The 115,343-nt window shown below is 44.8% G+C and carries 87 protein-coding genes and 5 tRNA genes (2 of these 92 running past the window's edge); 65 read left to right on the top strand and 27 right to left on the bottom strand.

Annotated features, from left to right (window positions below; genetic code table 11):
- The 13 genes from KG118_RS08055 to rplT form a co-directional block, all read left to right on the top strand.
- A protein-coding gene (locus KG118_RS08055; protein ID WP_117712610.1) for an SLC13 family permease crosses the window boundary here: on the top strand, positions 1-1,463 show its 3' portion. Its footprint begins 91 nt before the window's first position; 1,463 of the gene's 1,554 nt are visible here — the last part of the coding sequence; the start codon falls outside the window, past its left edge; the stop codon is at positions 1,461-1,463.
- A gap of 7 nt (positions 1,464-1,470) precedes the next feature.
- Positions 1,471-2,079, top strand: coding sequence for an adenylyl-sulfate kinase (cysC, locus tag KG118_RS08050; RefSeq protein ID WP_117712608.1), 609 nt, complete (start codon positions 1,471-1,473; stop codon positions 2,077-2,079).
- Positions 2,080-2,085: 6 nt separating this feature from the next.
- Positions 2,086-2,997 carry a sulfate adenylyltransferase subunit CysD gene (gene cysD / locus KG118_RS08045; RefSeq protein ID WP_117712606.1) on the top strand — a complete coding sequence of 304 codons (912 nt, stop codon included), beginning with the start codon at positions 2,086-2,088 and terminating at the stop codon, positions 2,995-2,997.
- 32 nt (positions 2,998-3,029) lie between these two features.
- Positions 3,030-4,490 carry a sulfate adenylyltransferase subunit CysN gene (cysN, locus tag KG118_RS08040; protein WP_117712605.1) on the top strand — a complete coding sequence of 487 codons (1,461 nt, stop codon included), beginning with the start codon at positions 3,030-3,032 and terminating at the stop codon, positions 4,488-4,490.
- 51 nt (positions 4,491-4,541) lie between these two features.
- A complete protein-coding gene (locus KG118_RS08035; protein ID WP_117712603.1) occupies positions 4,542-5,648 on the top strand; it encodes a sulfotransferase family protein in 1,107 nt (368 codons plus the stop codon).
- A 22-nt stretch (positions 5,649-5,670) separates the two neighbouring features.
- Positions 5,671-6,636 (top strand): PCMD domain-containing protein, encoded by a 966-nt coding sequence (locus tag KG118_RS08030; RefSeq protein ID WP_117712601.1) that lies wholly within the window; start codon positions 5,671-5,673, stop codon positions 6,634-6,636.
- Positions 6,637-6,807: 171 nt separating this feature from the next.
- Complete coding sequence (gene ruvX, locus KG118_RS08025) at positions 6,808-7,233, top strand: Holliday junction resolvase RuvX (protein ID WP_117712599.1); 426 nt, start codon at positions 6,808-6,810, stop codon at positions 7,231-7,233.
- A 44-nt stretch (positions 7,234-7,277) separates the two neighbouring features.
- Positions 7,278-7,832 carry a peptide deformylase gene (def, locus tag KG118_RS08020; RefSeq protein WP_117712597.1) on the top strand — a complete coding sequence of 185 codons (555 nt, stop codon included), beginning with the start codon at positions 7,278-7,280 and terminating at the stop codon, positions 7,830-7,832.
- Between the two features lie 117 nt (positions 7,833-7,949).
- Complete coding sequence (locus KG118_RS08015; protein WP_117712595.1) at positions 7,950-9,995, top strand: tetratricopeptide repeat protein; 2,046 nt, start codon at positions 7,950-7,952, stop codon at positions 9,993-9,995.
- A 79-nt stretch (positions 9,996-10,074) separates the two neighbouring features.
- Positions 10,075-12,015 (top strand): threonine--tRNA ligase, encoded by a 1,941-nt coding sequence (gene thrS, locus KG118_RS08010; protein WP_117712593.1) that lies wholly within the window; start codon positions 10,075-10,077, stop codon positions 12,013-12,015.
- Between the two features lie 119 nt (positions 12,016-12,134).
- Complete coding sequence (gene infC, locus KG118_RS08005) at positions 12,135-12,740, top strand: translation initiation factor IF-3 (RefSeq protein WP_117712707.1); 606 nt, start codon at positions 12,135-12,137, stop codon at positions 12,738-12,740.
- 65 nt (positions 12,741-12,805) lie between these two features.
- Complete coding sequence (gene rpmI, locus KG118_RS08000) at positions 12,806-13,003, top strand: 50S ribosomal protein L35 (protein ID WP_117712591.1); 198 nt, start codon at positions 12,806-12,808, stop codon at positions 13,001-13,003.
- Positions 13,004-13,104: 101 nt separating this feature from the next.
- Complete coding sequence (rplT, locus tag KG118_RS07995) at positions 13,105-13,455, top strand: 50S ribosomal protein L20 (RefSeq protein WP_004289896.1); 351 nt, start codon at positions 13,105-13,107, stop codon at positions 13,453-13,455.
- Between the two features lie 738 nt (positions 13,456-14,193).
- Here rplT and KG118_RS07990 read toward each other — a convergent pair.
- From KG118_RS07990 to KG118_RS07970, 5 genes are all read right to left on the bottom strand, one after another.
- On the bottom strand, positions 14,194-15,501 hold the full coding sequence (locus KG118_RS07990; protein ID WP_117712589.1) for a phenylacetate--CoA ligase family protein: 1,308 nt from the start codon (positions 15,499-15,501) through the stop codon (positions 14,194-14,196).
- Between the two features lie 18 nt (positions 15,502-15,519).
- On the bottom strand, positions 15,520-16,101 hold the full coding sequence (locus KG118_RS07985; RefSeq protein ID WP_117712587.1) for an indolepyruvate oxidoreductase subunit beta: 582 nt from the start codon (positions 16,099-16,101) through the stop codon (positions 15,520-15,522).
- Between the two features lie 4 nt (positions 16,102-16,105).
- Positions 16,106-17,698, bottom strand: a complete 1,593-nt coding sequence (locus KG118_RS07980; protein WP_117712585.1) for a thiamine pyrophosphate-dependent enzyme — start codon at positions 17,696-17,698, stop codon at positions 16,106-16,108.
- Positions 17,699-17,775: 77 nt separating this feature from the next.
- Positions 17,776-18,816, bottom strand: coding sequence for an endolytic transglycosylase MltG (gene mltG, locus KG118_RS07975; RefSeq protein WP_117712583.1), 1,041 nt, complete (start codon positions 18,814-18,816; stop codon positions 17,776-17,778).
- Positions 18,817-18,908: 92 nt separating this feature from the next.
- A tRNA-Thr gene (locus KG118_RS07970) sits at positions 18,909-18,981 on the bottom strand.
- 315 nt (positions 18,982-19,296) lie between these two features.
- On the opposite strand from KG118_RS07970, the gene KG118_RS07965 reads away from it, so the two are divergent.
- The 3 genes from KG118_RS07965 to KG118_RS07955 are packed head-to-tail and all read left to right on the top strand — an operon-like array spanning position 19,297 to position 23,309.
- Positions 19,297-21,864: a polysaccharide biosynthesis/export family protein gene (locus tag KG118_RS07965; protein ID WP_199598809.1), complete on the top strand. Its 2,568-nt coding sequence runs from the start codon at positions 19,297-19,299 to the stop codon at positions 21,862-21,864.
- 9 nt (positions 21,865-21,873) lie between these two features.
- Positions 21,874-22,989, top strand: a complete 1,116-nt coding sequence (locus KG118_RS07960; protein ID WP_117712579.1) for a Wzz/FepE/Etk N-terminal domain-containing protein — start codon at positions 21,874-21,876, stop codon at positions 22,987-22,989.
- Positions 22,986-23,309: a UpxY family transcription antiterminator gene (locus KG118_RS07955; protein WP_369834718.1), complete on the top strand. Its 324-nt coding sequence runs from the start codon at positions 22,986-22,988 to the stop codon at positions 23,307-23,309. Before KG118_RS07960 ends, KG118_RS07955 begins: the two co-directional genes overlap by 4 nt.
- 97 nt (positions 23,310-23,406) lie before the next feature.
- On the opposite strand, the gene KG118_RS07950 is transcribed toward KG118_RS07955, so the two are convergent.
- Positions 23,407-24,615: an ROK family transcriptional regulator gene (locus tag KG118_RS07950; protein ID WP_117712575.1), complete on the bottom strand. Its 1,209-nt coding sequence runs from the start codon at positions 24,613-24,615 to the stop codon at positions 23,407-23,409.
- A 147-nt stretch (positions 24,616-24,762) separates the two neighbouring features.
- Between KG118_RS07950 and KG118_RS07945 the strand changes: the two genes are divergently transcribed.
- From KG118_RS07945 to KG118_RS07890, 12 genes are all read left to right on the top strand, one after another.
- Positions 24,763-25,209, top strand: coding sequence for a YhcH/YjgK/YiaL family protein (locus tag KG118_RS07945; RefSeq protein WP_117712573.1), 447 nt, complete (start codon positions 24,763-24,765; stop codon positions 25,207-25,209).
- Between the two features lie 135 nt (positions 25,210-25,344).
- On the top strand, positions 25,345-26,580 hold the full coding sequence (locus KG118_RS07940; protein ID WP_117712706.1) for an MFS transporter: 1,236 nt from the start codon (positions 25,345-25,347) through the stop codon (positions 26,578-26,580).
- 38 nt (positions 26,581-26,618) lie between these two features.
- Entirely contained in the window at positions 26,619-27,536 is a 918-nt protein-coding gene (locus KG118_RS07935) for a dihydrodipicolinate synthase family protein (protein ID WP_117712705.1), read from the top strand.
- A gap of 27 nt (positions 27,537-27,563) precedes the next feature.
- Positions 27,564-28,739 carry an AGE family epimerase/isomerase gene (locus tag KG118_RS07930; protein WP_117712571.1) on the top strand — a complete coding sequence of 392 codons (1,176 nt, stop codon included), beginning with the start codon at positions 27,564-27,566 and terminating at the stop codon, positions 28,737-28,739.
- Between the two features lie 40 nt (positions 28,740-28,779).
- Positions 28,780-31,797: a SusC/RagA family TonB-linked outer membrane protein gene (locus KG118_RS07925; RefSeq protein ID WP_117712569.1), complete on the top strand. Its 3,018-nt coding sequence runs from the start codon at positions 28,780-28,782 to the stop codon at positions 31,795-31,797.
- Between the two features lie 11 nt (positions 31,798-31,808).
- Entirely contained in the window at positions 31,809-33,491 is a 1,683-nt protein-coding gene (locus KG118_RS07920) for a RagB/SusD family nutrient uptake outer membrane protein (RefSeq protein ID WP_117712567.1), read from the top strand.
- A 56-nt stretch (positions 33,492-33,547) separates the two neighbouring features.
- The gene (locus KG118_RS07915; RefSeq protein WP_117712565.1) at positions 33,548-35,239 is read left to right on the top strand and encodes a hypothetical protein; all 1,692 of its coding nucleotides are present in this window, start codon (positions 33,548-33,550) and stop codon (positions 35,237-35,239) included.
- Between the two features lie 143 nt (positions 35,240-35,382).
- Positions 35,383-37,905 (top strand): hypothetical protein, encoded by a 2,523-nt coding sequence (locus tag KG118_RS07910; RefSeq protein ID WP_117712563.1) that lies wholly within the window; start codon positions 35,383-35,385, stop codon positions 37,903-37,905.
- Between the two features lie 49 nt (positions 37,906-37,954).
- Positions 37,955-38,884: a hypothetical protein gene (locus KG118_RS07905; protein WP_117712561.1), complete on the top strand. Its 930-nt coding sequence runs from the start codon at positions 37,955-37,957 to the stop codon at positions 38,882-38,884.
- A gap of 11 nt (positions 38,885-38,895) precedes the next feature.
- Positions 38,896-40,566, top strand: coding sequence for a hypothetical protein (locus KG118_RS07900; protein WP_117712559.1), 1,671 nt, complete (start codon positions 38,896-38,898; stop codon positions 40,564-40,566).
- A 131-nt stretch (positions 40,567-40,697) separates the two neighbouring features.
- Positions 40,698-42,236 carry a hypothetical protein gene (locus KG118_RS07895; RefSeq protein ID WP_117712557.1) on the top strand — a complete coding sequence of 513 codons (1,539 nt, stop codon included), beginning with the start codon at positions 40,698-40,700 and terminating at the stop codon, positions 42,234-42,236.
- Between the two features lie 368 nt (positions 42,237-42,604).
- On the top strand, positions 42,605-43,396 hold the full coding sequence (locus tag KG118_RS07890; RefSeq protein ID WP_117712555.1) for a carboxylesterase family protein: 792 nt from the start codon (positions 42,605-42,607) through the stop codon (positions 43,394-43,396).
- 64 nt (positions 43,397-43,460) lie between these two features.
- Here the strand turns inward: KG118_RS07890 and dnaJ are convergent, their stop codons facing one another.
- A complete protein-coding gene (gene dnaJ, locus KG118_RS07885) occupies positions 43,461-44,642 on the bottom strand; it encodes a molecular chaperone DnaJ (RefSeq protein WP_009120667.1) in 1,182 nt (393 codons plus the stop codon).
- Between the two features lie 13 nt (positions 44,643-44,655).
- Complete coding sequence (locus tag KG118_RS07880) at positions 44,656-45,273, bottom strand: nucleotide exchange factor GrpE (RefSeq protein ID WP_117712704.1); 618 nt, start codon at positions 45,271-45,273, stop codon at positions 44,656-44,658.
- Positions 45,274-46,143: 870 nt separating this feature from the next.
- Here KG118_RS07880 and KG118_RS07875 point away from each other — a divergent pair.
- Positions 46,144-47,760 (top strand): ABC-F family ATP-binding cassette domain-containing protein, encoded by a 1,617-nt coding sequence (locus KG118_RS07875; RefSeq protein WP_117712553.1) that lies wholly within the window; start codon positions 46,144-46,146, stop codon positions 47,758-47,760.
- Positions 47,761-47,763: 3 nt separating this feature from the next.
- Here the strand turns inward: KG118_RS07875 and KG118_RS07870 are convergent, their stop codons facing one another.
- Positions 47,764-48,618, bottom strand: a complete 855-nt coding sequence (locus tag KG118_RS07870; protein ID WP_117712551.1) for a CPBP family intramembrane glutamic endopeptidase — start codon at positions 48,616-48,618, stop codon at positions 47,764-47,766.
- 123 nt (positions 48,619-48,741) lie between these two features.
- Here KG118_RS07870 and KG118_RS07865 point away from each other — a divergent pair, with 123 nt between their 5' ends.
- Positions 48,742-49,788, top strand: a complete 1,047-nt coding sequence (locus tag KG118_RS07865) for a leucine-rich repeat domain-containing protein (protein WP_117712549.1) — start codon at positions 48,742-48,744, stop codon at positions 49,786-49,788.
- Positions 49,789-49,927: 139 nt separating this feature from the next.
- Here KG118_RS07865 and KG118_RS07860 read toward each other — a convergent pair whose 3' ends face one another.
- The gene (locus KG118_RS07860) at positions 49,928-52,063 is read right to left on the bottom strand and encodes a Tex family protein (protein WP_117712547.1); all 2,136 of its coding nucleotides are present in this window, start codon (positions 52,061-52,063) and stop codon (positions 49,928-49,930) included.
- A gap of 107 nt (positions 52,064-52,170) precedes the next feature.
- On the opposite strand from KG118_RS07860, the gene KG118_RS07855 reads away from it, so the two are divergent.
- From KG118_RS07855 to KG118_RS07830, 6 genes are all read left to right on the top strand, one after another.
- The gene (locus KG118_RS07855) at positions 52,171-54,084 is read left to right on the top strand and encodes a sensor histidine kinase (RefSeq protein ID WP_117712545.1); all 1,914 of its coding nucleotides are present in this window, start codon (positions 52,171-52,173) and stop codon (positions 54,082-54,084) included.
- A gap of 12 nt (positions 54,085-54,096) precedes the next feature.
- A complete protein-coding gene (locus tag KG118_RS07850) occupies positions 54,097-55,842 on the top strand; it encodes a bifunctional metallophosphatase/5'-nucleotidase (protein ID WP_117712543.1) in 1,746 nt (581 codons plus the stop codon).
- Between the two features lie 45 nt (positions 55,843-55,887).
- The gene (locus tag KG118_RS07845) at positions 55,888-56,229 is read left to right on the top strand and encodes a hypothetical protein (RefSeq protein WP_118323996.1); all 342 of its coding nucleotides are present in this window, start codon (positions 55,888-55,890) and stop codon (positions 56,227-56,229) included.
- A gap of 311 nt (positions 56,230-56,540) precedes the next feature.
- On the top strand, positions 56,541-58,838 hold the full coding sequence (locus tag KG118_RS07840; RefSeq protein WP_117711996.1) for a TonB-dependent receptor: 2,298 nt from the start codon (positions 56,541-56,543) through the stop codon (positions 58,836-58,838).
- 71 nt (positions 58,839-58,909) lie between these two features.
- A complete protein-coding gene (locus KG118_RS07835) occupies positions 58,910-59,788 on the top strand; it encodes a helix-turn-helix domain-containing protein (RefSeq protein ID WP_117711994.1) in 879 nt (292 codons plus the stop codon).
- Positions 59,789-59,806: 18 nt separating this feature from the next.
- On the top strand, positions 59,807-60,568 hold the full coding sequence (locus tag KG118_RS07830) for a creatininase family protein (RefSeq protein ID WP_117711993.1): 762 nt from the start codon (positions 59,807-59,809) through the stop codon (positions 60,566-60,568).
- A gap of 29 nt (positions 60,569-60,597) precedes the next feature.
- Here the strand turns inward: KG118_RS07830 and KG118_RS07825 are convergent, their stop codons facing one another.
- The 3 genes from KG118_RS07825 to KG118_RS07815 all read right to left on the bottom strand — a co-directional run bounded on the left by KG118_RS07825 (position 60,598) and on the right by KG118_RS07815 (position 62,443).
- Positions 60,598-61,008, bottom strand: coding sequence for a DUF4878 domain-containing protein (locus tag KG118_RS07825; protein WP_117711991.1), 411 nt, complete (start codon positions 61,006-61,008; stop codon positions 60,598-60,600).
- Between the two features lie 32 nt (positions 61,009-61,040).
- Entirely contained in the window at positions 61,041-61,670 is a 630-nt protein-coding gene (locus KG118_RS07820; protein WP_117711989.1) for a YiiX/YebB-like N1pC/P60 family cysteine hydrolase, read from the bottom strand.
- A 188-nt stretch (positions 61,671-61,858) separates the two neighbouring features.
- Positions 61,859-62,443, bottom strand: a complete 585-nt coding sequence (locus tag KG118_RS07815; RefSeq protein WP_117711988.1) for a Crp/Fnr family transcriptional regulator — start codon at positions 62,441-62,443, stop codon at positions 61,859-61,861.
- 132 nt (positions 62,444-62,575) lie between these two features.
- On the opposite strand from KG118_RS07815, the gene KG118_RS07810 reads away from it, so the two are divergent.
- The 4 genes from KG118_RS07810 (at position 62,576) to KG118_RS07795 (ending at position 64,407) form a co-directional block, all read left to right on the top strand.
- The gene (locus KG118_RS07810) at positions 62,576-63,916 is read left to right on the top strand and encodes an MATE family efflux transporter (RefSeq protein ID WP_117711986.1); all 1,341 of its coding nucleotides are present in this window, start codon (positions 62,576-62,578) and stop codon (positions 63,914-63,916) included.
- A 177-nt stretch (positions 63,917-64,093) separates the two neighbouring features.
- Positions 64,094-64,180 (top strand) — tRNA-Ser (locus tag KG118_RS07805).
- Between the two features lie 57 nt (positions 64,181-64,237).
- A tRNA-Glu gene (locus KG118_RS07800) sits at positions 64,238-64,309 on the top strand.
- Between the two features lie 25 nt (positions 64,310-64,334).
- Positions 64,335-64,407 (top strand) — tRNA-Lys (locus tag KG118_RS07795).
- 142 nt (positions 64,408-64,549) lie between these two features.
- Here KG118_RS07795 and KG118_RS07790 read toward each other — a convergent pair.
- Positions 64,550-64,622: transfer RNA gene (locus tag KG118_RS07790), tRNA-Lys, on the bottom strand.
- Positions 64,623-64,785: 163 nt separating this feature from the next.
- On the opposite strand from KG118_RS07790, the gene ettA reads away from it, so the two are divergent.
- The 5 genes from ettA (at position 64,786) to KG118_RS07765 (ending at position 75,124) form a co-directional block, all read left to right on the top strand.
- Entirely contained in the window at positions 64,786-66,483 is a 1,698-nt protein-coding gene (ettA, locus tag KG118_RS07785) for an energy-dependent translational throttle protein EttA (protein ID WP_117711984.1), read from the top strand.
- A gap of 224 nt (positions 66,484-66,707) precedes the next feature.
- On the top strand, positions 66,708-69,431 hold the full coding sequence (locus KG118_RS07780) for a TonB-dependent receptor (RefSeq protein ID WP_213388400.1): 2,724 nt from the start codon (positions 66,708-66,710) through the stop codon (positions 69,429-69,431).
- A 19-nt stretch (positions 69,432-69,450) separates the two neighbouring features.
- A complete protein-coding gene (locus KG118_RS07775; protein WP_117711981.1) occupies positions 69,451-70,803 on the top strand; it encodes a hypothetical protein in 1,353 nt (450 codons plus the stop codon).
- 278 nt (positions 70,804-71,081) lie between these two features.
- Positions 71,082-71,276 carry a hypothetical protein gene (locus KG118_RS07770; protein ID WP_117711979.1) on the top strand — a complete coding sequence of 65 codons (195 nt, stop codon included), beginning with the start codon at positions 71,082-71,084 and terminating at the stop codon, positions 71,274-71,276.
- 470 nt (positions 71,277-71,746) lie between these two features.
- Complete coding sequence (locus KG118_RS07765) at positions 71,747-75,124, top strand: TonB-dependent receptor (protein ID WP_117711976.1); 3,378 nt, start codon at positions 71,747-71,749, stop codon at positions 75,122-75,124.
- A gap of 94 nt (positions 75,125-75,218) precedes the next feature.
- Here KG118_RS07765 and KG118_RS07760 read toward each other — a convergent pair whose 3' ends face one another.
- The 5 genes from KG118_RS07760 to KG118_RS07740 form a co-directional block, all read right to left on the bottom strand.
- The gene (locus tag KG118_RS07760) at positions 75,219-76,331 is read right to left on the bottom strand and encodes an endonuclease/exonuclease/phosphatase family protein (RefSeq protein WP_213388398.1); all 1,113 of its coding nucleotides are present in this window, start codon (positions 76,329-76,331) and stop codon (positions 75,219-75,221) included.
- Positions 76,332-76,355: 24 nt separating this feature from the next.
- Positions 76,356-77,312, bottom strand: a complete 957-nt coding sequence (locus KG118_RS07755) for a D-2-hydroxyacid dehydrogenase (protein WP_117711971.1) — start codon at positions 77,310-77,312, stop codon at positions 76,356-76,358.
- Positions 77,313-77,344: 32 nt separating this feature from the next.
- A complete protein-coding gene (locus KG118_RS07750) occupies positions 77,345-78,610 on the bottom strand; it encodes a replication-associated recombination protein A (RefSeq protein ID WP_117711969.1) in 1,266 nt (421 codons plus the stop codon).
- A gap of 30 nt (positions 78,611-78,640) precedes the next feature.
- Complete coding sequence (locus tag KG118_RS07745; protein WP_117712026.1) at positions 78,641-81,226, bottom strand: DUF5686 and carboxypeptidase-like regulatory domain-containing protein; 2,586 nt, start codon at positions 81,224-81,226, stop codon at positions 78,641-78,643.
- Between the two features lie 300 nt (positions 81,227-81,526).
- Positions 81,527-82,621: a UDP-N-acetyl glucosamine 2-epimerase gene (locus tag KG118_RS07740; protein WP_117711966.1), complete on the bottom strand. Its 1,095-nt coding sequence runs from the start codon at positions 82,619-82,621 to the stop codon at positions 81,527-81,529.
- Positions 82,622-82,702: 81 nt separating this feature from the next.
- On the opposite strand from KG118_RS07740, the gene KG118_RS07735 reads away from it, so the two are divergent.
- The 3 genes from KG118_RS07735 to KG118_RS07725 all read left to right on the top strand — a co-directional run bounded on the left by KG118_RS07735 (position 82,703) and on the right by KG118_RS07725 (position 86,134).
- Complete coding sequence (locus KG118_RS07735; RefSeq protein ID WP_117711964.1) at positions 82,703-83,332, top strand: trimeric intracellular cation channel family protein; 630 nt, start codon at positions 82,703-82,705, stop codon at positions 83,330-83,332.
- 351 nt (positions 83,333-83,683) lie between these two features.
- Complete coding sequence (locus KG118_RS07730) at positions 83,684-84,187, top strand: RNA polymerase sigma factor (protein ID WP_005653557.1); 504 nt, start codon at positions 83,684-83,686, stop codon at positions 84,185-84,187.
- A gap of 171 nt (positions 84,188-84,358) precedes the next feature.
- Entirely contained in the window at positions 84,359-86,134 is a 1,776-nt protein-coding gene (locus tag KG118_RS07725) for an oxaloacetate decarboxylase (RefSeq protein ID WP_117711961.1), read from the top strand.
- A gap of 83 nt (positions 86,135-86,217) precedes the next feature.
- On the opposite strand, the gene KG118_RS07720 is transcribed toward KG118_RS07725, so the two are convergent.
- The 3 genes from KG118_RS07720 to KG118_RS07710 all read right to left on the bottom strand — a co-directional run bounded on the left by KG118_RS07720 (position 86,218) and on the right by KG118_RS07710 (position 91,422).
- On the bottom strand, positions 86,218-88,911 hold the full coding sequence (locus KG118_RS07720; protein ID WP_117711958.1) for a hybrid sensor histidine kinase/response regulator: 2,694 nt from the start codon (positions 88,909-88,911) through the stop codon (positions 86,218-86,220).
- A gap of 12 nt (positions 88,912-88,923) precedes the next feature.
- A complete protein-coding gene (locus KG118_RS07715; RefSeq protein WP_117711956.1) occupies positions 88,924-90,114 on the bottom strand; it encodes a glycosyltransferase family 2 protein in 1,191 nt (396 codons plus the stop codon).
- Between the two features lie 105 nt (positions 90,115-90,219).
- Entirely contained in the window at positions 90,220-91,422 is a 1,203-nt protein-coding gene (locus KG118_RS07710; RefSeq protein ID WP_117711954.1) for a BamA/TamA family outer membrane protein, read from the bottom strand.
- A 188-nt stretch (positions 91,423-91,610) separates the two neighbouring features.
- Here KG118_RS07710 and KG118_RS07705 point away from each other — a divergent pair, with 188 nt between their 5' ends.
- The 14 genes from KG118_RS07705 (at position 91,611) to KG118_RS07640 (ending at position 107,391) form a co-directional block, all read left to right on the top strand.
- Positions 91,611-93,011, top strand: coding sequence for a C1 family peptidase (locus KG118_RS07705; RefSeq protein ID WP_117711951.1), 1,401 nt, complete (start codon positions 91,611-91,613; stop codon positions 93,009-93,011).
- Positions 93,012-93,154: 143 nt separating this feature from the next.
- Positions 93,155-94,504, top strand: coding sequence for a Na(+)-translocating NADH-quinone reductase subunit A (locus tag KG118_RS07700; protein WP_117711950.1), 1,350 nt, complete (start codon positions 93,155-93,157; stop codon positions 94,502-94,504).
- 121 nt (positions 94,505-94,625) lie between these two features.
- Positions 94,626-95,798 (top strand): NADH:ubiquinone reductase (Na(+)-transporting) subunit B, encoded by a 1,173-nt coding sequence (locus KG118_RS07695; protein WP_117711948.1) that lies wholly within the window; start codon positions 94,626-94,628, stop codon positions 95,796-95,798.
- A 16-nt stretch (positions 95,799-95,814) separates the two neighbouring features.
- The gene (locus tag KG118_RS07690) at positions 95,815-96,504 is read left to right on the top strand and encodes a Na(+)-translocating NADH-quinone reductase subunit C (protein WP_117711946.1); all 690 of its coding nucleotides are present in this window, start codon (positions 95,815-95,817) and stop codon (positions 96,502-96,504) included.
- Between the two features lie 4 nt (positions 96,505-96,508).
- Entirely contained in the window at positions 96,509-97,144 is a 636-nt protein-coding gene (locus KG118_RS07685) for an NADH:ubiquinone reductase (Na(+)-transporting) subunit D (RefSeq protein ID WP_117711945.1), read from the top strand.
- A 101-nt stretch (positions 97,145-97,245) separates the two neighbouring features.
- Positions 97,246-97,872 (top strand): NADH:ubiquinone reductase (Na(+)-transporting) subunit E, encoded by a 627-nt coding sequence (gene nqrE, locus KG118_RS07680; RefSeq protein ID WP_117711943.1) that lies wholly within the window; start codon positions 97,246-97,248, stop codon positions 97,870-97,872.
- A 17-nt stretch (positions 97,873-97,889) separates the two neighbouring features.
- Positions 97,890-99,164, top strand: a complete 1,275-nt coding sequence (gene nqrF, locus KG118_RS07675; RefSeq protein WP_117711942.1) for an NADH:ubiquinone reductase (Na(+)-transporting) subunit F — start codon at positions 97,890-97,892, stop codon at positions 99,162-99,164.
- A 221-nt stretch (positions 99,165-99,385) separates the two neighbouring features.
- Positions 99,386-100,732: a DEAD/DEAH box helicase gene (locus tag KG118_RS07670; RefSeq protein WP_117711940.1), complete on the top strand. Its 1,347-nt coding sequence runs from the start codon at positions 99,386-99,388 to the stop codon at positions 100,730-100,732.
- Positions 100,733-101,059: 327 nt separating this feature from the next.
- A complete protein-coding gene (gene serC, locus KG118_RS07665; RefSeq protein WP_117711938.1) occupies positions 101,060-102,127 on the top strand; it encodes a 3-phosphoserine/phosphohydroxythreonine transaminase in 1,068 nt (355 codons plus the stop codon).
- A gap of 116 nt (positions 102,128-102,243) precedes the next feature.
- On the top strand, positions 102,244-103,164 hold the full coding sequence (locus tag KG118_RS07660) for an NAD(P)-dependent oxidoreductase (RefSeq protein WP_117711935.1): 921 nt from the start codon (positions 102,244-102,246) through the stop codon (positions 103,162-103,164).
- A gap of 27 nt (positions 103,165-103,191) precedes the next feature.
- The gene (locus tag KG118_RS07655; RefSeq protein ID WP_117711933.1) at positions 103,192-104,439 is read left to right on the top strand and encodes a DUF1015 domain-containing protein; all 1,248 of its coding nucleotides are present in this window, start codon (positions 103,192-103,194) and stop codon (positions 104,437-104,439) included.
- Between the two features lie 172 nt (positions 104,440-104,611).
- A complete protein-coding gene (locus tag KG118_RS07650; RefSeq protein ID WP_117711932.1) occupies positions 104,612-105,016 on the top strand; it encodes an FKBP-type peptidyl-prolyl cis-trans isomerase in 405 nt (134 codons plus the stop codon).
- Positions 105,017-105,033: 17 nt separating this feature from the next.
- The gene (locus tag KG118_RS07645) at positions 105,034-106,365 is read left to right on the top strand and encodes an MATE family efflux transporter (RefSeq protein WP_117711930.1); all 1,332 of its coding nucleotides are present in this window, start codon (positions 105,034-105,036) and stop codon (positions 106,363-106,365) included.
- A gap of 120 nt (positions 106,366-106,485) precedes the next feature.
- Positions 106,486-107,391 carry a DMT family transporter gene (locus KG118_RS07640; RefSeq protein WP_117711928.1) on the top strand — a complete coding sequence of 302 codons (906 nt, stop codon included), beginning with the start codon at positions 106,486-106,488 and terminating at the stop codon, positions 107,389-107,391.
- A 7-nt stretch (positions 107,392-107,398) separates the two neighbouring features.
- On the opposite strand, the gene KG118_RS07635 is transcribed toward KG118_RS07640, so the two are convergent.
- Positions 107,399-108,529 carry a glycerate kinase family protein gene (locus KG118_RS07635; RefSeq protein WP_117712024.1) on the bottom strand — a complete coding sequence of 377 codons (1,131 nt, stop codon included), beginning with the start codon at positions 108,527-108,529 and terminating at the stop codon, positions 107,399-107,401.
- Positions 108,530-108,658: 129 nt separating this feature from the next.
- On the opposite strand from KG118_RS07635, the gene KG118_RS07630 reads away from it, so the two are divergent.
- Genes KG118_RS07630 through KG118_RS07620 form a run of 3 tightly spaced genes read left to right on the top strand, consistent with a single transcriptional unit; the run spans position 108,659 to position 111,012 of the window.
- Positions 108,659-109,261: an IMPACT family protein gene (locus KG118_RS07630; protein WP_117711926.1), complete on the top strand. Its 603-nt coding sequence runs from the start codon at positions 108,659-108,661 to the stop codon at positions 109,259-109,261.
- 20 nt (positions 109,262-109,281) lie between these two features.
- Positions 109,282-110,409: an HpaII family restriction endonuclease gene (locus KG118_RS07625; protein WP_117711924.1), complete on the top strand. Its 1,128-nt coding sequence runs from the start codon at positions 109,282-109,284 to the stop codon at positions 110,407-110,409.
- A 33-nt stretch (positions 110,410-110,442) separates the two neighbouring features.
- A complete protein-coding gene (locus KG118_RS07620; protein WP_117711922.1) occupies positions 110,443-111,012 on the top strand; it encodes a nitroreductase family protein in 570 nt (189 codons plus the stop codon).
- Between the two features lie 39 nt (positions 111,013-111,051).
- Here the strand turns inward: KG118_RS07620 and gcvP are convergent, their stop codons facing one another.
- The 4 genes in view from gcvP to KG118_RS07600 are tightly spaced (at most 38 nt apart) and all read right to left on the bottom strand, a layout consistent with a single transcriptional unit that may run on beyond the window.
- On the bottom strand, positions 111,052-113,901 hold the full coding sequence (gene gcvP, locus KG118_RS07615) for an aminomethyl-transferring glycine dehydrogenase (RefSeq protein WP_117711920.1): 2,850 nt from the start codon (positions 113,899-113,901) through the stop codon (positions 111,052-111,054).
- A gap of 22 nt (positions 113,902-113,923) precedes the next feature.
- Positions 113,924-114,562 (bottom strand): MBL fold metallo-hydrolase, encoded by a 639-nt coding sequence (locus tag KG118_RS07610; protein ID WP_117711918.1) that lies wholly within the window; start codon positions 114,560-114,562, stop codon positions 113,924-113,926.
- 31 nt (positions 114,563-114,593) lie between these two features.
- Positions 114,594-115,214 carry a 16S rRNA (guanine(527)-N(7))-methyltransferase RsmG gene (gene rsmG / locus KG118_RS07605; protein WP_117711917.1) on the bottom strand — a complete coding sequence of 207 codons (621 nt, stop codon included), beginning with the start codon at positions 115,212-115,214 and terminating at the stop codon, positions 114,594-114,596.
- A gap of 38 nt (positions 115,215-115,252) precedes the next feature.
- Positions 115,253-115,343, bottom strand: partial view of a DUF3298 and DUF4163 domain-containing protein gene (locus tag KG118_RS07600; RefSeq protein ID WP_117711915.1) — the end only. The gene runs 767 nt beyond the window's last position; only the last 91 of its 858 coding nucleotides appear in the window; the start codon falls outside the window, past its right edge — the gene reads right to left on this strand; it ends in the stop codon at positions 115,253-115,255.

Genomic DNA, 115,343 nt, shown 5'->3' with positions numbered 1-115,343 from the left:
TCTCGGTTGTGGTGTTATTCCTTTGCGTAGGAATCCTGACACCCAAAGAAATGCTGGAAGGATTCAGTAACAAGGGGATGATTACGGTAGCGATGCTGTTTTTGGTCAGTGAAGGTATTCGCCAGTCCGGTGCATTGGGGCAACTCATCAAGAAGCTCCTCCCACAAGGTAAAACTACTGTTTTCAAGGCGCAGCTCAGAATGTTGCCGACAATTTCCTTTATCTCCGCTTTTCTGAATAATACTCCTGTTGTTGTAATTTTCGCTCCGATTATAAAGCGTTGGGCGGAGTCGGTAAAGCTTCCGGCTACGAAGTTCCTGATTCCTCTTTCGTATGTAACGATTCTGGGCGGTATCTGTACTTTGATTGGTACTTCCACAAACTTGGTGGTGCATGGCATGATACTGGATGCCGGTTATGAAGGATTTACCATGTTTGAACTTGGTAAAGTGGGGATTTTTATTGCGATAACAGGTATTATCTATTTGTTTCTGTTTTCTTCCAAGCTGCTGCCGGATGTCCGTAAGGATGCTGTGAAGCCCGATGACGAGCCGGAAGAACACAGTGACCTGCATAGGGTGGAGGCTGTATTGGGCGCTCGTTTTCCGGGAATCAACAAGAAACTGAAGGACTTCAACTTTAAACGTCATTACGGTGCAGAGGTTATAGAAATAAAGCGTAACGGTCAGAGTTATGCGCAGGGCTTGGAGAATGAATATTTCCGGGAAGGCGATACGGTGGTTGTTATGGCGGACGACTCTTTTGTACAGACGTGGGGGGAATCTTCCGTCTTTGTGATGCTTGCCAATGGCAAGGATACTGAACCTGTTGCGAGCAAGGGTAAGCGTTGGTTTGCACTTGCTTTACTGATTCTGATGATTACCGGAGCTACGGTAGGCGAATTACCGGCTGTGAAGGAAGCTTTTCCGGATATCAAGCTGGATATGTTTTTCTTTGTGTCTGTTACGACTATTATAATGGCATGGACAAAAATCTTCCCGGCCCGTAAATATACCAAATATATATCATGGGATATATTGATAACGATTGCCTGTGCTTTTGCTATCAGTAAGGCGATGGTAAATTCGGGTGTGGCGGATGCCGTGGCTAAGTACATCATTGGTCTGACAGAACATTACGGGCCTCAAGTGTTGCTGGCTGCCGTCTTCATTATTACGAACCTCTTTACCGAATTGATAACGAATAATGCCGCTGCTGCGCTTGCTTTTCCGTTGGCGCTTTCCATTTCGTCACAGTTGGGAGTAAGTCCGATGCCTTTCTTTGTGGTTATCTGTATGGCTGCCTCGGCAAGTTTCTCGACGCCTATCGGTTATCAGACCAACTTGATAGTACAGGGTATCGGTAACTATAAGTTCACGGATTTTGTTCGTATCGGACTTCCGCTGAATATTATCACTTTCTTGATTTCTATATTTCTTATTCCCTTAATTTGGCCATTTTGATTGAATTATGATAGAAAATAACAACAATATTTATCCAATCTTCGACCGTATGCTGGCACGCGAGGACAAGGAAGAACTCCTGAAGCAGCGTAGTGTGATGATTTGGTTTACCGGGCTGAGCGGTTCGGGCAAGAGTACGATAGCTATCGCTTTGGAGCGTGAGTTGCATAAGCGCGGATTGCTCTGCCGTATTTTGGATGGCGACAATATCCGTAGCGGCATCAATAATAATTTGGGATTTACGGAAGCGGACCGAATAGAGAATATCCGCCGTATAGCCGAGGTGTCCAAGCTGTTTGTAGATACGGGCATTGTAACGATTGCGGCTTTTATCAGTCCCAGCAATGACATCCGCGAAATGGCGGCGAATATTATCGGAAAGGATGATTTTCTGGAAGTGTACGTCAGTACACCCATTGAGGAGTGTGAACGCAGGGATGTAAAAGGCTTGTACGCAAAGGCGCGCCGTGGAGAGATTAAGAACTTCACCGGCATTTCCGCACCTTTCGAGGCTCCTGCTCATCCGGCATTGGTACTGGACACATCCGCATTGAGTTTGGAAGAATCCGTCAATAAGCTACTGGAATTAATTTTACCGAGAATTCAGAAGAAATAATATATAATGAAAGAAGAATATAAACTGAGCCATTTGAAAGAACTCGAAGCAGAGTCTATTCATATTATCCGCGAAGTGGCTGCGGAATTTGAGAATCCGGTGATGCTGTATAGTATCGGTAAGGACTCATCGGTGATGGTACGTCTGGCCGAAAAGGCTTTTGCTCCGGGTAAAGTCCCTTTCCCGTTGATGCATATCGACTCTAAGTGGAAGTTCAAGGAAATGATTCAATTCCGTGACGAGTATGCCAAGAAGTATGGTTGGAACCTGATTGTAGAGAGCAACATGGAAGCTTTCGAAGCAGGTGTGGGACCTTTTACACATGGCAGTAAGGTGCATACCGACTTGATGAAAACGCAAGCTCTGTTGCATGCACTGGATAAGTACAAATTCGATGCGGCTTTCGGCGGCGCCCGTCGTGACGAGGAGAAGTCGCGTGCGAAAGAACGTATTTTCTCTTTCCGCGATAAATTCCATCAATGGGATCCGAAGAACCAGCGTCCTGAATTGTGGGACATCTATAATGCACGTGTCCATAAGGGAGAGAGTATCCGTGTGTTCCCGTTGAGCAACTGGACGGAACTGGATATCTGGCAATATATTCGTCTGGAGAATATTCCTATCGTCCCCTTGTACTTTGCGAAGGAGCGTCCTTGCGTGGAGATTGACGGTAACCTGATTATGGCTGATGATGAACGCCTGCCGGAACAATACCGTGAAAAGATTGAGATGCGTATGGTACGTTTCCGTACGTTGGGCTGCTGGCCGCTGACGGGAGCTGTGGAAAGCAGCGCCGACACAATCGAAAAGATTGTGGAAGAGATGATGACCACCACCAAGAGTGAGCGTACTACCCGCGTTATCGACTTCGACCAAGAAGCAAGCATGGAGCAGAAGAAGCGTGAGGGATATTTCTAAGAAACTAAGAATTAAAAATTGAGAATTAAGAAATGAATGATTCAAGACTTGATATAAAGGCTTTCCTTGATAAAGACGAACAGAAAGATTTGCTTCGTTTCCTTACTGCCGGTTCGGTGGATGACGGAAAGTCCACGCTTATCGGACGTCTGTTGTTCGATAGTAAGAAATTGTACGAAGACCAGTTGGATGCGTTGGAGCGTGACAGCAAGCGTATGGGTAATGCCGGTGACCACATAGACTACGCCTTGTTGCTGGACGGCTTGAAGGCGGAACGGGAGCAGGGTATCACTATCGACGTGGCATACCGCTATTTCTCCACCAATAATCGTAAGTTTATCATTGCCGACACTCCGGGACACGAACAATATACGCGCAACATGATTACCGGCGGTTCTACCGCCAACTTGGCGATTATTCTGGTAGATGCCCGCATGGGTGTCATTACGCAGACACGCCGCCATACTTTCCTTGTGTCCTTGCTGGGTATCAAGCACGTGGTGCTTGCCGTAAATAAAATGGACTTGGTGGATTTCTCCGAAGAACGCTTCAATGAGATTGTAGGCGAATACAAGAAGTTTATCGCTCCGCTGGGCATTCCCGATGTGACTTGCATTCCGCTTTCTGCGCTTGACGGCGACAATGTAGTGGAGAAATCAGACCGTACGCCTTGGTACAACGGTACTTCTTTGCTCGATTTCCTTGAAACCGTACACATCGATAATGACCATAACTTGAATGATTTCCGCTTCCCGGTGCAGTATGTACTGCGCCCCAACCTTGACTTCCGCGGCTTCTGCGGCAAGGTGGCTTCGGGTATTATCCGCAAGGGAGATGAGGTGATGGCATTGCCTTCCGGAAAGAAGTCGCACATCAAGAGCATCGTGACTTACGAGGGAGAATTGGATTATGCTTTCCCGCCGCAGTCCGTTACGCTGACGCTGGAAGACGAGATTGACGTTTCGCGCGGAGAAATGCTGGTGCATCCCGACAATCTTCCGATGATGGAGCGTAATTTTGAGGCTATGGTGGTATGGATGGACGAGGAGCCGATGGACGTAAACAAATCTTTCTTCATCAAGCAAACTACCAATTTGAGCCGCACGCGTATTGACAACATCAAGTATAAAGTGGATGTCAATACGATGGAGAAACTCTCCCTCGAAAACGGCCAACTGACGAAAGAAACCCTGCCGATGCAGTTGAACCAAATTGCCCGCGTAGTGCTTACTACCGCCAAAGAGCTGTTCTTTGACCCTTACCAAACCAACAAAGCCACCGGCTCTTTCATCCTGATAGACCCGATAACCAACAATACCAGCGCCGTAGGTATGATTATCGACCGTGTGGAAGATAAGGATATGCATATTTCCGAGGAACTTCCCGTGCTTGACCTTCCGAAGTTGGGAATTGCCCCCGAACACTATGAAGCCATAGAGAAAGCTGCCAAGGAACTGGAACGTCAGGGAATAGCAGTGATAATTAAGAAGTAGTGTGAATCAGGATGTAAGAAAACATAAAAAAGAACTTTTAACCGAATAAGAATGGGTTTATTAGAATTCAACAAACTGCCGATAAATACGCTTGTCGGTGCAGACTGGAAAACATTCAATTCCATCACAAAGGGACGCGAAATAGATGCCGCATACAAAGGCAAATACCGATTGACGAAAGCCGTTTGCCGCCTGCTTTCCACGTTGGCTCCCTTGCAGGACAAACGCTACGAGAAGCTGTTGGCAGACAAACCGCTGGAACACGATCCCGTATTTATCCTCGGCCACTGGCGCAGCGGAACAACTTTCGTGCATAATGTGTTCTCTTGTGACAAGCATTTCGGCTATAACACAACTTATCAGACCGTGTTCCCGCATCTGATGATGTGGGGACAGCCTTTCTTCAAGAAGAATATGAGTTGGCTGATGCCCGACAAGCGCCCTACGGACAATATGGAGCTGGCTGTAGACTTGCCGCAGGAAGAGGAATTTGCATTGGCAAACATGATGCCTTATACTTATTACAACTTCTGGTTTCTGCCTAAGTATCAGCAGGAGTATGCCGACAAGTATCTGTTGTTTGATGACATAAGCGAGGCGGAGTTGAAGGTGTTTGAGGAAACGTTTACCAAGCTCATCAAGATTTCCTTATGGAATACGCATGGCACGCAGTTCCTCAGCAAGAACCCGCCGCACACCGGACGTGTGAAAGAATTGGTAAAGATGTTCCCCAATGCCAAGTTCATCTACCTGATGCGTAATCCTTACACGGTATTTGAAAGTACGCGCAGCTTCTTTACGAATACCATCCAGCCGTTGAAGTTGCAGGATATTACTCCGGCGGAGTTGGAACAGAATATCTTGTCTATCTACGCCAAACTTTATCATAAGTATGAGGCGGACAAGGCAAGTATCCCGGCAGGTAATCTGATTGAAGTGAAGTTCGAGGACTTTGAAGCCGATGCAATGGGAATGACGGAACACATCTACGATGCGCTGTCCATACCCGGTTTTGCGGATGCACGCGCTGCTATCGAACAGTATGTGGGCGGTAAGAAAGGTTATAAGAAGAATAAATATAAATATGACGACCGTACGGTGCAACTGGTTCAGGATAACTGGGACTTTGCACTGAAACAGTGGAATTATGAACTTTAATTGATTGTAGGAGAATAAAGAAATGATTCGTAAAAAACTTCGTGTGTTGAGTTTGCTGTCCGTAATGCTATGTAGCGTAGCAGTATCGGCGCAGCATAAAGTCGAGATGATTCCTTTCGGAAATATGGATCAATGGATTGACCGCCAGATTAAAGAATCGGGAATTATCGGCGGCGACACCAAAAATGTATTTGCCATTGGCCCCACGGCCACTATTCGCGAGAATAAGGCTTATAAGAATATGGGAGGCTCCCCTTGGGCTACCTCTAATGTAATGGCACGTGTGGCGGGCATCACCAAGACCAATACCTCGGTATTTCCGGAGAAGCGCGGCGATGGCTTTTGTGCCCGTATGGACACCCGTATGGAGAGCGTAAAGGTGCTGGGCATAGTGGATATAACGGTACTGGCTGCCGGTTCCATCTTCCTCGGCGATGTGCACGAGCCTATCAAAGGAACGAAGAACCCGCAGAAGATGTTGAACTCCGGTATTCCGTTTACGAAGAAACCCATTGCCGTCCAGTTTGACTACAAGGTGAAGATGTCCGACCGCGAGAAGCGTATCCGTGCCACAGGTTTCAGCAAGATAACCGACGTAGAGGGGAAAGACTTCCCCGAAATGAACCTCTTTTTGCAGAAACGCTGGGAGGACAAGGACGGTAATATCTACGCCAAGCGCGTGGGTACGGTAGTGGTGCGCTACTACACTACGACGGATGACTGGCGCAATAATGCCACCTATTCCATTATGTACGGCGATATAACGGGCAATCCCGAATACAAAGCGCATATGATGCGTCTGCAAGTGCAGGAACGTTATGCCGTGAACAGCAAAGGCGAGAGCGTGCCCATCAAAGAGGTGGCATGGGGAACGGAAGATGATGTCCCCACCCATATCCAGTTGCAGTTTACGTCCAGCCACGGCGGGGCGTACGTCGGTTCTCCGGGCAACTCGTTCTATGTGGATAATGTGAAATTGGTATATTGATTTCGTTCCTATACCGGCTTAAGTAAGTCATAAGAATTAATTTACTGATAATTTTGCCTATGGTGTAAAACTTGTTTGATGTACATCAAATGAGATTTTCACCATAGGCAAAATCTTTTTTGATACGTATGAAAAAGAGTTCAAATATAAATCGTAATTTTGTAGCCCATTATGAGTAGAATAATAGCTATTGATTACGGTAAAAAACGTACGGGTATAGCCGTCAGCGACACGTTGCAAATGATTGCCAACGGACTTACCACCGTGCCCACTCACGAATTGCTCGCTTTTATCATGGACTATGTGGCAAAAGAACCCGTAGAGCGGATTCTCGTGGGACTGCCGAAGCAGATGAATAACGAGGCTTCCGAAAACATGAAACGGATCGAACCGTTTGTGCGTTCCCTGCAAAAGAAGTTGCCCGATATGCCGATAGAGTACGTGGACGAGCGTTTCACTTCGGTTTTGGCGCACCGCACCATGCTGGAAGCCGGCCTGAAGAAGAAAGACAGGCAGAACAAGGCGCTGGTGGACGAAATCAGTGCCACTATTATCCTGCAAACTTATTTGGAGAACAGACGTTTCTCCGCTTTATGACGAACAAGAAAATAATTCATAATTGATAATTCATAATTAAAGAAATGATTTTACCTGTTTATGTATACGGGCAACCCGTATTGAGAAAAGTGGCAGAGGATATTACCCCTGATTATCCGAACTTGAAAGAACTGATTCAGAATATGTTCGAAACAATGGACCATGCCGACGGCGTGGGACTGGCAGCTCCGCAAATCGGTTTGCCGATTCGTGTGGTGGTTGTGGATTTGGATGTGCTGTCGGAAGATTATCCCGAGTACAAGGGTTTCCGCAAGGCATATATCAATGCGCATATTCTGGAAGTATCGGGTGAAGAGGTGTCAATGGAAGAGGGTTGCCTGAGCCTGCCCGGCATCCACGAATCTGTGAAAAGAGGCAATAAAATACGCGTGAAGTATCTGGATGAAGACTTGGTGGAACACGACGAGGTGGTGGAAGGCTATCTGGCACGTGTAATGCAGCACGAGTTCGACCATCTGGACGGCAAGATGTTCATCGACCATATCTCACCCCTGCGCAAGCAGATGATAAAGGGAAAGCTGAATGCCATGCTGAAAGGTAAGGCGCACTGTACTTATAAGGTGAAAACCATCAAATAAGCAAACCATATAATAAGGTATAAAAGGCTCAAAAAATATAAAAAGTCTTCCGTATATCCTGATATGTAAATGAATAAACGCTACTTTTGTTTTGTTTACAAGCATTTATAGGACAAGATGATTAAAAAGATATTGCTGGCAATTTTGTTATTGCCCACGTTGTTATATGCGCAAATCAATACGGAACGGGTGATGACTATTGCCCGGAACGCATTGTATTTCGAAGACTACGTGCTTTCCATCCAATACTTCAATCAGGTAATCAATGCGAAGCCTTATCTATATGAGCCTTATTTCTTCCGTGCACTGGCAAAAATCAACCTGGATGATTTTCAGGGAGCGGAAGCGGATTGCGATTTGGCTATCCAGCGCAATCCTTTTGTTGTAGGCGCGTATCAGATAAGAGGTTTGGCGCGTATCCGCCAAGATAAGTTCGACGGCGCGATAGAGGATTACAGGACAGCTTTGAAGTACGACCCGGAGAATGTGGTGCTGTGGCATAACCTTTCCCTTTGCCATATGCAGAAGGAGGACTTCGACTCTGCCAAAGATGATTTGGGGCAGTTGCTTTCCATAGCTCCCCGCTATACGCGTGCGTACCTGATGCGTGGTGAAGTCAATCTCAAACAGAATGATACGATACAGGCTCTGAAGGACTTTGATAAGGCCATCGATATGGACCGCTATGACCCCGACGGCTGGGCTGCGCGTGCCATTGTCCGTCTCCAGCAATCTGACTACAAGAAAGCTGAAAGTGACTTGGACCAAGCTATACATCTGAGCGCACGCAATTCGGGCAACTACATTAACCGCGCTTTGGCACGCTTCCATCAGAACAATTTGAGAGGTGCGATGAGCGACTATGACTTGGCGCTGGACATAGACCCCAACAACTTTCTCGGACACTATAACCGCGGTTTGCTGCGTGCACAGGTAGGCGATGACAACCGTGCGATAGAAGACTTTGACTTTGTGCTGAAGATGGAACCGGACAATATGATGGCGGCCTTCAACCGCGGTTTGCTGCGTGCACAGACGGGCGATTACCGCGGCGCTATCAGCGATTACTCCAAAGTGATAGACGAATATCCCAATTTTATGGCGGGTTATTATCATCGTGCCGAGGCCCGCAAGAAGATTGGCGACCGCAAGGGGGCTGAACAGGATGAGTTCAAAGTCATGAAGATGCAGCTTGACAAGCGCAACGGGGTGACAACCGGCGGCAACGATAAGGATGTGGCGGATAATACGGACGGTAATTCCGGACAGGATAACGGCAAGACCCGTAAGAAGTCCGACAAGAATATGGAGAACTACCGCAAGATTGTGATTGCAGATGATTCGGAAGCCGACCAGCGTTACAAGAGCGACTATCGCGGACGTGTGCAAGACCGCAACGTGACTATCAAGCTCGAACCTATGTATGCGCTGACCTATTATGAAAAGCTGAGTGATGTGAAGCGAATTGTGCATTATCATAAATATATTGATGATCTGAATCACTCGAAGGCGTTCCCCAAACCGTTGCGCATCACCAATATGGAGTCTCCGCTGACGGAAGAGCAGGTACGTTTCCACTTTGCATTAATAGATGCCCACACATCGGACATCGTGGCGGATGACAAGAATGCCAAGAAACGCTTTATGCGCGGGCTGGATTTCTATCTGGTGCAGGACTTTGCAAGTTCCATAGACGACTTTACGCAGAGTATCCTGCTGGATGATACCTTCTTCCCCGCATACTTTATGCGTGCTCTGGTGCGCTACAAGCAATTGGAATACAAGAAAGCGGAAGCGGGCATGAGCGAAGGAGCGATTTCCGGTACGCAGGAAGCGAAGAAGACGGAAGTAACGGCTATGGATTACGACATTGTGAAAAATGACTTGGACCATGTCATCCAATTGGCTCCCGATTTTGTGTACGGCTATTATAACCGCGGTAACGTGTTGTCCATGCTGAAAGACTATCGTGCGGCATTGGCAGATTATGATAAAGCTGTCAAACTGAATCCCGACTTTGCCGAAGCCTATTTCAATCGCGGTCTGACGCACATCTTCCTGGGCAATAACAGGCAGGGTATTTCGGATTTGAGCAAGGCGGGTGAGCTGGGTATTGTCTCGGCTTACAACATCATCAAACGATTTACGAATACGCAGCAATAACATTTTTTTGCTAAAAAATAGAATATCAATAAAGAATTAGCTATTTTTGCGTTCTAAAAATTGAACTATACATAACATTATGATAAAGATAACATTTCCAGACGGCTCCGTTCGCGAATACAACGAGGGAGTAACAGGACTGCAAATAGCAGAAAGCATTAGCTCACGCTTGGCACAGGATGTGCTGGCTTGTGGCGTAAACGGAGAAATTTATGATTTGGGGCGTCCCATCAATGAAGACGCTGAAGTGGTTCTCTATAAATGGGAGGACGAACAAGGTAAGCATGCCTTCTGGCATACCAGTGCCCACTTGCTGGCGGAAGCTCTGCAAGAACTGTATCCGGGCATTCAGTTCGGTATCGGTCCGGCTATCGAGAATGGTTTCTACTATGATGTAGATCCGGGAGAAGCTACCATCAAGGAAGCCGACCTGCCCGCTATCGAAAAGAAAATGGCCGAACTGGTTGCCAAGAAAGAAGCTGTTGTCAGAGAGAGCATCTCAAAGACAGATGCTTTGAAGATGTTCGGCGACCGTGGCGAGACTTATAAATGTGAGCTTATTTCAGAACTAGAAGACGGTCACATCACTACCTATACGCAAGGCGCGTTTACCGACCTCTGCCGTGGTCCTCACTTGATGACTACCGCACCTATCAAGGCCATCAAGCTGACTTCCGTTGCCGGCGCATACTGGCGCGGACAGGAAGACCGCAAAATGATGACCCGCATCTACGGTATCACTTTCCCGAAGAAGAAAATGCTGGATGAATATCTTGTATTGCTGGAAGAGGCCAAGAAACGCGACCACCGTAAAATCGGTAAGGAAATGGACTTGTTCATGTTCTCCGATACGGTAGGTAAGGGGCTGCCGATGTGGTTGCCGAAGGGCGCTGCATTGCGTATCCGCCTGCAGGAATTCTTGCGCCGCATTCAGGCTCGTTACGACTATCAGGAAGTAATGTGTCCGCCCATCGGCAACAAATTGCTGTATATCACATCCGGGCACTATGCCAAATACGGTAAGGACTCATTCCAGCCTATCCATACACCGGAAGAAGGTGAAGAGTACTTCCTCAAGCCGATGAACTGTCCTCATCACTGTATGATTTACAAGAACTCGCCCCGTTCTTATAAGGACCTGCCTTTGCGTCTGGCCGAGTTCGGTACGGTTTGCCGTTACGAACAGAGCGGCGAGCTTCACGGACTGACTCGTGTACGCAGCTTTACGCAAGACGATGCGCATATCTTCTGCCGTCCCGACCAGGTGAAGGATGAGTTTCTGCGTGTAATGGATATCATCTCAATCGTATTCCAGTCTATGCACTTCGAGAACTTTGAAGCGCAAATCTCCTTGCGCGACAAGGTGAACCGCGAAAAGTATATCGGCAGCGATGAAAACTGGGAAAAGGCAGAACAGGCTATTATCGAGGCTTGCGAAGAAAAGGGGTTGAAAGCTAAGGTGGAATATGGTGAAGCCGCTTTCTACGGTCCCAAACTGGACTTTATGGTGAAAGATGCTATCGGCCGCCGTTGGCAGTTGGGTACTATCCAAGTGGATTATAACCTGCCCGAACGCTTCCAGCTGGAATATACGGGAGCTGACAACCAGAAGCACCGTCCGGTAATGATTCACCGTGCTCCGTTCGGTTCTATGGAACGTTTCGTTGCCGTACTCATCGAGCATACCGCCGGTAAATTCCCGTTGTGGCTGACACCCGACCAGGTAGCCATCCTACCTATCAGCGAGAAATTCAATGACTACGCTCAGGAAGTGAAAGACTATCTGAAGAGATACGATGTTCGCGCCATTGTGGATGAACGTAACGAAAAAATAGGACGTAAGATTCGCGATAACGAAATGAAACGTATTCCGTATATGCTGGTTGTAGGCGAAAAAGAGGCTGAAAACAGAGAAGTTTCTGTCCGCAAACAAGGCGAAGGCGACCAAGGAACCATGAAATTTGAAGAATTTGCTAAAAAAGTGAACGAAGAAGTTCAAAATATGATAAATAAATGGTAACTTTGCGCCCAATTGTAAAAGCATAGCATACATACGATGTTCTAAAGACAGCTTTTACTTAACAAAAAAATAATTTGGTAGTAATAAACAAGAAACAAACTGGAAGTAAACGTTATTTAATGAAGAATGACAGCTTAAAAGGGCAACATCGGATTAATGAGCAAATCCGTGCCAAAGAAGTCCGCATTGTGGGCGATGAAGTGGAACCTAAAGTATATCCGATAGCTCAGGCTTTGAAGATAGCCGAGGAAATGGAAGTGGATCTCGTAGAGATTTCTCCCAATGCACAACCCCCTGTTTGTCGTATTATTGATTACTCTAAATTTCTTTATCAGTTAAAGAAGCGTCAGAAGGAACAAAAGGCGAAGCAGGTAAAAGTGAATGTGAAGGAAATACGTTTCGGTCCTCAGACAGATGACCATGACTATAACTTCAAACTGAAACATGCCAAAGGATTTTTGGAAGATGGCGACAAGGTAAAGGCATACGTGTTCTTCAAAGGTCGTTCTATCTTATTCAAAGAACAAGGCGAAGTTTTGTTGCTGCGTTTTGCCAATGATTTGGAAGACTATGCGAAGGTAGATCAGATGCCGATTCTGGAAGGAAAGAGAATGACTATTCAGCTTTCACCGAAGAAGGGCGCCGCTCCCAAGAAGCCTGCCGCACCGAAACCCGCAGAGGCTCCGAAAGATGCAGCTCCGGCTGAAGAACAAAGCGAAGACTAAAGAAATGAGCAACGCCGCAGGTATAGTGCGTTGCCATATAATTAAATAATTAAAAAATAAGTAAGATGCCAAAGATGAAGACTAACTCCGGTTCTAAAAAGAGATTTACTCTTACCGGAACAGGTAAAATCAAAAGAAAGCACGCTTTTCACAGTCACATTCTGACTAAGAAAACCAAGAAGCAAAAGAGAAATCTGTGTTACTCTACACTTGTCAGCCCGACAGATGCGAGCCAGGTTAAGGAACTCTTAGCTATGAAGTAATCAAAAGCGTACGAAGTATTATTAAAGTTATTAACCGGATGCATTAGCTTTAAGTCCGCTGCGTGAAGCACCGGCGCTAACATTCAAAAACAAGTAAAACTATGCCAAGATCAGTAAATCATGTTGCTTCTAAAGCAAGAAGAAAGAAAATTTTGAAATTGACCAGAGGTTACTTTGGTGCAAGAAAGAACGTATGGACCGTTGCCAAGAATACTTGGGAAAAAGGTTTGACTTATGCGTTCCGTGACCGTAAGAATAAGAAAAGAAACTTCCGCGCTTTGTGGATTCAACGTATCAACGCTGCTGCACGTCTGGAAGGTATGTCTTATTCTAAACTGATGGGAGCTCTGCACAAAGCTGGTATTGAAATTAACCGTAAAGTTTTGGCTGATTTAGCAATGAATCACCCGGAAGCTTTCAAGGCTATTGTTGCTAAAGCAAAAGCTGCATAAGCTGAGGTAAAGAATAAACCTGCAAAGTGCTGATTACAAATACGTAATCGGCACTTTTTGTTTTTAGTAAGCTCGGTGAAGTGTGAAAACATGAGGTGCAGACAAACAAATTTCTTGTTTTTCTTGTTTCTTTCGTATAATCTTACTACCTTTGAAGTAGAAAAAATAGCCGCATTGATTGGATCGGGAAACTCATCAATTTTAATGAAATACCGAGACAAGCTTCAGTTCTTAATGGCGGGCCACGCCCTTCGGGGTAACTCTTGAGTCGGTGGATTACAAAGAGGACGGGCACTCAAATCATGTCATACGGAGTTTCATCACATCATCGGTGCGGCTTTCTATAAAAGGGGAACGGTAATCTTGGTTGACTACCGTTCCTCTTTCTTTTATTCTTTTCCCTTTCTTCTCCTTTTCATAGCTTCCTTTCTCCCAGTGCTTTTATAGTCATTACTACGTTCTATATCTTGTTTTGACAGTTGTATAATGGAGCAGAACTATAAGTAAAATCTCGTTTTTCAATTGCGGGCTGTACGGTTTCCATATGCGGGCTCTGCAGCCCGCATATGGAAACCGTACAGCCCGCAGCTGAAAAACGAAGTTTTGCTTCGTGCATAATGATGTTTTGTACGTACTAAAAGGGGAAAATCAATGAGGGAGACGGTTATTGCCGGCACAGCGCAAGTGATTAATCTGCGTTGTAATAACGCGGGGAAATGCTGTGTGCCGGCAAAAATGCTATTTGTTATCTCGCAAGTCTTTTACTCTGACGGCTTTTCCTTCGCTTTGTGGCAAAGAGCCTTTCTTGACAAGCTTTACCTTGGGGGTGACAAGGATTTCATCTTTCAGCTGACGGGAAATAGCCTTACGTACTTTCTCCAGTTCTATATAGTTGTCGGTGGATAAGTCGCTGAGCTCTACTTCCACAATCATTTCATCTTGATTGTTGATGGTTTCCAGGGTAATGAGGTAGTTGCTGCCCAGTTCGGGGAACTGTACCAATACTTTTTCCACTTGCATGGGGAAGATGTTGACACCCTTGATAATGAACATATCATCGCTGCGGCCTTTGATACGGTCGATACGCAGGTGCGTGCGTCCGCATGGGCACTTGCCGGGGAGTATGCGGGTGAGGTCGCGCGTACGGTAGCGTATCAGCGGCATCATTTCGCGGTCAAGGGTAGTCAGCACCAGTTCTCCAATCTCGCCGTCGGGGACAGGTTCTCCGGTTTCGGGATTGATGATTTCGACCAGATAGCAATCTTCCCAAAAGTGCATTCCGTTCTGTTCGGTGCACTCAAAGGCTACACCGGGACCGTTCATCTCGGTCATTCCGAAACTGTTGTAGGCTTTGACGCCCAACATACGTTCAATCTTCTTGCGTTGTTCGTCCGTATGGGGCTCGGCTCCGATGACGAGCGTTTTCAGTGTGGTAGATGCCGGGTCGATACCTTCTTCCTGAAATACTTCCGCTAAACGTATGGCGTAGCTGGGGATGGCATGCAGGGCGGTGGTTTTGAAGTCCATGATGAACTTGATTTGCCGCTTGCTGTTTCCGGCAGCTGCAGGTACGGTCAACGCTCCCAGGCGTTCGGCGCCGTACTGGAAGCCCAATCCGCCGGTAAACATGCCATAGCCGGAGCTGTTTTGGAAAACATCGGTTTTGCGGATACCTACTGTGTACAGGCAGCGTGCCACAAGATTCGCCCAAGAGTCCAAGTCGTGCCGGGAGTGGACGATGACGGTAGGAGTTCCCGTGGTTCCGCTGGAAGAGTGGATGCGTACGCCGTCTTCGTGCATATTGCCTGCCACGAGTCCGAAAGGGTAGTTGGCGCGCATATCCGCTTTGGTGGTGAACGGAATTTTCCGGATGTCTTCTACCGACTGAATACTGTCCGCTGTAATGCCGTGCTCTTGAAATACTTGTTTGTAATAGGGAGAATTTGCTGCAATACTGATTGTTTTTTTAAGCCGCTGAAGTTGCAGTTCACGCAACTTCTCACGCGGCATGGTCTCTATCTCTTCTTCCCAGTATTTGTCATTCATGGTTATTGGAATTTTGATTTACATCAGATTTTCTGCGATTTCCTTGCCGGCGGCCAGGGCTTTGAGATTCAGTTCTACGATGGCTTCGCCTTTGCGTTGGAAAATGTCACGGATGCTGTCCTGTACTTTTTGGTAATCAATGCCGAGGAACGGGATGGTGGCTCCCAGCAGCACGATATTGGCAACGCGGGGAGAGCCGACTTCTTTGGCTACTTCGTTCACGTTCAGCACAATTTTGTGGGGAAGTTTGTCAAGCTCGGCCTTGAGCGCTTCCTCGGCAGGATAGCGGGGGATGTTGATGAAAGGGGCTTCGTTGGTCACCAGCCAGCCTTCGGGACTGAGGTAGGGGAGATAGCGCAACGCTTCCATCGGTTCCAGGGATATGATGAGGTCGCATTTGCCCGTAGGAATGAGGTCGGAGGCGATGGGGCGGTCGCTGATGCGAAGATTGGACTGTACGTCGCCGCCTCGCTGGCTCATTCCGTGCACTTCGGCTTGTTTCATGTATAATCCGCCTTTCAGGGCTGCCTGGCCGATTACGGTGGCGATAGAGAGGATACCTTGTCCACCTACGCCGGAAAGTATAATATCTTTTTTCATGGTTTTACTTGTTTCGTTTCTTACGTGCTAAGGTTTGGATACATTCTCTGCGGGGAATGATGACGGATACGCCGCGGTATTCGATTTCTTCACGGATTACTTGTTTCATTTCCTCGTAGTTCTTCTTCAAAGGAACTACCACCCGGATATGTTCCGGCGCTACGCCGATTCCTGCGCAAATAGCTTCGAGACGGCCTGTTCCGGCTGAATCTTGTCCGCCGGTCATGGCGGTGGTTTCGTTGTCGGAGATTACGATGGTTACGTTGGCATTCTCGTTGACGCAGTCCAGCAAGCCTGTCATGCCGGAATGGGTGAATGTGGAGTCGCCGATAACGGCAACTGCAGGATGTACTCCTGCATCCGAAGCGCCTTTAGCCATTGTAATGGAAGCACCCATGTCTACGCAGGAGTTGATGGCGTTGAAGGGGGCGTTGGCTCCTAAAGTGTAGCAGCCGATGTCGCTGAATACCTTATGGGCGGGATATTCCTCACGCAGCACTTCGGTGAGTACGGTGTACATATCGCGGTGTCCGCAGCCTTCGCACAAGGCGGGCGGGCGCATCTCCACGAGTGACGGAACGGCGAACTCGGCTTTGTTTTCTTTGCCTACGGCACGTGCTACGCTGTCCGGATTCAATTCTCCGTCTTGTGACAGTGTACCGTCCAAACGTCCTTTGACTTTTATGCCGATGCCGAGGTAGCCTTTCAGTTGTTTTTCTACAAAGGGTTGTCCGTCTTCCAGGACGAGTATTTCGTCGCAGGCTTCTACGAGCTGCATCAGTTGCTTCTTGGGGAGCGGGTATTGACCGATTTTTAATACCGGATATTCGCAGCCTTCGGGATAGTTCTCCATGAGGTAGTTGTATCCGATACCGCAAGCTATGACACCGAGCTTTTTGTCGGGACCGTCAATGTACTGGTTGTATGGTGAGTTTTCCGATGCTTTTATGAATTCATCCTGACGTTGCAACAGCTGTTTGTAGCGTTTGCGGGCATTGCCGGGAAGCAGGATGAACTGGCGCGGATCATCGCTGAAGGAAATATCGTTTTGGGGTTGTTGGGCTTTGCGCTCTACGCCGGAACGGGAGTGTGCCAAACGGGTAACCATACGCATCAGCAGAGGTTCGCCGGTTTGTTCGGAAAAGGCAAATCCGTTGTAAACCATATCGTAGGCTTCTTGCTGGTTGCTCGGTTCGTACATCGGGATTAATGCGAAGTCACCATAGAAGCGGCTATCTTGTTCGTTTTGTGATGAATGCATACTGGGGTCATCGGCTGCAATGACGATTGTACCGCCTTTAACGCCGGTAATGGCGGAGTTGATGAAGCAGTCGGCTGCTACGTTCATACCTACATGCTTCATGCACACCAGTGAACGTTTTCCTGCGAACGACATTCCCAAGGCTGCCTCCATAGCGGTCTTTTCGTTGGAACACCAACGGTTGTGGATACCTTTTTCGGCAGTAATCGGTGCCATTTGGATATATTCGGTAATCTCCGTCGAAGGAGTGCCCGGATAGGCATATACACCTGAAAGTCCGGCGTCTAATGCAGCTTGTGCAATGGCTTCATCGCCAAGTAAGAGTTGCTTGCTCATTTTTTATTGTTTAAGTGTTAGTCACGGTTTTAATAATAATCGCAAATATAGCTTTTTGCTTTTATTTTATTATAATATTAATTGAAAATCTTTCTTTCGTTTAAGGCCTTCCAGTATTTTCTTGCATTTCTCATATGCTCGGCATAGTTGGATGCAAAGTTATGAGTACCGGAAAAATCTTCTTTGGCACACATGTAAATGTAGTTGTGCTTGGTATGGTTAAGTACTGCGTCCAGACCTATGGGAGAAGGAATGCGGATGGGACCGGGCGGCAGGCCGAGGTTGCGGTAAGTGTTGTAGGGCGAATCAATTGTGAGGTGTGCATTGGAGATTCGTCGCAGGCCGAAGTCTTGCAGTGCAAACTTTATGGTGGGGTCAGCTTGTAGCGGCATACCGGTATGCAGGCGGTTGATGTACAGACCTGCAACCACGGGTTTCTCCGGGTTGTCGTTGGTTTCTTCCTCAACGATGGAGGCGAGCGTGCATACCTCTTCCGGCGTCATGCCGATGGTTCGGGCTTTATTGAGACGTTCTTGAGTCCAGAACTTTTGATGTTCTTTCTGCATTCGTTTAAAGAAATCGTCCACACTCATGTCCCAATACACCTGATAGGTTTCGGGAATGAAGAGGCAGGCTATCGTCTCTTTGTTGTATCCCAATTTCTGTTGGAACAGCGAATCGTTCATTACTCCGGCTATTTCGGCGGAGTCAATCATCAGCTGTCTTCCTACGCTGCGTGCCAGTTTGTCTAAGGTGCGTACACTTCCTATTGTCAGGTTCATGGGTTCTTGGTATCCTCTGTAGAAGCGGCTGAATACATGATAGACGTTTTCACCGGGACGTATCGCGTAGCGTCCGGTATGGATATTGCGGGGGTACTTGCGCCATTGGGCCATCCATTTGAAGCCGATGAAGCTGTTGGGCTTTCCCAGTGTTTTCACCTTATTATATATGGAATCTGCCGTGTCGTCACGGTCGATGTAGACGTAAGTTGTCTTTTGAGGGTGAAATTGCGGAGCGAACAGGTAATAATACACTGCGCCTGCACCTGCGATGCCTGCGAGCAGAACAAATGCCAATACTCCGAGAAGGATTCTTTTTTTCTTCTTCTTTTCCATATAATCCTGGTTGTTTTTTGAGTCGGGCAAAGTTAGCAAGATTTTGGAAAAAAAAGAAAAAGACCGATATTTAGATATCAGTCTTTTCATTGAGCCGCTAGCCAGACTTGAACTGGCGACCTACGCGTTACGAATGCGTTGCTCTACCAACTGAGCTATAGCGGCCTTTTACTTACGGGGTGCAAAGGTACATCTTTATTTGAATTGGCAAAAAGAATTGCCCGATTTTTTAGAAATATTTGTGGCGTTCAAAAATAACTTATGGTAAAAAGATTGAACTTCAAAAAAATGTCCGGAAAACAAGGTCTTTGCAGTAGGTGATAATAGTGAGGAAGTCCCTGTAGTATTGAGGTAGGGAATTAATTCTTTTTCCGAAACTTCGGAATGAAATAAATGTATATTATGAAAATAAAGTATTACCTTTGCCCCCAATTTAAAAACATAACTAGATTACTAAAGGATTAATCAAAAGTCTTATTTATGCGCAGATTTATACTTTTATGTTTGTTGATGTTCACAGTATCAAGTGTAGTTTTTGCCCAGAGAATGACAGACGAACAAGTCATTCAATACGTGCAGGAGGCTCAACAGGCGGGAAAGACACAACAGCAGATGTCAATTGAGTTGATGAAGAAAGGGGTTACGAAAGAACAAATTCAAAGAATACAGTCAAAGTATTCAGGAAAGACGGATGTAAGTGCCGGAGTGGAGAAGAGTGACTCGCGCTTGCGTACTCCCCAAAAATACGAAAACAAAAACAAGAATATTTCTCAGAATGATTCCGAGCTGAGCAATGCCAACTCTAAGAAGCAAACTATTAAAGGGTTGCGTGCTAAGACCGACAAGAATAAACAGCGCGACGGAGGTGAGATGGAATCCGAATTGGAATTGGATGGTGAAGAACAAACGGACTATTTGGGATATGATAATTTGTTTGCTCCGACCAAGGTGAAAAAAGAGAAAAAAGAGGATCCCACCCAACAAATTTTCGGACATAATATTTTTGATAATGAGTATCTGACATTTGAGCCTAATATAAATGTGGCAACCCCTAATAATTATCGTTTGGGTGCAGGTGATGAAGTTATCATTGATGTTTGGGGGGCTTCTCAAACTACCATCAGAGAGACGATTTCTCCTGAAGGCACTGTGCAGATTGAAAATTTAGGTCCGGTTTATTTGGGTGGAAAGACTGTAAAAGAGGCCAATACTTATCTGAAGAATGAATTTGCCAAAATATATGCAGGTGTTACGGGAGAAACTCCTAATACCCAGATAAAATTGACTTTGGGTGAGATTCGTTCCATTCAGGTGAATGTCATGGGAGAGGTTGTTGTGCCCGGTACCTACACTCTTTCTTCATTCGCGTCCGTTTTCCACGCATTGTATTGGGCAGGGGGAGTAAATAAGATAGGTAGTCTCCGCAGCATAAAAGTTATACGTGACGGAGTGACTGTCGCTGATGTAGATATCTATGATTTTATAATGGAAGGCCGCCTGAAAAATGATATTCGTTTGCAGGATGGTGATGTAATTCTTGTTAATCCTTATCAAACTTTGGTGCAAATCTTGGGCAAGGTAAAGCGTCCTATGTTCTACGAGATGAAACCTACCGAAACGATTGCCACTTTGCTGAGATATGCCGGTAATTTTACAGGTGATGCTTATAAGAAGGCTGTCCGCCTTGTACGTAAGAGTGGTCGCGAGCATCAGATATTCAATGTTGATGAAATGGATTATTCCGTATTCCGCCTTGAGGATGGAGATGTATTGACGGTGGATTCTGTTCTTGACCGTTTTGAAAATCGTGTGGAAGTTCGTGGTGCCGTATATCGTGAAGGGTTGTATCAGTTGAGCGGAGAGGTAAATACTGTGAAGCAGTTGATAAAGAAGGCCGAAGGTATACGGGGTGATGCCTTCTTGAACCGTGCCGTAATCAGCCGTGAATACGAGGACTTGACCCGGGAAATGATTTCAATAGACTTGAAAGGTTTGTTGGAGGGCGTTGTTGCGGATATTCCTTTGCAGAAAAATGATATATTGTTTATCCCCAGTGTTCAAGATTTGAGGGAGGAGACTACGGTAGCCATTCATGGAGAGGTTGCCGATCCCGGAACTTATCTGTATGCGGATAAGATGACGGTGGAGGATTTGATTATACAAGCAGGCGGTTTATTGGAATCTGCAGCTACTACCAGAGTGGAAGTTGCCCGTCGTATGAAAGACCCGAAAAGTACCGCATTCAGCGGCAATGTCGGCCAGAATTTCTCTTTCGACTTGAAAGACGGTTTGTTAGTGGGTGAGGGAGGCGAATCTTTCCATCTTGAGCCGTTCGATGAAGTATACATCCGCAAGAGCCCGGCTTACTATCGTCAGCAGACTGTGACAGTAGCGGGAGAGGTGCTCTTTAGCGGAAACTACGCGTTATCTAAGAAGAATGAACGCTTGAGTGATTTGATTACCAAGGCCGGAGGTATTTCTTCGGATGCATATGCGAAAGGCGCTCGTTTGTTGCGTAAAATGACCGAAGAAGAACTTCGTCGTAAAGAGGATGTGCTGCGTATGGCACAGATGACTTCCGGCGGTGATTCCATTTCTGTAAAGAAGTTAGATTTGTCCGATACTTATTCGGTTGGTATCAACTTGGAAAAGGCTTTGCAAAATCCGGGTTCAGACTATGATATGGTATTGCGTGAGGGAGATATGCTCTTTGTGCCTGAATTTGTAAGTACAGTCAAGATTAGCGGTGCTGTGATGTATCCCAATACAGTTCTTTATAAAGAAGGAGAGGGCTGGAAGTATTATGTGAACCAAGCGGGTGGATTTGGTAATGATGCCAAAAAACGAAGAGCATACGTTGTACATATGAACGGTACGGTGTCTCGTTTGAAGTCGGGTAGTTCAAAATATATTGAGCCGGGATGTGAGATAATTGTTCCGAGCAAAGATCCGAAGAAGAAGATGACTCCTGCCGAAATAATAGGTATGGGTACCTCTGCGGCTTCTTTGGCTACGATGATTGCTACTATGGTTAACCTCTTTAAGTAATTAAGAATTATGAGCGAAGAAAATATACAGAAGATAACACCTCAGCAGCCGGAAGAACAAGAAATAGACTTGATTGAGCTTGCCCAGAAAGTATGGGCCGAGCGTAAACTACTTTTCAAGGCATGTGGTATTGCTGCTCTTATAGGTGTGGTTGTAGCGTTCAGCATTCCCAAAGAATATTCTACGAAGGTGACATTGGCTCCTGAGAGTTCCAGTAAGACAGGTGGTGGAAGCATGGGAGCGTTAGCGGCCATGGCGGGTATTAATATCGGTGGCGCTTCGTCCGGAGAAGATGCCTTATCGCCTGAGTTATATCCTGATATTGTCAAGTCAACGCCCTTTTTGTTGGAATTGTTTGATGTAAAAGTAAAAGACCAAAAAAGCAAGATAGATACTACTTTATATGCTTATTTGGATGAGTACCAGCGTTCATCTTGGATGAGTGCTGTAGTGTCCGCTCCATTTAAGGCTCTGGGATGGACAATGTCGTTGTTCAAAGATAAGCCGGAAAAGCGGGAGGGAAAGACCGATCCTTTTCATTTGACCATGGATGAAGCAAGAGTGGCAGAAGCGTTGAGCAAACGTATTTTGGTCACTATTGATAAAAAGACAGGAGTCACAACGCTGGAGGTTACGATGCAGGATCCTTTGATTTCGGCATCGTTGACAGATACGGTTATGCACTGTTTGCAGAATTACATCACAGACTACCGTACCAATAAAGCCCGCCACGATTTAGCTTTTACCGAAAGACTTTATAAAGAAGCTAAGGCTGATTATGAGGAAGCTCAAAAAAAATATGCTACATTTGCAGATGCTAACCAAAACATCATTCTGTTGAGTTATCGTGCTGAGCAGGAACGCTTGAAGAATGAAGTGGAATTGGCATATTCTGTTTATACGCAGGTTTCCGGCCAATTGCAAATGGCAAGGGCCAAGGTGCAGGAAATCACTCCGGTATATACAGTTGTGCAACCGGCTACAGTACCGTTACGTGCAGCCAAACCGAATAAAATTATGATTCTTATCGGATTTGTATTCTTGGCGGGAGTAGGATGTGTCGGTTGGATACTATTTGTGAAAGATTTAATTAAAGGATGGAGAAAAGCAAACAAAGCAATATGATAGCTAATAATGAAATGAATCGTTGGTACGCTCTGTATACAGCGCCAAGGTCGGAACGTAAACTGATGCAGCGTCTGAATGCTGCAGGTTATACTGCATTTTGTCCTATGCAAGTCGTATTCAAGAAATGGAAAGGACAAACCAAAGAAGTGTTTGTGCCTCTGTTCCCCGGTTGCCTTTTTGTTGAAGAAACAGCTGATGTAGCATCTTTCGCTGCTTCGCAGAATGCTGCTTTGTTGGTAGATTCTAAAGGGGATAACTTATTGGTTAGTGCAGATAAGGCGGAGTTGTCGGCAAAATTTGCTCATTTATTGAAATAGTTATTACTTCATAGATAGCAGAATAAGACTGAGAAAATGCAGGAGGGTGTCTCAATATTCATTTTGAGACACCCTCCTGCATATATAAATATAGATGTCAGCACTCAAACATCCGGCTTCGTGCCAGCATACAAGCACCTATGATTCCTGCTTTGTCTTTCAGTTTGGATAGTGTGATGGTGGAATCCTGATTCACTAAATTCAAGGAATATTTTTTTATCGCTGTTTTTATAGGTTGGGCTATATAATCATCGGTCAACGACAAAGTCCCCCCGATAATTACAAGTTCGGGATTAAAAATGTTGATTAATCCTGCTATTTGTTTACCTAATTTCTGACCGATTTCTTCTACGATTTCAATACATAATAAATCTTCCTTATTTACGGCAGCTATTATTTCATCCAATGTAAGCGGCAGTTCTCTGTTGTCTATTCTACCCGATAAGATAGAACATTCACCATTTTTGATGCGTTCCAGTAAGGTTCTGTATAGTGCAGAGCCGGATGCTTCCGTTTCCAGGCATCCTTTTTTACCACAGTGGCATAGTATTTCATTGTCAAAGACATTTATATGGCCAAATTCTCCGGAGAAGCCGGATTTTCCGGTATATATTTTGCCGTCTATGATGATTCCTATACCAAGTCCCCAACTAAGGTTGACAAAGATGATGTTTTTTTCTCCTTTTACGCATCCTTGCAGGTATTCTCCATAGGTCATCGCCCGGGTGTCGTTATCTATGCAGACCTGATATCCTATTTTCTCGGTGAGGACTTCGGCTAATGGACGCTCGGAGAAATTAAATTGGCTGAAGCTGTAACCCGATTCCGGATTAACACGTCCGGATATGTTAATATTGATATTTAGAATTTTCTCTGTATTGACTTTTGCCTTTTTGATGAAAGAGTTTATTAATTTGCATAACTCTTCCATTGCTTCCGGTGTATTTTCAAGTTTATATGGAATATTCATTTTTAACTCCATCATGTCACCTTTGAAGTTGATTAAACCGATATTGACAGCGAATTTTTTTATGTCAACTCCGATAAAGTACCCTGATTCAGGATTAAGACCATACAAACTGGGGTGTCGTCCTCCACTGGTTTCTAATTTTCCATAATCATTGATATATCCATCTTCGCACATCTCACTGATAAATTTAGTGACGGTAGGTATGCTTAAATCCAATTCTTTGGATAAATCCGTAATGGTGGAACTGCCATTATATATATAATGTGTAATAATCCTCTTTTTTACGAGAGCACTTTTGCTTCCCGACTCTATTTCTTTTAATAGCTGCTGTCTCATACCTTTGCTTATATTGAATTTTTACAAAGATAATAAATTTGCTTTTATATTCGATATTAATAAAATAATTTATTAATAATTCTTTTAAAATTAAATTTGTTTCTATATTTGCCTCCGAGATTATATGTTTAATTAAAAAAATAGAATATGATTGTATCAAATTTGCAGAACAGTGGTAGGATAGAGATGCTTCATCCTCAGTTTAAAACTCTTTTTGACTATGTAAAAACGCATGATTTGCTTCATGCAGAGTTGGGGCGTATTGATATAGACGGTGATAATTTGTTTGTCATGAATATAAATCCTGAATGCGTTGCACAGGATAAGCAGGTGCTTGAAGTGCATCGTGCCTATATTGATGTACATATTTTGTTGCAAGGCGTGGAAAGAATAGGATGGAAAGCGATTGAAGATGTAAAACAGCAAGTTAAGCCTTACGAAGAAGAGGGTGATTGCGCCTTGTATTCAGATTGTTCTACTACGTGGGTTGATTTAAATCCCGGTCAGTTTATGATTGTATATCCGGAAGATCCCCATGCGCCTGTCATTGGGCAGGGGAAGATTCGTAAGCTGATAGCTAAGGTAAAGTTGTGATATACTCTCTTATTAGATATATATCTTTAATTATATCTCATTATTTAATAAAATAATTTATTAAATATTTTGTATATATTAAAATGATTGATATATTTGCAACGAGATAAATAAATATAGCTTTAATTAATGATTATGAAAAACAAAAATCTGTATCCTTGGGTAGTCGTTGCTCTGTTATGGGTGGTTGCTTTGCTCAATTACATGGATCGCCAAATGCTTTCTACTATGCAAGAGGCGATGAAGGTCGATATTGTAGAACTGAATAAGGCGGAGGCGTTTGGTGCGTTAATGGCTATCTTCTTGTGGATTTACGGATTCATGAGTCCTGTTGCCGGTATGATTGCCGACCGTTTTAGCCGTAAGTGGCTGGTTGTAGGTAGTTTGTTTGTGTGGTCTGCCGTTACTTATTTAATGGGATATGCCGATAATTTTCATGAATTGTATTGGTTGCGTGCGGTGATGGGAGTAAGCGAGGCACTCTATATACCTTCCGCTTTATCTCTAATTGCAGACTGGCATCAGGGTAAATCCCGTTCATTGGCTATTGGAGTACATATGACGGGGCTTTATGTGGGGCAGGCTATCGGTGGTTTTGGCGCTACGGTTGCAGCAATGTTTTCATGGCATTCCACTTTTCATTGGTTTGGTATAATAGGTATTGTTTATTCATTGATATTAGTGGTTGCACTTCGTGAAAATCCGGCTCATGCTTCAGTAAAGGAAGTTCCGTTGGAGAGGGGAGAGAAGAAACCATCTTTGTTCAGCGGGCTCAGTATGCTTTTCTCCACTTGGGCGTTTTGGATTATCCTCTTTTATTTTGCAGCTCCGAGCCTTCCGGGGTGGGCTACAAAGAACTGGTTGCCAACGCTGTTTGCCGAGAACTTAGATATTCCGATGTCAGAGGCAGGTCCCATTTCTACCATTACAATTGCCTTTTCATCCTTTATAGGAGTCATTATCGGAGGTATCTTGTCCGATCGTTGGGTCCAGAAAAATATCCGGGGACGTGTCTATACAGGAGCCATCGGATTGGGACTGACTGTGCCGGCGTTGCTGTTGCTGGGATTCGGTCACAGCTTTGTGTCCGTTGTTGGAGCGGGACTGTTATTTGGAGTCGGCTTTGGTATTTTCGATGCCAATAATATGCCTATTCTTTGTCAGTTTGTATCTGCCAAACATCGTGCTACAGCCTATGGAGTAATGAATATGACCGGAGTCTTTGCAGGTGCTGCCGTTACCGAGTTGTTAGGAAAGTGGACAGACGGAGGTAATCTGGGGCAGGGATTTGCCATGCTCAGTGTAATTGTGCTGATTGCTTTGTCATTGCAACTATACTTCCTTCGTCCTAAGACAGATAATGTGGAATAATAACAGATAATATGTATAACAATATAAAGAATATGAATATGGAAAAGATTATCGGATTGATTGATGCGCCTTTTACTCCATTTTATGAAAATGGTGAAGTGAATTATGAGCCCATTGAGGCTTATGCTAAGATGTTACAGAAAAATGGGCTTCAGGGAGTGTTTATTAATGGTTCATCCGGAGAGGGATATATGCTGACGGAAGAAGAGCGGATGAAACTTGCTGAGCGTTGGGTTGCAGTAGCCCCTGCAGGTTTTAAGGTGATTGTCCATGTGGGTAGTTGTTGTGTAAAGGCGAGTCGTATGCTGGCGGAGCACGCTCAAAAAATCGGAGCTTGGGGTATTGGTGCGATGGCTCCTCCTTTTCCTAAAATCGGTCGTATTGAAGAACTGGTGAAGTATATAGAAGAAATTGCTTCCGGCGCTCCGAGCCTTCCTTTCTATTACTATCATATCCCTGCATTCAACGGGGCATTCTTGCCTATGGTTAAGCTATTGGAAGCTGTTGATGGACGCGTGCCCAATTTTGCAGGTATAAAATATACGTTCGAGAGTATGTACGAATACAATCAATGCCGATTGTATAAAGGAGGAAAATACGATATGCTGCATGGTCAGGACGAAACAATACTTCCCTGCCTTGCAATGGGAGGCGCGCAAGGCGGTATTGGCGGTACTACCAATTATAATGGAAAAGAATTGGTTGGTATCATAGATGCCTGGAAAGCCGGTGATTTGGAGTTGGCCCGCGAACGTCAGAACTTCTCTCAGGAGGTGATAAACGTTATCTGTCATTTCCGTGGAAATATAGTGGGAGGCAAGCGTATTATGAAGTTGATAGGTCTTGATTTGGGCAAGAACCGTACTCCTTTCCAGAATATGACGGAGGAAGAAGAGCAACGGATGAAGGCAGAACTTGAAGCTATCCATTTCTTTGAACGTTGCAATAAATTTTAGATTGATAAACTTTAAAAAAGAAAACCTATGAATGTGACGGATTATTTAAATTCGTGGTCTGCATCCTATCGTCAGGATTTCACAGAGAATATCATGCCGTTTTGGATGAAGCATGGGCTCGACCATAAACATGGTGGGGTTTACACTTGCATTGACCGTGACGGAACTTTGATGGACACCACAAAATCAGTATGGTTTCAGGGACGTTTTGGATTTATAGCAGCCTATGCTTACAATAATATGGAGAAAAATCCCGAATGGCTTGCTGCATCCAAGAGCTGTATCGACTTTATAGAAAAATATTGTTTTGATACAGACGGGCATATGTATTTTGAGATTACCGATGACGGTAAGCCCTTGCGTAAGCGCCGCTATGTATTTTCCGAATGTTTTGCAGCTATTGCCATGGCAGAGTATGCCATAGCTTCCGGCGACGGGAGTTATGCAGAAAAAGCACTGTCGCTTTTCAAAAACATACAGAGGTTTCTTTCCACCCCCGGATTCTTGGAACCTAAGTATCTGCCTACGCTGCAAGCTCGCGGACATTCCATTACGATGATTCTAATTAACACTGCATCTCGTATACGCGCAGCCATTTCCGATCCGATACTCGACACGCAAATCAACGACTCGCTTGCGGCTCTTCGCAAATACTTCATTCATCCTGAGTTCAAGGCATTACTGGAAACGGTAGGTAAGGATGGGGAGTTTATTGATACTTGCAACGGTCGGGTCATCAATCCGGGGCATTGCATCGAGACTTCTTGGTTCATTTTGGAGGAAGCCCGCTTTCGTAATTGGGATAAGGAGTTGGTGCAGATGGCGCTGCAGATTCTTGATTGGTCTTGGGAATGGGGCTGGGACAAAGAATATGGAGGCATAATTAATTTCCGGGATTGCCGTCATTTCCCTGCGCAGGATTATTCTCAGGATATGAAATTCTGGTGGCCGCAGACCGAAGCGATTATTGCTACTCTTTATGCCTATCAGGCGACTCATGATGAAAAATATCTTGCTATGCACCGGCAAATCAGCGACTGGACTTATGCCCATTTCCCCGATAAGGAATATGGTGAATGGTACGGTTATTTGCATCGCGACGGCACGATAGCCCAACCCGCTAAGGGTAATCTTTTTAAAGGTCCTTTCCATATACCTCGGATGATGATTCGCAGTTATATGTTGTGCAAAGAACTACTTTAGTTAATCTTAATTACCTATTTATAATCCAAAAATTAATTCTATGAAGAAGTATTTATTAATGCTGTTCTGCTTATGCTTTTCTTTATATGCATTGGCTCAACAAATATCGATTACAGGTGTTGTGGTCGATACTCACAATGAACCTGTAATTGGAGCTTCCGTTTTAGAAAAAGGGACTTCCAATGGTACTATTACGGATGTTGACGGAAAATATACTTTGAAAGTGGCTTCTGGATCAACTTTAGTTTTCAGTTATATTGGCTATACGACACAGGTAATTGAAGTTGGCTTTAAAACTTCTATAAACGTGACCTTGGTGGAAGATACGGAACAATTGGATGAAGTTGTGGTCGTTGGTTATGGTGTACAAAAGAAATCCAGTATGACCGCTGCAGTTGCATCAATCTCGGCTAAAGAAATTCAAAAGCAGGTTGCTGGTAATGTAGCTTCCGCTCTACAAGGTCAAACTCCGGGTGTCGAAATTATTCAAAAGGGTGGTGAAGCTGGTGCAGATGTTAAAATATTGGTTCGTGGAGCAGGAACTTTTGGAACGACTGAACCTTTGTATATCATTGATGGTGCCGTGAGTAATAATGGGCTGAATTCTTTGAATCCTAATGATATTGCTTCTATTGAAATCTTAAAAGATGGATCTGCTGCAGCAATTTATGGCTCACGTGCTGCAAATGGTGTTGTCCTCATCACAACAAAACAAGGTAAACAAGGGAAGCCTGTAGTTGAGATATCTGGAAATTTCTCATATCAAACACCATCTAAACAACTGGATTTTTTGAATGCTGGTCAATGGAGAAATTTTGCGAATATGGTTGCTGATAACAGTAATTTGAAACGGGCTCCCGAGAATGTTAATCCAACATATCCGTCTATTGATACAGATTGGCAAGATTTATATTTTCAAAATGCACCTATCTATAATTTGAGTGCAAGTATTTCAGGTGGTGGTGATTATACAACATATAGTACAAGCGTGGGATATTTTAATCAAGAAGGTATAATTGTTGAATCTAAATATGAAAAATATAATGCACGTGTGAATGGTTCTTTTAAAAAAGGGATATTGAGTATCAATGAAAATTTGTCAATAGCTCATACAAAGAAAAGGCCGACACCTAAACATCGTATGATTGGTATTCCTACAGCTCCGGTTACAGATGAATATGGACGATATGTATCTGTTGGTCCAGAATATAACATTCTTTCTTCTGCAATAGAAAACCCACTTGCTGAATATTATAACCGTGATGCTATAAATAGAGCTACAGATATAACCGGTAGTTTAAGTTTAGGACTGAATGTCTTTAAAGGTTTCAATTATAAATTGAATTTGGCTGGGAGCTATTTGAATTCTCATGATTATGTTCATACACCTGCATATAGTACTATGTGGGATGAAAGTGGGGAACCTGTTTCCGGTTTCGGTCAACTTTATACTTCTTTAGCGGAAAGTCGTGGAGAAAATTTTAATTATACGATTGATAATTTGATAACTTATAATAATACGTTTGCAGGTCATACGATAGATGCTTTATTAGGAACCAGTTGGATGCGTGAGTTTAGCAGAACAATGTCTATTAATTCCGATAATAATGACTTAGGGGCACCTACTATTACAGGATATGAAGGAGCAGGTACTATTGCTGCCGCTGAACAGAATTCGGCATTATTATCTTTTTTTGCACGTTTAAACTATGATTACCAAAACAGATACTTGTTGAGCTTGAGTATTCGTAGTGATAAGTCTTCCAAATTTGCAAAAAATCATAGAGTGGGGTGGTTTCCTTCTGTATCTGTCGGTTGGAATGTACATGAAGAAAAATTCTTTAAAATACCTTGGATGTCCAAATTGAAGATAAGAGGTAGCTATGGTGAATTAGGAGCGAACTTTATTGACCCTTATTCATTCTTGTCTTTGGCTTATGGACCGGTTCCAGCTATATTTGGAAATAAACGTAATTATGGTTATGTGACGAGGTTTGCACAGGAGAGTTTGACTTGGGAAACAGCGATTTCTTCTAATGTGGGTGTAGAATTGGGCTTTTTGGATAATTCATTGACTCTTACTGCAGATTTGTTTCTGAGAAGAAATAATGATTTATTAGCTCCTTTGGCTCCATTACCTTCATCTGGGCAGACTATTATTATCAATGATGGTGATTTGCCTTATTTCAATACAGCTTCAGTAGAAAATAAGGGTTTGGAGTTGACAGCTGGTTATCGTAAAATGTGGGGTGATTTTAGTATAGATGCTTCAGCTAATATATCTTTCTTAAAAAATAAGGTTCGTAAATTAGGTGAAGGAGTACAACCGATACGTGGTGAAAGTTTAAGTTCTAAATTTAATGACCGCGCTACAATAACTAAAGAAGGACTCCCTATCGGGACATTCTGGGGGTATAAAGTATTGGGTATCGATGATGAAGGGGATTTTATTTTTGAGGATAACAATGGTTTGGATGAGAATGGTAATCTGACAGGAAAAAAAGATGGAGTTGTAAATGAAAATGATAAGACTGTCATCGGTAATCCTAATCCGGACTTTACCTATGGTCTTAATTTGTCTTTAGGATATAAGAACTGGGATTTTACAGCTTTTTTCCAGGGAAGTCAAGGTAATGATGTCTTTTGTGGAGCAAAATATTATTTTTACTTCAATTATGGAACAAATAAGTTAACGGATGTCATGAATTCTTGGACTCCCAATAATATGTCAACTAATGTTCCAATTGCAAAAACGGATAATTATTCTGGCGGAAACTCATTGCCGAGTACTTTTTATATAGAAAATGGTTCGTATTTCAGGTGTAAGAATCTGCAATTTGGCTATACATTTGATGAACAGATGTTGAAAGGGACATTTATAAAAAAAGTGAGAATATATGCAGGTGTACAAAATCTTTTCACAATTACTAAGTACCCGATGTATGATCCTGAAGTAAGTAATAATACTTTGTTTGACAGAGGAGTAGACGGACAATATGATAATCCTCCTACTGTGAATGCACGAATCTATAATGTCGGATTTAATTTAACATTTTAATATTGAACGATATGAAAACATATAATAAAATTTTGTTAGCTTTGATTACAGCAATTGGATTTTCATTGTCTTCTTGTGATGATGTATTTGATGATTTGTCTGTACATCCTAATCAGCAAGATGTGAATGGATTCTATTCTACTCCTACTAATATCAACAAGGGTATTATCGGAATCTACTCCTATATTACGTCACCAAGAGCTTTGGGAGCTTCAGGTACAGGATTAATATTCAATAGAGGAGATGAGGGTAGTGGACGTTCTGATTATGCTTCTCCGGGGCAATATACAACAATGTTGACTCCTTCCTATTATACAATTGTTCAACCTTATCAATTATTTTACACAGCAGCATCTCAAGCCTGCCAGATGATTGAAGTTATACCGAATGTGGAATTCGTTAATGAGGTACAGAAAAATGCATATTTAGGTGAAGCGTATATGCTGCGAGCATTTTCGCATTTCTTTTTACTAATTCATTTTCGGAATATTCCTTTAATGAAGGAATTACCAAAATCGGCTAAGGATTATAAACCACAAGCGAAGCCCGAAGAAGTATGGGATTTTATTTGCGATGATTTGATAAAGGCCAAGAAATTGCTACCTAAAAAGGGATATTGGACTGGTGATAATATAGGACGCGTAACCAGTGCTTCTGCAACCGCATTACTTGGTAAAGTATATTTGTATAGGTCTGGTATTGAAAAATATTATGGTAATTCTACCAAAACTTATTATGATGAAGCAGCTTCTGCTTTTGATGAAATTATAAAAGGTGATCATGGTCACTTTTCTTTAGTAGACGATTATACTTGGAACTTTGATGTTGCGCATGAAAATAATGATGAATCCGTATTTGAATTTCAATTTTTGGGTGATGTCGTAAATACAGGCTTTAATCCGGGGCTGGCAAATAGTGGTGTTTGGAAAGACCCACGTGGGTTATTCCCTCCTAATATAGATAAAAATAATACTGGGCTTGATCAGGTTATGCATGATTGGATTTATGATACTTTTGCTAATTCAAAGGATGCGGATGGTCATACTGATTCACGGATGTTTGGAACTTTAATATTTAATGATAATGCACCTGAAATTTCTGCAAAATCTGGTGATAAAGTAACAGTGTTTGATGGTAAATCTTTTCAAGAAACTTATGGCGAAGCGGGCTTCGGTTTGTCGAATGCTAAAGCTGCCAAATATAAATCAGCCGGAAGGAAATGGTTGGATTGGACACTTCCAACAGCAGATCCGGGCAATAAGATTTATTTTTATAATCAAAGAGCACATGGCGTAAATTATCGTTATATTCGTTATGCTGATGTACTGTTGATGTATGCTGAAGCTGTTATTAGTGGAGGGAAGCTGGGAAGTATCACCCCTTTGGAAGCAGTGAATCGAGTACGCACTCGTAAAGGGGTCAATATGCCTAAATTGGTTACGGTTGATATGGCATCTATCGAACATGAACGTGTATTGGAGTTTACAGAAGAAGGTCATCGTTTTTTCGATTTACTGCGTTGGGGTAAAGTCGCCGAACGTTTTAAGGAAATGGAGGTGGCAGATCCTGATTTCAAGCAATATAATATATCTGATTATTTAGGTTTCCAAAAAGGTAAGCATGAATGGCTGCCTATACCTATTGATGAGGTAGAAGGCAATCCGTATATAACTACGAATAATCCAGGATGGTAAAACATATTTGGGAGGGTATTTTATAATACTCTCCTGCATATTAAATTGAAAAAACTATGAGAACAAAGATATTTATTTTATGCCTTGCAGTTATTGGACTGTTTGGAGCATGTAATTTTCAACAACAAGATAAAGAAGAGGCCGATAAAGGAGTGGTACTGCATAACGGTATCCGTTTACCGGTTGAGTGGCCTCCGTGTTATGAGGAGCCTGTAACACCTAAAGAGATGCCTGTGCCTTATTTAGATAAGAAGCCAGATGTGATTCCTGTGAATGTAGGAAGACAATTATTTGTGGATAATTTCTTGATTCAGGAAACGAATATGAATCCTATTTATCATACTCCAAATTTTTATGCAGGCAATCCTGTATTGTATGCTGATAAAGATTGGGAAGTTACTCCAGAAGGATATGCTTATGCCGGTCCATTCAGTGATGGTATTTGGTATGATGAGAAAGAGGGAAAGTTTAAAATGTGGTATTTGGCAGGAGCCGGTAAAGTAAATAAGGAGAAACATAGTTTTTATACTTGTTATGCTGAATCGCAAGATGGTAAACATTGGATTAAAAAAGATTTGGGGATAGTACCGGGAACTAATGTTGTGGATACATGTAATCGGGATGCTTCTACCATTTGGTTGGATAAAAAAGAAATAGATCCTTCTAAAAGATATAAATTCTTTAACGTTCAATATCGTCCAGATTATATACAGTGGCAATATGTACTAAAATATTCGGCTGATGGTATTCACTGGTCGGATGCTGTTGCACAATCTGGAGCTATCTCGGATAGGTCGACAGCGTTTTATAATCCATTTATAGAAAAATGGGTGCTGAGTATGCGACATCATAATAAAGTATCTTGGCGTTCTCGTGCATATTTGGAACACTCCGATCCGGAAGAAGCGGTTAGTTTAGCTCATCGTCTGAGAAATGGAATAAAAGATAAGCATATTGTTTTTTGGTTTACACCGGATGATAAGGAAAAGCGGCATGAGAAGTATCCTGATGTAGATCCTGGGATCTATAATTTTGATGCCATAGCTTATGAAAGTATTATGTTGGGATTCTACAGTCAATGGCAAGGACCGGAAAATAATATTGCAAGAAAATTGATGATACCTAAGCGTAATGAAATAATGTTAGGGTATAGTCGGGATGGCTTTCATTTTTCAAGACCGAGTCATAAACCGTTTATGGGTGTGAATGAAACAGAAGGTGCATGGAATTATGGTAATATGCAATCAATTAACGGAGTACCTCTAATTGTAGGAGATTCATTATATATTTATTCTACAGGTCGTAGCCTTAATAAAGTTTGGTGGGATGCTGGAACCTCAACAGGTATGGCTACGCTTCGTCGTGACGGATTTGTCTCTATGAATACAAAAGAGGACGGATACTTGTTAACGGAAAAAGTCTCATTTGATGGGAAGTATGTATTTGTAAATGCAAATTTAAGAGGAAAACTGCTAGTAGAAATTTTAGATGAGAATAAGCAGCCTATTAGCGGGTATACGAAAGAAGAATGTATTCCTGTGCAAGGCGATCATACGAAGATAATGATTGCATGGAAAAACAAGAAAGATGTATCAACTTTAGTAGGAAAGAATGTTTTCTTGAAATTTTATGTGACTGATGGCGATTTATATGCATTTTGGATAACCCCTTGGATTACAGGAGAGAGCCGTGGATACACAGCTGGAGGTGGTCCTGGGATGAATGAAAATGGAATAGATATGCCATAAATAGTTGTCCTTGGATATAGATTTATAAGCTGTTTTATTAAGAAATATATAAATTGAAATTTGTTATTTCTATCAGAGATAGAATAGTGTTATATATTGATAATCAATGTAATTTAATTTAATGATCTTAATAAAGATTCTAAATGAGAAAGATTATATTTTTATGTTGTTCTATCATTTCGTTTTCTGTTTTTGCACAGAATGAACAGAAATATTCAGCTGTAAATCCGGCTTTATTTCTATATTCAACGGAAGATGTTTATATAAACCCTCCCATGAAATATAATGATGGAAGAAATATTATATCTCCGGATCCTACTCATTATCCATGGGAGGATAAACTTGAAAATGGAATGCCAAATGTTATTATGGATAATAATGGTAATTTGGCTATTTATATTTCATGTTTTTTAGTACATTCAAATATACCGTATTCTAAAGTTGGTGCATTTGTTTATACTAATAATACAACGAATGTAAATAGTTGGACGAGACCTGATGCTGGTCTTTATTGGTATAATCCAGCGGGAAAAACAGTAGACGATAAAATCTCTCCTGTTGCAGGTGTAGGCTTCCAATCTTCAAATATTGTTGCTGTAGATATTGAAAGTGTCGGTATTTATGATGATTATGAGGTAACGAATAAGCCTATAAAATTAATTTATTTACCTCAAAGAGAATCTGAGAATCAAAGACTTGCCGGGTATGAAATGGAACGAAATTTTAATGCAAATGGGGTTTTAAGCGATTTTGCTAAATTGAAAAACGATCGTAAATCTCAAGAAAAGATATTTACTTTTAGGTTCATTAATGGAGATACTCATATGAATTATTTGAAACAAAATGGTAAATATTATTTTGTTTCCCGCATTAATGCTAAACGGTCGATGCTAAAGTCTGGTGAGACACTTCCTTTTACGGTTGATCCACGTATTCGTTATCGAAGAGAAACACTAACAGAAGTTGGTGAGAACTTGGTAAGTAAAAAAGTGGATTTCAATGTAATATTGGATATGTCAAATACACAATGGGAGCCTTATAGTTTACAGCCTTTTAGATTACCGGGGTTTGAAAAAGATCTTTGGTGGGGAATTGTAACAGCTTTTGGCACGCGTGCTGATGAAACGGTTGCTAATAGACAACGTACAGAATTGGCTATTTCATGTGATGGAATCATTTGGAAGTACTTAAAACCAGGAATCCCATTTTTGGATAATGGAACTGATCCTAAAAGCGATGACTATGGATGTATTAATATGGCAAAACCGGTTATTAATACAAAGTTCTCATCTTCTTCTCCCCTTGATATGTATTATTTTTATGCTGCCTCAAGACAATTGCATGTTGCTAAACGCAATTCCGGTATTTCATTAGCAATTGGTAAATATGGTAAGATGGCTGGATTGAGGGCAGAACAGATAGAGAAAGTTTTTTATTCCATGGAACCGACTACTTATCCGATAACGATAGATGAAATGCCTAAGTTTTCCATATATGAGGCTTTTAGGGATGGTAGTAGTTCTTTTCCTTATGTATTGGCAGATGTAACGGAAGATCCTAGAGGAAAATCTCTGTCACAATTGAATAGTTATGCAGTTGTTTCGATTTATTCTTATGCAGCATCTGGTGAACATGGCAAAGGGGCGTTCTTGTCGGGAACTTTGGGTAGTTCCGTTAAAGGTACTAAAAGTGTTTCTGATAATTATGAAGCTGTTGGATATGTCGCTGCAGGGAAGGATGGAAATAGCAAACAGACCCTTTTGACCTATTTGAAAGACTATTCAGATCTTCATCCTCAAGAATTAGTTTCAATAAAAGATTTTCCAGAAATACCAATTGTAGCAGAAGCAAAAACTAAAAATGCAGTTTTGTATGGCATTAAGTTTAATGAGGGAGTGGCTGCAAATCGAGTTTGCTTGAATTTAACAGCTCCATCAAATTATCGTGGAGGTAATCTATGGAGTTATAAGCCGGAAAATCCTCAACATCCTTGTCGTACGCAGGATTTTACAGATGTTAAGATGCTTCCTAATCAAAAATTGCCAGTACATAAGGAAACTGGTAGTATAGCTTTAAAGTTCATTCCTAAAAGAGGTTCAACTAGACAAACTCTAATACGGATTTATGGAGATACAAATGGTAATGATATTGGAATATATTATACTCCATCAGGTAGCTTGGAATGTATAGTACAGAAGGATGCAACTTCTTTTGCATCAATGACTGTGAAACCTCCTGCTGGAAAAATGTTTGACGAATGCGAAACTATTATAACTTTTGAGGCTGTAAAAAGAGCAGATCAGAAATATGGAAAAACGGAAACGAGTGAAGAAGTGTCGGCATTTCGTGTTTATTGTCCATCAATAGGAGTGAATACTATTGTTAAACAACCGATTTTGTGGGAGTGGAAACATACAGAGGGTAGTATAACTGATGAAGATAGAGCTAATGCTAGAGCCTTTGCATACCTTGATTTTACGTCTTTTGTAGCCAGTATGAATAAAATAACGGTAGGCGGAAAAAATTTACAATGTGAGGAGCCTTTTTTAGGAAGTATAAAATGTGTTGAAATAGCTCAAAAACTTCCAGCTGGTAGTAGTGATTTTTGGTCTGATACGAATTCTACAACCACAGTTCCCGTTAAGTATGCAGGACAAAAGGAATAAAAATGGATTATTTGTTAAAAAAACATAGTATGATTTAAAATAAAATGTTATGAAGTATAGATTAAATGTTATAATTGTTATACTGTTTGTTTGCGCATCTACTAATAATAGTTATGGGCAATTAATTCCAGTTTCAGGTGGTAGGACTCATCCTGTTAATGTACTTGAAAGTGGAGATATAGCTTTTGGTTGGGGCAAAACGGGAATATCTGCTTTCTATATTAATGCAGGACAAGAAGGGGCTTATAGTCCGGTGGATGTAATGCAAGTCACTAATAATGGTAATTTTTGCTTTAGAGGTATGTTGGAGTCTCAAGATACCTATTTACATCTGCTTAGAGGAAATACGACGTACGCTAGATGGTCTACTCAAGGATATAATAGTAATTTTATTGCAAAAAACAGTATTAAACTAATCACGAATAATACCCATGAAATAGCCACGTTTCATACTGATAAAGTTTCATTTTATGATAATTTGGAGGTGGAAAAAAATGATATAGTTGTGAGATGCGGGCTGAGTGATAAAAAAAATACCGGATGGATAGGTACAATAAGTGCAACAACTTGTGTGTTGGGCTCCGCTGGACATGCAAACATACACATGGATACTAATTATGGAGTATATATAGGTGGAATAGATGTTGAAGATATTGTAAGGTATAAAGAGACTTTAAAGAATAAGTATAAACTTTTTGTTAAAAAGGGAGTGCTTTCAGAAGACTTTGGTATTCTTCCTAATTCTTCTTGGGCAGATTTTGTATTTGATAAAAATTACAGCTTGCGTCCACTTCAAGAACTAGAAGAGTTTATTCATGCAAATAAGCACTTGCCAGATGTACCATCTGCCGAGGAAATAGCTAAAGATGGATATTCACAGCATGAGGTTAATAAAGCTCTATTGCAAAAGGTGGAGGAATTGACATTGTATGTGATTGAGCTACAGAAAAAAATTGAAAAATTAGAATATAAAAAGTAATATAGAAGTTTATGAAGAAAATAGCAGTTAATGTATTATTTGTGTGTTTTTCCTTGATATCATATGCACAGACATTGTCTAATGGCATAACTATATCAGACCAATGGCCACCTCGTCGTCCTGAACCCACTGTACGTCAAGAAATGCCTGTGCCATATCTGGAGAATAAACCGGCAATATTTCCTGTAAATGTAGGAAGGCAGTTGTTTGTAGATAACTTTTTAATAAAAGAAACAAATCTGGAGAGCGTATACCATACTCCTAATTTCTATGCGAAAAATCCGGTATTAGAACCTGATAAAGAGTGGGAAAAAACTATTCAGGGAGCTTTATATGCAGCTCCGTTCAGTGATGGGATTTGGTATGATGATAATGATGGAAAATTTAAAATGTGGTATCTTGCTGGTGCCGGAACCATTCATAAGGGGGATAAACAGACCTTCTATACTTGCTATGCCGAGTCGAAGGACGGTAAAGTATGGGAAAAAGTGAATCAAGATATTGTACCCGGGACCAATATTGTGGATACTTGTAATCGCGATGCAGCTACTGTATGGTTGGATCGTGAAGAAAAAGACCCGGCTAAACGTTGGAAATTCTTTAATATAGAACGTCGTCCGGGTGACAGACGCTGGCAAGTTGTTCTGAAGTATTCTGCTGATGGTGTTCATTGGAGCAAAGGAGTGGCACAATCCGGTGATCAGGGAGACCGTACTACGGCATTTTACAATCCTTTTACTAAGAAATGGGTGCTGAGCATGCGGGGTGGTACTCCGGTTTCAAGTCGCTCTCGTTTCTATATAGAACATGAAGATCCTGAGATGCTTGTCAGTTTGGCACATCGTATTCGTAAAGATGCCGATGATAAATTCATTGTTTACTGGTTTGCTCCGGATGACAAAGAACTTCGTCATGAAAAATATCCGGAAGTAGAACCGGGTATTTATAACTTTGATGCGATACCTTACGAAAGTATTATGCTAGGATTTTATAGCGCATGGGCTGGGCCAGAGAATCATATTTGTGAGCGTGATGGTATTCAGAAGCGTAATGTGATTTCATTGGGATATAGTCGTGATGGTTTTCATTTCTATCGCCCTACACATCAGCCATTTATGAATGTAAATGAATCGGAGGGCGCTTGGAACTGGGGAAATATGCAGTCTGTCAACGGAGTCCCTTTAATTGTTGGTGACTCACTTTATTTTTATTCAAGTGGTCGTCGATTAAGCAAAATTATGTGGGATAGCCATACATCTACGGGACTTGCATCGTTGCGGCGAGATGGATTTGTTTCAATGCGCGCTGGTAGTGAAGAAGGATATTTATTGACTGAGAATATAACTTTTGATGGAAAATATTTCTTTGTGAATGCAGATGTACATAATAAGAAGAGTTCCTTACTCGTAGAACTACAAGACGAACATGGCACTCCTATAGCTGGATTTACTAAGAAGGATTGTATTACAGTGAAAAGGGTAGATAGCACGAAATATCAAATATCTTGGAAAAATAATACTAATCTTGAACCTTTAAGAGGTAAAATAATTCGTGTAAAGTTTTATGTTCGCAATGCCGATTTATATGCGTTTTGGATTTCTCCTTGGGAGACTGGTGAGAGTCGTGGATATACGGCCGGTGGCGGTCCGGGATTGAGTCCGACAGGTATTGATGAGAAATAGTATTGTTACTGATAGATGAAGGCAAAAGATAAAACTATCAGCGATGATTAGTAAAATTATAACGGATGATACATATTCGTAGATAAGAATTTGCATAATGAATTTTGAGCTATTAATATACCGATAGACATATGAAACAACTATTTTTTTTCTTAATCTTACTGTTTTTTGCTCATGATATATCTGCCTGGCGCGGACGCATATTGATTGCTGACCATCCGGATTGGGAATCTGCGGGTGTGGAGCGTGTTTTTCATACGCCTTCCTATTATCTTGAAAATCCCATTCTGAAGGCTGATAAGACTTGGGAACTGAATATAAATGGAGACCCATATGCAGCTCCTTTCAGTGGAGGTGTATGGTATGACGAACTTGCCTCAAAATATAAGATGTGGTATTCTGCAGGTGGCAATAAGGTCTTGGGATTGGTTACTTGCTATGCGGAATCGGCAGATGGCAAGCATTGGTTCAAGCCGGATTTGGATATTGTCCCGGGTACTAATATTGTAGACACTGCGGAGCATGATTGCGTATCAGTGTTACTTGACAAGTTTGAGCGTCATGCAGACAAACGATATAAAATGTTTCTGATGGAATTTAACGACCGTTTTTCTGTGAGTATGAAGCTGAAGTATTCAGCAGACGGTATACATTGGAGCGAACCGAAAGCTTTGTCAGGAGAACTTTATGATCGTTGTGCAGCTTATTATGATCCGTTTCGTAAGAAGTATGTGCTTTCTCTGAAAACAATCAATGGAAAAAAATACCGTCGTTCCCGTTGTTTTTTGGCACATGAGGATCCTGAGATGTTAGTAAGTTTGGCCCATAGAGTATATGACAATAAAAGTGATAAATTTATTAAATATTGGTTTAATGCAGAAGATGATGACCCACGTAATCCGGACTTTCCTGCTATTCGTCCGCAGATATACAATCATGAAGCGATGCCTTATGAAAGTAGTCTGTTAGGATACTTCACTATTTGGCAGGGACCGGAGAACGATGCTTGTGATAGTTTGATGATTCAGAAGCGGAATGAGGTATTGATAGGTTGGAGTGAAGACGGCTTTCAGTGGAAACGCGAGTTTAAAAGGCCGTTTCTTCCGGTCAGTTTCGATTTTGGCGCTTGGAATGCCGGAAATGTTCAGTCTGTGGCAGGAACCCCTTTGATAGTTGGTGATTCACTCTATTTCTATGTAAGCGGGCGCTACAATAGTAAGCCAGTACACGATTCTAATTTTGCGACCGGCCTTGCTACTCTCCGTCGTGACGGCTTTGTTTCACTGCGGGCGGCTGCGTCAGAGGGATATGCAGTGAGTGATACTTTTATTATTGATGGAAATTATTTCTTTGTGAATGCGGATGTACGTAACAAGAAAAGTTTCTTACTTGTAGAATTGCAAGATGAAAATGGTACTCCTATACCCGGTTTTACCAAAAAAGACTGTGTTGCCATGAAAAAGGCAAATAGTACGAAATATCAAATATCTTGGAATTCTGACCGGAATCTTGGGGCGTTGGAAGGTAAGGCTGTTCGTGTCAAGTTCTATTTGCGTGATGCCGACTTATATGCTTTCTGGATTTCTCCGTGGGAGACTGGTGAGAGTCGTGGATATACAGCCGGTGGCGGTCCGGGGTTGAGCTGGACAGGTGTTGATGAGAAGCGATGATAATAAGGGGTATAAACAAAATAGATAATGCGTTTTAATGAAATAGATTATCTATTCTGATGAAACAGATAATCTGTTTTATTACGATGATAAATCTGTTTTGATATACTTGAAAAAAATACTTGGTGCGCTTGATAATTTGTTTTAGGAGATGGCTGCCAATTCTAGTTAATTTATTAAGATTTTGGAAAAAAAGTCACCTGCTATTAAAAATGGGCGTTATTAATTAAAATAAGACGGAATAGTTATATATTTATAAACTATCCCGTCTTATTATTTTAACGAGAGTATAAAATGAATTTTAGGATAAAGCGTATAGTGTTATTAATGAGCACCTTAATAATGATTAAATAATGATTAGTATAGATATGAAGAAAATAGTTTGCATACAAATATTGTTATGGGTGTTATGCTTGATAAATGTATCAGCGCAAAGTTCTTACAAAGGATATGAGCAAAATGTGTACGTGTCTTCTCAAGGCGATTCTTTACGATATTGCTTGTTGCGTCCGGAAGTGGAGAAGCCGGGCGAAAAATATCCATTGGTACTATTCTTGCATGGTGCAGGTGAGCGAGGCAATGATAATCGGAAGCAGTTAAAGCATGGAGGACAAATGTGGCTTAATCCTGTAAATCGAAAAAAATATCCGGCTTTTATCTTGTTACCTCAATGTTCTGCAGAAAATTATTGGGGGTATGCAACGCGTCCTGATTCTTTCGAACCTTTTGAGATGCCTGACAATCCGGAACTCACCACTACTATACGTACGTTGAAAAGTTTGCTTGACACTTTTCTTGATATGCCACAAGTAGATAAACTTCGTGTTTATATAATGGGGCTTTCTATGGGTGGAATGGCAACCTATGATATGGCTATTCGTTATCCTGAAATCTTTGCTGCTGCAGTTCCTATTTGCGGCACGGTAAATCCTGTCCGCATTGAAAAAGAACTAAGAGAAATTAAGTTCCGTATTTTTCATGGTGATACGGACTCTGTTGTAACACCTGAAGGTTCCCGGGAAGCTTATAAAGCATTGAAGGCTATTGATGCCAGTGTTGAATATATCGAGTTTGTAGGATGTGATCATAACAGTTGGAATCCTGCTTTTAATTATCCTGACTTTATGAGTTGGTTGTTTAATCAAAAGAAAGAGAAATAATTCTCTTTCTTTTGATATGCAAATGTATAATTCCCTGTTTTTTTTGTACTCAGAAGTATAATCTTTAGTCAAACAAACTCTTGAACTTCTTGAAAATCTTCTCCTTAATGGAAGTATTCGGCTTGAAGTTATCCGAACCTTCCATTTCTTCCAAGGCTTTTTTCTCCTCTTTATTCAGAGTTTCGGGTACATAAACGCTGACATTTACCAGTAAATCTCCGGTTCCGTATCCGTTTACATTAGGCAAACCTTTGCCGCGTAAGCGGAGAACCTTTCCCGGTTGTGTACCCGATTCGATTTTCACCTTAACCTTTCCGTCAATGGTCGGGATTTCCACTGCACCGCCCAATGCAGCTGTCGGGAAGCTGAGTAACAAGTTGTAAATTAAGTCGTTTTCGTCGCGAATCAGTTCCTTGTCCTGTTCTTCCTCTACAAGAATCAGTAAGTCGCCCGGTACACCGTTGTGCTTGCCGGCATTACCTTTGCCGCCCATGGAGAGCTGCATACCTTCGGCTACACCCTTCGGGATGTTTACGGTAACCACTTCTTCACCGTAGACGATTCCTTCACCGGCACATTCCTTACATTTATTCTTGATAACTTTGCCTTCGCCGCCGCAGGTAGGACAAGTGGTGCGTGTCTGCATTGTGCCGAGAATGGTCTGCTGGTTGCGGATTACCGTACCGCTGCCTTTACAAGTAGGACAGGTTTCCGCACCGCCGTCTCCCTCTGCACCGGTTCCGTGGCAGTGGCTGCATGGTACATACTTTTTCAGTTTGAATTTTTTCTCTACTCCGGTAGAAATTTCCTTGAGGTTCAGCTTTACTTTTACGCGCAAGTCCGAGCCGCGATAACGGCGTTGCTGTTGTGCACCACCGCCGCCGAATCCGCCGAAACCACTGAAACCGCCGCCAAATCCGCCGCTGTGTCCGCCGAATATATCGCCGAACATGGAGAATATGTCGTCCATGGACATACCGCCGCTGAAACCGCCGAACGGTCCGCCGTTACCGGCAGCACCACCCATTCCGGCGTGGCCGAATTGGTCGTAACGGGCACGCTTGTCCGGATTACTTAATACATCGTATGCTTCTGCCGCTTCCTTAAACTTCTCTTCGGCTACCTTGTCGCCGGGGTTTTTGTCGGGGTGATATTGGATGGCTTTCTTGCGATAGGCTTTCTTTATCTCTTCTACCGATGCTGTTTTTTCGACTTCCAGTACTTCGTAATAATCTCTTTTTTCCATATAACTGTGTATGTTATTCTCCAACCACTACTTTGGCATGGCGGATTACTTTGTCGTTTAGTGTGTAACCGGTTTGTACGCAGTCCAGAATTTTACCTTTCAAGGCTTCGTCGGGAGCCGGAATTACGGCAATGGCTTCGTGGTAGTCTGTGTCAAGCGGTTGTTCTTTGGTTTCGATTACTTTGACACCGTTCTGCCCCAATACTGTCATAAACTTGTTGTAGATAAGTTCCACACCTTCTTTTACGGCAGCTACATCGGTGGCAGTCTCCATGTTTTTCAGGGCGCGTTCAAAGTCGTCCACGATAGGAAGAATACTGCTGATACTCTTTTCTCCACCATTCAGGATGAGTTCGGCTTTTTCTTTCATTGTACGTTTGCGGTAGTTGTCGAACTCGGCGGAGAGACGCAGATACTTGTCTTTTTGGTCTTCAATCTCTGCATTGGCCTTTTCTAATTCCTGAGTGAGTTTCTCTTCTTCAGTCAGGGCAACTTCTTCTTTCTCAGTTGTTTCTTCACTATTCTCGTCTTGAACAGCCTCTACTTTCAACTCTTCTTCGTTAATGTTTTCTTTTTCTTTTGGGTCCATATTGTTATGCTTGTTATTCTTATAAAATGATTTTGCTTTCATCGCTGTCAAGGGTTTAAGTTAATATGATACGGTTTGGATAGCAAAAACTTTGCCAAATTGACGGCTTTTGCCAAAAACGCTGCAAAGGTAATACTTTTATGTCAGATTGACAGCGAAATATTCTATAAATAGGAAGTTAACATCGTGATAGAAGTAAGTTAACTTGATAGGTTGCAGTAAGTTAACTTCATTGTAAGTACTTAGTTAACTTTATATCATGCAATAAGTTAACTTGTTGTAATCGCCGGCACATATCTTTTGCTGTCAATACATATAAACAAGTTTGGTCTGTATATATAATACAAAGGCCTAAACTAAGGGAAAGTCTATATAATCCCAATTTTAAACCCATCGAATTCGAGGGGGGGTAGGAAAGAGGTTGGTCTAAATGCTTTTACCCTTTCGTCTAAAAATGGATAGATTCTACTAATGCTATTATACCGATGCCATCAAGCAGAATTTGATTCCTGCCGAGGTTACTCCTATGTAGGCTAATATAATTCCTGCCAATGAAGCTGATGTATTGAATGTAGTAATGTTTGGCAAGACTGCTAAAATGTGGCGTGAAGAGAGTCCCGACCTTAAAGGCAATAATATACGCAAAAATCTCAAAAATATTACACTAAAAATGTATTTTCTTTCTTTTTTTTTGAAAAAAGTAAAACATACCCCATTACATCAAGCATTTTTCTTTGCTTACAACCTTCTTGTACTAATTTGCTCCCATTCTCGGTTTTTATCATTATCTTTGTGCCCGCAATTTGCAGAGTTATAGCATACTTGAAAGTTAAGTTGTAAGAAGTCCTTTAACTCCTACAGAATAATGTTAGGATTAGGTAAGTAGTACATAATAAAATAGTAAATATAAAGATGATTACAGTCTCGAACGTATCGGTACAGTTTGGTAAAAGAGTGTTGTTTAATGATGTAAACCTGAAGTTTACAAGTGGTAATTGTTATGGTATAATTGGTGCTAACGGTGCGGGAAAGTCGACTTTCTTGCGGACCATTTCGGGAGATTTGGACCCGACGACAGGCTCTATCATGCTGGGACCGGGCGAACGTCTGTCTGTTTTGAGCCAGGACCACTTTAAGTGGGATGCCTATACGGTGATGGATACCGTAATGATGGGACACACAGTGCTGTGGGACATTATGAAACAACGCGAAGAGCTCTATGCCAAAGAAGACTTCACGGATGAAGACGGTTTGAAGGTTTCCGAACTGGAAGAAAAATTCGCCGAGCTTGACGGCTGGAATGCGGAAAGTGACGCTGCCGCTTTATTGAGCGGATTGGGCATCAAGGAAGACAAACATTACGTGCTGATGGGCGAGCTGAACAATAAGGAAAAAGTACGTGTCATGCTGGCGCAGGCTTTGTATGGCAATCCCGATAACTTGCTGCTGGACGAGCCTACCAATGACTTGGATATGGACACTGTAACTTGGCTGGAAGAGTATCTTGCCAATTTTGAACATACCGTTTTGGTAGTAAGCCACGACCGTCACTTCCTCGATTCCGTTTGTACGCATACGGTGGATATCGACTACGGAAAGATTAATCTCTTTGCCGGTAACTATAGTTTCTGGTATGAGTCCAGCCAGTTGGCACTCCGTCAGCAGCAGAACCAGAAGGCGAAAGCTGAGGAGAAGAAGAAAGAGTTGGAAGAGTTTATTCGCCGTTTCAGCGCCAATGTGGCAAAGAGCAAACAGACTACCAGCCGTAAGAAGATGTTGGAGAAGCTGAATGTGGAAGAAATCAAACCGTCGTCACGTAAATATCCGGGTATCATCTTTACTCCCGAACGTGAACCGGGAAATCAGATTCTCGAAGTTTCGGGATTGACAAAAACATTGGAGGACGGTACGATACTGTTCCGCGATGTAAACTTCAATGTGGAGAAAGGGGATAAGATTGTTTTCCTTTCACACGACCCGCGTGCCATGACCGCCTTGTTCGAGATTATCAACGAGAACATGAAGCCGGATGCGGGAACATTCAGCTGGGGCGTTACGATTACCACGGCTTACCTGCCGTTGGACAACACCGCTTTCTTCAATACGGATTTGAATCTGGTAGACTGGTTGAGCCAGTTTGGCGAGGGCAATGAGGTGTACATGAAGAGCTTCCTCGGCCGTATGCTTTTCTCCGGCGAAGAGGTGTTGAAGAAAGCAAGCGTATTGTCGGGTGGCGAGAAGATGCGTTGTATGATTGCGCGTATGCAGTTGCGCAATGCCAACTGTTTGATTCTGGATACTCCGACCAATCATCTTGACTTGGAGTCTATCCAAGCGTTCAACAATAACCTGAAGATGTATAAAGGTAATATCCTGTTCTCATCCCATGACCATGAGTTTATTCAGACTGTGGCAAACCGCATCATCGAACTGACGCCGAACGGTATTATCGACAAGATGATGGAATATGATGAATACATCACTTCAGACCATATCAAGGAATTGAGGGCAAAGATGTATAATAAATAGCGGTTAGTGATTTCCGAATACTTTTAAAATCACTCCTGTTCCCGCTATCATTAATACAGTACAAAGGATGGAGCCTTCAAACCCGAAGGCTCCTCCGTTTATCAGATTGGCTTCGGGCAGATGAAGCGTCAACAGACCATCGCAAAATTTATTCCCACTGACCTCATAGCCCAAGACAGGACCTTGTATCCAGTTCCAAAACCAATGCAAGGCTATCGGAAAACTGAGGTTACGCGTGTATATATAGGAAGAACCCAAGAGGATACCTGCCAACAGGAGGTTGATGAAAGACAGGAAGTCAAAGTTGGGGTTGCCTATATGAATCAATGAGAATAGGGCGGCAGAGAGGAACAATGCCCAAAACTTATTTACTCCGCCTTGCAGCATACGTTCCAATACAAAGCCCCGCAATGCCAACTCCTCCGTGATGGCCACCAGCAGACAGAAGCCGAGGCTAATGAATAGGGTAGAGAGATTAAGCGCAACGCCTGCAACTTCTACCGCTCCTACCAGTAAGGATATGCCGAAGCCTACGGCGTAGAGGACGACCGCCAGCAATATGCCCGCCAGCACATCTTTCCGGCGCAGAGCCAAGGAGCGTCCCCATACTGCCAATGAAACCTTGCGGAAACGCCACACCACCCAAGCGGAGAGGAATACGCTAATCAGTGTCAGTGCTTCGAGCGGTATGAGATAGAATATTTCGTTGGCTCCTCCGTTGCCCGGACTTTCCCACATAGCCCATAGAGGTATGCCTATTATTGTAAGAATGATAAAAGCAAGCGCCGCGAATAATGCAATGTCGATTGCCACTTGTCCAAAGCGTTTGGTTTTGGAGCTGGTTTCAATGGTTTCCATACGCGAAAAATAATTTCGGTTAATTAATATCCGACAAAAATAGCAATAAAAAGAGAAATCATTATTCAAGGTTGACAGTTTCTTCTTATATTTGGAAAATCAAATCAATCTGACACTTAAAACATGAACCTGAGAAAGATACTTTTAGTGGTAGCCGGATTGGGCATTATATTGAGCGGTTATGCCCAGAGTTCCAAAAGATATACCGTTGCAAAGCCCGGCACTTTGGTGGAAATGCTGACTGAAGAGGAAGCTAATGAGATTACCCACCTTGTTTTGCAAGGCAAACTGAATGCGGTTGATTTCCGCCACCTGCGGGATGAATTCAAGAAACTGCAGATACTGGATATATCCAATGCGTCTATCAGTATGTATGCCGGAAAGAACGGCACGCATCCCGACCGTTTTTATATCTATCCCGCCAATTGTATTCCGTCCTATGCTTTTTGCAGACAGGGCAGTGACAGTTCTTTTGTAGGAAAGACATCATTAACTCAAGTTATCCTGTCCGATAAGATAAAGAACATTGAGGACGGAGCATTCAAGGGATGTACCAATTTAAAGATTTGCCAGATACGTAAGAAAACTCCCCCGAACTTGTTGCTCGAAGCCTTGGCAGACAGTGTGACGGCCATATTTATTCCGTTGGGCAGCGGTGATTCTTATCGTCGCGGCAAGAAGTGGGAAACGTTTGCATTTATAGAGGGTGAGCCGGTAGGGGCTACCGTACAGATAGCTACGATGGGTAGCCTTGCCAGTGAACTGATTCGTGTCGGCATACAGCCCAAAGACGTCAACTTCCTTACAGTAGAGGGTAAAATGGACGAGGCGGACTTCACCCTGATACGCAATTATATGCCCAATCTGGTGAGTGTGGATTTATCCAAATGTAATGCCACCGTCATCCCTGACTACACATTTACCCAAAAGAAGTATTTGCTCAACATCAAGTTGCCTCATGCCTTGAAGAGCATCGGGCAGCGTGCATTCAGCGGTTGCGGACGTTTGTGCGGCACATTGGAGTTGCCTTCTACCGTAACCGCCATAGAATATGGTGCATTCATGGGATGCGACAACCTGCGCTATGTCCTTGCCACCGGCAATAAAATAACAACTTTAGGCGACAATCTTTTCGGTAATGGGAAAGACAAGCTGATTTATAGAAAATAATGAAGAAGGAGCTTTTAATGAAGAATGAAGAATGAAGAATGAATAATGAAGAATTACCTTGCGGCGTGCTTGCATTGCGCAGCCAAATTCTTCATTATTCATTTTTCATTCTTCATTAAAAGCCCTTCTTCATTAAAATTTATTCCTGTTCCACCCCAATCATCGTCAACTGTATGCGTTTCCGTTCAGCATCTACGCTGAGTATCTTTACGCGTACTTGTTGATGAATGGACACAATTTCATTAGGGTCTGATACATATCTCTGCGCAAGTTGGGAGAGGTGTATCAGGCCGTTTTCTTTGATGCCTATATCAACGAAAGCGCCGAAATTGGTGATGTTCCCTATGATGCCCGGCAGTTCCATGCCTACACGCAGGTCGTCAATGGTGCGTACATTTTTGTCGAACTCAAAGATTTTGATAGGACCGCGCGGATCACGTCCCGGTTTCTCCAACTCTTGCAGAATATCTTTCAAGGTCGGCATTCCGACGGTAGGCGAGAGGTAGCGTTCCGGTTGTATCTTCAACCGCAATTCTTTGTTGGCGATTAGTTCGGCTACGCTGCATCCCAAGTCTTTGGCCATTTGCTCTACGATGTGGTAGCTTTCGGGGTGCACTGCCGTATTGTCCAACGGGTTTTTAGCATCCGGTATGCGCAGGAATCCGGCACATTGCTCAAAAGCCTTTGCACCCATACGCGGGACTTTCATCAACTGTTTGCGGGATGAGAATGCTCCGTTCTCGGCACGATAATTCACGATGTTCTGTGCCAGTTGGGGACCAAGTCCTGAGATGTAGGTCAGCAAATGGCTGCTGGCTGTGTTCAGGTTCACACCGACCAGGTTTACGCAGTTCTCTACGGTTTGGTCGAGGGACTTTTTCAGTTTGCTTTGGTCTACATCGTGCTGATACTGGCCTACGCCGATAGACTTCGGGTCTATTTTGACAAGTTCCGCCAACGGGTCCATCAGTCGGCGTGCAATGGAAACTGCGCCGCGTACCGTTACATCGTATTCGGGAAACTCATCCCTGGCGATTTTGGAAGCGGAATAAATGGAAGCGCCCTGTTCGCTGACAATGAAAATCTGTACGTCCCGGTTGAAAATCTGCCGCTTCAGGAAATCCTCCGTTTCACGGCTGGCGGTACCGTTCCCTATGGCGATAGCTTCCACTTTGTAGGCTTCTATCATCTTTTGCAGTTTGGCGAAAGCCTCTTTAGGCTGTTTGACGGGAGGGTGAGGATAGATATTCTCATTATGCAGCAAGTTGCCCTGTGCATCCAGACACACTACCTTGCAACCGGTACGGAATCCGGGGTCTATTCCCATTACCCGTTTCTGTCCCAAAGGCGAGGCAAGCAATAGTTGCCGCAGGTTTTCAGCGAAGACGCGGATTGCTTCGTCGTCGGCGCGCTCCTTGCTTTGTGCGGCGAATTCGGTTTCGATGGACGGTTTCAAGAGACGCTTGTAGGCATCCTGTACGGCTTCCGCCACTTGCTTTCCGCAAGCGTTGTTGCTCTGTACAAACTGTTTTTCCAGTCGCTCCACACACTCTTCGTCGTCAGGACTGATACTTACTTTGAGCAAGCCTTCCGCTTCGGCGCGGCGAATGGCAAGCAAACGGTGTGAGCTGCATCGCTTCAGAGGTTCCGAGCAGTCGAAATAGTCTCTGTATTTGGCTCCTTCCTCTTCCTTGCCTTTTACCACTTTGGCGGTCAGTACGGCTTGGCGTGCAAAGGTGTTGCGCAGGGTGTTGCGGGCACGCTCGTTCTCGCTCACCTGCTCGGCAATGATGTCGCGTGCGCCTTTCAGGGCATCTTCCGCATTTTTTACATCGCCTTTCACAAATCCGGCGGCACGCTGTTCGGGATGAGGCTCGCGTTGCAGCATCAATAAGGTGGCAAGCGGTTCGAGCCCTTTTTGGCGGGCAGCTTCCGCACGAGTTTTCCGTTTGGGCTTGTAAGGCAGGTAAATATCCTCGAGGACGGTGCTGTCCCACGTCTCATCAATGCGCTTTTGCAGTTCGGGAGTCATTTTACCTTGTTCCTGAATGGTGCTGATGATGGTCTCCTTCCGTTTCGCCGTTTCATTCAGCTTTTCGTAGTGAGTTTGGATGGCTTCTATTTGTACTTCATCCAGTCCGCCCGTCATTTCCTTGCGGTAGCGGCTGATAAACGGGATGGTGGCTCCGTCATTGAGTAGGGCGAGTGTCTGCCCGATTTGTTTCTCTGATATGCCGAGGATGGCAGCTATCATGTGATGAAAGATTTGCGTCATGTCAGCTTCTTTTTTTTATAATGTGCGCCAAAAGTACGAAAAACAATCTTTCCTTGCGCCTTTTTTGAGTTTTATTGTATCTTTGCGGCAGTTCCGGAGGACTTTAGATGAGATTATCAAAAAAAATACTGAACAGAACGCTACTATATCTGGCGGCATTCCTTTTCCTTACGATACCTGTCTACTCTGCGACGGGTGACCACCCTGTGCTGATTATCAGTTCTTACAATCCGGATTCACGTCAGACTTCGGACAATATTTCCAATTTTATGGAAGAGTATCAGCGTTTGGGAGGTAAGTGTGGCGTAGAGTTGGAAAACATGAACTGTAAGAGTTTCTCTGAATCGCCTTTTTGGAAAATGCGAATGGCAGGCATCTTGTCCAAGTATCAGGGCGCTAAAGAGCCGTCGCTCATTATATTGATAGGGCAGGAGGCATGGGCTGCCTATCTGTCATTGGAAGATTCACTTCGGGGTGATGTGCCTGTAATGACGGCGCTTGCCAGTCGGAATGTGGTGCTTTTGCCCGAACAGGGTGCGGACTTGAAGACATGGATGCCCGAATCGCTGGATTTCTTCGAGAACTTTTCCAATTCCCCGATAAAGAGCGGATTTATCTATCAATATGATGTGGTCGCCAATATCCGTATGATAAAGCAACTGTATCCCAAGACGGAACATATTGCTTTCATATCGGACAACAGCTACGGCGGTGTCACTTTGCAGGCGCATGTGGTGAAGGAAATGAAGAAATTTCCCGAATTAAGCCTTATCCTGCTGGACGGTCGTGTAAATACCATTTATACCATCAGTGACAAATTGCATTCATTGCCCCCTAATACCGTCTTGCTGATGGGTACATGGCGTGTGGACATGAATGACGGCTATTTCATGCGCAATGCCACGTATGCCATGATGGAAGCGGCTCCCGGTCTGCCCGCTTTCTCTATAACCTCCGTAGGCATCGGCTACTGGGTCGTGGGTGGAGTAGTGCCCGTTTATCGTGCGTTGGGTAAAGATATGGCACGTCAGGCTTTCCGTTTGTTGGAAAACCCGGAGGAGGCTGAAATAGAGCTCATTTCTTGCGAGACTGTAATGGACGGCAAACTTATCAAAGACAAAAATCTGAATATCGTTTCCATTTCGGGTCCTGTCAGGTTGGTGAATGTAACTCCGGGATTTTATGAACAATATAAATACCATATATGGGGAGTTGTTGCCGTTCTGCTTATCTTGTTGACAGGCTTGCTTATCTCGCTCTATTTTTTCTATCGTACCAAGAAGCTGAAAGACGATTTGGAGGTTTCCGAGGTAGCCTTGCGTGAGGCAAAGGATAGGGCGGAAGAGTCCAACCGCCTGAAGAGTGCGTTTCTTGCCAATATGAGCCATGAGATACGTACACCGCTGAATGCTATTGTAGGATTCTCGGACGTGCTTTCTGCGGGCGATAGTTCTGTGGAAGAGCAGCGTGGATATTTTGAAATCATAAAGACCAATTCGGATTTGTTGCTTCGGCTGATTAACGATATTCTGGATGTATCCCGCTTGGAGGCAGGCCGCGTCACCTTCAGTTGGGAGAGGCTTGACGTGGTGCAGGTCTGTGCGCAGATAGTGGCTTCCGTATTGCAAGCGCGCCGTTCTGATAATCAAATCGTGTTCGAAAGCGCCGTAGAGAGCTTGGAAATCCGTACGGATATCCAGCGTTTGCAACAGGTGGTAATCAACTTACTATCCAATGCGGATAAGTTTACGAAGAACGGCACGATAAAATTGCAACTTGAAGTGGACGAGAAGAAACATATCGCTCTCTTTTCCGTGTCGGATACGGGCTGCGGCATACCGTTGGACGAACAAAAGAGAGTTTTCGAGCGTTTTGAGAAACTGAATGAATATGCGCAGGGAACAGGGCTCGGCCTGTCTATCTGTAAACTGATTGTGGATAGGTGGGGCGGAGAAATCTGGATAGACCCGCTTTATACCCAGGGCGCTCGCTTTGTATTTACACACCCGTTGGATTTATAAAAGAGAAGAAACATGAAGAAACAGATTTGTTGCTTTGTATGGATTATCCTGTTGATTGGCACGGTTGCCGCACAGGAGAAGACGGTTAAATTAAAGGTGGTACAAACCAGTGATATACACGGGAACTTCTATCCCCGCGACTTTATTCTTCAGCGTGAAGCTGCCGGAAGCCTGGCACGTGTATATGCTTTTGTCCGGAAAGAGCGTGAGACGTATAAAGATAATCTGATATTGCTGGATAACGGTGATATTCTCCAAGGGCAGCCTACCGCCTATTACTATAATTATATTGATACGGTATCTCCTCATCTGACGGCTGAAATGCTGAACTTTATGGGATATAATGCAGGCAATATGGGCAACCACGATGTTGAAACGGGACGTGCCGTTTTCGACCGTTGGGCAGGCGAATGCCATGCTCCCGTACTGGGTGCCAACATCATTGATACGGCTACGGGCGAAACTCATTTTCCGCCCTATGTGGCGCTCGAACGCGACGGTGTAAAGATTGTTGTCCTCGGCATGATAACGCCCGCCATCCCGGTGTGGCTGTCCGAGAATCTGTGGAAAGGGCTCCGCTTCGATGATATGGAAGATACGGCACGCAAGTGGATGAAAATAATTCGTGAAAAGGAGCGGCCGGATATTGTTATCGGTATGTTCCATGCCGGGCAGGACGCATTGCTGATGGGAGGCAAGTATCGGGAGAACGCTTCGCTGAATGTGGCGCGCAATGTACCGGGTTTCGATATTGTATTGATGGGGCACGACCATGCCCGCGAATGCAAGAAGGTGCAGAACGTGGCGGGTGACTCTGTGCTGGTGATTGACCCTGCCAGCAACGGTATAGTGGTAAGTGATATTGATATAACTGTGAAATTGCGTAATGGCAAAGTCGTGGATAAGAAGATTGACGGTACACTGACCGAGACCGGGAGTTATGGCATCAGTGACGAGTTTATGAAACACTTTGCCCCGCAGTACACCACTATTCAGGATTTCGTATCGAAGAAAATCGGGCGTTTCACGGAGACTATCTCCACCCGTCCCGCTTATTTCGGCTCTTCCGCTTTCATAGACCTCATCCATACCTTGCAGCTGAAAATCAGCGGCGCTGATATCTCGTTTGCGGCTCCTTTGTCGTATGACACGCAGATAAAGGAGGGGGATGTCTACGTGTATGATATGTTCAACCTGTATAAGTATGAGAATATGCTCTACACCATGCGGCTTTCGGGCAAGGAGGTGCACGATGCTTTAGAGATGTCTTATGACCTCTGGACAAACCGGATGGCTTCGCCCGATGACCATATTCTGTTGTTCCGCGACAAACCCCGCGAGGGTGCGGCGGACAGGGCTTCCTTCAAGAACTTCAGCTTCAATTTCGATTCGGCGGCAGGCATCATCTATACAGTGGACGTTACGAAACCGAGCGGACAGAAGGTTACTGTCCTCAGTATGGCGGACGGCACTCCGTTTGATATGAACAAGATGTACACTGTGGCCCTGAACTCTTACCGGGGCAACGGTGGCGGGGAACTGTTGACAAAGGGCGCGGGCATTCCCCAAGATGAATTGAAAGGACGTATCATCAGTTCCACGGACAAGGACTTGCGTTATTATCTGATGCAATATATCGAACAGACGAAAGTGATTGAACCGCGTGCGCTCGGCCAGTGGAAATTTATTCCCGAAGAGTGGGCGGCTCCGGCTTCCAAACGCGATTATGAGTTCTTGTTTGGTAAAGTTCAGGAATAATCATTACCTTTGCGCCCTCTAAATAAAACGAACAACTGATAAGACGTGAAAGGAATAAAAAGAAACATATGCGCATTATGCTTGCTGGCGCTCTTTGCGGTGTACCAGACAAGTGTGACGGCATTTACTCACGTCCATTACATCAACGGGGTGCTGATTACCCACTCGCACCCTTTTCACAACCAACACTCGCATTCAGCCACTTCGCTGATTGTTATCGGTTTGCTGTCTCATTTCAGTTCGGACAAGCCGGACTGTTGCGAGATACAACACCCGATGCGTTCCTTGCTGCGAGTGGTTGAAAACGAAACCGATACTCCCGTCATCAAGGGAAAAGCGTATCGGGTACTTTCACTTCGCGCTCCCCCTTATTTCGTTACTCTTTAATATTGTCTGTACCAACGCTTGGTATTCGTCGTACCAACGCTTGGTATTCGTTGTACCAATGTTTGGTATTCGCCGTACCAATGTTTGGTATTCGCCGTATCAAACATTGATACCGGGACGGCATCATAAACTGACAGATTTTATAGTAAGTAAATATTAAAGATTAGCTTGTATCAAGACTATCTGTCATTCAGAGCGGAGCGAAGAATCCCTTCTCCGCACACATATTAAAGAGAGCAGATTCTTCGCTCCGCTCTGAATGACAACTTGTATAAGTTGATTTTGTAACAGAAATAAAAGCGATTATTCAAATGAGACATTATATATTGGCGTTGGTGCTTGCCATGACAAGCATCGGCGCAGCTATTGCCGCGAACCCCATCAGGGAAGGCAATATGATTTCCGGCCATGTCCTTGTGAAAGGCTCGGAAGAGAACATACCGTATGCCACTATTTTGATTGTAGGCAGCGGACAGGGAACAGTATCCAATGAAGAAGGCCAGTTTGAGTTTAAGAACCTTCCGGCAGGCAAATATAAGTTGCGCGTATCTGCGGTAGGCTACAAGACGCAGGAAAAGGAGATTGAAGTCAACAAGGACTTTACGGCGGTAGTGCATTTCCAGATGGAGGAAGAAAGTTTTATGACGGATGAGGTCGTTGTGTCTGCCAACCGCAATGAGGTAAGCCGCAAGGCAGCTCCTGTGGTGGTGAACGTGATGAGTACCAAACTCTTTGAAATGGTAAACTCCACCGACCTTGCCAAAACCCTTAATTACCAGTCGGGACTGCGTGTGGAGAATAACTGCCAGAACTGCGGTTTTCCGCAAGTGCGTATCAACGGTCTGGAAGGACCTTACTCACAAATTCTGATTAACAGCCGTCCCATTATCAGTGCGTTGAGCGGAGTGTACGGACTGGAACAGATACCGGTGAACATGATAGAAAGAGTGGAAGTGGTACGTGGCGGCGGCTCGGCGCTGTTCGGCGCCAATGCCGTGGGCGGAACTATCAATATCATTACCAAAGACCCCATCAACAATTCCTTCCAAGTATCGAGTATGTTCTCCAACATGGACGGCAAGTCGTGGGAGCAGTATATGGGAGCGAACGTTTCTCTGGTAGCCAAAGACAATTCTTACGGAATAGCCCTCTACGAAAGCTACCGCAACCGAAACCCCTACGACCGTGACGGTGACGGCTTCTCCGAACTGGGCAAGCTGAACATGAATACTTTCGGCTTCCGTGCCTATTACCGTCCCACACATTTCAGCCGCATCAATCTGGAGTACCACACTACCAACGAATTCCGTCGCGGCGGTAACAAGTTCGACCTCCAGCCGCATGAGACGGACATCACCGAGCAAACCAAGCACGTCATCAACAGCGGCGGGCTGAGCTACGACCTCTTCTGGCGCGAATATAAACATAAAATCTCGTTGTATGGCTCTGTACAGCACACCGACCGCAACAGTTATTACGGCGCACAGAAAGACATGAATGCCTACGGCAAGACCAACGACCTGACTTGGGTGGCAGGTGGTATGTATGTGGGCAATATGGATAACTGCCTTTTCGCCCCCGCCACTTTTACGGGCGGACTGGAGTACCAAAACAATTCCATGCACGATGTCATGACGGGCTATCATCGCGATATGCGGCAAGATGTCCGCATCGCCAGCGCTTTTGTGCAGAATGAATGGAAGATGAATGTGCTGACTATGCTTGTCGGCGCCCGTCTGGACAAGCACAACCTGATAGACAAGCTGATTTTCAGCCCTCGTGTCAACTTGCTTTATAAACCTGCCGAGGATTTTCAGGCGCGTCTGACGTACTCCACCGGTTTCCGTGCCCCGCAGGCATACGATGAAGACCTCCATGTCACCGCAGTCGGTGGTGAAGGCGTGCAAATCAAGCTGGCGGACAACCTGCGCGAAGAGCGGTCCAACAGTTACAGCGGTTCGGTAGACTGGACTACCCGTTTGGGGCATTGGCAGGCAAACATCCTCATAGAGGGCTTCTATACCGACTTGCGCCATGTCTTTGTCCTCGAAGATATCGGAAAGAACGATATGGGCGATGTGATTAAGGAACGCCGCAACGGTAACGGCGCCCGTGTGTACGGCGCAAACCTCGATGCCAAGATTGCCCATGGCAAGGAAACTCAGTTCCAGCTGGGCTTTACCGCACAGCGCAGCCGCTATACCCGTGAGGAGGCTTGGACGGAGGTGGACGGTGAGAGCCTGACAACCAAACGTATGCCCCGCACACCCGATTATTACGGTTACTTCACTTTCTCGTCCGCTCCGGTGAAGAATTTCGATTTCTCCCTATCGGGCACTTATACGGGCAAGATGATTGTGCCGCATTATGCCGGATATATCGAGAAAGACCGCATGGAGCATACCCCGCACTTCTTCGATCTCAACCTGAAGCTGAACTATACTTTCGTATTGCACGACCACATCAAGCTTCAGTTGAATACGGGTGTGCAGAACATCTTCAACAGTTTTCAGAAGGATTTGGATAAGGGCGAGTTTCGTGATGCCGGTTATTTCTACGGGCCCACACAGCCGCGTACATTCTTTATAGGGTTTAAAATTATGAATTAAGGTAACATTCACGATTTTTAAATTAATTATTCCATGAATAATCCTATATTTGCCGGCAAAGCACAAGACTGATGAATACAAAACAGATTCGCAACGTTGACATTTCCGGAATACATCATTTGCCTATGATTGATTTTATAGGCAATGATTTCGCTATCTTTGATGATATAAAGGATATGCCTCTGACTGCATATCCCACCCGCTTGAATGCTGCCTGTCTCGCTGTATGCCGTAAAGGCTGGTGCAAGCTGAACATCAATCTGCGGGAGTATGAGATGCGGGAAGGTATGCTCTGCATCGTCCTGCCCGAACAGATTGTGCAGCAGGGCGAACGTTCCGGTGATTTTTCCGGCGGGTTTATCGCGGTGTCCAGAGATTTCATGGACATGGTGATACCTACGGTGCAACAACTTTTCCCGATGTTCTTTATGATAAAGGAGCGGCCCTGTATCCGCGTCTCTGCCGAAGAACTGCAATCTTTCGAGGAGTACCACTCTTTCTTGTGGAGCAAAGTGAAGCTGAAAGACAATCCGTATCGTAAAGAAATAACGCAGGGCATTTTGTTGTCTTTGTTCTACGAGATATACAATATCTATCAGGGGCATACCGTTAAGGAACATATGCCCAAAAGCCGCAAGGAAGATTTGTTTGAACGTTTCATCCGGTATGTTTATGAGTTTTATAAACAGGAGAGGAGCGTGTCTTATTATGCCGACAAGATGTTCCTTACGCCCAAACATCTCTCTACCGTAGTGAAAGAGGTGAGCGGAAAGACAGCGGGCGAGTGGATTGACAGTCTGGTGATTCTGGAAGCGAAAGCCATGCTGAAATCATCCGAACAGAGTATTCAGGAAATATCCGACGAGCTGCATTTTGCCAACCAGTCTTTCTTCGGAAAGTACTTCAAGCATCATACGGGACTGTCGCCTAAAGAATACAGAAGGCAATAACCTCTAAAGATAATCGATATGGAAAAAAGAGAAATAGATCTTGCCGTCTCCTGTTATGGAAAGGTGAAAGACGTGAAGTATGACGTTGTAGTTCTTCCTTGGGGGGCTACCGAACCCCATAACCTGCATCTGCCTTATCTGACGGATTGTATCCTTCCGCATGACATCGCCGTAGATGCCGCTGCATTGGCGCTGGAACGCTCCGGTGTGCGTTGCATGGTGATGCCGCCTGTGCCTTTCGGCGCCCACAATCCCGGACAGCGCGAGCTTCCTTTCTGTATTCACACCCGCTACACCACCCAGCAAGCTATTCTGGAAGATATTGTAGCTTCCCTTTATGTGCAGGGCATACGTAAACTGGTTATTCTCGGCGGTCACGGCGGCAACAATTTCAAGGGGATGATTCGCGACCTTGCTTTTACTTATCCCGATTTCCTGATTATGGCGACCGACTGGTTCAGCATCATTCCCACAAAAGGGTATTTTGAAGCTGCCATTGACGACCATGCCGGCGAATCGGAGACTTCAGCCATGATGTACTATCATCCCGAACTGGTGAACCTTGCTGAGGCGGGCGATGGAGAGTCCCGCCCGTTTGTCATCGCTTCATTGAATGAGAAAGTGGCATGGACGCCCCGCCATTGGGATAAGGCTACGGTGGATACCGGGGTGGGTAATCCCAAGAAAGCGTCTGCAGAAAAAGGCAGACGCTATCTGAAACCGGTCATTGAGAAACTGGCTGCACTCTTTACAGAGGTTGCGCGGCATGACCTTTACTGATTTGTAGAACGACAGATGGCTGCCCGGTTCTATTTACCCATGGACATCAGCCATTTGCCGTCTTGTTTCACCATTTTTTGCTCACCCTCTTGGGTCTCGCCGTTTCCGTAAGTATATTTGGTCTTTACTACGGCAGTATTGCCGTCTTCGGCAATTTGTTCCGACAGGATTTCAATATCCTTTATACCGCCTTTTTTATCATATTCCTTAGACAGTTTTTCCTTGAGCATGGAAACCAGCGCTTCCTTTTGTTCTTTTACTTTTGCTGCATCTTGGCTGTCTTTAAAGGCCATTCCCTCTACGAACTTCTCATACTCACCGTTTTTCAGGTACTCGCTATACTTTTTCAGCGCACCGCCCGGAGTATTTGAGGAAGAAGAACAGGATGTCATTACGAACATAGCCATTACCATCATACTGAAGTAGAATACTTTTTTCATACGTTTTTTGTTTTAAGTGAATAATGTGTGTTTTAAAAATAGTATATCAAACAGAGACGTTTGTTCTGCGCAATATCATTCGGCATTATATAGTCACCGTTCATTCCGGGTATGTTGACAGAGGTGGTGCGTCCCTCCGGTAAATCTATTCCTTCTTTCCGGTACACATAGTCAATGAGTTCCGTGCAGTACATCTTGGTGGTATCATTCAAGTCATAATCATGGTCAAACAATACACGCTTGTGAAAAAGTCCGAGTGCGCTTTGGGCAGCCCTGTATGCAAGGCTGTAGTCAACCTGCAGATGCATTACGGCGCCTCGTGTAGCTTTTGTGGCATCAAAGAATTGTTCTACCGGCTCCAGTTTCACCCGGTCTGCATCTCCTTCAAAGTCCGGTTCGCCGGGTACGGCATGTATCACGCACCATACTCCGTTTTCCTTTTTCAGGATGCCGATGTGCGAATATCTTCCTTCGTTGTCGGTTGCCAGTACTATGCGGCTGGTGAATCCGGTCCCTCTTCTGAAAACAATATCTCCCTCTCTGAATAATTCTTTGGGTAGGCTTCTTTGCTCTTCCTTGAGATTATTACCTTTGCAAGCACTGAAGAAAAACAGGGAAAACAGGCCGGTTGCAAACAGAGTGTTATGTATGTTTATTTTCATTAGGGGCAAATATACAAAAAAGGCAACATCCTTTAACAGATATTGCCTAATTTTTTTAGTGTACCCTAAAAACTAATCTCTCTCTTATAAAAACTAATTTACTCTATTGCTTTCTAAATGACGTTGCAAAGTTAAAGAGTTCTTTCGGGAGAGGATTTGACATAAATCAAAAAAACGATTATTTTTTTTCAAAGTATGCCCGAACGTACTCTACTCAATGTCTCAGGAGTCATCAGCAGGTAAGAGGCGATGTGCGACAAGGGAGCTCGCTTGATAACTTCGGGCTGGTGCTGCATCAGTTGGTTGTAACGTTCACGTGCAGTTTCAAACCGCCAGGAGTCGGCTTTAATTTGTGAAACAATGAGGGAATATTCCAGAATTTTACGATAGAACATATTGATTTCCCATGATATTTCGGTGAGCAGCATCAGTTTGTCGTAGGGCAGGAGATAGACGATGCTGTCTTCGAGTGCCTCAATCATGAGGTGTGTAGGCTCTTTTTTCAGGGTACTTTCAATGCAGATAACAATGCAACCTTCATAAGAGAAATGTTCGGTAACATCCTTGCCGTTCTTATAGTAGAACTGGCGCAACATACCCTTGCCGACGAATACAATGTTATGGCTTATTTGTCCCTCTTTCAGTAAAAGCTCTCCTTTTTCCACTTCTTTGCGAATCAGGATTTCTTCTATTTGCCGCCTGCCTTCGGGGGCCATGCCTGAGTAACGGGAGTTGACAGTAATATCTACCGTTTCTTTGAGTAATGTATCCATAACAATTATGTAGGTTTGGGTGTCATTTAGTGCGGCAAAGATAGGAAAATTATTTGATATGTATCAATTTCATCTCCTTTTCATTTGCGTATCTTTGCGCGATTTTTTGTCATGGCACATTCTACGATATAAATGATACAGCAAGAGAATTTGAAGAAGCGGCTTGCCAAGCTGGCGGCTCCTATCTTTATTGAGACATTACTTATTATGATGCTCGGTGCGGTGGACACCATAATGCTGAGCCGTCATTCGGACAACAGCGTGGCTGCCGTAGGTGTGGTCAACCAGATTATCATGCTGACTTTTTTGGTGTTTGAGGTGATTAACCTCGGTACTTCCGTGCTATGTTCGCAATATCTTGGTGCACGCCTGCATAAACAGGTGGTGCAGGTAGTGGGAGTTTCTCTTTTGGTCAATCTGGTGGTGGGCGTCAGTATCAGTATGCTGCTGTTTGGCTGCGCAGGACCTATTTTACGCCTCATGGGACTTGGACCCGAACTGATGCAGGATGGTATGGACTATATGCGTATTGTCGGGGCGTTCGCGTTCTTTCAGGCATTGTCGCTGACTCTTTCCGCATCATTGCGCAGTGCCAATAAGGCGGTGTATCCGATGATGGTTACGGTGGTGGTCAATATTCTTAATATCATCGGTAACTATTCTCTTATTTTCGGGCGGTTCGGCTTTCCGGAGCTAGGAGTGGAAGGGGCGGCTATCTCCACGGCTTTCAGCCGGGGTGTTTCAATGGTAATCCTGTTCGTAATCCTGTTCCGCAAGCATATACAACGTTTTCCGTTGGCTTATTTTCGCCCGTTCCCGTGGATAGAGTTGAAAAATTTGCTGAAAGTGGGGTTGCCCTCTGCCGGTGAACAGCTTTCTTACAGCTCTTCGCAGGTGGTGATTACCTATTTCATTAATATGCTGGGAGTAGAGGCGCTTGCCACGCGCACGTATTGCGTTAATATCATTATGTTCGCTTATCTGTTCAGTATCTCTATGGCGCAGGGCGGGGCAATATGTATAGGGCATTTGATAGGGGAAAAGAAGCCTCGTGCAGCTTTTCTGATGGGAAAATACGTGATGAAGAAGTCGGTGATGATTACTGTTATCCTGTCCTGCATACTTGCGGTCTTCGGACATACCATTTTCGGCTGGCTCACGTCCAACCCCGAAATTATCAAAATGGGAACCGCAATCCTGATTATAGACATTGCAGTGGAGATAGGAAAACCTATCAATATCTTCGCTACGAATGCGTTGCGGGCGGCAGGAGATGTGAACTATCCATTCTATGTGGGGCTGGTGGTGATGTGGAGTGTGGCTGTAGGGCTTGGATATTTGTTCGGCATCCCGTTGGGCTGGGGAATTTGCGGAATGTGGGTCGCTTTCTTATTGGACGAAAATATTCGGGGTGCTATCTTTGTGCGGCGTTGGTACAGCATGAAGTGGGTAAGCAAGAGTTTTATAAAATAAAGTTTGGATGAAAAATCCGGAATTTATTATTTTTTTTCTGTCTTATTAAATTTTGAGTGTTAACGTGTTATCTCTTTTCTTCCGAAAATGTAGAAAAAAATATGCAGGAAAGATTTGCATAGTCCAAAAGTTTGCCCTACATTTGCACCGCATTTGAGAAGAATGCTGGGTTACTAAGGAAGTTTGGGTGAGTGGCTGAAACCACCAGTTTGCTAAACTGACGTACGGGTAACCGTACCGGGGGTTCGAATCCCCCAGCTTCCGCAAGGAATACAAAGAGAAAGCATCGGTTTGAAAAAGCCGGTGCTTTTATAAAAACTCGGTGGATTCGTCTAACGGTTAGGACACATGCCTCTCACGCATGCAATACGAGTTCGATTCTCGTATCCACTACAAACTTGAATTTTTTTGCACAAATGCACTCTTAGCTCAGTTGGTAGAGCAACTGACTCTTAATCAGTGGGTCCAGGGTTCGAATCCCTGAGGGTGTACTTTATTATGCATAAATTAATAAACACAAAACGGTTGTCGGAGAAGACAGCCGTTTTGTGTTTATTGTCGTTTTATCTTATTGATGGGTTGTTGATTAGTATAAAAAAAGAGAGTTACTTAGTGTAACTCTCCGATTTCCTGTGAACCGCTTGGGGCTCGAACCCAAGACCCCAACATTAAAAGTGTTGTGCTCTACCTGCTGAGCTAGCGATTCAGACCTTATTGCTGTTAAGCGGGTGCAAAGATAGAGACTTTTTTGGAAGTTGCAAAAGAATTTCGCTTTTTTTCTTATCTTTGTCCCGGAATTATGTGTGAGGAAGTCACATATTACATCTTGAACATTATAATTTATATTTCATACTTTATATTTAAATTACATGGCAACAGTAGACGATAAGAAAATTATCTTTTCTATGGTAGGGCTGAACAAGACCATTCAGCAGAACAATAAGCAGGTGTTGAAGAACATCTACCTTTCGTTCTTTTATGGAGCGAAAATCGGTATCATCGGTCTGAACGGTTCGGGTAAATCGACCTTGCTGAAGATTATCGCCGGCTTGGATAAATCCTATCAGGGCGAAGTGGTGTTCTCGCCCGGATATTCGGTGGGATATTTGGCGCAGGAACCTTACCTTGATCCCACAAAGACCGTAAAAGAAGTGGTGATGGAAGGTGTACAGCCCATTGTGGATGCACTGACGGAGTACGAAGAAATTAACCGGAAGTTTGGTTTGCCCGAATATTATGAAGATCAGGATAAGATGGACAAACTCTTTACCCGGCAAGCTGAGTTGCAGGATATTATAGACGCTACAGATGCTTGGAATCTCGACAGTAAGCTGGAGCGTGCTATGGATGCACTCCGCTGCCCGCCCGAAGATCAGTCCGTAGAGCATCTTTCCGGTGGTGAACGTCGTCGTGTGGCACTTTGCCGCCTGTTGCTCCAGAAGCCTGACGTATTGCTTCTCGACGAGCCTACCAACCATCTCGATGCCGAATCTATCGACTGGCTGGAACAGCATTTGCAGCAGTACGAAGGTACGGTAATAGCCGTCACTCACGACCGTTATTTCCTTGACCACGTAGCAGGCTGGATTCTTGAACTTGACCGTGGTGAAGGCATTCCTTGGAAGGGCAACTATTCCAGCTGGTTGGAGCAGAAGACCAAACGCATGGAAATGGAAGAAAAGACCGCCAGCAAACGCCGCAAGACGCTGGAACGTGAGTTGGAATGGGTGCGTATGGCTCCTAAAGCCCGTCAGGCAAAAGGAAAGGCCCGTCTGAACTCTTATGATAAACTGTTGAATGAAGACGTCAAGGAGAAAGAAGAAAAACTCGAAATTTTCATCCCTAACGGTCCCCGTTTGGGTAACAAAGTTATTGAAGCCAAGCATGTGGCAAAGGCGTTCGGTGACAAACTCTTGTTTGATGATCTCAACTTCATGTTGCCGCCTAACGGCATTGTAGGTATTATCGGTCCTAACGGTGCAGGTAAAACGACTCTTTTCCGTCTCATTATGGGCTTGGAGACTCCCGACAGCGGTGAGTTTGAAGTAGGGGAGACTGTAAAAGTGGCTTACGTAGACCAGCAGCATAAGGATATAGACCCCAATAAGAGTGTCTATCAGGTGATTTCCGGTGGAAATGACCTCATTCGCATGGGTGGACGTGATATCAATGCGCGTGCCTATCTGTCACGCTTCAATTTCTCCGGCGCCGATCAGGAAAAACTTTGCGGCGTACTTTCCGGTGGTGAACGCAACCGACTTCACTTGGCTCTTTGCCTTAAAGAAGAAGGTAACGTGTTGCTTCTTGACGAGCCTACCAATGACATTGATGTCAATACGCTGCGTGCCCTCGAAGAAGGTCTTGAAGATTTTGCCGGATGTGCTGTGGTTATCAGTCACGACCGTTGGTTCCTCGATCGTATCTGTACGCACATCCTTGCGTTTGAAGGCGACTCTAATGTATTCTTCTTCGAAGGCTCATACTCGGAATATGAAGAAAATAAACTGAAACGTTTGGGTAGAGAAGAGCCTACACGTGTACGTTATAGAAAATTAATGAATGATTGATTTTAGCTTTTAATCTGAAAGCATATCTATTATATTTGTAGCAAAAAGAAAGCTCCGCAGGAAACTTGCGGGGCTTTTTTATTTAAAACATTTTCAGAATTGTTTATCAGCCTAAAAAAATGTAGCACAATCGTAATGAATATCTGATATATTAATACTATATTTGCAACTTAAGAGTATTTTTAAACTTTAATTAACACTATCTATTAACTAAAAGCAGAATTATGAGAAAAAGTCTAATTCAATTTCTGTTGGTTGCCATGTTGTCGGTGTTTACATCTGCAGTATGGGCTCAGACCACAGTGCATGGTCAGCTTGTCGACGCTGAAACCGGCGAACCTTTGGTAGGTGCTGCCGTTATGGTAGAAGGTACTACTCAAGGTTCGGTGACGGACATTGACGGCTATTTCAAGCAGAGCGTTGCTTCGAATGCCACATTGTTATTCAAGTATGTAGGTTACAAGGACCTGAAGAAGAAGATTACACAGAAGGGCGCTTCTGTAGAACTGGGAACTATCAAGATGGAACCCGATGCAGTGATGCTGGCGGACGTTACTATTACCTCTTCTGTTGCGGTAGCCCGCAAAACTCCGGTAGCGGTATCTACCGTAGATCCGGTATTTATTGAGGAAAAACTCGGTTCACAAGAGTTTCCCGAGATTTTGAAATCCACTCCGGGCGTATATACCACAAAAGACGGCGGTGGTTATGGTGATGCGCAGACCCGTATTCGTGGTTTCTCTAGCGAGAATGTAGCTATGATGATTAACGGTGTACCTATGAACGGAATGGAGAATCAGAAAGTATATTGGTCTAATTGGGCCGGTTTGTCGGACGTAACTCGCAGTATGCAGGTACAGCGTGGTCTGGGTGCAGCTAAAGTCTCAGTTCCGGCAGTGGGCGGTTCTATTAATATCGTTACTAAGAGCACGGAAGCCAAGAGAGGCGGATTCGTGTCGTATGGTATGGGTAATGATGGCTACAACAAGATACTTTTCAGCGTATCATCCGGTTTGTCCAAAGATGGCTGGGCATTCACTTTGTTGGGGGGTAAGACCTGGGGTGACGGATATATTCAAGGTACGGAGTTTGAGGGTTACAACTGGTTTGCCAGTATAGCCAAGCGTTTCAACGACAATCATCAATTGTCACTTACAGCATTCGGCGCTCCGCAGTGGCACAATCAACGTAGCAACCAAAATGGACTTACTATTAAAGAGTGGCAGCGTGTAAAACAATATATGGGTGAGGATAGTCCATACAAATATAATCCCACTTTCGGTTATAGAAACGGGCAAGTGTTCAACTCTTCCAGAAACTCATACCACAAGCCTCAGATTTCTCTGAACCACTTGTGGCAGATAGACCGTAAGTCCAGCTTAAGTACGGCACTATATGTATCTATCGGCCGTGGTAACGGTTATAGTGGTTCCGGTGATAATGCCAATCGTAGTAAATGGTATGGTGCAAGTAATGGTTTAGTGAACAACGATTTCCGCGAAATAGACGGAACATTTGCATATGACCAAGTGGAAGCCATGAATGCGGCAAGTACCACCGGTTCCAAAATGATTATGTCTAAAATGATGAACAATCATATGTGGTATGGATTGCTTTCTACTTATACAACTAAATTTGGTGAGAACTTCGATTTCTACGGAGGTATCGACTTGCGTTACTATAAGGGATTGCATCAGAATGTCATTACCGACCTCTTTGGCGGATCGTATTTTGTAGATGCTGATAATCGTAAATATGTGCGCGCCGAGAATAATGCAGCTGCTGCTGATCCCAACTACAAGAATCAGAAGCTCGGAGTAGGTGATGTGATATACCGCGATTATGACGGCTTTGTAATGTCCGAAGGCGTATTTGCACAGTTGGAGTACAACTACGACAAGTTGAGCGCATTCGTTTCCGGCGGACTTTCAAATACCAGCTACTGGCGCTACGACCGTATGTATTACGACAAGGCGCATGCTAAGTCCGATAAGAAACATTATCTGGGCGGAAACGTAAAGGGTGGTGTCAACTACAACCTCAATGAGTACAACAACGTTTACTTCAACGCAGGTTATATCAACCGTGCTCCGATGTTTGATACATCTTTCATTAACTCTCAGAAGTCACACGCACGTAACGGTGATGCCAAGAATGAGAAAGTAATCTCCTTCGAATTGGGCTACGGTTTCCGTTCAGGCTTCTTTACGGCCAATGTGAATGCTTATTATACCCGTTGGAAAGATAAAGCCCTCTATGATTCGGACACATATGATTATGAGAACGAAGAAGGTGTGAAAATAGAAGATCGCTGGACGTTGAATATGACCGGAGCCAATGCTAATCATATGGGTGTGGAACTTGATTTCGTTGCCAAACCTTTCCGTTGGCTCGATGTTACGGGTATGTTCTCATGGGGTGACTGGCGCTGGAACGGTAATGCGAAAGGTTTCTACTATAATGGAGCTGGCCAGATGCTTGCTGATTTGAAGAGCGGTGAAGTAGTTACCGATATGGCAAATGCAGAGCAGTACCGTGCCAACATCAAGATGGATAATATTCACGTAGGTGGTTCGGCACAGACTACAGCCGCATTGGGTGTAAATGTACGTCCTATGAAAGGTTTGCGTCTTAGTGTGGACTGGAACTTCTTTGCCCGCAACTATGCCGGTTACGATATTGATGCAGGACAAGCCGGTATGGGTAATGAATACGTAGTGACAGAGCCGTGGGAGATCCCTTCTTACAGCACTTTCGACTTGAGTGCTGGTTATTCCTTTGATTTTGGTAAGGTACGCGCTACTTTGAGCGGTAATGTCAACAACCTCTTCGATCAGGAATATATTGCTGATGCACGTGACGGTAGCAAGCACGATTGGGAAACTGCGACACGCGTACTTTACGGTTTTGGCCGTACCTATTCCGTACGTTTGAAATTCAATTTCTAAACCTTTAAGCATTATAATTATGAATAAAAAGTTAATATACAGTTTGTGTGCGGCTTCGTTCCTGATAACAGCCTGTGATTACAACGAAGATAACTTTCCCGGCTTTGACCAGGAACCCCTGACAGATGTTATCTATTATGAGGGAGATTTTACCGGAAAATATCCTACCGAAGGTTATTTTAGCATTGTGCAAGGTAATGAAGATGCAGGAAAGGAAACTATAGAAAAAGCATTGATCAGTATGCTTGAAGATACCTATCCGTATTGTGATAAGGGCTCGTCAGCGAAAATTAAGGTGAAAGTGGCGGACGTGATGCCCGAACAGATGGAAGAACCTGCATTTGATGACAAATATACTCTGCAAAAGGAAGATTATGATGCAATGGGTACGGGTAAAGGTCAGCCCGGAGAACATGACAATTTCAGTTCTACTGCTAAACCGAATGATTATCTGCCGGCTTTCTGTGCCACGAAATTTGCGGACAAGGCAGAGGGCATTGTGATGAAAGTGACGTATGTTTACTATAGTGGTAAGGCGGTGAATGAGTATAAGTTTTATAAAAAAGGTGCAAACAATGTGTGGAAAGAAGAACCCTTGTTCTACATTGCTGACAAGAACTATGAACTCACCAATGATGATTATGCCGCTATGGGAACTGAAACAGGCGAGCCTGGGGAGAGTAATACATTTACATCTGTTGCCCAAGCCAATAGTGTCCTGCCGATATTCTTGCAGAATAAATATGTGTATGTTGCTACAGCCGGTTTAACCGTGGAAATGACCTATAAAGTAGCAGGAGCCAAGAAAAGTGCTTTTTATCGTTATGATGGTTCTGCTTGGGGAGTATATAATCCCAAAGCATCTGTTGTTGTTTCCATCAGCGAACGCATTACAGTGATGAAGTTTGATGGTAAAGATTGGAAGCTCTCTAACCTTATCAGCCGCATAGAAAAAGTAAATGTGGGTAAACCTGAATATAAGAAGTTGGTAGAGTGGGTAAAAGCAAACAAGCCTGAATATATGAGTACGATGAATGAAACCTCCGAATATTATTTTGGAGCAGATTGTGATAAGAACAATAACATCAACAATAAGTATTCTACTTGGACGCAGTACTATAACGTAGACGGCTATTTGGATGGATTGGATGATGCCGAAATTCAGACCATTATGGACGAGCGTTTGGCAAAAGAAGCTTTCCCGCTTATCTTACTCCCTGATATGGTGACAAATCCCGACCCGGATACAAGTTATACAGTTATCTATAAAGTATATGGCGGACGTGGTAACGGCAATTATGCAATGTCATTCTATTATAATGCAGATGATAAAACATATATTTGGGATGAAATGACACCCGTTATGCAATAAAATAGTATAGTGATATTTTTAGAAATCTAAAAAAGAGGGGGGCTGTCCTATAAAAGGACAGTTCCCCTCTTTTTTTCAGTTTTTCTTTTTTCCCTTAAAGTACGAGTAGTTTACTTTTTGCATAAATTTGTAATTTTCTTGCAATTAGCAATTAAAAAGCACTATCTTTGAGCATCCTTCTTCCATTGAGGCAGTGGGAAAGTTTTTTTGGTTGAGAGTAATCCCAATGTTTTTTTGTAAACTGACGAGGTTCTCATTAATTAAAAAAATAATAAGCAATGGATAATAATCCTGTTTGCACCTGCCTTATCAAGCAGGATTTGGAAGAAGCCGACGATCCATATAAGTTTCTCGACGAAAATTACTCTGTCCCCGGTATTCTTGATAATCTGGATAAACTTTCCAAAAATGAATTACGTTGTGCTTGCTGCCTGTTTGGGGTAGCGCTCCAAAAAGCCTTAAGCAAGAAATAGTTTTGAGAAAAATGACTTTTTCGGAGCAGTAGAAAAACCGTGGGGAGTGGTATGAAACTGGAATCCAAGAATATTCCCAGTTTTTATATACATGATAATCCGTTTTGAAGTATATCAAAATGAATTATGATATACATCAAAACAGGTTTCTGCCGGCTGAATATTTCTTGCACAAGTAGTATTTATTTGAATACTTACGCTCAAATGAAGCCGCTGAGTCTTTTAATGCTAAAATAAAATTGTTCAGAGCCAATTTGCATGGAGTAGCTGGCGATTTACGGGGTGAGATACCCGCAGAACAGGTGAGGTATCTCTAATAATGGCTATAAGGCTCTGTAACGAACTGCGGCTACTTTTAATTATCTCTTAAATAATGTAGCATAAATGTAACGATTCTATATATTATTTTACTTATCTTTGCCTCTGTTTTGAGAAATATAACATTTTAAGAAGCTAATTTAGAAACAATTATGTTAAAAAGACTGAGAATTATTTTTACGCTGATGCTGGTTTTGGCAGCTGTGGGCGTAAGTGCACAATTTACTACCTCTTCAATGAGCGGTAAAGTAGAGGATATGCAAAAGGAACCGATTATCGGTGCTACTATCCAAGCTATCCATGAAGCATCTGGAACCCGCTATGGGGCTATAACCAACGTAGACGGACGCTTCTCCATTCAAGGTATGCGTACGGGTAAGTACACGGTTGAAGTTTCTTTCGTGGGTTATCAGTCTGTAAAAGTGACAGATGCTACTTTGCAACTGGGAGTGAACTATCCGCTGGATGTGTTTATGAAGGAGTCTTCCGAGCTGTTGGACGAGGTGGTTGTAATGGGAACTGCTTCCAAGTTTGCCGGCGTAAAAACGGGAGCCGCTACTAATGTCTCTAATGACCAAATGCAGTTGCTCCCTTCTATAGACCGTAGCTTGAGCGACTTTACACGTCTCTCTCCCTATTCGGGTGCAAACAATACGCTCTCCGGACGTGATGGACGTACCAATACTTTCACCATAGACGGTGCTAACCTGAACAATAATTTCGGACTTTCTTCTACCTTGCCCGGTGGCGGTAATCCTATATCTCTGGACGCTATTGAGGAGTTGCAGGTAGTGGTGGCGCCTTTCGATGTACGCCAGACAAACTTTGTGGGTGGCGGGGTGAACGCCATCACCAAATCGGGGACGAATGTCTTCAAAGGAAGTGCCTATACTTATCAAAAGAATGAAAAATTCCGTGGTAACAAAGTTGATGGTTATAACCTTGGTGAGCGTGAAGAGGAATCGAAAGAAGTATATGGTGTCACTTTCGGAGGACCGATTATCAAGAACAAATTATTCTTCTTTGTGAACGGTGAGTACGAAAATCAACCGCAACCTATCACTAAGTGGAAACTCTCTGCCGATGGCAAAGCAAATGCCGACCAGATGATTTCGCGTGTGACGCCCGCAGATATGAAAGAATTTGCTGACATTCTGCAGAACAGATACGGTTATAATCCTGGCTCTTACACTGACTACGATGGTGGTACCAAGAACTATAAGTTTTTGGGACGTATCGACTGGAATATTACTGATGCCCATAAGTTGAGCGTACGCTATAATTATACTACCAATACGCAGGATTTACCAGCCAACGGTACCTCTACCGTAGGTGATCGCGCTTCTTCCAACCGTATCTCTAAAGATGCCATGGCTTTCGTAAACAATTGTTATGCCATGGAGAATACCGTATGGTCACTGGCTGCCGAATTGAACAGCCGTTTCGGTAACAATCTGGCAAACCGTTTCCTGTTTACATATTCCAATATTGAGGATTTACGTACTTCAGAATCATCTCCCTTCCCTCATATTGATATTTGGGATGGTGCGGGAAATGCCTTTATGAGTGCCGGTTATGAGTTATTCTCTTGGAATAATGCCGTGAAGAATAATATTCTGAATATTCAGGATAACATTACTTGGACACTGGGGAGACACAAGATAATCGGTGGTTTCAACTTTGAATATCAGAAGGCTTCCAATAGCTTTATGCGCTATGGAACAGGATATTATAAATTTAAGTCTTTTGAAGACTTCAAGAATGGCGCAGCTCCTATTGCTTTTGGTTTGACATATGGTTATAATGGTGAAACAGAACCTCTTGCCGAAGTTTCTTTTGCCCAAAGTGCTCTTTATCTGCAAGATGAGTGGGATGTTACCGACCGATTTAAACTGACTTACGGTGTGCGTGCCGACTTGATGTCTTATCTTACTGACCTGCAAACTAACGAGGCATACAAAGCATTAGATTGGAAAGACCATTTCATCAGCAAGAACGATCCTAATTACGACAACTATAAGGCCCCTGTGATTGATACGGGTAAATGGCCGAAAGCTTCCGTGCTGTTTTCTCCGCGTGTGGGATTCAATTGGGATATTATCGGTGACCGCAGTCTGGTGCTTCGCGGTGGTACAGGTATCTTTACGGGACGTATTCCATTGGTGTTCTTAACGAATATGCCTACCAATGCAATGATGTTGCAGAATACGATTTCCATATCCAATGACAAACAAGGTCAGTTAACAGCTCTCCAGCAATATGCCGCCAAGAATAACGGTGCGTATCCGACGAATGTGAATGATATGATTGAAGTACTTGGCTTGCCTAAAACTACTCCTTATACGGATGCTAATACTCCCGTCAGCTACGCTACCGTAGCAGGTGTTGCCGACGACTTCAAACTTCCGCAGGTGTGGAAGAATTCATTGGCGATAGATTATCGTCTGCCGATTTCGTTCCCGTTAACGCTGACTTTCGAGGCTATGGTAAATAAGGACATCAACGCTGTCAGCATGGAAAATTATAACATCGTTAATGTAGGTAATCTGGAACGTTTTGCCGGTCCTGACAATCGCTATGATTATAAATCTTGGAGTGGAAAGAATGGTACGATACAGTCAGGTGTAACAAGTGGAGCCGTTGTTCTGAAGAATACCAGCAAGGGACACAGCTCTACCATTAACGCTATGGTAACTGCCCAGCCTGTCTCTGACTTGAACTTGATGTTCTCTTATACTCATACCGTGTCTAAGGAACTTACCGGTTTACCGGGTAATCAGGCTTATTCTTCTTGGCAGAATCTGTACAGTGTAGACGGTCCAAATGAAGTGGGGTTATCTAATTCTCAATATGTAACTCCTAATAAGGTAATTGCATCCGCTTCCTATCGTATCAAGGAAGGTAAGAACTTTGCAACCAATATCGGCTTGTATTATGCCGGTTATAATAGCGGTATGTTCAGTTACTACTATGCTAATGATATGAACGGTGATGGTGCAGCCTATGACTTGATGTACATTCCTAAGACAAAAGATGAACTGAATTTTATTGATGTAAATCTGAAAGACGGTTCTATCGTCACAGCCGAAACACAGCGCGACATTTTCTGGAATTTTGTTGAACAGGATGATTATCTGAGCAGCCATAAGGGTGAATATGCTAAAGCTTATGACGTGAAGATGCCTTGGGTTCATCGTTTCGACTTAAAAATAGCACAGGACTTTAAACTGAAAGTGGGTAAGTCTACGAATACGCTTCAGGTTTCTTTGGACATCTTGAATGTGGGCAACTTGCTGAATAATGCGTGGGGTGTAACGAAGACAAACTCTTCTTGCAACTATGGTAAACTGTTGAATTATCAAGGAAAGACCGCTGATAATCAACCTAAATATTCGCTGTATGCTTATGACGGAAGCAATAAGTACTACAAGAGTCCTACTTTGACTGAAAAGTCCACAACTTTCACTAATTACAACAACTCATCCAACTGCTGGCAGTTGCAGATTGGTGTACGTTATATCTTCAATTAAAGTGGATTCTGTTCTCCGAGATAGAAATCAGAGACATTGAACATAAAAGCAAGGGCTGCTTCGGGAAAACCGAGGCAGCCTTTACTTTTTTTGCTTAGTATTTTACCGTAAACACCACCGGATTGTGGTCGCTGCATAAATCCAAGTTGGGAGAGTAGTAGTTGATGCAGTCCAGCTCGGGTGAATGGAAAGCATAGTCGATGCGCAGCATACGTTTGCCATAGCGATAGGTATACATATAACCGCATCCGCCTGTCTTGAAGCCATCTTTGAGAAACTCGGACAGTTGGTAGTAGGTGTAGGAGGAAGGCAATGAGTTAAAGTCTCCACACACCAGCACGGGATGGGGGCTGGCGATGGCAAGGTGACAAATGCTGTCCGTTTGGGCTGCACGTTTCATGAAGTTCTCGTGCAGAGTTTCGGCTGCATTTTGTACGGCTTGCGCCTCGCGACGGGTATCATTGGTGACAAGTTCGCGTTCCCATTTCCGACGGTTCTGGCTGACACTGGTGGTTTGCAGGTGGTTGTTAATAAGGCGGAGGGTGTCTGTACCCAAAACGACGTCGCACATCATACTGCAATTGGCGCTGTGGGGATAGGTGATGAAGCGTCCGCCCGCAAGCGGATAACGGCTGAATATCGCAATGGGAAGGATACCATGAATGGAGTCGTCTGCAGGAATAAGGGCGTACGGCCATTGGGAGAGGGCACGACGCAGGCTGTCTACCGTGAAGTGTTTGTTGTCGCCAAATTCCTGAAAACAGAGCACATCTACATACTGTTGTTGCATATACTTAGCTATTTCCTTGCAGGAATAGCCGGTAATTTCACCCCCGAAACTATGGACGTTGTAGGTGGCTATGGTGAGGTAATCGCCGGGTTTGCCTTTCTGATTTAGCGCCAGGGCAGTGGCGGGCACTTCATGGGTAGAGTTGAACTGGATAACTGCCGTCAGGTATTCCCAGTTGAAGAGGAAGGCTATCAGCGGGACGAACGCCCACTTCTTGCGTGCCAATGCCCAGCAAAGGGAAACTATCAGGCAGGACACCAGCAATACCGGCACGGCAAGACCTAATAATGGCATCATGGTGGAACTTTCCGGGTGGTAATGTCCGGAACGGGATGCTGCAATGGTGACAGCCGCCAACACGAAGGTGGCGGCTATCAGTATCAGTTGAAAGAGGCCTTTGACGGCGGCTTTTCCCATGGTAGATTTATGATTTATGGGGAACTATTTTATTACTGAGTTGATAGGCTTTCCGTCCATGAAGGCTTTTACATTATCCAGCATGATTTGCATGAGGCGTTCGCGTGCTGCGGCACTTGCCCAAGCTATGTGCGGGGTGATATAGCAATTCTTGGCAGTGAGCAAGGGGTTGTCTGCACGGGGTGGTTCTTGTGAGAGTACATCCAGTCCGGCGGCAAAGATAGTGCCGTTGTTCAAGGCATCGGCGAGGTCTTGTTCGTTGACGAGCGGTCCACGTCCGGTATTGATGAGAATGGCATTGGGCTTCATTTGCTTCAGACGGGCGGCATTAACCAGTTCGCGGGTGGAGTCTGTGAGAGGACAGTGCAGGCTGATGATGTCACAGTTGGCAAAGAGTTCGTCAAGCTCTGTTTTCTTGATTTCGGGAGGAAGCTGGAACGGTGATTTGGATGTGTACGCGTGTACCTCCATGCCAAAGCCGATGGCAATACGGGCGGTGTTGTAGCCTGTTTGCCCCAGACCGATAATACCGATTTTCTTGCCACGCAGTTCGATGAGCGGGGTGTCCCAGAAACAGAAGTCGGGGTTACTGCTCCATCGGCCTTTACGTACTTCGTCGGTGTAGTGCTGCACATGCTGCGCGATGTTGAGGATGTGTGCAAAGACCATTTGCGCAACGGAAGCAGTGCTGTATGCCGGAATATTGGTGACGATGATACCCCGTTCTTTGGCAGCTTCGGTATCGACAATGTTATATCCGGTGGCGAGCACTCCGATGTATTTCAGATTGGGCAGGGCGGCTATGGTTTCTGCGTTGAGCACAACTTTGTTTGTCAACAATATGTCTGCTCCGGCAGCGCGCTCCAGTACTTCGGAAGGGGCGGTACGGTCGTAAATGGTGCATTCTCCCAGACTTTTCAGTTCCTCCCAAGAGAGGTCTCCGGGATTGGCGGCATAGCCGTCTAATACTACAATGTTCATCTTTATGGTTATTAGTTATTAGTAATTGATGATTATTCCTTTTTCCCCCATAATGCTTGCATCCTTTCCTTATGTTTCTGTTCGGCGGGATTATCTTGAGGGTGCCAGATGCGGCGGTCTTTCAGATCGTCGGGCAGGAACTGCTGGCGGACGAAGTTGCCGGGATAATCATGGGCATATTTATAGTTGTCGCCGTAGCCGAGCTGTTTCATCAGCTTGGTAGGGGCGTTTCGCAGATGCAGGGGGACGGGCAGGTTACCTGTCTGTCGCACCAGTTCGAGGGCATCGTTGATGGCCATATAGGCAGAGTTGCTTTTGGGACTGGTGGCGAGGTAAATCGTGGTCTCTGCAAGTGGAATGCGTCCTTCGGGCCAGCCCACTTTCATAATGGTGTCGAAACAGGCATTGGCAAGTAACAAGGCGTTGGGGTTTGCCAGTCCGATGTCTTCGGAAGCGGATATGACGAGACGACGGGCTATGAAAGCGGGATCTTCACCACCTTCTACCATGCGTGCCAACCAGTAGATAGCTCCGTCAGGGTCACTGCCGCGGATGGACTTGATAAAGGCTGAGATGATGTCATAGTGCATCTCCCCGTCTTTGTCGTAGGCAAGGGGATTTTGCTGAAGACGGTCGGTCACCATTTCATCGGTGATGACTATGGGGTCTCCGGCTTCGGACTGTACAACGAGGTCGAGAATGTTGAGTAGTTTGCGGGCATCACCTCCACTGTAACGGAGCATAGCGGTAGTCTCCTTGAGCTCTATTTGCCGCTCTTTCAGTTGGACGTCCGTAGTTATGGCACGTTGGAGTAGTTCCGACAGGTCTTCTTTCTCCAGTGATTTCAGTACATAGAGCTGGCAACGGGAGAGTAACGGACGGATTACCTCAAATGAGGGGTTCTCGGTAGTAGCGCCTATCAACGTCACCGTTCCCTGCTCCACGGCGCCGAGCAGCGAGTCTTGCTGCGATTTGCTGAAACGGTGGATTTCATCGATGAACAGTATAGGGCTTGCCTGAGAGAAAAAACGGTTGCTCTTGGCACGGTCTATTACGTCGCGTACATCCTTTACACCGCTGGTTACAGCGCTGAGAGTGTAAAACGGTGTTTCCAGTTTGTTGGCTATAATCTGGGCAAGCGTTGTCTTGCCCACTCCTGGAGGACCCCACAGGATGAATGAGGAGATACGCCCTGCGTCAATCATCTTGCGCAGTACAGCTCCCGGTCCTACCAAGTGTTTCTGACCGATGTACTCGTCTAATGTCTTTGGCCGAAGCCGTTCTGCTAATGGTTGCATGACTGTATTGAATTATGAATTCATAATTCCTTAAAATATCATTAATATCATAAACCGTACTCCGCCTTTCTTTACCCCCGGTATGTCGGTGTAGGTGAGGCGGCGCACATATTCTATATGCAGTAACTTGAAGATGTTATAGATACCTACACTGGCTTCAACGTAAGGCGTGTGTCCCATAACGTGGCTGGTGGGCATACCGTCGCGCATGGGGAAAAGGAACAAATCGGGGTTGTTGCTTTTGTACGGGTTGTTTTTGTCTGTCAGTGTGCCCCACATACCGCGGATGCGGAACATCTCTCTCCACTTCAGTTTCTTGATGAGGGGGATGCGGTTGAAGAGCTTTCCGTTCATGTCGTAGCTGAGGGCGAGCGAGGCGTAGCGGTCGTTCAGGAACTCCATATTGTCGATGAGGTTGAACGATTCGTTATTTTGGGTAATGTATGAAAGGTTTGCCATCGGGAGGTTCAGCAACGGGAAGGGGACGGTGTTCCATTGCGCACCGGCGCGGGCGGTAACGTCCAGTTTACCCCACGAACCAAACCAAAAACGTTTGCGTATACTGGCTTCTGTAAGGTTGAAGTTGTATTCGCCTCCCAGCACGCCTTTCAAGCCTACGGTGTGTGAGAGGGTGAATGTAGGTGCATCCAGTGATACGGGTACGCGGCGTTGCTTGGTGTTGACAAACGTCTCACCGGGGGCATAGCGTAGGGTCAGCCCCATTTCGGTGGTGGTGATGTCGTGCACCAGAGTGTTCTTTTCGTCCCATTCGCCGGGGGTAGTGCCGTTGTTCTTCCAATATTGCAACATTCCGGCGGGTTGGTCGTTACGGTGGCGTGCCATAGCCTTGACAGAGAAACCGGATTGGGTTTCGAGTTCGTAGGTCAGGGTGGCGTCGCGCATATATGACATCTGGTCTACGGTGGTCCATTTCCAGCCGACGAACATATTGTCCTTGTCTGTTGCCAGGTATTTGTCCATAGGGGACATCACATCGTAGGTGTACTGGAAGGCGAGGTAGTGCTTGGGGAACTCCCAGAGGACGTACTCGCGTTTGTTGAAAGAGTAGGCAGCCTGTCCGGAGTAGAACCATTTTTTGTCACGCGTACCGTAGGCTCCATAGCCGCTGAAACTCCAGTGCGGATGCAGGTTACCGGTGGTCATACCACTGAGACGGAAACGGGTCCCGTTCACATAGTTACTGGTAATCATGGTGTTGATGGGGCCGAAGTCAAACTTGCTGGGATGCTTCTTGCTACCCGTTTCCACAAAATTCTCAATGAGCGCCTTTGCACCGAAGATGACATATTTGAAACCCGGTATCTGTTCGATGCGGTTCATGAATACGTCCATAGAACTTTCTTTCTTGGTGAGCGGCACTTGGCGTACTTTAGCCCAGTATTCGTCACTCTTGGCAAGCATATTGGCTTCTTTGATGACACTTCCTTTCAAACGGAAAAGACGGGGTTCTATCTCGTCGAATTTGTAGTCGCTGTACTTGGTGGTACGTTGCACTTCCAGACCTTGTATGCCTTTCATCAGGGCGAGTTCCACTGTCATGTCGTCGTCGGTGAGTACCCAATTGCTGTCGGGCAGTTGTTCAAACTGTTGCACGATGTCGAGGTTCTCCACGAAGTTGACGCCTGTCTTCTTGGGTAGGTTCATAATGGCCTTCTTTACGGCATAGGTGGAATCTTTCACTACATACAGGTGTCCGGTGAAACCGAAATCCTGTGAGTTCTGGGGCACAAAGGTGAGGTGCACGCACTCTTGCTTGTCCACCATAAGGGTGTCCATGAGGTAGAACTTGTAGAAGCTGATAGCTCCACGTCCGATAGGGCTGACAAAGCGACGTTGCAGCAGGCGGATGTCATCATCATAGATGTTGATATCAGAGAATACGTCAGTGAGAATAGTTCCCAGCATATCACCCGTATTGAAGAATTCTTCGATACCGTTGGAGTTCATACCTTCGATGATGGTCTTTTCGCTCTTGGGGCTTTTGCGGTAGATGGTCTTGGAAGCTGTCTCCTTGATGGAGATAGGCAGAATCATCTTATTGGTTTTGGGCGAGAGTTCCACTTGGTCTTTGAAGAAAGAGAATTTCTTGTAGATGCCTTTTTCCATTTTCTCCGGGGTGACATCGTTGATGGACATTTTCATCTTTTCGTACTTTTGGTACTGGTAGTAGTCGTTCTCTTCGAGTTTTAAGGCTTTCTTATTCTCGATGACTTTCTTCATGAACTCTACGGCAGGATTGTTCTTGCGCGAGTATTTCTCTTTTTTGGGCTTGACAACGACTTCGGAAAGCATCACGTCGGCAGGGGCCAGCTTTACGTTGAGCTCTTTTGTTCCGGGAGCGAATTTTACTTTCTTGGTGATGTAGCCAATGGCGGAGAAGGTCAGCTCGTTCCAGCCTTTACGGGTCTCTACCTGATATTCTCCGTCGGCATTGGAAATACTGCCTACGCCTTTTCCCTCGTACTGTACGGTGATGTACATCAGCGGCTCGTGGGTCAGAGAGTCCGTTATGACTCCTTTTATCTGTGCCGATGCTCCGGTAGAAGCGAATAGCAACAGTAGAAGAAACAGGGTTATACTGTATAATGGTTTCATATGTTTCATAATCAATTTGCAAAGTTAGCAATTTACTGTTAATCAAGAAGCAAATATTTTTTAAAGAATACTTAAGAGAAACCCGCTTTATCAGCCGCCACCTTATTTCCCTATCTCTCCTGTTTCTTCCCTCTTGTTTGTTAATATTGACAGGATAGAGCGTGATTTATATAGAATAGTGACAATCTTTCATACGTATGAAAAACAGATATGATATACATCAAAACGGACTTTGATGTATATCATAATTAATCCGCAAGGGTATCTGTCTCCTGCGGGATGATTTCCGAAATGGTTTTCCTATACCTTTTCTCCATTTATCAATGTCTGTACAATGCGTTCGGCTGTACGTCCGTCCCAGCGGTCAGGCAGAGTGGCGTGTTTCCATTCGCCGTGCAACAGTTTGTCGAGGGAGGCGGAAAGAGCGAAGGAGTTCTCTCCGACAAGTTCGTTGGTTCCGATGCGCCAAGTCTCGGGGTGTTCGGCATAAGTGTTGAGTGTGATGCAGGGTACGTCGAGGAAGGTGGCCTCTTCGGCTATGTTGCCGGAGTCGGTCACTATACCTTTAGCTTGGTTGATGAGGAAGCCGAAGTGCAGATAACTTTGGGGCGGGAGGATATGCAGGTGGGGCATATCAAGCCCCAGTGATTTGATGGCGCGCTCTACGTACGGGTGTATGGGGGCTACGATAGGCATATCGCCGGCTTTTTCTGCCAGCGTCTGCATCAGGGAGGAGAGTATGGCTTTCTTCTCCAACAGATCGTGGCGATTGAGGGTGAGCAATAGGTAATTGCCTTTGCGCAGTCCGAGGCTGGAAAACCAAAGCGGTTGTATCAGGCGGTGGCGGTTGTAACGAATGGTGTCGATGAGAATATTGCCTACGTAATGGATGTATTCCGGTATCATTCCCTCTTGATTGAGGTTTCGGTTAGCTATCATTCCGGCAGTGAAGAGATAGTCGGAAATGGCATCTACGATGGTGCGGTTTACCTCACGAGGCATATTCATGTCGAACGAACGCGTACCGGCAATGACGTGTGCCACTTTCAGTCCGCGCTTTTTGGCTACGATGGCACAGCTCATGGTGGCGGTCATGTCATCCACAACGAGTACTACTTGGGCGGGATGCTCGTTGAGCTCACGTTCGAAAGCGAGCATGATGGAGGCGGCTACCTGCGAGTGGTCGCGCCCGCTGATACCTAAATAGGCATCGGGTTTGCGCATGGCAAGGTCAGAGAAGAGCGAGGCATCCAGGGTGGTATCATCCTGAGGACCGGTGTAGACTATGCGATAGGAGATGTTTTTACCTGTCTCTCTGGCGGCGTCAATGGCACGGCAGAGGGGAGCAATTTTCATGAAGTTGGGACGTGCGCCCGATACGATGGTTATTTTCATTGCTGATATATAAATTGGTGGGACAAAAATACATTTTCTTAGGGAATTTATTTGTTACTTTGCAAAAAAAGAAATACTCTCATGCCAACATTTGTTCAGATACTCGACTTCATTGGTACGTTTGCATTTGCTATCAGCGGCATACGTCTGGCTTCGGCAAAGCGTTTCGACTGGTTCGGCGCATACGTGGTGGGCTTCGTTACGGCCATTGGCGGTGGTACGATACGTGACCTTCTGCTGGATGTCACCCCCGGCTGGATGACAGATCCCATTTATCTGATATGTACCGGACTCGCTTTGTTGTGGGTTATTTTTTTCGGGAAGCATCTTATTCATCTGCACAATACATTCTTTATCTTCGACACAATCGGCCTGGCGCTGTTTACGGTGGTGGGCGTGGGCAAGAGTTTGGCGTTGGGCTATCCGTTTTGGGTGGCAATCATCATGGGAAGCATCACCGGAGCGGCAGGCGGTGTGATAAGGGATGTCTTTATCAATGAAATCCCTCTTATTTTCCGCAAAGAGATATATGCGATGGCATGTGTAGTGGGGGGTACGGCCTATTGGATATGTGAACTGTTGGGTATGCACTCCTACGGTTGTCAGGTGATAGGCGGAATATCGGTATTCATTACCCGTATTTTGGCTGTGAAATATAAAATTTGCCTGCCTATACTTACGGGTAATGACGAAGAGGGAGAAGGGAAATAAAGCTGACTTTTCCAACCCTTTTTCTGTGTTTGTGTTTGCCTGAAATGACAATCCGCTTTCATTACAGGCAAATATTTTTTATAGGTCTACCTGCGTTTGTACTCTCCTTAGCCATATTTTTGTTTATCTTATGGTAATATTGTTATAAATTAGCGATAAAATTGTACTTTTTACCGGGTTACGTTACCTTTTGCTAACCTGAAAACTGTCAAAATAGGGGGTGAAATCTGTCAAGTGATAGTTTTCACCCTAAAGAATGCCCGTATTTCATCCCTCAAGACTTGGAAACTTCCGTATACTTGCAACCACTAAACCTAAACGATTATTAACCATAAAAAAAATTAGCAAAGTATGAACACTTACAGTTTTAGAAAAGATTTGCTTGCTGTGCAAGAAGAACTGCTTCGCTTTGCATACAAATTGACGGCCGATCGGGAAGAAGCGAATGATTTGTTGCAGGAGACCTCTCTTAAAGCCTTGGATAATGAGGACAAATACGAACCTGACACCAATTTTAAAGGTTGGATGTATACCATCATGCGTAACATCTTTATTAATAACTACCGAAAAATAGTGCGCGAACAGACTTTCGTCGATCAGACTGATAATCTGTATCATCTGAGTATGCCGCAGGATTCCGGTTTTGCAAGTACCGAAGGCGCTTACGACCTGAAGGAAATGCACCGCATTGTCAATTCATTGCCACGTGATTATAAAGTTCCTTTTTCCATGCACGTTTCCGGATTTAAATACCGTGAGATTGCCGAGCGCCTTGGATTACCCCTCGGAACGGTAAAGAGCCGCATCTTCTTCACCAGACAGAAGCTGCAGGAAGAATTGAAGGATTTTATTTAGTAAATTGAGAATTGAGAATTTAAAAATCCCAATTCTCAATTTACTAAATGATATAAAACATATCTTTTAAGTGAATTTTTATAGGATTATTTTGACTATATGTTAGAATAATCCTTTATATTTGTATATACCAAGTTAACCTGATGAACAAATAGTTAATAACCTATTGCAATGAAAAAAGAAATTAAATTCAGTCTTGTTTACCGCGATATGTGGCAGTCGTCCGGTAAATACCAGCCGCGAGTAGACCAGTTGGTGCGTATCGCACCGTTGATTATCGAAATGGGCTGTTTCGCACGTGTCGAGACTAATGGTGGTGCTTTCGAGCAAGTGAATCTTCTCTATGGTGAGAATCCGAACAAGGCCGTCCGTGCCTTTACCAAACCTTTCAATGATGCCGGCATACAGACCCATATGTTAGATAGAGGACTGAATGCATTGCGTATGTATCCCGTACCTGCCGATGTACGCCGGCTGATGTACAAAGTGAAACATGCGCAAGGTGTGGACATTACCCGCATTTTTTGCGGACTGAACGAAACACGCAACATCATCCCATCCATCCGCTATGCACTTGAAGCCGGCATGATACCGCAGGCAACACTCTGCATTACTCATTCGCCTGTACATACGGTGGAGTACTACACAGGTATTGCTGACCGGCTTATCGAAGCGGGGGCGCCCGAAATTTGCTTGAAGGACATGGCGGGCATCGGCCGTCCGGGTATGTTGGGAGAACTGACTAAGGCTATCAAAGAAAAACATCCTGACGTACTGATACAGTATCACGGGCATAGTGGTCCGGGGCTTTCAATGGCTTCTATTCTCGAAGTCTGTGAAAACGGAGCCGACATTATAGATGTAGCTATGGAACCTATGTCGTGGGGAAAGGTGCATCCGGATGTTATTTCAGTACAAGCCATGTTGCGTGATAAAGGCTTCCAAGTGCCCGACATCAATATGAAGGCTTACATGAAGGCACGTGCCATGACACAGGAATTTATCGACGATTTTCTCGGTTATTTTATGGACCCAACCAATAAGCATATGTCATCCCTGCTCTTGAAGTGCGGGCTGCCGGGTGGTATGATGGGGTCCATGATGGCTGATTTGAAAGGGGTGCATTCCGGCATCAACATGATATTGAAAGGAAAAAATCAACCGGAACTCAGTATAGATGACTTGTTGGTGATGCTCTTTGACGAAGTGGAATATGTATGGCCTAAATTGGGTTATCCGCCTTTGGTAACCCCCTTCAGCCAATACGTCAAGAATGTTGCGTTGATGAACGTGATGCAGCTGGTGAAAGGTGAAGAACGCTGGACGATGATTGATAACCATACTTGGGATATGATTTTGGGCAAAAGCGGACGTTTGCCGGGTGAACTGGCCTCTGAAATCATAGAACTTGCCAGGTCCAAAGGGTACGAGTTTGTTGATACGGATCCTCAGTCCAACTATCCGGACGCTCTGGATGAGTATCGTAAAGAAATGGATGAAAATGGTTGGGAATATGGTGATGATGAGGAGGAACTCTTTGAATTGGCCATGCACGATCGTCAGTATCGCGACTATAAGTCGGGTGCTGCCAAGAAGCGTTTCCGGGATGAACTGGAACGTGTTAAAGATGCGGCTATGGCAAAGAGCGGATATTCGGAAGAGGAGATAAGGAAGCTGAAACGCGCTAAAGCCGATCCTATCATAGCTCCATCCAAAGGACAGGTGCTTTGGGAAGTTTCTGTAGAAGGTCCGTCTGCAGCACCGTTTATCGGACGCAAGTATCAGCATGACGAGATATTCTGCTATCTCTCTACGCCGTGGGGTGAGTATGAAAAAGTAATGACCGGATTTACAGGTCGTGTTGTTGAAGTATGTGCTCAGCAAGGCGCTAACGTCAACAAGGGAGATGTTATAGCATATATCCAGCGAAGTGATATCTTTGCATAAAACAGGAAAAGTAGTGGTTAGCGGTTAGTACCTTGCGACATAATAGCGCAGTCTGCTAATCACTAGCCACTACTCGTAAATCACTATTTCAAGTATTTTTCTATCAGCCCTTTAAGCTTTTCCTGTGTATAGGGTTTTGTGAGGAATTCATTGCAACCGACATCAAAGGCCGCTTGTTTGTCTTGTTCGTAAGCATAGGCGGTGAGGGCGATTATGGGTGTCTTGGGCGAAAGCTCACGAATGATTTTTGTGGCATCTAACCCTCCGAGATTAGGCATTTTCATATCCATTAGAATCAATTCCGGATGTAGTTCCTCAAACATGGCTATGGCTTCCATGCCGTCTTTGGCGCGCTCCAAGTGGTATGACTTTCCTAAAATGGCCTTGACGAGGATGTAATTACTGTCTGTATCTTCGGCCACCAATATGGTCGGGGATTTGAGTTCTTCGGAAGCTTTTAATGTTGCGGGCTCTTGTACTCCTATGCTCTCTGCGTCAGAACCGGAGGGATTACTTCTCTGTTCCGTAGCGTCAGATACACCGGAATTATTTTCAGGTAGCTCGGATGATGTTTGCATTACTTCTTCTTTCTTTGTGGGTGAGGGTAAAGTAAAAATGAAAGTTGTCCCTTCTCCCATTTCCGAACTGACGGATATAGTGCCGCCCAGCCGCTCGATGATGGTTTTGCAGATGGATAATCCTAAACCTGTGCCTTGTGCAAAACTGTTCACCTTGACAAAACGTTCAAAAACCTTACTCAGCTTGTCTGCTTCAATGCCTATACCGGTGTCGCTAACGTGAAATTCTATTTCGTCTCCTTTGCGGCAATATCCGTAGCTGACACTACCGCTTGTAGTGAACTTAAAGGCATTGCCAATGAGATTGGATACTACTTGGAAAATGCGGTTCTTGTCTCCTTCGATAACAATATCCTCCTCAGAGGGCTCGTAGATGAGCTCCACTCCCAACGGGCAGCGGAATTTCAGCGCATCGTGTATTTCCTTGCAGAGCGGATGCAGACGGACGGGGGTGATGGTGAATTCTACCATACCTGCTTCTATCTTGGAGAGGTCCAGAATTTCATTAATCAGTTGCAGAAGCCTTTCGTTATTGGCTTCCACAATGTCGTAGTAATTTTTTCGTTCTTCGGCATCGGTGCTTTCGGCGATGATTCTGGAAAATCCTACAATGGCGTTGAGCGGAGTACGTATCTCGTGGCTCATATTGGCGAGGAAGGCGGACTTCAATTGGTCGGAGGTTTCCGCTTTTTCTTTGGCAACGAGGAGTTCGCGCTTCATTCGCTCCATTTCGGTGATGTCCCATTCAATACTCAATAGGATAGGGGGGAAGTCGTTGCTGTCAATGCGCATCTTTCGTTTATCCAAGAAGATGGACTTGCCGTTCTGGTCGTGTTCCTCGGCAATCCAGTGTTTTTCGATTCCGGTTCTGGCTATTTCGATGTCCTGTCTTCTCTTTTCTTGTGCAATGTCAAGGGGGTAGAAGTCAAAATCGTCCTTGCCCAATGCTTCTTTCATGGGGATATTGCGGTTGTATGATTCGCGGTTGCGGTATAGGTATCTGAAACCGTTTTCAATGTCTTTTACGACGATGCCGGCAGGTAGGTTTTCAATCGTCTTATCCAGGATTTGGCTGAATCGCTTGATTTGCTGTTCGTTTTTGATGCGTAGGGTAATGTCTCTGCCAAAGGCCCATAGAATGTCCTCTCCCTTGTCGCTGGTCACCCAGTAGGCATTCCCTTCCATAGCCAGGACTTCGGGGTGCAGAGGCAGGGGCTTTGGAAGAATAAATCCGTTATGTTCCTCTCCTTTATTTACGGAGGCTATGACTTTTTTCCACCCTTCTTCACCTTGAGGATATGCATCCAACTGACAGATATTTATCTGTGTGATGTCGTCTGTTATTCCGATATTATGATGCTGTCTGAAACGGCGATTGGCAAAAACGAGCATACCGTCCTCGTGAGCGGCAAATATGTCTTCCGCAGAGTTGTTGATGGCATGTGTCAGTAAATTGATGTCATTGCGTCGTTGCTGTATATCGGTAATGTTTTGTATATAGCCTTCCAATATAGTGCTTCCATTTTTGTGTATTTCACGTGAGAAAGTTTTCAGGCGGATATAGTATACTTGTTTTTGATAGTGAATACGATATTCCACGCTTTCTTCGAGGTTCCCTTGTAGGTTTCGTATCAGCCACTTGCCGAATACGTCACGGTCTTCGGGCAGGACGTATTCCATATATTCTCCAAGTTGTATCTCCTGCTTTTCTTCCGTACACATCACTCCGCTGTGTCCAGAGTAGCCAAAGCTGGTTTTGTTGGAGTCGTATCGCCACCTTCCGATAAGGGCGGCTTTCTGTATTTCGTTGAGTTCGTAGTTATTCTTCTCCAGTTTCAGTTTGCGCTGGCTTCGTTCTGTGATATCACGGTATTGGCAGAGCACCATATCTTCGTAGGGGCGCATGATACACTTGAAGAAGTAGGTTTTGTCGCCGATAGTCAGTTCATAATTCTGAATGGATATTTTTCTGTGTACAAGTACCTTCTCGAATTCAGGGCGGACCTGCCGATAGGTGGAAGGCGGCAATAATTGGAGGATATTCTTACCTTGTAACCGGTCTTCTTTCAGAAACCATAGATCGACGTTGTACACTGCGATGTCCACGCAGATGCCGTTTTTGTCCAGTAAGATCATGGTGTCTGATGTCAGTTTCAACAGCTTTTCGGCATTCTCTGCGTTTTTTAGGATGTTTTTCATAGTTCTCTTGTTTTATGCCCTTCGTGCTTTTTCCCAGGCACCGCCAGCTTGCCCCCGGCGTTTGCGCAGGTAGTTGAAGCCACGGATAACATTGACATTCATGAAAAGGAAATAATAAGGAACAAAGAGTATCTTATTTTTTATATGTTTTTTTGACAGGTAATAGCCCCAGCTTGCCATGAGGTAGAACAGCGTTTGCAGCAGCCAGATAGTGGCATAGAGTAGGGGGGAATCTGTCGTAAAAATAAGAATCGTATTGAGAGGGAGTAATAAAAACAATAAAATAGGAGCAAGAGACCAACGCAGTACGCGGTGGGAAATATATTGAAAACAAAATACACCGTAGCGTAGCGGATTGAGCAATGCGCGCAGACGCCATATGGATTGCAGTCCTCCGGCAGCGATACGTACTTTCCGTTTTTCTTCTTCGTGCATATCTGCCGAACCGTTTTCTGTGGCATAGGCATTGGCGCAATAGGCGATGGTATATCCACGCATCACGATGTGCAGGGAGAGGATGAAGTCATCCAGTAGCGTATCTGCAGGCATCTCCTCGAACAGTTCACGGCGAATGGCAAACAGTTCTCCGGCAGCTCCTACTGCCGAGTAAAGGCGGGAATCGAGTTTTTTGAGGGTGGATTCGTATTTCCAGTAAAGGCCTTCACCGCCGGATGCGGCATTGTCTTTGGTTTGTACGGCAATACGCTTTTCTCCGGCTACACAACCCACTTGGGGATTGGTGAATGCGTGTACAATCTCGCGTAACGCTTCGCGGTTGAGGTGCGTGTTGGCGTCGGTGAATACTACAAGCGGTGTGTTGACGAAGTGGATACCACGGTTCAGCGCAGCGGTTTTTCCTTGCCGTTGGGGTTGATGAAGCACGGTGGCTTGCGGCCAATGTGAGAGATGTTCGTTGGTGTGGTCGTCGCTTCCGTCCGTCACCCAAAGTATGTGCAGCTTGTTTGCCGGATAGTCCAAAGCAAGGCAGTTACGCATTTTCTCGTCTACGACATCTTCTTCGTTGTAGGCGGCAATGAACAGGGTCAGTTCGGGAAGCAAGTCATCTGCCGGCAGGGGCGGGATAATCGTTTTACGAAAACATTCCTTTAGCTTGACCAAGATATAAAGAATCATTCCATACCCTATATAGGTATAGAATACAATGAATAAACTTATCCAAAAGATAATAATGCAAGTCTTCATCCGTATTAGATTTCTAATATTTCTATGTCAGGGGTTCGGGATTAATGCCCAAAAATATAGATAATCTTTTGGAGGTGCAAGGAAAAAGAGGAATTTATTAACTACTCAAAACGCTTCTGTCATGTTGAAGTAGAACAGCGTTTGCTTATTTACTGTATTTTTGCCCAAGTCCAGACGCACATTCATACGTGGCTGCACTTCGATGCGCAGCCCTATGCCATAGTTGGGCAGCACACCTTCAATCTTGCCCATGGTGGGCCCCATGAATCCGCATCCTGTCCATGCTACGAATCCGATATGGTGCAACATACGCTTTATCCAGTTACTGCGGTCGGTGTTTATCATTTGGCGGTATTCAGCCATGACCACGTGTGAGGATTTGTCACGGTATTGTCCCATATAGTAGCCTCGCAGGTCGAAGGGCGTACCGGTCAGTGAATATTGGGTGAGGGGGACGTTGCCGAATACATTTTTGGTTTGCGCAGTCCATGCGAACACTTTGCGGTGGCCTACGGATTTGTATTGGCGGTAATCCAATTCCAAACGGTAGAAATTATTATCACTGCCGAAAGCTTTGCTGTACATCATACCTCGGAAATCCAAGTATATGCCTTTGTAGGCATTGGCGGGAATGTCTCGGCTGTCGTATGTCAAGAGGAAGCCCAGGCCGGAGTTGAAGTTTTTGTAGCCGTTGGCCGTACCACCGGCTGCTATGTAATCGGGTTCTTCGATGAGGTACTTGGCGGGTTCGGTTATTTTGTCGTAGTTGATGTCTACCTGCGGACCGGCAAAGACGTTGCTTTGGCCCAAGCGGAACAGAAACCAAGGATTGATTTGTATGCCACTGTAACGATATTTACTGGTACTGTCACTACGGACATAATTCTTATTCGTATTGTAACCTACACCGTAGAAGTTGTCTTCCGTATTTTTATAAACGAATTTTCCGAAGATACGAAAGCGGTCGCCTTTGAAGAAAAGTTGCGGTTTTACCATTATATTAACGCCACCTTTGAACATATAGGCTATGGACATAGGCAGTACCGAGCGTAGCTGTGTAGTGTCACTGGGGTTCATGCGGAAAGTCATTAACGCACTTCCGCCTATCAGTGCGCCGAAATCGGGTGTATAGCTTGGACCACCTAATATATTATAGTGGAAGTTTCTGCGAGCCACCCTTTGTTTGCGCAGTTCCTTTTTGGTCAATACGGGAGTAGTGTCGTTGGCCGTCGTAATGCTTGTTTCTTGTGCTGAAACAGTCGTAATTACCAGCAGCAGAGTAAATATACTCAGTATATATCTTTTCATATTGTACGAATGTGGTTGCAAAGAAAACTAATTTATTTGAATTGGTTTTGAGAAGAATAGATAATAAATCTAAAAGAGGACACTAAAATTATCAAAAAAGACACTACATTTGCTCTTTTATGATTCTATACGGAATGAAATTCCCGAAGCAAAACGTATATATTGATTAACATAACATATATTTTAAAATGAATAAACGTATTTTATCTGTAATTGTTTTCAGCACTGCACTGCTATCACTGCAGGCGCAGGATGGCAAAGGTGGGATAAGCCCCGCTATGCTCAACCAAATCCAGCAGAGTTATCGAGGAACGGCTTCCGACAAGGCACTACGCAATGCCATTGGCAATAACGACATCCGTAAATTGGCGCTCAACCAAGAGAATATGCAGGGCATGGACACTCATTTCTCTATTAAGGTAGACTCCAAAGGCATTACCGACCAAAAGTCCTCCGGTCGTTGTTGGCTCTTTACAGGGCTGAATGTAATGCGTGCCAAGACTCTTGCACAATATGGGTTCCAATCATTCGAGTTTTCGGAGATATATCCTTTCTTCTGGGACCAGTTGGAAAAATCCAATCTTTTTCTGCAAGGTATTATCGATACCGCCGAGAGCCCGCTGGAAGACCAAACCGTAGAATGGCTTCTGAAACACCCGCTAAGCGATGGAGGCACATTCACCGGAGTGGCGGATATTGTTTCTAAGTACGGTCTTGTACCCAAGTGTGCCATGCCGGAAACCAACAGTAGCGAGAATACAGCCCGTATGGCCAATCTTATCACTTTGAAACTGAAAGAGTATGCCCTCCAACTCCGCGACCTTGCTGCCAAAGGTGTCAAGCCTGCTGCTTTGGAGAAAGAGAAAACAGCTATGCTTGGTACTATCTACCGTATGCTGGTGCTGAATTTAGGTGTTCCGCCTACGGAGTTCGACTACGTGCGTACCGACGTTAAAGGCAATCCGGTGGAAACAGAGCATCACACTCCGATGTCTTTCCTTGAGAAGTACGGCGATAAACAATTGCTTACTAATTATGTGATGCTGATGAATGACCCCAGTCGTGAGTATTACAAATGTTATGAAATAGACTACGACCGCCATCGCTATGACGGCAAGAACTGGACTTATGTCAATCTGCCCGTAGAGGATATCAAGCAAATGGCTATCGCCTCATTGAAAGATAGTACCATGATGTATTTCTCTTGCGATGTCGGTAAGTTTCTGAACTCTGAACGTGGTTTGCTTGATGTGAAAAACTATGACTACGAGTCGCTCATGGGCACAACTTTCGGAATGGACAAGAAGCAACGTATTCAAACCTTCTCCAGCGGCTCTTCCCACGCCATGACCCTAATGGCAGTAGACTTGGATAAAGGAGGGAAACCTGTCAAATGGATGGTTGAAAATAGCTGGGGTGCTGACAGCGGATACAAAGGTCACCTTATTATGACGGACGACTGGTTCAATGAATATATGTTCCGTTTGGTAGTGGAGACCAAATACGTACCAGCCAAAATAATGGAACTTTTCAAACAAAAGCCTGTCCGTTTGCCTGCATGGGACCCGATGTTTGCGGAAGAGGAATAAAAGGTAGGAATTTCTCTTCGTGTTCGTTAACGAAAGGAATTACGGAAATTTCTCCGTAATTCCTTTCTTTTTTGCTCTTTATTCACATTCTTTTTTGCTACTTTTGCGGGCAAATTAATGAAACCATTATTTTATATAAACGCATGGCAAATGTAATTAAGTTACGCAAAGGCCTTGACATCAACCTGAAAGGCAAAGCTGCCGAAGAGCTTATGTCTGTAAAAGAGCCGGGATTCTACTCGTTGGTTCCCGATGATTTTACAGGTATCACTCCGAAAGTGGTGGTGAAAGAACAGGAGTATGTAATGGCCGGGGGACCCTTGTTTATCGACAAGAATCATCCTGAATTGAAATTTGTTTCGCCCGTAAGCGGCGTAGTGACAAGCGTGGAACGCGGTGCACGTCGTAAGGTGCTGAACATCGTGGTAGAAGCTGCCGCTGAGCAGGATTACGAGGAGTTCGGCAAGATGGATCCGTCCAAGATGAGCGCACAGGAAGTAAAGGAAGCATTGTTGCAAGCCGGTATGTTCGCTTTTATCCGCCAACGTCCGTACGATGTAATTGCTGATCCGACGGTAACTCCGAAAGCTATTTTCATTTCAGCTTTCGACAGCAATCCGTTGGCTCCCGATTTCGAATTCGCTTTGAAAGGCGAAGAGACAAACTTCCAGACAGGACTTGACGCTTTGGCCCGAATGGCGAAGACCTATTTGAACATCAGTGTAAAACAAAAGGCAGCCGCACTCGTGCAGGCAAAGAACGTTACCGTCACTGCATTTGACGGACCTAATCCGGCAGGTAACGTAGGGGTGCAAATCAATCACATCTCTCCCGTAGTGAAAGGTGAGACAGTATGGACTATCGGCGCGGAAGCCGTACTCTTTATCGGGCGTTTGATGAACACCGGTCGCGTAGACCTCACTCGCACCGTAGCCGTGACAGGCAGCGAAGTGCTGAAACCTGCATACTGCAAACTACAGGTAGGTGCATTGCTGACCAACGTCTTTAAGGGTAACGTAACCACCGATAAAGACCTGCGCTACATCAGCGGTAATGTACTGACGGGTAAGAAGGTTTCTCCCAACGGTTTCCTCGGCGCTTTTGACAGTCAGCTGACCGTAATCCCCGAAGGAGATGAAATTCACGAAATGTTGGGTTGGATTATGCCGCGTTTCAATCAGTTCAGTGTCAACCGCTCTTATTTCAGCTGGTTGATGGGCAAGAAAGAATATGTAATCGATGCCCGTATCAAGGGTGGCGAACGTCATATGATTATGTCCAACGAATACGACCGTGTGTTCCCCATGGACATCTTCCCCGAATATCTGTTGAAAGCTATCATTGCAGGAGATATCGACCGCATGGAAGCTTTGGGTATCTACGAAGTAGCTCCCGAAGACTTCGCGCTTTGCGAATTTGTATGCTCTTCCAAAGTCGAAGTTCAACGTATTGTTCGCGCCGGACTTGATATGCTTCGTGCCGAAATGGCGTAAAAATTAGGGATTAAAAATTAAGAATAAAAAAATGATAGTTGAAACATTGCGATATAAACTGTGGAGTGTATACAGCTCAGCCTATTTCTCAATTTTCAATTCTCAATTATCAATTTAATAAATGAAAGCGTTAAGAAATTATCTCGACAAGATAAAGCCGAACTTTGAAGAGGGCGGCAAATTCCACGCATTTCGTTCGGTGTTCGACGGCTTCGAGACATTCTTGTTCGTGCCCAACACCACTGCGAAATCGGGAACGCATATTCACGACTCCATTGACAGCAAACGCATCATGTCGATGGTGGTTATTGCGTTGATACCGGCACTGCTGTTCGGTATGTATAACGTAGGTTACCAGCATTTCCACGCTACCGGTGCTACCGGAAGCTTTATCGAAATGTTTGCTTACGGTTTCCTGGCAGTATTGCCTAAAATCATAGTATCTTATGTAGTGGGTCTGGGTATTGAGTTCGTTGTGGCTCAATGGAAGAAGGAAGAAATTCAGGAAGGTTTCTTGGTTTCGGGTATCTTGATTCCGATGATTGTGCCGGTAGACTGTCCGTTGTGGATTCTGGCGGTAGCCACTGCATTTTCTGTAATTTTCGCCAAAGAAGTATTCGGCGGTACGGGTATGAACGTGTTCAACGTAGCTTTGATTACACGTGCTTTTCTGTTCTTCGCCTATCCTACAAAAATGTCCGGTGATGCCGTTTGGGTATCGGGCGACAGCATTTTCGGTTTGGGACAGACGGTGGACGGACTCACCGTTGCCACTCCGCTGGGAGCCGCAGCTACTGCGGGGGCTTATCCGGAATTCTCGTGGGATATGGTGACCGGTCTTATTCCGGGTTCTATCGGTGAGACTAGCGTTATTGCCATTGCCCTCGGTGCTATCCTGCTGTTGTGGACAGGTATCGCAAGCTGGAAAACTATGTTCTCCGTATTTGTGGGTGGTGCATTCATGGGATGGGTATTCAATACTATCGGCCCGGACACTGCAATGGCTCATATGCCGTGGTACGAACACCTCGTATTGGGCGGTTTCTGTTTCGGTGCTGTATTTATGGCTACCGACCCTGTAACTTCTGCCCGTACGGAAACAGGTAAGTACATCTTTGGATTCCTTATCGGTGCAATGGCTATCATTATCCGTGTGCTGAATCCCGGTTATCCCGAAGGCATGATGCTTGCCATCCTGCTGATGAATATCTTTGCTCCGCTGATTGACTATTGTGTGGTACAGAGTAACATCAGTCGTCGCGAGAAACGTGCAACCGCTAAGTCTAACAATTAAAATACCGGAAAAAGAAATGAATACCAATAGTAATAGTTATACTATCATTTATGCTTCGGTAATGGTTGTTATCGTTGCATTTCTGCTGGCATTCGTAAGCTCTTCTCTGCGTGCTACCCAGAACAAGAACGTAGAGCTGGACACGAAGAAGCAAATTCTTGCCGCCCTTAATATCAAAGATGTGAAGGACGCTGATGCAGAATATAATAAGTACATTAAGGGCGATATGTTGATGACCGAGGACGGTACGCTGACCGAGAACACCGACGCATTTGCCACTGCTTACGAAAAGGAAGCTAAGGAAAACCACCGTTTGCACGTATTCGTTGCCGAGGTGGATGGAGAGACTAAATATGTATTCCCTGTTTACGGCGCAGGTCTTTGGGGGGCTATCTGGGGCTATGTTGCCCTGAACAGCGACAAGGATACCGTTTACGGCGTCTATTTCTCTCATGCCAGCGAGACTCCGGGTTTGGGTGCCGAAATTGCAACCGCCCAATTCCAGGGAGAATTCTCCGGCAAGAAAACACTGGAGAATGGTGAAATCGCCCTCGGCGTTGTGAAGAACGGAAAAGTAGAGAAGCCTGACTATCAGGTAGACGGTATTTCAGGCGGTACTATCACCTCTGTGGGTGTGGATGCCATGCTGAAAACTTGTCTGAACAGCTACAAGAACTTTTTAACTAATAATAATGAGGAGAAATAAGAATATGGGATCATTGTTTTCAAAAAAGAATAAAGAAGTATTCTCTACTCCGCTTGGATTGAACAACCCCGTCACCGTACAGGTGCTGGGTATCTGTTCTGCCTTGGCCGTTACCGCCAAGTTGGAACCGGCTATCGTAATGGGACTTTCCGTAACGGTGATTACGGCATTCTCCAATGTAGTGATTTCATTGTTGCGCAAGACTATCCCCAACCGTATCCGTATCATAGTTCAGTTGGTAGTGGTTGCAGCGTTGGTAACTATTGTAAGTGAGATTCTGAAGGCCTTTGCTTACGACGTAAGCGTGCAGCTTTCCGTATACGTAGGTTTGATTATCACAAACTGTATCCTCATGGGCCGCTTGGAAGCATTTGCCATGCAGAACGGTCCGTGGGAATCCTTCCTCGACGGTGTGGGCAATGGTTTGGGATATGCCAAAATTCTGGTTATCGTGGCTTTCTTCCGCGAGTTGCTGGGTTCGGGTACGTTGCTCGGTTTCAACATCCTTAATTACGAGCCTTTGCAGAAGATAGGTTATGTGAACAACGGTTTGATGCTGATGCCGCCTATGGCGCTGATTCTCTGTGCCTGCATCATCTGGTATCAACGTGCACGTCATAAAGAATTGCAGGAAAAGTAATATAAATGAAGAATGAAGAATGATGAATGAAGAATGGGTCGGTGCTGTGCGCTGTATGGAGATTCTTGATTCTTAACTCTTAGTTCTTAATTAAAAGAATTATGGAACATTTATTAAGTTTATTCGTCCGCTCCATCTTTGTGGACAATATGATATTTGCATTCTTCCTCGGTATGTGCTCTTATCTGGCCGTATCAAAGAATGTAAAGACAGCCGTAGGACTGGGTATCGCCGTAACTTTCGTGTTGGTGGTGACACTTCCGGTCAACTATTTGTTGCAAACGAAAGTGCTGGGTCCCAATGCCATTATTGAGGGCGTCGACCTCAGCTTTCTGAGTTTTATTCTTTTTATTGCCGTGATTGCCGCTATCGTTCAGTTGGTAGAGATGATTGTGGAACGTTTCAGCCCTTCGCTCTACGCTTCACTGGGTATCTTCTTGCCGTTGATTGCCGTGAACTGCGCCATCATGGGTGCATCACTTTTCATGCAGCAACGTATCAACGTAGGCGAGAGCGATCCGAAGTTCATCGGTGACGTTTGGGATTCTATCTCTTATGCACTGGGTTCGGGTATCGGCTGGTTGCTGGCTATCGTAGGTTTGGCTGCTATCCGCGAGAAGATGGCTTACTCTGATGTACCTGCCCCGCTGAAAGGCTTGGGCATCACCTTCATCACTGTAGGTCTGATGGCAATGGCATTCATGTGTTTCTCTGGTTTGAACATCTAAAAGAAAGGAATAAGACAATGGATATGAATATGATATTAGCAAGCATTGGAGTGTTCCTCGTGGTTGTTCTTCTGCTTGTGATTATTCTGTTGGTAGCCAAGCAATTCTTGGTTCCCTCAGGTAATGTGAAATTGACAATCAACGGCGACAAGGAATTGGAAGTCGCTTCCGGTTCGACGCTGCTGAATACACTGTCTGTAAACGGTGTGTTCCTCTCCTCCGCCTGTGGTGGTAAGGGTTCATGCGGACAGTGCAAATGTCAGGTTGTAGAAGGCGGCGGTGAGATTCTGCCTTCCGAAATACCTCACTTTAGCCGTAAGCAAATCCAAGACCATTGGCGTTTGGGTTGTCAAGTGAAGGTGAAAAGTGACATGGGAATTAAAATCGACGAATCTGTACTCGGTGTAAAAGAGTGGGAGTGCGAGGTTATTTCCAACAAGAACGTGGCTACGTTCATCAAGGAGTTTATCGTTGCGTTGCCTAAGGGTGAGCACATGGACTTCGTACCGGGTTCTTATGCACAGATTAAGATTCCTAAATACTCCATGGATTATGACAAGGACATCGACAAATCTCTTATCGGTGAAGAATATCTGCCTGCATGGGAGAAATTCGGTCTGTTGGGCTTGAAGTGCCGCAATGATGAAGAGACCATTCGTGCTTACTCCATGGCTAACTATCCTGCAGAGGGTGACCGCATCATGTTGACGGTACGTATTGCTACTCCACCGTTCAAACCGAAAGACCAAGGTCCGGGCTTCATGGATGTAATGCCGGGTATCGCATCATCTTACATCTTCACCTTGAAACCGGGTGACAAAGTTATCATGAGCGGTCCTTACGGAGACTTCCACCCGATTTTCGACTCCAAGAAAGAAATGATGTGGATTGGTGGTGGTGCCGGTATGGCTCCGTTGCGTGCACAGATTATGCACCTCACGAAGACGCTGCACACTACAGACCGCGTGATGAACTACTTCTACGGTGCACGTGCGCTGAACGAGGTGTTCTACTTGGAAGACTTCCTGCAGATAGAAAAGGATTTCCCCAACTTCAAGTTCCACCTTGCGCTGGACCGTCCGGATCCGGCAGCCGATGCAGCGGGCGTGAAGTATACTCCGGGTTTCGTTCACAACGTAATCTACGAGACTTACTTGAAAGACCACGAAGCTCCCGAAGACATCGAATACTATATGTGCGGTCCCGGCCCGATGTCCAAAGCCGTTGAGAAGATGCTCGACGACCTCGGCGTTCCGGCTCAGAACTTGATGTTCGATAACTTCGGCGGATAAGATGATGCGTTGTTAAGACACATAATAGTAAAATAGTGAAGAAACTCCGGTAGGGCTTTGGCTCTTGCCGGAGTTTTTTTATAACCATGTAGCGGGGCGCTTCGGATGATATGACTATTTGATGTACATCAAATCGAATTATCAAGCGTATCAAATAATATTATCAAGCCTATCAAACGGATTTCTTTTCTTATCTTTGCTCCATTAAATAAAAGGATGCTATGGAACAATCTGATATACTACGTAATTTACAAATAGAACAGCTCACTCCGATGCAGGAGGCTGCGCAGAATGCTTACCGGTTGGATAAAGACCTCGTTCTGTTGTCGCCCACAGGTTCGGGCAAGACACTGGCATTCTTGCTGCCGTTGGTGCAATCGCTTAAGGCAGACGTACAAGGCGTGCAGGCAGTAGTGCTTGTTCCTTCGCGTGAGCTTGCTTTGCAGATAGAAACTGTATTCAAGTCGATGAGTGTGCCTTTCAAGGCAATGAGTTGTTATGGCGGACGCCCTGCAATGGAGGAGCACCGCACGATGAAAGGTATTAATCCGGCTGTTATTATCGGTACTCCCGGTCGTATGAACGACCATTTGCGGAAGCAGAACTTTGATGCCCGTTCCGTCACTACGCTGGTGATAGATGAGTTTGACAAATGTCTTGAGTTCGGTTTCCACGATGAAATGGCGGAAGTTATCGGGCAGCTACCTGTTCTGAAGAAGCGTGTACTGCTTTCGGCTACGGATGCCGAGGAGATTCCGCTGTTTGCAGGAGTGGGAGGGGAAGTGTCCGACGGCGTTGCATCGTCGTCACGGGTCATTAAGCTGAACTTCCTTTCGGAAGAAACCGTTTCTGAACGCCTGAACTTACAGAAGGTGATTTCTCCCGACAAAGATAAACTGGAAACGTTGTATCGCCTGCTTTGTACGCTTGGCGACCATTCTACATTGGTGTTCGTGAACTATCGCGAAAGTGTGGAGCGCGTGGTCACCTACTTGAGGTCAAAGAAGTTTCCTTGTGACGCATTTCATGGAGGTATGGAACAGGACGACCGTGAACGGGCGCTTTACAAGTTCCGTAACGGCAGTTGCCCCGTCTTGGTATCTACTGACCTTGCCGCACGCGGGCTGGATATTCCGGGCATCGATAATGTGGTGCACTACCATATGCCTGTCAACGAAGAAGCCTTTACACATCGCAACGGACGTACGGCACGCTGGGAAGCACGCGGTTCATCTTTCCTTCTTCTCCACACGGAAGAACGCCTTCCGGACTATCTTCCGGAGGAAATTCCCGTATTCGAATTGCCGGAGCAAACTCCGAAGCCTGCCAAACCTCGCTGGACTACCTTATATATAGGTAAAGGCAAGAAGGATAAGTTGAACAAGGTGGATATCGTTGGATTCTTATATAAGAAAGGTGGACTGGTGCGCGAAGATGTGGGGCAGGTGGACGTAAAAGAACATTATGCTTTTGTGGCGGTTCGTCGCAGCAAAGTGAAGCAACTGCTTACGCTGCTGCGCGGTGAAAAGATAAAAGGCATGAAAACGCTGATAGAAGAAGCCCGGTAGCCTCATGTTATTAAGCATATAGGGCAATGTTATTAAGCATAAGGAGATGATTTGTTTCTGATAATTATGCACTTTCTTTTCAGTTTTCATTCTTAGTAGAAAGTTATTTCCGCTTCTATCTTTTAGTTTACCTTTTAATACCTTTTTTGGTAAGTATACATAACAGATTGGTGTATATTTCTTGTATATACCAATAAAAAGTAAGGTAAATACGCAATAAAGAAGGATTTTTATAAGGAAAGATTTGCAATACAGAAATAATTCCGTAATTTCGCCATGTCGTAAGACACAAAATGAACGAAATTGTATAACCAAAACAAACTTCAAATGAAAAAGCATAATTTCAATGCAGGACCTTCCATTCTTCCGCGTGAGGTGATAGAGGATACAGCGAAGGCTATTTTAGATTTCAATGGATCCGGTCTCTCTCTTATGGAGATTAGCCACCGTGCTAAGGACTTTCAGCCCGTAGTGGACGAAGCCGTAGCACTGTTCAAAGAACTACTTAACATTCCCGAAGGTTATTCGGTATTGTTCTTGGGCGGTGGTGCAAGTATGGAGTTCTGCATGGTTCCTTTCAATTTCCTCGAAAAGAAAGCTGCTTACCTCAACACCGGCGTGTGGGCTAAGAAGGCAATGAAAGAAGCCAAAGGTTTTGGCGAGGTTGTAGAAGTTGCCTCTTCTGCTGAAGCCACTTATACTTATATTCCGAAAGACTACACAGTACCTGCCGATGCGGATTATTTCCATATCACAACAAACAATACCATCTATGGTACGGAACTGAAAGAAGACTTGGATGTAAATGTACCTATGATTGCCGATATGTCATCTGATATTTTCTCTCGTCCTATCGACGTGTCTAAATACATCTGTATCTATGGCGGTGCACAGAAGAATCTGGCTCCTGCGGGCGTAACTTTCGTTATCGTGAAGAATGATGCGGTAGGTAAGGTGTCACGCTACATCCCGACCATGCTGAATTATCAGACCCACATTGACAGCGGCTCCATGTTCAATACTCCTCCAGTTGTTCCCATCTACACTGCATTGCAGACTTTGCGCTGGATTAAGGCTCAGGGCGGTGTGAAAGAAATGGAACGTCGCGCCATCGAAAAGGCAGATATGCTGTATGCTGAGATAGACCGCAACAAGATGTTTGTGGGTACTGCTGCCAAAGAAGACCGCTCTCGTATGAACATCTGTTTTGTAATGGCTCCCGAATACAAAGAATTTGAAGCCGACTTCCTGAAATTCGCAACCGAAAGAGGTATGGTAGGCATCAAGGGACACCGTTCTGTAGGTGGTTTCCGTGCATCTTGCTACAACGCTATGCCGAAAGAAAGCGTACAAGCCTTGATAGATTGTATGCAGGAATTTGAGAAACTTCATTAACAATATTATTTATTCACCACAGAGGGCGCAGGGTCCCACAGAGATTAAAATGAAAAGGAAAACTCTGTGAAACTCTGTGTGATTCTGTGGTGAATCTTTTTTAATACCATTAAATCATGAAAGTATTAGTTGCAACAGACAAACCGTTTGCAAAAGTTGCAGTAGACGGTATTCGCAAAGAAATTGAAGCAGCAGGTTATGAACTTGTTTTGCTGGAAAAATATGGTGATAAAGCAAAATTGCTGGAAGCTGTGAAGGATGCCAATGCTATTATTATCCGTAGCGACATCATTGATGCCGAGGTTTTAGATGCCGCCAAAGAATTGAAAATCGTGGTACGTGCCGGTGCCGGTTATGACAATGTGGACTTGGCAGCCGCCACTGCCCACAATGTATGTGTGATGAACACTCCGGGCCAAAACTCTAATGCCGTAGCCGAGTTGGCTTTCGGACTTATGGTAATGGCTGTCCGTAATATGTACAACGGTACTTCCGGTACGGAACTGATGGGTAAGAAGTTGGGTATTCATGCTTACGGTAATGTAGGCCGTAATGTGGCACGTATCGCCAAAGGTGTCGGTATGGACATTTACGCATTCGATGCTTTCTGTCCGAAAGAAGTTATTGAGAAAGACGGTGTAAAGGCTGTCGCTTCAGCCGAGGAGCTTTACTCTACTTGTGATGTCGTTTCCCTGCATATTCCAGCAACGGCAGAAACCAAAAACTCTATCAACTATGCTTTGGTGAACCAAATGCCGAAAGGCGGTTTGTTGGTAAATACTGCCCGTAAGGAGGTTATCAACGAAGCCGAACTGATTCAGCTCATGGAAGAACGTGCCGACTTGAAATATATGACTGACATTATGCCTGCGGCCAATGAGACTTTTGCCGCCAAGTTTGCCGGCCGTTATTTCTCTACACCGAAAAAGATGGGTGCACAGACTGCCGAAGCCAATATTAATGCAGGTATTGCCGCTGCCAAGCAGATTGTTGGTTTCCTGAAAGACGGTTGCGAGAAGTTCCGCGTTAATAAGTAAAATAGATTCTTTAATAATCTAATAACCATGGCTGTAATAAAACCTTTCAAGGGCGTTCGCCCTCCCCAAGACTTGGTGGAACAAGTTGCATCCCGTCCTTACGATGTATTGAATTCTGCCGAAGCTCGTGAAGAAGCGGAAGGAAACGAAAAATCCTTGTATCATATCATTAAGCCGGAAATAGATTTTCCTGTCGGTACGGACGAGCATGATGAGCGTGTTTATCGGAAAGCTGCCGAGAACTTCCAAATGTTCCAAGACAAAGGCTGGCTGGTGCAGGACGAGAAGGAAAACTATTACGTATATGCCCAAACCATGAACGGCAAGACGCAATTTGGTTTGGTGGTGGGTGCATACGTACCCGATTATATGAATGGTGTCATTAAGAAGCATGAGCTTACCCGTCGCGACAAGGAAGAAGACCGCATGAAACATGTGCGTGTGAACAATGCGAATATTGAGCCTGTATTCTTTGCCTATCCCGATAATGCTACATTGGATACTGTCATAGCTCGTTACACGGTTCAGAAGCCCGTTTACGACTTTATCGCTCCGGGTGACGGTTTCGGGCATACATTCTGGATTATCGACAAACAGGAAGATATTGATGTTATAACCAAAGAGTTTGCCAAGATGCCTGCGCTCTACATTGCAGACGGACACCACCGTAGCGCAGCAGCTGCTTTGGTTGGTGCGGAGAAGGCTAAGCAAAATCCTAATCATCGCGGAAACGAGGAATACAATTACTTTATGGCTGTTTGTTTCCCTGCCAATCAATTGACTATCATCGACTATAATCGTGTAGTGAAGGATTTGAACGGCATGACTCCCGGACAGTTCCTGACTGCCGTAGGCAAGAACTTCACGGTAGAAGAGAAAGGAACGGAAATCTACAAACCGGCGGGATTACATAATTTTTCTCTTTATTTGGACGGTAAGTGGTACAGCCTTACTGCCAAGCCGGGTACTTACAACGATAATGATCCTATCGGTGTGTTGGATGTTACTATTTCGTCTAATTTGATACTGGATGAAATTCTTGGCATTAAAGACCTCCGTTCCGACAAACGCATTGACTTTGTTGGCGGTATCCGTGGTTTGGGTGAATTGAAAAAACGAGTGGATAGCGGAGAGATGAAAGTAGCTTTGGCACTTTATCCTGTATCTATGAAACAATTGATGGACATAGCCGACACCGGTAATATCATGCCGCCCAAGACTACTTGGTTTGAACCGAAGTTACGTTCGGGACTGGTAATTCATAAACTGGACTAATCAAATATAATCTTGCAGAATGAATAGGAAACGGAGCATTGTATTATACAGTGCTCCGTTATTTTATATTGTCGTTTTCTTTCCTGTTATATAGAAAATGCTGACCTTTGCCGGAAAGGTCAGATTACGTGCGTAACGGCTTTTCAATGTAAGTCATGAAAACAGGATCGATATGAGCAAAAAAGAAGAATACAAGCTGAAGAACGAACAGTTTCTGCAAACTCTGCGTACTGAAGAAGGCGTAAAAGAATTAGGTGCCGGTGTGCTTTACCGTGTTTTGGAGAGCGGACAGGGTAATAACGCCACTCCTCGTTTAAATAGTATTGTGTCGGTGCATTATAAGGGAATGCTCATTAACGGCAGAGAGTTTGACAATTCATGGAAACGTAACTGTCCGGAAGCTTTTCGGCTGAACGAAGTAATTGACGGTTGGCAGATAGCTTTGCAGCAGATGCATGTGGGCGACCACTGGATGGTCTACATTCCTTATGCCGTGGGATACGGTACACGTACCAGCGGGCCTATTCCGGCTTTTTCCACGCTGGTATTTGAAGTGAAACTATTGGGTATTGCCTAAAGAAGATAGTAGTGGGGATGTTACGAAACGGAGACCTTACACAAGGCGGCATAACGGGTACACTGTTGCGTTTCACCTTGCCTATGATGGCGGGTTCGCTGCTGCAACAATGCTATAATATAGCCGATACGCTGATTGTAGGGCAGTGCATCGGTGCGGATGCGTTAGCGGCAGTAGGTTCGGCATATACGCTGATGGTTTTCCTTATTTCCGTTCTTCTCGGTTTGTCTATCGGTAGCGGTACGGTGTTTTCGTTGCACTACGGTGCGGGAAACAGTTTCGCTTTGCGTCGCAGTATTTTTGTTTCATTCGTGCTGATAGGAGCGGTTACATTTTTGCTGAATGTGGCTGTATTTGTATGGTTAGATCCAATTCTCCGTTTGCTGCAAGTGCCGCAGGACATCTATGGCATGATGTACAGCTATTTGTGGGTAATTTTTTGCGGCATCGCCTTTACATTTATCTATAATTTCTATGCGGCATTGCTGCGTGCGGTAGGAGATTCTGTAACTCCTCTTTGGTTTTTGGCTGTCTCTGTTGTAGTAAATATTGCTCTCGATTTGTTTTTTATCCTGCAATTGGATTGGGGCATCGAGGGAGCTGCGATAGCCACAGTGATAGCACAGGGAGCTGCTGCGGTAGGTATAATGCTCTATACCTGCAAGAAACGTCCGGAATTGCGGCTGCATCGCGAAGATATGTACTTTGACCGTTGCAGTCTGAAAGAGATAGTCTCTTTTTCCACACTGACCTGCGTACAGCAATCGGTCATGAATTTCGGTATTCTGATGATACAGGGATTGGTCAACAGCTTTGGTACAGCCGTCATGGCGGCTTTTGCTGCTGCTGTAAAAATAGACTCCTTTGCATATATGCCCGTGCAGGAGTTCGGAAATGCTTTTTCCACCTTCATCGCGCAGAATTTTGGGGCGAAACGTTACGAACGTATTCGCCGGGGTGTTCGCAGCGCGTTTTTTACTACGGTTATCTTTTCGCTGATAGTTTCCGTACTCGTTTTTGTCTTTGCAGAACCGTTGATGCTGATTTTCGTCCGTTCGGACGAGACGGAAATCCTTGCCACCGGAGTGGAATATCTGCGTATAGAGGGTGCGTTCTATTATGGCATCGGTATTCTCTTCTTACTCTACGGTTATTATCGTGCCATCCGCAAGCCGGGGATGTCGGTTGTGCTTACGGTAATTTCGTTAGGTACTCGTGTGATACTTTCCTATGCGCTTGCCGCCATTCCCTCCATTGGGGTAACAGGCATCTGGTGGTCTATCCCTATCGGTTGGCTGTTGGCGGATGCGGTAGGAGTACTGTATTATAAAATGAAGAATGAAAAATGAAGAATGAAGAATTTTGCTGCGCTGCACAAGTATGCCGCAAGGAAATTCTTCATTCTTCATTTTTCATTCTTCACTTAAAAGCGGTATCTTTGCGCCCGATTTTTAGAAAGAGATATTGCTATGACTAATGAACGTTTGAAAGGATTTACTTACGGAGCTATTGCCGCAGCCAGTTACGGAATGAATCCGTTGTTTGCATTACCCTTGTATGGGGCTGGGATGGATGTGGATTCTGTCTTGTTCTACCGTTATTTTTTTGCTATTGTGATGCTGGGCATTCTGATGAAAGTAAAGAAACAGTCCTTCGCTCTGAAAAAGACGGATATACTTCCGTTGGCGGTAATGGGATTACTGTTCTCTTTTTCTTCGTTTTTCCTGTTCGAGAGTTATAATTATATGGATGCGGGCATCGCGTCTACTATTTTATTTGTCTATCCGGTGATGGTGGCTATCATTATGGCGGTGTTCTTTCATGAGAAAGTCTCTTTTATTACGATGTTTTCCATTGCGCTGGCATTTACGGGCATCTCTTTGCTGTACGAGGGAGGAGACGGCAAGACATTGAATATGTTGGGGGTACTGTTTGTTATCCTGTCTTCACTGACGTATGCCATATATATAGTAGGGGTAAACCGTTCTTCCTTGAAGGACCTGCCTACGGCGAAGCTGACTTTTTATGCTTTGCTGTTCGGTATCATCATTTATGTGGTACGTTTGGATTTCTGTATGACCTTGCAGCCTGTTCCTTCTCCGGTGCTGTGGTTGAATGTTCTTTCATTGGCTTTGTTCCCCACTATCATTTCATTGATTATGATGACGCTTTCCATTCATAGCATAGGTTCTACGCCGGCTGCCATTTTGGGAGCGTTGGAACCTGTAACGGCCTTGTTTTTCGGTGTGGTGGTGTTCGGTGAGCAACTCACGCCGCGCATTATGCTTGGTGTACTGATGATATTAACTGCCGTGACATTGATAATTGCGGCAAAACCATTATTGGAACTGGCGAAGAGACACACCCGGCGCTAACGGGCGGCTACCGGATAATCCTGCATATTTGTTCTACGGTACGGCGGATATTCATTCGCGTAAATTCCGGTTGCATAGCTTTTTCCGGAGTGACGGGACTTGGAGTTATGGAGAATATCCCATGAAATCCGGCATGCGTAAGAATGTCCGTATCTTCTATGCCACCCGCTATCAGGATGACGGGAATGTTCAGTTTTCTTGCTTCCGTTAGTATGCCGTACGGTACTTTTCCCATAACTGTTTGTTTGTCCGATTTCCCCTCTCCGGTGATAATCAAATCGGCGGTTCTTATCTGTTCTGCAAAGTTCTGCGTTTCCAGCACGAGTTGTATGCCCGGCTTCAGTTCGGCATTAAGGAATGCCGACAGACTTCCGCCCATTCCGCCGGCTGCCCCTGCTCCGGGATAGGTAGATATGTCCTTTCCGGTGACCCGGAAGACGACGGCTGCCAGATGCCGCATATCTGCATCCAATGTTTCTATCATAGCTGCGTCGGCTCCTTTTTGCGGGGCATATACGTATGCCGCTCCATTCGTTCCGTAGAATGGGTTTTGTACATCGCAAGCAACGGTAAAGGTACATTTGGAGAGTAAGGGGTGGACGGACGAAGTGTCTATGGCATCAACTTCACTCATTATCTGCCCTCCATAACCCAAAGTATTTCCGGTTTTATCCAGAAAGCGGAATCCCAATGCTTGGAGCATTCCCAATCCGGCGTCATTTGTGGCGCTTCCGCCCAGACCGATGATAAAATGCCTGCATCCGCGGTCCAGCGCATCCCGTACCAGTTCGCCCGTTCCGAAGGTTGTTGTCAACATAGGGTTACGTTTTTCCGGGGAGACGAGTGGAAGTCCGCTGATAGCTGCCATCTCGATAAAAGCCGTCTGCCTGTCACCGGAAATGCCGTAACGGGCCTCGCGAAGTTCCATTAAAGGACCGTGAGCCTGTACGCTGATACCCTTTCCATGAGTAGCGGCAATTAGGACATCCAGCATGCCTTCGCCGCCGTCGGCTACTGGGATGCGGATAACTTCACATTCCGGCAATGCGGCGTGTAAGCCTTCGCCAGCCGCCGCTTCGGCCTCTGCAGATGTGAGACAACCTTTGAAAGAGTCTATGGCAAGAACCGCTTTTTTGATCGGGGGGGTATATATTTTCATAAGAGGATATTCTTTTTTTGTGGGAAGATGACTTCTTTCTTCTGCAAAGATAAAGTTTTTTGATAGCTATCAAAAGGCGGATAGCAAAAAGTATAGTATCTTTGCAACATGAGTGAAGATACGTATAAAACCATTGCCACCCCGTCCGAAGGAATTTATACCGAGAAGCGCAGTAAATTTATCGCTATCGCTTTGCCGGTACGTACGGTTGAAGAAGTAAAGGCGCATCTGGAAACTTATCAGAAGAAATACTATGATGCCCGCCATGTGTGTTATGCTTATATGCTGGGGCACGAGCGCAAGGATTTTCGTGCTAATGATAATGGAGAACCGTCCGGTACGGCAGGAAAACCTATCTTGGGGCAAATAAATTCGAACGAACTGACGGATATTCTGATTGTCGTAGTCCGCTATTTCGGCGGTATAAAGTTGGGTACGAGCGGGCTGATAGTAGCTTATAAGGCCGCCGCTGCCGAGGCTATCGCTGCTGCTACTGTTATTGAAAAGACAGTGGACGAAACGGTGACCGTTCTCTTTGAGTATCCTTTTATGAATGATGTAATGCGCATCGTGAAGGAAGAAGAACCGGAGATGCTGGAACAGTCGTATGATATGGACTGCCGTATGAAGCTCCGCATCCGTAAGTCGATGATGCCCAGGTTGAGGGTGCGTCTGGAGAAAGTGGAAACTTTACGTTTTGAGGAAGAGTAATAATAAAAAATAGAATTGATATGGCATTTGAAGCAACTAAGCGTGAATTGGGCGAACTTTATACATTCTTTCGTCTGTTGGCGGACGGAAAAGTTTTTCCGGGTACTCCGAACGCGCAGAGAGATGACAAAAAGTGTTGGCCTGTGGCGCTGATACAGAGAGAGGAGCATGACGGTACGCGCCGCTATTATATCGGGGAAGAGGATGTACGCATTGTCAGCGGTACGGTGGAAAAGGACGGTGCATTCACAGTATCGGCAGATAAAGAGGAACTTTTGTTCCCCCGTGCGGACTTTGGCGATGCGGCGGAAATCATACTCTATCTGTTGAGGAATGAGCAAGGTGAGGAAGTGGAAGTTTCCGAAGGGCTGGAAGCTTTTCTGGATGCTGTGAACATTTACGATTTGGAGTCCAAGACTGATGACCGTACAGACTTCTCCGTAGCTTTTTGGAGTGCAGACGCTCCGTTGACGGGATTCACTGTCCGTTGCCGTCTCAGCCGTATGAATCCTTTGCTGGATGGGGGACGCACAGCCAATCTGAAGTTGGAGCAGAGCGGCGTAAAGTTTGCCGTGCCCACTGTGAACAAAGTGAATGCCTTGCCTGAATCGCCTACGGAAGTTGCCGAACGTATGCTGATGATTGAACGGTTGGGCGGTGTATTGAAGTATTCCGACGTTGCTGACCGCGTGTTCCGTTGTAACCTGCTGATGATAGACCTTCACTTTCCCCGTATGCTTGCCGAAATGGTGCGTATCATGCACTTGGACGGTATCACCCGTGTTTCCGAACTGACGGAACGCATCAAGGAAATGAATCCCCTGAAGATAAAGGATGAATTGATAAACAAACACTGCTTCTACGAGTTTAAGATGAAACAGTTTTTGCTGGCGCTTGCACTGGGTATGCGTCCTGCAAAGATTTACAACGGTACGGACTCTGCCGTAGAAGGATTGTTGCTGGCTAATGGAGACGGTGAGGTGCTCTGTTATCATAAGTCCGACCGACAGGCTTTTGCCGACTTTCTTTACCGGAACACCCGTTTTGAAAAAGGTTCGGTGGATAAAGATAAATACGGCTTCTTGGAACGGGAGAACGGTGTGTACTACTTTAAGTTGAATGTAAAAATAGGGTTGCTGAAACGCTGACCCCAATCATAGAATTGTAAAAACAAACATACAATGTTGAACGAAGTATTAGAAAACATTAAGTTGCGCCGCAGTGTGCGCGTTTATACAGAACAACAGGTTTCCGCAGAAGATTTGAACCTTATACTGGAAGCGGCAACGTATGCCCCCAGCGGTATGAATTTCCAGACTTGGCATTTTACCGCCATTCAGGATGCAGCCATACTGACCGAACTGAATGAAAAGATAAAGGGTGCTTTTGCCAAGAGTGATGATGCCCGTATGCAGGAACGCGGACACAGTCAGACCTACTGCTGTTATTACCATGCCCCTACCTTGATTATCGTTTCCAATGAGCCCACTCGCTGGTGGGCATCTATGGACTGTGCATGTGCCTTGCAGAATATCTTTCTTGCCGCCAAATCTTTAGGCATCGGCTCTTGTTGGATTAATCAGGTGGGACAAACCTGTGATGACCCCGATGTGCGTGCTTTCCTTACCAAACTTGGTATTCCCGAGAATCACCGTGTGTACGGCTGTGCCGCTTTGGGCTATGCTCCTGAGAATGCTCCGGTGAAAGATAAGAAATTGGCAGAAGGCACGGTTACTGTAATCCGTGCCTAAAAAATCATCAGGTATGTTTTGACACCTTCTCTTGGTATTCTATTCAAAGCATCCGTAGCATGTGGGCAACAGTTTACGGTCCCCCAGTGTATTATCTACCCGCGCCACGTTCACCCAGAATTTGTTATCGCGAACACTTTCTATCGGATAGGCTGCTTTCTGCCGGGTATAACTGTGTTCCCATGTGTCTGCCACTACTTCATATTCGGGATGCGGAGCATTTATCAGCACATTGTCTGTCTTGTCCGCTTCGCCGTTCTTCACTTCCTGTATTTCTTGCCAGATAGTGAGCATTACGTGTACAAAGTTATCCAGTTCGGCAAGGCTTTCGCTTTCTGTCGGCTCTATCATTAATGTGCCGTGAACGGGGAAGGAGAGGGTAGGCGCGTGATAGCCGTAGTCCATAAGGCGTTTGGCAATATCGTTTTCGCTGATACCTGTTTCTTCGTGTACTTTGCGACACTCCAATATCATTTCGTGCCCTACGAAGCCGGTTGCTCCGCGATAAACGATGCCGTAGGTATCATTGAAACAAGTAGCCAGATAATTGGCATTCAGAATGGCTATCTTGGTGGCGCGTGTCAGTCCTTCGGAGCCCATCATGCGGATGTAGCCGTAGGTGATAGGCAGAATTCCCGCGCTGCCGAAAGGAGCTCCCGATACTTGGTTGGCAGCATTGCCGAACAGTTCGTGACCCGGCAAGAATGGAACCAAATGTTCGGCTACACAGATAGGGCCTACACCCGGTCCGCCGCCGCCATGAGGAGAGGCGAATGTTTTGTGCAGATTCAGGTGGCAGACATCCGCACCGATAAATCCGGGATTGGTCAAACCTACTTGGGCATTCATGTTGGCGCCGTCCATATAAACCTGTGCGCCACAGGCATGGATAATCTTGCAGATTTCCACGATTTCCGTTTCAAAGATGCCGTGAGTAGAGGGGTAGGTAATCATCAATGCGGCGAGGTCGGCCTTGTTCTCTTCGGCTTTGGCACGCAGGTCGGTCATGTCGACATTTCCTTGTTCATCGCAGGCGCAGGTAACTGTGGTGAAACCTGCCTGAACTGCCGAAGCGGGATTAGTGCCGTGGGCCGAAGCGGGTATCAGTACTTTGTTGCGGTGTCCTTGTCCGATGCTTTCCAGATAGGCACGGATTACGCGAAGCCCCGCATATTCTCCGGCAGCGCCGGAATTGGGTTGCAGGCTCACTCCGGCAAATCCGGTTATCACTTTCAGTTCTTCGCTGAGGTTATGTATCAGTTCGTGATACCCCTCTGCTTGGTCTTCGGGAACGAGCGGGTGCATACTCATGAATTCCGGACGGCTGAGCGGCAGCATTTCGGCGGCGGCATTTAACTTCATGGTGCATGAGCCGAGGGAAATCATGGAGTGTGCCAATGAGATGTCCTTGCGGTCCAACCGCTTGATGTAGCGCATCATTTCCGTTTCCGTATGGTATTTGTTGAATACCTCGTGCGTCAGGTAAGCGCTTTGACGCCGGAACACTTCCGGAATGGTGCAGCTGTCGGGGATGTCAGCGGCTTTGGTGTAGTCTTTGCCGGCTGCGATGCCGAAAATGGAAAGCAGTACGTTGACTGCAACCAAGTCCGTTGTTTCGTCAATGCTCATGCCTACATCTCCATTTTTGAAGTAGCGCAGGTTCACCTCTTTGCTCAGGGCAACGGTGCGGACTTGTTGTGCCGATACACCGTCGGGCAGTGCAAAGCGGAGCGTGTCGAAGTACCGGGAGTTCACTTGCCTGTATCCTAATTCATTGATTTCCTTTTCCAGATATGCGGCGATATTGTGAATGCGTTCTGCAATGGTGCGTATGCCTTCCGGTCCGTGATATACGGTATAGAAACCTGCCATTGTAGCCAGCAACGCCTGTGCGGTACAGATGTTGGAGGTAGCCTTCTCACGTTTGATGTGTTGCTCGCGGGTTTGCAATGCCATACGGTAACATAGCTTCCCGTATTTGTCTTTAGACCAGCCGATGATACGTCCCGGCATATTGCGCTTGTACTCGTCGCGTGTGGCGAAGTAGCCGGCAGACGGACCGCCATAGAACATCGGTGTGCCCAGTCGTTGGGTAGTTCCGAATACGATGTCAGCTCCCCATTCTCCCGGCGGAGTAAGCAGGGCAAGGCTCAGTATATCGGCGGCAACAGCTACTTTGCAGCCTGCAATATGTGCTTTCTCTACAAAAGAGCGGTAGTCTTCTATGTTTCCGTTGGCATCCGGATACTGCAATATGCAAGCGAAGACATCCGGGGTCAGTTCCAATTCATTGTATTTACCCGTCCGTATCTCGATGCCCTGCGGGATGGCGCGGGTGGTGATGACAGCCAGTGTTTGCGGGAATACGTTTTCGTCTACAAACACTACATTGGCCCCTGCTTTCTGCATATCGCGCGGACGCAGTGCATACATCATCGTAACGGCTTCGGCAGCGGCGGTTGCTTCATCCAACAGGGAACAGTTGGCAAGGGGCATACCGGTGAGGTCGCAAACGGCGGTTTGAAAATTCAGCAGAGCTTCCAGTCGTCCCTGCGACACTTCTGTCTGATAAGGCGTATAGGAAGTGTACCAAACGGGATTCTCGAATACATTGCGTTGGATTACGGCAGGCGTAATGGTGTTGTACCACCCCATGCCGATATAAGTAGTGTATAGTTTATTTTTAGCTGCCAGTTTCGCTATATGTTGTCCGTACTCATATTCGGTCATCGCTTCGGGCAGAGCCAGCGGCTCTTTAAGACGGATATTTGCAGGAATGGTTTTTTCAATCAGGTCGTCCAGACTTGCCACGCCGATTTTGCGGAGCATCTGTTCTTCATCCCTCTTGCTGATACCGATGTGACGGTTAGCCAACAGATCGTTTTTCATACGTATATATTATTTAAAGTTGTTATCTAAAGAACGGATTCTCCGCCTTTTCTATGCCGATAGTTGTAGGTGCTCCATGTCCCGGATAAACAATCGTTTCATTGGGGAGTATGAACAGGCGGCTGCATATATGTTCTATCAGTTCGTCGAAGTTACCCCCGGCAAGGTCGGCGCGGCCGATACTGCCTTGAAACAGTACATCGCCGGAGAACATACAATGGTCTGCCGCACAATAGTAGACCAAGCTGCCCGGTGAGTGTCCCGGTACATGGATGGCTTCCAGTTCCGTATTGCCGAAGGTGATGATGTCTCCGTCGTGCAGGTAAGTACCTAATGGCACGGGCGGTTCCTGCAACTGGAAACCGAACATACGGCTTTGCTTGGGTGCTTCGTCAATCCAGAACTCGTCGGCTTGGTTGGCTTCCGCTTTCAGTCCGAATTCTTTCAGCATGAAAGGATTTCCGAAGATGTGGTCCAGATGCAGATGCGTGTTCAGCAGATGTTTCACATTCAGCTCGTTGTTGATGATAAAGTTCTTTAAAGCCTGTTTCTCTTCTTCGTAGAAGCAACCGGGGTCGATGACTACGGCTTCGTTGGTTTCGTCCCACAGTACATAACAGTTCTCCGGGAACATATTAAATTCAAATCTCTTTATCTTCATAATGCTATATTTACTGTAATAAATTCTTCTTTCAGACTGTTACGTATACCGCTTTCTTTGTTTCGAAGAATTCCTCCTCGAAGAACTCCTTCAAGTCCCACATCGTAGTTTTGTTTTTGACGGGCATCGCTTCTTTCTCCAGTTCGCCGCCTTTCAGGCAGATAAGTCCGTTGGGCAGTGCATTCTGTTGTTTGGGGGAGATGTTCTTGCGGATAATTTTCAATAAGTCGGTAAGGGGCATTACGGCACGGCTCACAACGAAGTCGAACAGCTGTTTTTCTTCTTCGGCGCGTGCATGGCGGGTAGTTACGTTTTTCAGTCCGATGCTGTCGGCTATTTCGGTGGCAACACGCACTTTCTTACCGATACTGTCTACCAGATGAAACTGTACTTCGGGGAAAAGTATGGCCAACGGAATACCCGGGAATCCGCCTCCTGTACCCAAGTCCATGATTTTCGTACCCGGAGTGAAACGGACGACTTTGGCTATGCCCAAGGAATGGAGAACGTGGTGCTCGTACAAGTTCTCAATATCTTTACGTGAAATAACGTTTATTTTGGAGTTCCAGTCCGTATAGAGGTCGTAGAGTGCGGCAAATTGCCTTTTCTGTTCTTCTGTCAGGTCCGGAAAGTACTTTAGGATGAGTTCCATTACTAATACTAAGTTTTTAAGCTTTTGATTTTTTGGGGTTATGAGTTGCGCACTTCGTTCAGTGCCATAGTGTCGTCGCTCAGCAGATGTTGCATCATTTCGTACGGCAATGTTATCTTTACAGGTCCC

Origin of the sequence: Bacteroides propionicigenes (genome assembly GCF_018390535.1) — a bacterium.
Classification (GTDB): Bacteria; Bacteroidota; Bacteroidia; order Bacteroidales; family Bacteroidaceae; genus Bacteroides; species Bacteroides propionicigenes.
The sequence above is the reverse complement of the archived record's forward strand: the minus strand, read 5'-3'. Positions and strand labels throughout refer to the sequence as shown.

Bases quoted from the DNA above. Each gene is read 5' to 3' on its own strand.
- KG118_RS07705 (WP_117711951.1), top strand. From the start codon at position 91,611: ATGAATAAACGTATTTTATCTGTAATTGTTTTCAGCACTGCACTGCTA.
- thrS (WP_117712593.1), top strand. From the start codon at position 10,075: ATGATAAAGATAACATTTCCAGACGGCTCCGTTCGCGAATACAACGAG.
- ruvX (WP_117712599.1), top strand. From the start codon at position 6,808: ATGAGTAGAATAATAGCTATTGATTACGGTAAAAAACGTACGGGTATA.
- KG118_RS07765 (WP_117711976.1), top strand. From the start codon at position 71,747: ATGTTAAAAAGACTGAGAATTATTTTTACGCTGATGCTGGTTTTGGCA.
- serC (WP_117711938.1), top strand. From the start codon at position 101,060: ATGAAAAAGCATAATTTCAATGCAGGACCTTCCATTCTTCCGCGTGAG.
- KG118_RS07945 (WP_117712573.1), top strand. From the start codon at position 24,763: ATGATTGTATCAAATTTGCAGAACAGTGGTAGGATAGAGATGCTTCAT.
- KG118_RS07690 (WP_117711946.1), top strand. From the start codon at position 95,815: ATGAATACCAATAGTAATAGTTATACTATCATTTATGCTTCGGTAATG.
- KG118_RS07875 (WP_117712553.1), top strand. From the start codon at position 46,144: ATGATTACAGTCTCGAACGTATCGGTACAGTTTGGTAAAAGAGTGTTG.
- KG118_RS07625 (WP_117711924.1), top strand. From the start codon at position 109,282: ATGGCATTTGAAGCAACTAAGCGTGAATTGGGCGAACTTTATACATTC.
- KG118_RS07980 (WP_117712585.1), bottom strand. From the start codon at position 17,698: ATGAGCAAGCAACTCTTACTTGGCGATGAAGCCATTGCACAAGCTGCA.
- KG118_RS07670 (WP_117711940.1), top strand. From the start codon at position 99,386: ATGGAACAATCTGATATACTACGTAATTTACAAATAGAACAGCTCACT.
- KG118_RS07645 (WP_117711930.1), top strand. From the start codon at position 105,034: ATGTTACGAAACGGAGACCTTACACAAGGCGGCATAACGGGTACACTG.
- KG118_RS07955 (WP_369834718.1), top strand. From the start codon at position 22,986: ATGATAGCTAATAATGAAATGAATCGTTGGTACGCTCTGTATACAGCG.
- KG118_RS07830 (WP_117711993.1), top strand. From the start codon at position 59,807: ATGGAAAAAAGAGAAATAGATCTTGCCGTCTCCTGTTATGGAAAGGTG.
- KG118_RS07770 (WP_117711979.1), top strand. From the start codon at position 71,082: ATGGATAATAATCCTGTTTGCACCTGCCTTATCAAGCAGGATTTGGAA.
- mltG (WP_117712583.1), bottom strand. From the start codon at position 18,816: ATGGAAAAGAAGAAGAAAAAAAGAATCCTTCTCGGAGTATTGGCATTT.
- KG118_RS07700 (WP_117711950.1), top strand. From the start codon at position 93,155: ATGGCAAATGTAATTAAGTTACGCAAAGGCCTTGACATCAACCTGAAA.
- KG118_RS07835 (WP_117711994.1), top strand. From the start codon at position 58,910: ATGAATACAAAACAGATTCGCAACGTTGACATTTCCGGAATACATCAT.
- KG118_RS07760 (WP_213388398.1), bottom strand. From the start codon at position 76,331: ATGGGAAAAGCCGCCGTCAAAGGCCTCTTTCAACTGATACTGATAGCC.
- KG118_RS07815 (WP_117711988.1), bottom strand. From the start codon at position 62,443: ATGGATACATTACTCAAAGAAACGGTAGATATTACTGTCAACTCCCGT.
- KG118_RS07655 (WP_117711933.1), top strand. From the start codon at position 103,192: ATGGCTGTAATAAAACCTTTCAAGGGCGTTCGCCCTCCCCAAGACTTG.
- KG118_RS07740 (WP_117711966.1), bottom strand. From the start codon at position 82,621: ATGAAAATAACCATCGTATCGGGCGCACGTCCCAACTTCATGAAAATT.
- KG118_RS07660 (WP_117711935.1), top strand. From the start codon at position 102,244: ATGAAAGTATTAGTTGCAACAGACAAACCGTTTGCAAAAGTTGCAGTA.
- KG118_RS07925 (WP_117712569.1), top strand. From the start codon at position 28,780: ATGAAGAAGTATTTATTAATGCTGTTCTGCTTATGCTTTTCTTTATAT.
- KG118_RS07910 (WP_117712563.1), top strand. From the start codon at position 35,383: ATGAGAAAGATTATATTTTTATGTTGTTCTATCATTTCGTTTTCTGTT.
- KG118_RS07820 (WP_117711989.1), bottom strand. From the start codon at position 61,670: ATGAAAATAAACATACATAACACTCTGTTTGCAACCGGCCTGTTTTCC.
- KG118_RS07825 (WP_117711991.1), bottom strand. From the start codon at position 61,008: ATGAAAAAAGTATTCTACTTCAGTATGATGGTAATGGCTATGTTCGTA.
- KG118_RS07775 (WP_117711981.1), top strand. From the start codon at position 69,451: ATGAATAAAAAGTTAATATACAGTTTGTGTGCGGCTTCGTTCCTGATA.
- KG118_RS07715 (WP_117711956.1), bottom strand. From the start codon at position 90,114: ATGAAGACTTGCATTATTATCTTTTGGATAAGTTTATTCATTGTATTC.
- KG118_RS07840 (WP_117711996.1), top strand. From the start codon at position 56,541: ATGAGACATTATATATTGGCGTTGGTGCTTGCCATGACAAGCATCGGC.
- cysC (WP_117712608.1), top strand. From the start codon at position 1,471: ATGATAGAAAATAACAACAATATTTATCCAATCTTCGACCGTATGCTG.
- KG118_RS07950 (WP_117712575.1), bottom strand. From the start codon at position 24,615: ATGAGACAGCAGCTATTAAAAGAAATAGAGTCGGGAAGCAAAAGTGCT.
- infC (WP_117712707.1), top strand. From the start codon at position 12,135: ATGAAGAATGACAGCTTAAAAGGGCAACATCGGATTAATGAGCAAATC.
- KG118_RS07685 (WP_117711945.1), top strand. From the start codon at position 96,509: ATGGGATCATTGTTTTCAAAAAAGAATAAAGAAGTATTCTCTACTCCG.
- KG118_RS07940 (WP_117712706.1), top strand. From the start codon at position 25,345: ATGAAAAACAAAAATCTGTATCCTTGGGTAGTCGTTGCTCTGTTATGG.
- KG118_RS07930 (WP_117712571.1), top strand. From the start codon at position 27,564: ATGAATGTGACGGATTATTTAAATTCGTGGTCTGCATCCTATCGTCAG.
- dnaJ (WP_009120667.1), bottom strand. From the start codon at position 44,642: ATGGAAAAAAGAGATTATTACGAAGTACTGGAAGTCGAAAAAACAGCA.
- gcvP (WP_117711920.1), bottom strand. From the start codon at position 113,901: ATGAAAAACGATCTGTTGGCTAACCGTCACATCGGTATCAGCAAGAGG.
- KG118_RS07695 (WP_117711948.1), top strand. From the start codon at position 94,626: ATGAAAGCGTTAAGAAATTATCTCGACAAGATAAAGCCGAACTTTGAA.
- KG118_RS07810 (WP_117711986.1), top strand. From the start codon at position 62,576: ATGATACAGCAAGAGAATTTGAAGAAGCGGCTTGCCAAGCTGGCGGCT.
- KG118_RS07905 (WP_117712561.1), top strand. From the start codon at position 37,955: ATGAAGTATAGATTAAATGTTATAATTGTTATACTGTTTGTTTGCGCA.
- KG118_RS07735 (WP_117711964.1), top strand. From the start codon at position 82,703: ATGCCAACATTTGTTCAGATACTCGACTTCATTGGTACGTTTGCATTT.
- KG118_RS08015 (WP_117712595.1), top strand. From the start codon at position 7,950: ATGATTAAAAAGATATTGCTGGCAATTTTGTTATTGCCCACGTTGTTA.
- def (WP_117712597.1), top strand. From the start codon at position 7,278: ATGATTTTACCTGTTTATGTATACGGGCAACCCGTATTGAGAAAAGTG.
- KG118_RS07720 (WP_117711958.1), bottom strand. From the start codon at position 88,911: ATGAAAAACATCCTAAAAAACGCAGAGAATGCCGAAAAGCTGTTGAAA.
- KG118_RS07915 (WP_117712565.1), top strand. From the start codon at position 33,548: ATGAGAACAAAGATATTTATTTTATGCCTTGCAGTTATTGGACTGTTT.
- KG118_RS08035 (WP_117712603.1), top strand. From the start codon at position 4,542: ATGGGTTTATTAGAATTCAACAAACTGCCGATAAATACGCTTGTCGGT.
- KG118_RS07730 (WP_005653557.1), top strand. From the start codon at position 83,684: ATGAACACTTACAGTTTTAGAAAAGATTTGCTTGCTGTGCAAGAAGAA.
- KG118_RS07890 (WP_117712555.1), top strand. From the start codon at position 42,605: ATGAAGAAAATAGTTTGCATACAAATATTGTTATGGGTGTTATGCTTG.
- KG118_RS07990 (WP_117712589.1), bottom strand. From the start codon at position 15,501: ATGAATGACAAATACTGGGAAGAAGAGATAGAGACCATGCCGCGTGAG.
- KG118_RS07755 (WP_117711971.1), bottom strand. From the start codon at position 77,312: ATGAACATTGTAGTATTAGACGGCTATGCCGCCAATCCCGGAGACCTC.
- KG118_RS07630 (WP_117711926.1), top strand. From the start codon at position 108,659: ATGAGTGAAGATACGTATAAAACCATTGCCACCCCGTCCGAAGGAATT.
- rplT (WP_004289896.1), top strand. From the start codon at position 13,105: ATGCCAAGATCAGTAAATCATGTTGCTTCTAAAGCAAGAAGAAAGAAA.
- KG118_RS07920 (WP_117712567.1), top strand. From the start codon at position 31,809: ATGAAAACATATAATAAAATTTTGTTAGCTTTGATTACAGCAATTGGA.
- KG118_RS07640 (WP_117711928.1), top strand. From the start codon at position 106,486: ATGACTAATGAACGTTTGAAAGGATTTACTTACGGAGCTATTGCCGCA.
- KG118_RS07855 (WP_117712545.1), top strand. From the start codon at position 52,171: ATGAGATTATCAAAAAAAATACTGAACAGAACGCTACTATATCTGGCG.
- KG118_RS07745 (WP_117712026.1), bottom strand. From the start codon at position 81,226: ATGAAACCATTATACAGTATAACCCTGTTTCTTCTACTGTTGCTATTC.
- KG118_RS07935 (WP_117712705.1), top strand. From the start codon at position 26,619: ATGGAAAAGATTATCGGATTGATTGATGCGCCTTTTACTCCATTTTAT.
- KG118_RS07650 (WP_117711932.1), top strand. From the start codon at position 104,612: ATGAGCAAAAAAGAAGAATACAAGCTGAAGAACGAACAGTTTCTGCAA.
- KG118_RS07965 (WP_199598809.1), top strand. From the start codon at position 19,297: ATGCGCAGATTTATACTTTTATGTTTGTTGATGTTCACAGTATCAAGT.
- KG118_RS07610 (WP_117711918.1), bottom strand. From the start codon at position 114,562: ATGAAGATAAAGAGATTTGAATTTAATATGTTCCCGGAGAACTGTTAT.
- KG118_RS07900 (WP_117712559.1), top strand. From the start codon at position 38,896: ATGAAGAAAATAGCAGTTAATGTATTATTTGTGTGTTTTTCCTTGATA.
- KG118_RS07620 (WP_117711922.1), top strand. From the start codon at position 110,443: ATGTTGAACGAAGTATTAGAAAACATTAAGTTGCGCCGCAGTGTGCGC.
- KG118_RS07870 (WP_117712551.1), bottom strand. From the start codon at position 48,618: ATGGAAACCATTGAAACCAGCTCCAAAACCAAACGCTTTGGACAAGTG.
- nqrF (WP_117711942.1), top strand. From the start codon at position 97,890: ATGGATATGAATATGATATTAGCAAGCATTGGAGTGTTCCTCGTGGTT.
- ettA (WP_117711984.1), top strand. From the start codon at position 64,786: ATGGCAACAGTAGACGATAAGAAAATTATCTTTTCTATGGTAGGGCTG.
- KG118_RS07985 (WP_117712587.1), bottom strand. From the start codon at position 16,101: ATGAAAAAAGATATTATACTTTCCGGCGTAGGTGGACAAGGTATCCTC.
- nqrE (WP_117711943.1), top strand. From the start codon at position 97,246: ATGGAACATTTATTAAGTTTATTCGTCCGCTCCATCTTTGTGGACAAT.
- KG118_RS07850 (WP_117712543.1), top strand. From the start codon at position 54,097: ATGAAGAAACAGATTTGTTGCTTTGTATGGATTATCCTGTTGATTGGC.
- KG118_RS07725 (WP_117711961.1), top strand. From the start codon at position 84,359: ATGAAAAAAGAAATTAAATTCAGTCTTGTTTACCGCGATATGTGGCAG.
- rpmI (WP_117712591.1), top strand. From the start codon at position 12,806: ATGCCAAAGATGAAGACTAACTCCGGTTCTAAAAAGAGATTTACTCTT.
- KG118_RS07880 (WP_117712704.1), bottom strand. From the start codon at position 45,273: ATGAAAGCAAAATCATTTTATAAGAATAACAAGCATAACAATATGGAC.
- KG118_RS07710 (WP_117711954.1), bottom strand. From the start codon at position 91,422: ATGAAAAGATATATACTGAGTATATTTACTCTGCTGCTGGTAATTACG.
- cysD (WP_117712606.1), top strand. From the start codon at position 2,086: ATGAAAGAAGAATATAAACTGAGCCATTTGAAAGAACTCGAAGCAGAG.
- KG118_RS07860 (WP_117712547.1), bottom strand. From the start codon at position 52,063: ATGACGCAAATCTTTCATCACATGATAGCTGCCATCCTCGGCATATCA.
- KG118_RS07960 (WP_117712579.1), top strand. From the start codon at position 21,874: ATGAGCGAAGAAAATATACAGAAGATAACACCTCAGCAGCCGGAAGAA.
- KG118_RS07780 (WP_213388400.1), top strand. From the start codon at position 66,708: ATGAGAAAAAGTCTAATTCAATTTCTGTTGGTTGCCATGTTGTCGGTG.
- KG118_RS07865 (WP_117712549.1), top strand. From the start codon at position 48,742: ATGAACCTGAGAAAGATACTTTTAGTGGTAGCCGGATTGGGCATTATA.
- KG118_RS07750 (WP_117711969.1), bottom strand. From the start codon at position 78,610: ATGCAACCATTAGCAGAACGGCTTCGGCCAAAGACATTAGACGAGTAC.
- cysN (WP_117712605.1), top strand. From the start codon at position 3,030: ATGAATGATTCAAGACTTGATATAAAGGCTTTCCTTGATAAAGACGAA.
- KG118_RS07895 (WP_117712557.1), top strand. From the start codon at position 40,698: ATGAAACAACTATTTTTTTTCTTAATCTTACTGTTTTTTGCTCATGAT.
- rsmG (WP_117711917.1), bottom strand. From the start codon at position 115,214: ATGGAACTCATCCTAAAGTACTTTCCGGACCTGACAGAAGAACAGAAA.
- KG118_RS08030 (WP_117712601.1), top strand. From the start codon at position 5,671: ATGATTCGTAAAAAACTTCGTGTGTTGAGTTTGCTGTCCGTAATGCTA.